At 55.1% G+C, this 115343-nt stretch carries 104 protein-coding genes and 1 other RNA gene (1 of these 105 running past the window's edge); 74 read left to right on the top strand and 31 right to left on the bottom strand.

Going from position 1 to position 115343, the window contains the following annotated elements:
* The 3 genes from ppiD to FHW74_RS16095 form a co-directional block, all read left to right on the top strand.
* Window positions 1–494, top strand: partial view of a peptidylprolyl isomerase gene (gene ppiD, locus FHW74_RS16105; protein WP_183171391.1) — the 3' portion only. It extends 1381 nt beyond the left edge of the window; 494 of the gene's 1875 nt are visible here — the last part of the coding sequence; its start codon lies off the left edge, out of view; the stop codon is at window positions 492–494.
* 146 nt (window positions 495–640) lie between these two features.
* On the top strand, window positions 641–1003 hold the full coding sequence (locus FHW74_RS16100; protein ID WP_183171390.1) for a helix-hairpin-helix domain-containing protein: 363 nt from the start codon (window positions 641–643) through the stop codon (window positions 1001–1003).
* A 150-nt stretch (window positions 1004–1153) separates the two neighbouring features.
* Window positions 1154–1558 (top strand): YbgC/FadM family acyl-CoA thioesterase, encoded by a 405-nt coding sequence (locus tag FHW74_RS16095; RefSeq protein ID WP_125294080.1) that lies wholly within the window; start codon window positions 1154–1156, stop codon window positions 1556–1558.
* 28 nt (window positions 1559–1586) lie between these two features.
* Here the strand turns inward: FHW74_RS16095 and queC are convergent, their stop codons facing one another.
* Together queC and FHW74_RS16085 are read right to left on the bottom strand one after the other, a co-directional pair.
* Entirely contained in the window at window positions 1587–2282 is a 696-nt protein-coding gene (gene queC, locus FHW74_RS16090) for a 7-cyano-7-deazaguanine synthase QueC (protein ID WP_183171389.1), read from the bottom strand.
* A gap of 70 nt (window positions 2283–2352) precedes the next feature.
* A complete protein-coding gene (locus FHW74_RS16085) occupies window positions 2353–4053 on the bottom strand; it encodes an SgrR family transcriptional regulator (protein ID WP_183171388.1) in 1701 nt (566 codons plus the stop codon).
* 98 nt (window positions 4054–4151) lie between these two features.
* Here FHW74_RS16085 and cof point away from each other — a divergent pair, with 98 nt between their 5' ends.
* Window positions 4152–4970, top strand: coding sequence for an HMP-PP phosphatase (gene cof / locus FHW74_RS16080; RefSeq protein ID WP_183171387.1), 819 nt, complete (start codon window positions 4152–4154; stop codon window positions 4968–4970).
* Window positions 4971–5009: 39 nt separating this feature from the next.
* Here the strand turns inward: cof and FHW74_RS16075 are convergent, their stop codons facing one another.
* Window positions 5010–6056, bottom strand: coding sequence for a PLP-dependent cysteine synthase family protein (locus FHW74_RS16075; RefSeq protein WP_183171386.1), 1047 nt, complete (start codon window positions 6054–6056; stop codon window positions 5010–5012).
* A 115-nt stretch (window positions 6057–6171) separates the two neighbouring features.
* On the opposite strand from FHW74_RS16075, the gene FHW74_RS16070 reads away from it, so the two are divergent.
* The 5 genes from FHW74_RS16070 (at window position 6172) to amtB (ending at window position 12143) form a co-directional block, all read left to right on the top strand.
* Window positions 6172–6633 (top strand): Lrp/AsnC family transcriptional regulator, encoded by a 462-nt coding sequence (locus FHW74_RS16070; RefSeq protein ID WP_125294085.1) that lies wholly within the window; start codon window positions 6172–6174, stop codon window positions 6631–6633.
* 62 nt (window positions 6634–6695) lie between these two features.
* Complete coding sequence (locus tag FHW74_RS16065) at window positions 6696–8465, top strand: SmdA family multidrug ABC transporter permease/ATP-binding protein (protein ID WP_183171385.1); 1770 nt, start codon at window positions 6696–6698, stop codon at window positions 8463–8465.
* Window positions 8458–10236, top strand: a complete 1779-nt coding sequence (locus FHW74_RS16060; RefSeq protein WP_183171384.1) for a SmdB family multidrug efflux ABC transporter permease/ATP-binding protein — start codon at window positions 8458–8460, stop codon at window positions 10234–10236. The genes FHW74_RS16065 and FHW74_RS16060 overlap by 8 nt, the downstream gene beginning before the upstream one ends.
* A 253-nt stretch (window positions 10237–10489) precedes the next feature.
* The gene (gene glnK, locus FHW74_RS16055) at window positions 10490–10828 is read left to right on the top strand and encodes a P-II family nitrogen regulator (protein ID WP_183171383.1); all 339 of its coding nucleotides are present in this window, start codon (window positions 10490–10492) and stop codon (window positions 10826–10828) included.
* Window positions 10829–10856: 28 nt separating this feature from the next.
* Window positions 10857–12143, top strand: coding sequence for an ammonium transporter AmtB (gene amtB, locus FHW74_RS16050; RefSeq protein ID WP_183171382.1), 1287 nt, complete (start codon window positions 10857–10859; stop codon window positions 12141–12143).
* 60 nt (window positions 12144–12203) lie between these two features.
* Here the strand turns inward: amtB and tesB are convergent, their stop codons facing one another.
* Entirely contained in the window at window positions 12204–13064 is an 861-nt protein-coding gene (tesB, locus tag FHW74_RS16045) for an acyl-CoA thioesterase II (protein WP_183171381.1), read from the bottom strand.
* A gap of 298 nt (window positions 13065–13362) precedes the next feature.
* On the opposite strand from tesB, the gene FHW74_RS16040 reads away from it, so the two are divergent.
* On the top strand, window positions 13363–13935 hold the full coding sequence (locus tag FHW74_RS16040; RefSeq protein ID WP_183171380.1) for a YbaY family lipoprotein: 573 nt from the start codon (window positions 13363–13365) through the stop codon (window positions 13933–13935).
* A gap of 31 nt (window positions 13936–13966) precedes the next feature.
* On the opposite strand, the gene FHW74_RS16035 is transcribed toward FHW74_RS16040, so the two are convergent.
* The gene (locus tag FHW74_RS16035) at window positions 13967–14287 is read right to left on the bottom strand and encodes an MGMT family protein (protein WP_183171479.1); all 321 of its coding nucleotides are present in this window, start codon (window positions 14285–14287) and stop codon (window positions 13967–13969) included.
* 160 nt (window positions 14288–14447) lie between these two features.
* Between FHW74_RS16035 and ffs the strand changes: the two genes are divergently transcribed.
* The 4 genes from ffs (at window position 14448) to FHW74_RS16015 (ending at window position 15756) form a co-directional block, all read left to right on the top strand.
* Window positions 14448–14544, top strand: an RNA gene (gene ffs, locus FHW74_RS16030) — signal recognition particle sRNA small type.
* A 193-nt stretch (window positions 14545–14737) separates the two neighbouring features.
* Window positions 14738–14989, top strand: coding sequence for a hypothetical protein (locus FHW74_RS16025; RefSeq protein WP_183171379.1), 252 nt, complete (start codon window positions 14738–14740; stop codon window positions 14987–14989).
* Window positions 14986–15204 carry a hypothetical protein gene (locus FHW74_RS16020; protein WP_183171378.1) on the top strand — a complete coding sequence of 73 codons (219 nt, stop codon included), beginning with the start codon at window positions 14986–14988 and terminating at the stop codon, window positions 15202–15204. The genes FHW74_RS16025 and FHW74_RS16020 overlap by 4 nt, the downstream gene beginning before the upstream one ends.
* A 198-nt stretch (window positions 15205–15402) precedes the next feature.
* Window positions 15403–15756 carry a DUF1428 domain-containing protein gene (locus FHW74_RS16015; protein WP_183171377.1) on the top strand — a complete coding sequence of 118 codons (354 nt, stop codon included), beginning with the start codon at window positions 15403–15405 and terminating at the stop codon, window positions 15754–15756.
* 8 nt (window positions 15757–15764) lie between these two features.
* Here the strand turns inward: FHW74_RS16015 and FHW74_RS16010 are convergent, their stop codons facing one another.
* Window positions 15765–17342, bottom strand: coding sequence for an EAL domain-containing protein (locus FHW74_RS16010; protein ID WP_183171376.1), 1578 nt, complete (start codon window positions 17340–17342; stop codon window positions 15765–15767).
* A 244-nt stretch (window positions 17343–17586) separates the two neighbouring features.
* On the opposite strand from FHW74_RS16010, the gene FHW74_RS16005 reads away from it, so the two are divergent.
* Together FHW74_RS16005 and ykgO are read left to right on the top strand one after the other, a co-directional pair.
* A complete protein-coding gene (locus tag FHW74_RS16005) occupies window positions 17587–17850 on the top strand; it encodes a type B 50S ribosomal protein L31 (RefSeq protein ID WP_183171375.1) in 264 nt (87 codons plus the stop codon).
* Window positions 17851–17991, top strand: coding sequence for a type B 50S ribosomal protein L36 (gene ykgO / locus FHW74_RS16000; protein ID WP_125294096.1), 141 nt, complete (start codon window positions 17851–17853; stop codon window positions 17989–17991).
* A 36-nt stretch (window positions 17992–18027) separates the two neighbouring features.
* Here the strand turns inward: ykgO and FHW74_RS15995 are convergent, their stop codons facing one another.
* From FHW74_RS15995 to acrA, 5 genes are all read right to left on the bottom strand, one after another.
* Window positions 18028–18498, bottom strand: coding sequence for a YlaC family protein (locus FHW74_RS15995; protein WP_183171374.1), 471 nt, complete (start codon window positions 18496–18498; stop codon window positions 18028–18030).
* A gap of 325 nt (window positions 18499–18823) precedes the next feature.
* Entirely contained in the window at window positions 18824–19042 is a 219-nt protein-coding gene (locus FHW74_RS15990; RefSeq protein ID WP_183171373.1) for an HHA domain-containing protein, read from the bottom strand.
* Window positions 19043–19070: 28 nt separating this feature from the next.
* Complete coding sequence (gene tomB / locus FHW74_RS15985) at window positions 19071–19445, bottom strand: Hha toxicity modulator TomB (RefSeq protein ID WP_183171372.1); 375 nt, start codon at window positions 19443–19445, stop codon at window positions 19071–19073.
* 471 nt (window positions 19446–19916) lie between these two features.
* The gene (acrB, locus tag FHW74_RS15980; RefSeq protein WP_183171371.1) at window positions 19917–23066 is read right to left on the bottom strand and encodes a multidrug efflux RND transporter permease subunit AcrB; all 3150 of its coding nucleotides are present in this window, start codon (window positions 23064–23066) and stop codon (window positions 19917–19919) included.
* Window positions 23067–23088: 22 nt separating this feature from the next.
* Window positions 23089–24285 carry a multidrug efflux RND transporter periplasmic adaptor subunit AcrA gene (gene acrA / locus FHW74_RS15975; RefSeq protein WP_183171370.1) on the bottom strand — a complete coding sequence of 399 codons (1197 nt, stop codon included), beginning with the start codon at window positions 24283–24285 and terminating at the stop codon, window positions 23089–23091.
* A 143-nt stretch (window positions 24286–24428) separates the two neighbouring features.
* Between acrA and acrR the strand changes: the two genes are divergently transcribed.
* Window positions 24429–25073 carry a multidrug efflux transporter transcriptional repressor AcrR gene (gene acrR, locus FHW74_RS15970; protein ID WP_183171369.1) on the top strand — a complete coding sequence of 215 codons (645 nt, stop codon included), beginning with the start codon at window positions 24429–24431 and terminating at the stop codon, window positions 25071–25073.
* Window positions 25074–25245: 172 nt separating this feature from the next.
* Window positions 25246–28560, top strand: a complete 3315-nt coding sequence (mscK, locus tag FHW74_RS15965) for a mechanosensitive channel MscK (protein WP_255459932.1) — start codon at window positions 25246–25248, stop codon at window positions 28558–28560.
* A 69-nt stretch (window positions 28561–28629) separates the two neighbouring features.
* On the opposite strand, the gene hmpA is transcribed toward mscK, so the two are convergent.
* Window positions 28630–29820 (bottom strand): NO-inducible flavohemoprotein, encoded by a 1191-nt coding sequence (gene hmpA, locus FHW74_RS15960; protein WP_183171367.1) that lies wholly within the window; start codon window positions 29818–29820, stop codon window positions 28630–28632.
* Between the two features lie 324 nt (window positions 29821–30144).
* Between hmpA and glyA the strand changes: the two genes are divergently transcribed.
* The 5 genes from glyA to FHW74_RS15935 all read left to right on the top strand — a co-directional run bounded on the left by glyA (window position 30145) and on the right by FHW74_RS15935 (window position 34094).
* On the top strand, window positions 30145–31398 hold the full coding sequence (glyA, locus tag FHW74_RS15955) for a serine hydroxymethyltransferase (RefSeq protein WP_183171366.1): 1254 nt from the start codon (window positions 30145–30147) through the stop codon (window positions 31396–31398).
* A 188-nt stretch (window positions 31399–31586) separates the two neighbouring features.
* A complete protein-coding gene (locus FHW74_RS15950; RefSeq protein ID WP_183171365.1) occupies window positions 31587–31949 on the top strand; it encodes a MerR family transcriptional regulator in 363 nt (120 codons plus the stop codon).
* A 57-nt stretch (window positions 31950–32006) separates the two neighbouring features.
* A complete protein-coding gene (locus tag FHW74_RS15945; RefSeq protein WP_183171364.1) occupies window positions 32007–32384 on the top strand; it encodes a carboxymuconolactone decarboxylase family protein in 378 nt (125 codons plus the stop codon).
* A 26-nt stretch (window positions 32385–32410) separates the two neighbouring features.
* Window positions 32411–32872 (top strand): GNAT family N-acetyltransferase, encoded by a 462-nt coding sequence (locus FHW74_RS15940; protein ID WP_183171363.1) that lies wholly within the window; start codon window positions 32411–32413, stop codon window positions 32870–32872.
* An 85-nt stretch (window positions 32873–32957) separates the two neighbouring features.
* A complete protein-coding gene (locus FHW74_RS15935) occupies window positions 32958–34094 on the top strand; it encodes a 3-phenylpropionate MFS transporter (protein WP_183171362.1) in 1137 nt (378 codons plus the stop codon).
* Here FHW74_RS15935 and csiE read toward each other — a convergent pair.
* Complete coding sequence (csiE, locus tag FHW74_RS15930) at window positions 34091–35368, bottom strand: stationary phase inducible protein CsiE (RefSeq protein ID WP_183171361.1); 1278 nt, start codon at window positions 35366–35368, stop codon at window positions 34091–34093. The two genes, FHW74_RS15935 and csiE, sit on opposite strands and share 4 nt — an antisense overlap.
* A gap of 124 nt (window positions 35369–35492) precedes the next feature.
* On the opposite strand from csiE, the gene FHW74_RS15925 reads away from it, so the two are divergent.
* The 11 genes from FHW74_RS15925 (at window position 35493) to FHW74_RS15875 (ending at window position 45455) form a co-directional block, all read left to right on the top strand.
* Window positions 35493–36140: a DUF1007 family protein gene (locus FHW74_RS15925; RefSeq protein WP_183171360.1), complete on the top strand. Its 648-nt coding sequence runs from the start codon at window positions 35493–35495 to the stop codon at window positions 36138–36140.
* The gene (locus FHW74_RS15920) at window positions 36131–37111 is read left to right on the top strand and encodes a nickel/cobalt transporter (protein WP_183171359.1); all 981 of its coding nucleotides are present in this window, start codon (window positions 36131–36133) and stop codon (window positions 37109–37111) included. Before FHW74_RS15925 ends, FHW74_RS15920 begins: the two co-directional genes overlap by 10 nt.
* A 472-nt stretch (window positions 37112–37583) precedes the next feature.
* A complete protein-coding gene (locus FHW74_RS15915) occupies window positions 37584–38123 on the top strand; it encodes a fimbrial protein (RefSeq protein ID WP_183171358.1) in 540 nt (179 codons plus the stop codon).
* Window positions 38124–38201: 78 nt separating this feature from the next.
* Window positions 38202–38909, top strand: coding sequence for a molecular chaperone (locus FHW74_RS15910; protein ID WP_183171357.1), 708 nt, complete (start codon window positions 38202–38204; stop codon window positions 38907–38909).
* Between the two features lie 13 nt (window positions 38910–38922).
* Complete coding sequence (locus FHW74_RS15905) at window positions 38923–41382, top strand: fimbria/pilus outer membrane usher protein (RefSeq protein ID WP_183171356.1); 2460 nt, start codon at window positions 38923–38925, stop codon at window positions 41380–41382.
* 8 nt (window positions 41383–41390) lie between these two features.
* Window positions 41391–42368 carry a fimbrial protein gene (locus tag FHW74_RS15900; protein WP_183171355.1) on the top strand — a complete coding sequence of 326 codons (978 nt, stop codon included), beginning with the start codon at window positions 41391–41393 and terminating at the stop codon, window positions 42366–42368.
* A 105-nt stretch (window positions 42369–42473) separates the two neighbouring features.
* The gene (locus FHW74_RS15895; RefSeq protein ID WP_183171354.1) at window positions 42474–43010 is read left to right on the top strand and encodes a fimbrial protein; all 537 of its coding nucleotides are present in this window, start codon (window positions 42474–42476) and stop codon (window positions 43008–43010) included.
* Window positions 43011–43066: 56 nt separating this feature from the next.
* Entirely contained in the window at window positions 43067–43606 is a 540-nt protein-coding gene (locus tag FHW74_RS15890) for a fimbrial protein (RefSeq protein ID WP_183171353.1), read from the top strand.
* Window positions 43607–43660: 54 nt separating this feature from the next.
* A complete protein-coding gene (locus FHW74_RS15885) occupies window positions 43661–44206 on the top strand; it encodes a hypothetical protein (protein WP_183171352.1) in 546 nt (181 codons plus the stop codon).
* Window positions 44207–44271: 65 nt separating this feature from the next.
* Window positions 44272–44862 (top strand): fimbrial protein, encoded by a 591-nt coding sequence (locus tag FHW74_RS15880; protein WP_183171351.1) that lies wholly within the window; start codon window positions 44272–44274, stop codon window positions 44860–44862.
* Between the two features lie 53 nt (window positions 44863–44915).
* A complete protein-coding gene (locus FHW74_RS15875; RefSeq protein WP_183171350.1) occupies window positions 44916–45455 on the top strand; it encodes a fimbrial protein in 540 nt (179 codons plus the stop codon).
* Window positions 45456–45496: 41 nt separating this feature from the next.
* On the opposite strand, the gene suhB is transcribed toward FHW74_RS15875, so the two are convergent.
* On the bottom strand, window positions 45497–46300 hold the full coding sequence (suhB, locus tag FHW74_RS15870; protein WP_183171349.1) for an inositol-1-monophosphatase: 804 nt from the start codon (window positions 46298–46300) through the stop codon (window positions 45497–45499).
* A gap of 122 nt (window positions 46301–46422) precedes the next feature.
* Between suhB and trmJ the strand changes: the two genes are divergently transcribed.
* The 11 genes from trmJ (at window position 46423) to sseB (ending at window position 55218) form a co-directional block, all read left to right on the top strand.
* Window positions 46423–47166 carry a tRNA (cytosine(32)/uridine(32)-2'-O)-methyltransferase TrmJ gene (gene trmJ / locus FHW74_RS15865; RefSeq protein ID WP_183171348.1) on the top strand — a complete coding sequence of 248 codons (744 nt, stop codon included), beginning with the start codon at window positions 46423–46425 and terminating at the stop codon, window positions 47164–47166.
* Window positions 47167–47292: 126 nt separating this feature from the next.
* Window positions 47293–47781 (top strand): Fe-S cluster assembly transcriptional regulator IscR, encoded by a 489-nt coding sequence (gene iscR, locus FHW74_RS15860; protein WP_002463697.1) that lies wholly within the window; start codon window positions 47293–47295, stop codon window positions 47779–47781.
* A gap of 119 nt (window positions 47782–47900) precedes the next feature.
* On the top strand, window positions 47901–49115 hold the full coding sequence (gene iscS / locus FHW74_RS15855) for a cysteine desulfurase (RefSeq protein ID WP_183171347.1): 1215 nt from the start codon (window positions 47901–47903) through the stop codon (window positions 49113–49115).
* Between the two features lie 28 nt (window positions 49116–49143).
* A complete protein-coding gene (gene iscU / locus FHW74_RS15850; protein ID WP_002463695.1) occupies window positions 49144–49530 on the top strand; it encodes a Fe-S cluster assembly scaffold IscU in 387 nt (128 codons plus the stop codon).
* 24 nt (window positions 49531–49554) lie between these two features.
* Window positions 49555–49878: an iron-sulfur cluster assembly protein IscA gene (iscA, locus tag FHW74_RS15845; RefSeq protein WP_002463693.1), complete on the top strand. Its 324-nt coding sequence runs from the start codon at window positions 49555–49557 to the stop codon at window positions 49876–49878.
* A 144-nt stretch (window positions 49879–50022) separates the two neighbouring features.
* Window positions 50023–50538 (top strand): co-chaperone HscB, encoded by a 516-nt coding sequence (gene hscB / locus FHW74_RS15840; RefSeq protein ID WP_183171346.1) that lies wholly within the window; start codon window positions 50023–50025, stop codon window positions 50536–50538.
* A 15-nt stretch (window positions 50539–50553) separates the two neighbouring features.
* Window positions 50554–52404: a Fe-S protein assembly chaperone HscA gene (hscA, locus tag FHW74_RS15835; protein ID WP_183171345.1), complete on the top strand. Its 1851-nt coding sequence runs from the start codon at window positions 50554–50556 to the stop codon at window positions 52402–52404.
* Between the two features lies 1 nt (window position 52405).
* The gene (gene fdx, locus FHW74_RS15830) at window positions 52406–52741 is read left to right on the top strand and encodes an ISC system 2Fe-2S type ferredoxin (protein ID WP_183171344.1); all 336 of its coding nucleotides are present in this window, start codon (window positions 52406–52408) and stop codon (window positions 52739–52741) included.
* Window positions 52742–52753: 12 nt separating this feature from the next.
* Window positions 52754–52954 carry a Fe-S cluster assembly protein IscX gene (iscX, locus tag FHW74_RS15825; RefSeq protein ID WP_002463684.1) on the top strand — a complete coding sequence of 67 codons (201 nt, stop codon included), beginning with the start codon at window positions 52754–52756 and terminating at the stop codon, window positions 52952–52954.
* A gap of 190 nt (window positions 52955–53144) precedes the next feature.
* On the top strand, window positions 53145–54431 hold the full coding sequence (gene pepB / locus FHW74_RS15820; protein ID WP_183171343.1) for an aminopeptidase PepB: 1287 nt from the start codon (window positions 53145–53147) through the stop codon (window positions 54429–54431).
* Between the two features lie 7 nt (window positions 54432–54438).
* Window positions 54439–55218 carry an enhanced serine sensitivity protein SseB gene (gene sseB / locus FHW74_RS15815; protein ID WP_183171342.1) on the top strand — a complete coding sequence of 260 codons (780 nt, stop codon included), beginning with the start codon at window positions 54439–54441 and terminating at the stop codon, window positions 55216–55218.
* A 27-nt stretch (window positions 55219–55245) separates the two neighbouring features.
* Here the strand turns inward: sseB and sseA are convergent, their stop codons facing one another.
* Window positions 55246–56091 (bottom strand): 3-mercaptopyruvate sulfurtransferase, encoded by an 846-nt coding sequence (gene sseA / locus FHW74_RS15810; protein WP_183171341.1) that lies wholly within the window; start codon window positions 56089–56091, stop codon window positions 55246–55248.
* 220 nt (window positions 56092–56311) lie between these two features.
* Here sseA and FHW74_RS15805 point away from each other — a divergent pair, with 220 nt between their 5' ends.
* The 11 genes from FHW74_RS15805 to FHW74_RS15755 all read left to right on the top strand — a co-directional run bounded on the left by FHW74_RS15805 (window position 56312) and on the right by FHW74_RS15755 (window position 73148).
* Window positions 56312–61273, top strand: a complete 4962-nt coding sequence (locus tag FHW74_RS15805) for an alpha-2-macroglobulin (protein WP_183171340.1) — start codon at window positions 56312–56314, stop codon at window positions 61271–61273.
* Window positions 61274–61283: 10 nt separating this feature from the next.
* Window positions 61284–63605: a peptidoglycan glycosyltransferase PbpC gene (gene pbpC, locus FHW74_RS15800; RefSeq protein ID WP_183171339.1), complete on the top strand. Its 2322-nt coding sequence runs from the start codon at window positions 61284–61286 to the stop codon at window positions 63603–63605.
* 161 nt (window positions 63606–63766) lie between these two features.
* Window positions 63767–64198 carry a nucleoside-diphosphate kinase gene (gene ndk / locus FHW74_RS15795; RefSeq protein ID WP_125294119.1) on the top strand — a complete coding sequence of 144 codons (432 nt, stop codon included), beginning with the start codon at window positions 63767–63769 and terminating at the stop codon, window positions 64196–64198.
* Window positions 64199–64360: 162 nt separating this feature from the next.
* Window positions 64361–65527, top strand: coding sequence for a bifunctional tRNA (adenosine(37)-C2)-methyltransferase TrmG/ribosomal RNA large subunit methyltransferase RlmN (locus tag FHW74_RS15790; RefSeq protein WP_183171338.1), 1167 nt, complete (start codon window positions 64361–64363; stop codon window positions 65525–65527).
* Window positions 65528–65903: 376 nt separating this feature from the next.
* Window positions 65904–66923 (top strand): cytoskeleton protein RodZ, encoded by a 1020-nt coding sequence (gene rodZ, locus FHW74_RS15785; protein WP_183171337.1) that lies wholly within the window; start codon window positions 65904–65906, stop codon window positions 66921–66923.
* Window positions 66924–66950: 27 nt separating this feature from the next.
* The gene (ispG, locus tag FHW74_RS15780; protein WP_183171336.1) at window positions 66951–68066 is read left to right on the top strand and encodes a flavodoxin-dependent (E)-4-hydroxy-3-methylbut-2-enyl-diphosphate synthase; all 1116 of its coding nucleotides are present in this window, start codon (window positions 66951–66953) and stop codon (window positions 68064–68066) included.
* Window positions 68067–68171: 105 nt separating this feature from the next.
* On the top strand, window positions 68172–69446 hold the full coding sequence (gene hisS / locus FHW74_RS15775) for a histidine--tRNA ligase (RefSeq protein ID WP_183171335.1): 1275 nt from the start codon (window positions 68172–68174) through the stop codon (window positions 69444–69446).
* A gap of 35 nt (window positions 69447–69481) precedes the next feature.
* Window positions 69482–70102 carry a YfgM family protein gene (locus FHW74_RS15770; protein ID WP_183171334.1) on the top strand — a complete coding sequence of 207 codons (621 nt, stop codon included), beginning with the start codon at window positions 69482–69484 and terminating at the stop codon, window positions 70100–70102.
* A 10-nt stretch (window positions 70103–70112) separates the two neighbouring features.
* A complete protein-coding gene (gene bamB, locus FHW74_RS15765; RefSeq protein WP_183171333.1) occupies window positions 70113–71294 on the top strand; it encodes an outer membrane protein assembly factor BamB in 1182 nt (393 codons plus the stop codon).
* 121 nt (window positions 71295–71415) lie between these two features.
* Window positions 71416–72888 carry a ribosome biogenesis GTPase Der gene (gene der, locus FHW74_RS15760; protein ID WP_183171332.1) on the top strand — a complete coding sequence of 491 codons (1473 nt, stop codon included), beginning with the start codon at window positions 71416–71418 and terminating at the stop codon, window positions 72886–72888.
* A gap of 44 nt (window positions 72889–72932) precedes the next feature.
* On the top strand, window positions 72933–73148 hold the full coding sequence (locus tag FHW74_RS15755; RefSeq protein WP_183171331.1) for a zinc ribbon domain-containing protein: 216 nt from the start codon (window positions 72933–72935) through the stop codon (window positions 73146–73148).
* A gap of 4 nt (window positions 73149–73152) precedes the next feature.
* Here FHW74_RS15755 and xseA read toward each other — a convergent pair whose 3' ends face one another.
* On the bottom strand, window positions 73153–74535 hold the full coding sequence (gene xseA, locus FHW74_RS15750; protein ID WP_183171330.1) for an exodeoxyribonuclease VII large subunit: 1383 nt from the start codon (window positions 74533–74535) through the stop codon (window positions 73153–73155).
* Between the two features lie 169 nt (window positions 74536–74704).
* On the opposite strand from xseA, the gene guaB reads away from it, so the two are divergent.
* The 5 genes from guaB to FHW74_RS15725 all read left to right on the top strand — a co-directional run bounded on the left by guaB (window position 74705) and on the right by FHW74_RS15725 (window position 82401).
* A complete protein-coding gene (gene guaB, locus FHW74_RS15745; protein ID WP_183171329.1) occupies window positions 74705–76171 on the top strand; it encodes an IMP dehydrogenase in 1467 nt (488 codons plus the stop codon).
* A 68-nt stretch (window positions 76172–76239) separates the two neighbouring features.
* A complete protein-coding gene (guaA, locus tag FHW74_RS15740) occupies window positions 76240–77817 on the top strand; it encodes a glutamine-hydrolyzing GMP synthase (RefSeq protein ID WP_183171328.1) in 1578 nt (525 codons plus the stop codon).
* A 222-nt stretch (window positions 77818–78039) separates the two neighbouring features.
* Complete coding sequence (locus tag FHW74_RS15735; RefSeq protein ID WP_255459929.1) at window positions 78040–81423, top strand: VPA1262 family protein; 3384 nt, start codon at window positions 78040–78042, stop codon at window positions 81421–81423.
* Between the two features lie 381 nt (window positions 81424–81804).
* On the top strand, window positions 81805–82038 hold the full coding sequence (locus tag FHW74_RS15730; protein WP_183171326.1) for a type II toxin-antitoxin system Phd/YefM family antitoxin: 234 nt from the start codon (window positions 81805–81807) through the stop codon (window positions 82036–82038).
* A gap of 30 nt (window positions 82039–82068) precedes the next feature.
* Entirely contained in the window at window positions 82069–82401 is a 333-nt protein-coding gene (locus FHW74_RS15725) for a type II toxin-antitoxin system RelE/ParE family toxin (protein WP_183171325.1), read from the top strand.
* A gap of 122 nt (window positions 82402–82523) precedes the next feature.
* On the opposite strand, the gene FHW74_RS15720 is transcribed toward FHW74_RS15725, so the two are convergent.
* A complete protein-coding gene (locus FHW74_RS15720; RefSeq protein WP_125294131.1) occupies window positions 82524–82715 on the bottom strand; it encodes a YfgG family protein in 192 nt (63 codons plus the stop codon).
* A gap of 352 nt (window positions 82716–83067) precedes the next feature.
* Here FHW74_RS15720 and FHW74_RS15715 point away from each other — a divergent pair, with 352 nt between their 5' ends.
* Window positions 83068–85305: an EAL domain-containing protein gene (locus FHW74_RS15715; protein ID WP_183171324.1), complete on the top strand. Its 2238-nt coding sequence runs from the start codon at window positions 83068–83070 to the stop codon at window positions 85303–85305.
* On the opposite strand, the gene ppx is transcribed toward FHW74_RS15715, so the two are convergent.
* The 4 genes from ppx to purM all read right to left on the bottom strand — a co-directional run bounded on the left by ppx (window position 85302) and on the right by purM (window position 90815).
* Window positions 85302–86849, bottom strand: a complete 1548-nt coding sequence (ppx, locus tag FHW74_RS15710; RefSeq protein ID WP_183171323.1) for an exopolyphosphatase — start codon at window positions 86847–86849, stop codon at window positions 85302–85304. The genes FHW74_RS15715 and ppx overlap by 4 nt on opposite strands.
* Before the next feature lie 3 nt (window positions 86850–86852).
* A complete protein-coding gene (gene ppk1 / locus FHW74_RS15705; RefSeq protein WP_183171322.1) occupies window positions 86853–88913 on the bottom strand; it encodes a polyphosphate kinase 1 in 2061 nt (686 codons plus the stop codon).
* 223 nt (window positions 88914–89136) lie between these two features.
* Window positions 89137–89778, bottom strand: a complete 642-nt coding sequence (purN, locus tag FHW74_RS15700; RefSeq protein WP_183171321.1) for a phosphoribosylglycinamide formyltransferase — start codon at window positions 89776–89778, stop codon at window positions 89137–89139.
* Window positions 89778–90815, bottom strand: a complete 1038-nt coding sequence (purM, locus tag FHW74_RS15695; protein ID WP_183171320.1) for a phosphoribosylformylglycinamidine cyclo-ligase — start codon at window positions 90813–90815, stop codon at window positions 89778–89780. The genes purN and purM overlap by 1 nt, the downstream gene beginning before the upstream one ends.
* Before the next feature lie 223 nt (window positions 90816–91038).
* On the opposite strand from purM, the gene upp reads away from it, so the two are divergent.
* The 3 genes from upp (at window position 91039) to FHW74_RS15680 (ending at window position 93858) form a co-directional block, all read left to right on the top strand.
* A complete protein-coding gene (gene upp / locus FHW74_RS15690) occupies window positions 91039–91665 on the top strand; it encodes a uracil phosphoribosyltransferase (RefSeq protein WP_002463640.1) in 627 nt (208 codons plus the stop codon).
* 107 nt (window positions 91666–91772) lie between these two features.
* Window positions 91773–93059: a uracil permease gene (gene uraA / locus FHW74_RS15685; RefSeq protein ID WP_183171319.1), complete on the top strand. Its 1287-nt coding sequence runs from the start codon at window positions 91773–91775 to the stop codon at window positions 93057–93059.
* A 97-nt stretch (window positions 93060–93156) separates the two neighbouring features.
* Entirely contained in the window at window positions 93157–93858 is a 702-nt protein-coding gene (locus FHW74_RS15680) for a DnaA inactivator Hda (protein ID WP_221192391.1), read from the top strand.
* Window positions 93859–93890: 32 nt separating this feature from the next.
* Here the strand turns inward: FHW74_RS15680 and arsC are convergent, their stop codons facing one another.
* Both arsC and bepA read right to left on the bottom strand, forming a co-directional pair.
* On the bottom strand, window positions 93891–94247 hold the full coding sequence (gene arsC / locus FHW74_RS15675; protein WP_183171318.1) for an arsenate reductase (glutaredoxin): 357 nt from the start codon (window positions 94245–94247) through the stop codon (window positions 93891–93893).
* Between the two features lie 11 nt (window positions 94248–94258).
* Entirely contained in the window at window positions 94259–95722 is a 1464-nt protein-coding gene (gene bepA / locus FHW74_RS15670; protein ID WP_183171317.1) for a beta-barrel assembly-enhancing protease, read from the bottom strand.
* Window positions 95723–95932: 210 nt separating this feature from the next.
* Between bepA and FHW74_RS15665 the strand changes: the two genes are divergently transcribed.
* Window positions 95933–97000, top strand: a complete 1068-nt coding sequence (locus tag FHW74_RS15665; RefSeq protein WP_125294141.1) for an AI-2E family transporter — start codon at window positions 95933–95935, stop codon at window positions 96998–97000.
* A 49-nt stretch (window positions 97001–97049) separates the two neighbouring features.
* Here the strand turns inward: FHW74_RS15665 and bcp are convergent, their stop codons facing one another.
* On the bottom strand, window positions 97050–97520 hold the full coding sequence (bcp, locus tag FHW74_RS15660; protein WP_183171316.1) for a thioredoxin-dependent thiol peroxidase: 471 nt from the start codon (window positions 97518–97520) through the stop codon (window positions 97050–97052).
* On the bottom strand, window positions 97520–98092 hold the full coding sequence (locus FHW74_RS15655) for a glycine cleavage system transcriptional repressor (protein ID WP_221192380.1): 573 nt from the start codon (window positions 98090–98092) through the stop codon (window positions 97520–97522). The genes bcp and FHW74_RS15655 overlap by 1 nt, the downstream gene beginning before the upstream one ends.
* A gap of 145 nt (window positions 98093–98237) precedes the next feature.
* Here FHW74_RS15655 and dapA point away from each other — a divergent pair, with 145 nt between their 5' ends.
* The 6 genes from dapA (at window position 98238) to ypfH (ending at window position 104813) form a co-directional block, all read left to right on the top strand.
* Complete coding sequence (gene dapA, locus FHW74_RS15650; protein WP_183171314.1) at window positions 98238–99116, top strand: 4-hydroxy-tetrahydrodipicolinate synthase; 879 nt, start codon at window positions 98238–98240, stop codon at window positions 99114–99116.
* A gap of 16 nt (window positions 99117–99132) precedes the next feature.
* Window positions 99133–100167 carry an outer membrane protein assembly factor BamC gene (gene bamC, locus FHW74_RS15645; RefSeq protein WP_183171313.1) on the top strand — a complete coding sequence of 345 codons (1035 nt, stop codon included), beginning with the start codon at window positions 99133–99135 and terminating at the stop codon, window positions 100165–100167.
* A gap of 115 nt (window positions 100168–100282) precedes the next feature.
* Complete coding sequence (purC, locus tag FHW74_RS15640; protein ID WP_125294146.1) at window positions 100283–100996, top strand: phosphoribosylaminoimidazolesuccinocarboxamide synthase; 714 nt, start codon at window positions 100283–100285, stop codon at window positions 100994–100996.
* A 132-nt stretch (window positions 100997–101128) separates the two neighbouring features.
* Window positions 101129–101992 (top strand): neutral zinc metallopeptidase, encoded by an 864-nt coding sequence (locus tag FHW74_RS15635; RefSeq protein WP_183171312.1) that lies wholly within the window; start codon window positions 101129–101131, stop codon window positions 101990–101992.
* Between the two features lie 26 nt (window positions 101993–102018).
* Window positions 102019–104043, top strand: a complete 2025-nt coding sequence (locus tag FHW74_RS15630) for a tRNA(Met) cytidine acetyltransferase TmcA (protein ID WP_183171311.1) — start codon at window positions 102019–102021, stop codon at window positions 104041–104043.
* A 71-nt stretch (window positions 104044–104114) separates the two neighbouring features.
* Window positions 104115–104813 (top strand): esterase, encoded by a 699-nt coding sequence (ypfH, locus tag FHW74_RS15625; RefSeq protein ID WP_183171310.1) that lies wholly within the window; start codon window positions 104115–104117, stop codon window positions 104811–104813.
* Between the two features lie 40 nt (window positions 104814–104853).
* Here the strand turns inward: ypfH and FHW74_RS15620 are convergent, their stop codons facing one another.
* The 3 genes from FHW74_RS15620 to FHW74_RS15610 are packed head-to-tail and all read right to left on the bottom strand — an operon-like array spanning window position 104854 to window position 106557.
* Window positions 104854–105045: a YpfN family protein gene (locus FHW74_RS15620; protein ID WP_125294150.1), complete on the bottom strand. Its 192-nt coding sequence runs from the start codon at window positions 105043–105045 to the stop codon at window positions 104854–104856.
* A 23-nt stretch (window positions 105046–105068) separates the two neighbouring features.
* Complete coding sequence (gene dapE / locus FHW74_RS15615) at window positions 105069–106196, bottom strand: succinyl-diaminopimelate desuccinylase (protein ID WP_183171309.1); 1128 nt, start codon at window positions 106194–106196, stop codon at window positions 105069–105071.
* Between the two features lie 4 nt (window positions 106197–106200).
* Entirely contained in the window at window positions 106201–106557 is a 357-nt protein-coding gene (locus FHW74_RS15610; protein ID WP_183171308.1) for an ArsC family reductase, read from the bottom strand.
* Window positions 106558–107050: 493 nt separating this feature from the next.
* On the opposite strand from FHW74_RS15610, the gene ypfM reads away from it, so the two are divergent.
* Window positions 107051–107110: a protein YpfM gene (gene ypfM, locus FHW74_RS15605; protein WP_121497584.1), complete on the top strand. Its 60-nt coding sequence runs from the start codon at window positions 107051–107053 to the stop codon at window positions 107108–107110.
* Between the two features lie 107 nt (window positions 107111–107217).
* Here the strand turns inward: ypfM and acrD are convergent, their stop codons facing one another.
* The 3 genes from acrD to narQ form a co-directional block, all read right to left on the bottom strand.
* On the bottom strand, window positions 107218–110334 hold the full coding sequence (acrD, locus tag FHW74_RS15600) for a multidrug efflux RND transporter permease AcrD (protein ID WP_183171307.1): 3117 nt from the start codon (window positions 110332–110334) through the stop codon (window positions 107218–107220).
* Between the two features lie 151 nt (window positions 110335–110485).
* On the bottom strand, window positions 110486–111130 hold the full coding sequence (gene narP / locus FHW74_RS15595) for a nitrate/nitrite response regulator protein NarP (protein ID WP_183171306.1): 645 nt from the start codon (window positions 111128–111130) through the stop codon (window positions 110486–110488).
* A 26-nt stretch (window positions 111131–111156) separates the two neighbouring features.
* Window positions 111157–112869 carry a nitrate/nitrite two-component system sensor histidine kinase NarQ gene (gene narQ, locus FHW74_RS15590; RefSeq protein WP_183171305.1) on the bottom strand — a complete coding sequence of 571 codons (1713 nt, stop codon included), beginning with the start codon at window positions 112867–112869 and terminating at the stop codon, window positions 111157–111159.
* Between the two features lie 311 nt (window positions 112870–113180).
* Between narQ and aegA the strand changes: the two genes are divergently transcribed.
* Complete coding sequence (aegA, locus tag FHW74_RS15585; protein ID WP_183171477.1) at window positions 113181–115166, top strand: formate-dependent uric acid utilization protein AegA; 1986 nt, start codon at window positions 113181–113183, stop codon at window positions 115164–115166.
* The last annotated feature ends 177 nt before the right edge of the window (window positions 115167–115343 follow it).

Genomic DNA, 115343 nt, shown 5'->3' with positions numbered 1-115343 from the left:
ACCGCGCGTTTGTGCTGCGTGTCACCGAGCACAAAGCGGAAGCGGTAAAACCGCTGGCGGACGTGCGTGACCAGGTGGTTGCAGATATCAAAAACCAGAAAGCGGAACAGCAGGCGAAACTGGATGCCGATAAGCTGATCAACGAACTGAAAGCGGGTAAAGGCGACGATGCGCTGAAAGCCGCAGGTCTGAGCTTTGGCGCTGAGAAAACGCTGAGCCGTACCGGTCAGGATCCGATTTCCCAGGCTGCGTTTGCGCTGCCGCTACCGTCTAAAGATAAACCGTCTTACGGCGTGGCTAACGATATGCAGGGCAACGTTGTGCTGGTGGCGCTGGACGAAGTGCGGAGCGGTACGCTGCCGGAAGAGCAGAAAAAAGCGATGACCCAGGGCATTACTCAAAACAATGCGCAAATCGCCTTCGACGCACTGATGACCAATCTGCGTAAAGAAGCAAAAATCAAAATGGGCGACATCGTCGAACAGCAGCAATAATCGAGACTTCTCGCACATATTTGCAATTTCATGCAAACCTCAAAGGCCGCTTTCGCGGCCTTTTCCATTTCTGATATTCGCTGTTTGTGGTGTTTCTCCTGGGTCGATAAGGTGGCGTTGCTGTCAACAAACAAGGAGAAAACAGCATGAAACAAGGTGTTAAAGCATTCTGTCTGGCAATGGTTATCGCCTGCGGTCTTACCAGCTATCCCGCGCTGGCAGTACAGTCAACGGCGAAAGCGGAAGCGGTTACTGCGAAGGCGGAAAACGCAGCGGCTAAAGACAAAGCCGTAAAGGCGGATGAGGGCGAAGAACGAACCGTGAGCATTAACAATGCCAGCGCGGAAGAACTGGCCTCAGCGCTTAACGGCGTAGGGATGAAAAAAGCGCAGGCGATTGTGAATTACCGGGACGAGAACGGCCCCTTTAAAAGCGTTGAGGACCTTAAACAGGTGCCTGGCATGGGGAACTCGCTGGTGGAACGTAATCTGGCGCGCATAAAACTGTAACCGCCAGTGCCGGGACCTTGCAGAGTTGTCAATTTTTGCCAGGATAATGAGGTCATACCAGTGGTGTGACCTCTTACTCTCATAAAATAAACCGCTGTGTTTACGCCTCCGAAGCGAAACCCACGCGGCGATAACAAGGGCCCTTGCGCTATGCAGACACACATTAAAGTTCGCGGTTATCACCTGGATGTTTATCAACACGTCAACAATGCCCGCTATCTCGAATTTCTTGAAGAGGCGCGTTGGGATGGGCTGGAACAGGAGGAAGGCTTTCAGTGGATGACGGCTAACCGTATCGCTTTTGTGGTGGTGAATATCAACATCAACTATCGGCGACCGGCAGTGTTGGGCGATTTACTGAAGGTCACCAGCCAGGTGCAGCAGTTAAATGGCAAAAGCGGCATTCTGAGCCAGGTGATTACGCTTGAACCGGAAGGGCAGGTGGTGGCGGACGCGCAAATCACCTTTGTCTGCATCGACCTGAGCACCCAGAAGGCGTTGCCGCTGGAGGGGGAATTGCGCGAACGTCTGGAGGCCATGGTCGGCAAGGCATAATAAAAAGGGCGGGTACCCGCCCTGATTATCAGTTAAGACCGGTTTTACGTTTCATCTGGGCCATCACGCCCACTTTATCCGCAAGGTAGTGATTCAGGCCATTGGCGCGCAGATTGCAGGCCGCACACTCGCCGCATCCGTCGCCTTTAATACCGTTATAACAGGTCAGGGTTTCGTTGCGTACCAGATCCAGTTTGCCCCAGTGATCCGCCAGCGCCCAGGTCTCGGCTTTATTCAGCCACATCAGCGGCGTTTCAAAACGGATATTACTGGCCATACCTAAATTTACCGCCTGGTGAAGCGCTTTGACGAATTCATCACGGCAATCCGGGTAGCCCGAAAAATCCGTTTCGCATACGCCGGTAATGATCGCTTCGGCCTGTACCTGATACGCATAAATCGCCGTCAGGGTCAGAAACAGAATATTGCGGCCAGGCACAAAGGTGTTGGGAATGCCGCTGGCGTCGGGATCGTAATCCGGCACCGGGATGCTGTCGCGAGTCAGGCTGCTTACCGCCAGTTCGTTGAGCAATCCGACGTCCAGGGTTTTATGTGCCCGGGCGCCCAGTTTGACCGCCAGTTGCTGGGCAATCTCGATTTCAGCGCGATGGCGTTGTCCATAATCGAATGTGACGCAATGCACCTCATCATATTGATGCAGCGCCTGAATCAGGCAGGTAGTGGAGTCTTGTCCACCGCTAAATACCACAACGGCACGTTTCATCGTCAACCTTTCGTTCTCTTATATAGATGGCGCATAGGGTAGCGCCGTTGGCTTAGCGCCACCAGCTTCTTCACTGTGTACCCGGCGGCGGGAGCCAGGCGCGGGTAAAATCGAACCAGCCACGGGCATTCATGCGAATACCATTGATGCCCGGCGGCGCGCTAACCTGATAGCGATAATTAAACAGCGGCGTGATCGCGGCGTCCTGCATCAACGTGGTATAGACCTCGCGCATCCCTTCCCGGCGCTGAGCTTCATCCGGCTGACGCTGCACCGCGTCAAGCGTGTCCTGTAAATGAGCGATCTGACGCGCGGTAAGCACCTGCGGCCAGAGATTATCGCAGCGCAGCCACTGCTCAAGCGTAAAAGCCGGGGACTCGCCGATAAGTCGATCGCCCATGACTAAATCCGCCTCGCCCAGTTGCTGGCAACCGTGCCAGGTTTTTGCCGGATGAAAATGCACCGTCAGTTCACAGCCTTTGTCCGCCAGATAACGTGTAAGCTGTTCCGCCATGGCATGCAGTTCTACCGGCAGGTGATACACAAGGGTTAGCGAAGCGGGTAGCGCGGTTTCTTCACAATTCCATTCAGGAAGCCGCCAGCCGGGCAGCATTTCGCTGCTGGGGGTGATCAGCCCTTCATCCAGCGGCAGCGTATCCAGCATGCCGCTGTGATGGATCAGGTCAATCAGGTAACGGGATTGCGCCGGCGATAATTTCCCTTCCTGACGCAGCGCCAGATAGCAAAACCCGAGGCTGATGCTGTTGCTGACCGGCCGCAAATGGACCAGTTCATCCTGCTGGCCAATGGCGATCTGTACCGGGTGACGACAGCTGTTGCCCATCTCCCGATCGAAAAGTTGCGGCGTGATCCAAAACTCCACCGCCTTCAGCAGCGGATGGCTGAGATGCCAGAACTCGTGGCTTTCCAGGCGCACCAAATCTGCTTCAAAGCGCGCCAGCCGAAACGGCCCACTGCCGATTTCCGGTTCGTCCGGATGAGCCAGACGGCTGCAATATAGCGCTAAGCGGTGCGCCAGCCAGTAATCCGGGCGATGCAATTTAATACGCAGGCACTGGGCATGAATCATCTCCAACTGGGCCACGCTGGCAAACAGCCGGGCGATTTCCCGATCCGCCAGCAGCGACTGAAGCGCCCGCTGCAACTGCTGCGTTTCCACCGGTTTGCCGTTGTGCCAGTGCAATGTGGAGCGCAGATAAAAATCCCAACACAGCCCGTCTTGCGAGATACGCCAGTGGTGCGCCAAATCGCCAACCGGATATTCGCCCTCATCATCGAAACGCGTCAGCCCCGAAAATATTTGCCCGGCCAGATGTTGCTCGGCGCGGCCCGGTAAAAAGCCTGGCGTTAACGGCTCCAGAGGGCGGTAGTAGGGTATACGCAGTGTAGGGGTATCGTTTTGCCACTGGCCGCCAAGAAATGGCTGCAATAAATGACGTAACTGATCGGGGGCAAGCTGCGCCAGCTCCAGCGCGTTTTTATGCTGGCCGCGATTGAGCACCTGCTCCATCATCCCGGCGCGCACCTGCTCGGGTGTAACATGGAAGGTTAAATCGCCGCGCTTTCCACGCCCGGCCTGCGCCTGCCAACGCAGCCAGCCTGCTGATTCCAGCTGGCGCAACAGGGTGCGGATATGCCGTTCGCTGCAAAAACAGCGTTCGGCCAGCTCCGCCACGGTCGCCCGCTGGGGGGCGCCTGCGGAAGGTTGCCAGAGACGCTGAAACTGATTGAGCCGATTAACGAGTCGCATAGTAAATCCGGAACAAATTTTGGAAAGTATTCACTATTTGTTCCGCATATGCCAGGCGATACTTCAGGCTGTGTGAGATTATGTGAGAGCGGACAACCATGGCGCGACTGGCTGCATTTGATATGGACGGCACCCTGCTGATGCCGGACCATTTGCTGGGCGAACAAACCCTGAAAACCCTGAATCGCCTGCGCGAACGCGACATTACTTTAGCTTTTGCTACCGGGCGGCATGCCCTGGAAATGCGCCATCTGCTTACCGATCTCTCCCTCGACGCCTTTCTGATTACCGGTAACGGCACCCGCATCCATAGTTATCAGGGCGAGTTGCTGCATCACGCCGACCTTGCGCCGGAAGTGGCGGAACTCGTGATCCACAGCCACTGGGAAACTGAATCCTCGATGCACGTGTTTAACGACGACGGCTGGTTCACGCAAAATGATCTGCCGGAGCTGCTTAATGCCCACTTGTTTACCGGCTTTCGCTACCAGGTTTGCGATGTAAAACGCATTCCGGCACATCAGGTCACCAAGATTTGCTTCTGCGGCGAGCATGATGATCTCTGCCGCCTGCGCATTCAGCTTAACGAAGCCCTCGGCGATAAAGCGCATCTCTGTTTCTCAGCGCATCACTGTCTGGAGGTTCTGCCGGTAGGGTGCAACAAAGGCGCCGCGCTGGCGGTATTGAGCCAGCACCTCGGTTATGGGCTGGAGGAGTGTATGGCGTTTGGCGATGCCATGAACGATCGCGAAATGCTCGAAGCCGTAGGCTACGGCTTCATCATGGGTAACGCCATGGCGCAATTAAAAGCTGCGTTGCCGCATTTGCCGGTGATCGGCCATTGCAGCAGCCAGGCGGTTTCACACTATTTGACTCATTGGCTGGACTTTCCAAACCTGACTTATTCCCCCGAATGACGAGGCCATTCCAGCAAGCCGGGTATCCCCCGGCTTTTTTTATGCCGTCAGTCGAGCGATCTCTGCCTGCCAGGGTGCTAAATCGCCAATGTTCTGCTCGACCCACTGCGGGTTGTAGTACGTCTCCAGATAGCGCTCGCCACTGTCGCACAGCAGGGTAACTATCGCCCCTTTGCGCCCCTCATCGCGCATTTTTGCCGCCAACTGTAGCGCGCCCCAGACGTTAGTACCGGTAGATGCGCCGACTTTACGGCCAAGAACGGTCTCCAGCCAGTGGCTGGTCGCCACGCTTGCCGCATCCGGCACGCGCAGCATGTCGTCAATCACCGCCGGGATAAACGACGGCTCGACGCGCGGGCGGCCAATGCCTTCAATTTTACTGCCGACAGGGCTTTTCAGCGTCGCGTCGCGGCTCTGCCAGTAATCGAAGAACACCGAGTTTTGCGGGTCGACCACCATCAGCTGCGTGGAATGGCCCTGATAGCGCAGATAGCGGCCAATGGTCGCTGAAGTCCCGCCGGTTCCGGCGCTCATCACCACATAGTCGGGTACCGGATAAGGCTCGCTCGCCATCTGGCGGAAAATACTGTCAGCGATGTTGTTATTTCCGCGCCAGTCGGTTGCGCGCTCGGCATAGGTGAATTGATCCATATAATGGCCGTTGAGCTCTTTTGCCAGCATTTCTGAGGCATCATAAATCTCACAGGCGCTCTCGACAAAATGGCAGCGACCGCCGTAAAAGGCGATTTGCTCTACCTTGCGCTTCGCGGTGCAGGCGGGCATCACGGCGATAAACGGCAATCCCAGCAGCCGGGCGAAATAGGCTTCTGATACGGCAGTCGAACCGGATGACGCCTCGATAATCGGCGTGCCTTCTTTGATCCACCCGTTGCACAGCCCGTACAGAAAAAGCGAGCGCGCCAGGCGGTGCTTCAGGCTGCCGGTCGGATGGGTGCTTTCATCTTTCAGATACAAATGAATGCCCGGAAACGCGGGCAGGGAAAGGCGAATCAAATGGGTGTCGGCGGAACGCTGAAAGTCGGCGTTGATTTCGCTAATGGCGTGATTTACCCAGGCGCTGGTCATGAGGTGTATCCATTTATCAATTTGTGCCTAGCGTAAAACAAAGTCCAGGAAAAAGAGTTGCTATTTTCCGCATGATTTGGCGCAATGAGAGAAAATCTTTCTATGTATCTCGCAAATGATAGATAAAATTGACCGCAAACTGCTTTCGCTGTTGCAGAATGACTGCACGCTCTCTTTGCAGGCGCTGGCGGATGCCGTTAATCTGACAACCACGCCCTGCTGGAAACGCCTCAAACGCCTGGAAGATGAGGGCATTATTCAGGGGCGCGTGGCGCTGCTCGACCCGGAAAAACTCAATCTGGGCCTTACGGCGTTTGTGCTGATTAAGACCCAGCACCACAGCAGCGAATGGTACAGCCAGTTTGTCGCCGTGGTTTCCCGGATGCCTGAGGTGCTCGGGTTCTGGCGGATGGCTGGTGAATACGATTATTTGATGCGCGTTCAGGTCGCGGATATGAAGCGTTTCGATGATTTTTATAAGCGTCTGGTGAACCAGGTTCCCGGCTTATCAGATGTCACCTCCAGTTTTGCCATGGAACAGATAAAATATACCACTGCCTTGCCGTTAGACGGTTAACGCCACCATCACGTCAATCACCTGCAATCGACCGAACAGCAAGCCAATCAGGAATTTATTACGTGCGATTATTTGCTCAATTACGCTGGTATTTCACCCGGGAGTGGCGACGCTATCTCGGCGCGGTGTGCCTGCTGATTATCATCGCGATCCTGCAACTGATCCCACCGCGTGTGGTGGGCATCATCGTGGATGGCGTCACCCGAAACCATTTCACCGCCGGCCAGATATTTCAGTGGCTGGGGCTGATGGTGGCCGTCGCGGTGATTGTCTATCTGCTGCGCTATGTCTGGCGTGTGCTGCTGTTCGGCGCGTCCTACCAACTGGCGGTTGAGCTGCGCGAGGATTTTTATCGTCAATTGAGCCGTCAGCATCCTGAGTTTTACCTGCGTCACCGCACCGGGGACTTAATGGCGCGCGCCACTAATGATGTTGACCGGGTGGTATTCGCCGCCGGGGAGGGGGTGCTGACGCTGGTGGATTCGCTGGTGATGGGGTGCGTGGTGCTGGTGGTGATGAGCACCCAAATCAGCTGGCAACTGACGCTACTGGCGCTGCTGCCGATGCCAATTATGGCGCTGGTGATTAAACGCTACGGCGACCAGTTGCACAGCCGCTTTAAAGCGGCGCAGGCGGCATTTTCATCGCTCAATGACCGCACCCAGGAGAGCTTAACCAGCATCCGAATGATCAAAGCCTTCGGGCTGGAAGACCGCCAGTCGGGGCTGTTTGCCGAAGACGCCCGCGATACCGGCCAAAAAAACCTGCGCGTCGCCAGAGTGGATGCGCGCTTCGATCCAACTATTTATATCGCCATCGGCATGGCGAATCTGCTGGCGATTGGCGGCGGAAGCTGGATGGTGATCAACGGCTCGCTCACCCTGGGGCAGCTCACCAGCTTTATGATGTACCTCGGCCTGATGATTTGGCCGATGCTGGCGCTGGCCTGGATGTTCAACATTGTCGAACGCGGCAGCGCGGCGTACAGCCGTATTCGGGCTATGCTGGCGGAAGCGCCGGTGGTGAACGACGGCGATCGCGATGTCCCGGCAGGCCGCGGCGTGCTGAACGTGGCGATCCGTGAATTTACTTATCCGCAAGCCTCGAAACCGACGTTGAACAATATCACTCTGACGCTCAGGCCTGGCCAGATGCTGGGGATTTGCGGCCCGACCGGCGCGGGGAAAAGTACCGTGCTGTCGCTGATCCAGCGCCATTTCGATGTCGACCAGGGTGAAATCCGCTTCCATGATATCCCCCTTACCGCGCTGCAACTTGATTCCTGGCGTAGCCGGCTGGCGGTGGTCAATCAAACGCCGTTTTTATTCTCCGACACTGTGGCGAGCAATATCGCACTGGGTCATCCCGGCGCTACCCGGCAGGAGATTGAGCATGTAGCGAAGCTGGCCTGCGTGCATGACGATATTCTGCGTCTGCCCCAGGGCTATGACACTGAAGTCGGCGAGCGGGGCGTAATGCTCTCCGGCGGGCAGAAACAGCGGATTTCTATTGCCCGGGCACTGCTGCTGAACGCCGAAATCCTGATCCTTGATGACGCGCTCTCGGCGGTGGACGGGCGCACCGAACATCAAATTCTTCATAATCTGCATCACTGGGGAGAGGGCCGGACGGTGATTATCAGCGCGCATCGCCTGTCGGCGTTAACCGAGGCGGATGAAATCGTCGTGTTGCAACAGGGCCATATCGCCCAGCGCGGCGAGCACGATGCGCTGGCCGCCCAGCCTGGCTGGTATCGCGATATGTATCGCTATCAGCAAATTGAAGCGGCGCTGGACGACGAGCCGGAACGTGAGGAGGCCGTGAATGGATAAGCCTGCTCAACTGTGGCCGACCTTAAAACGTCTGCTGGCTTACGGCAGCCCGTGGCGTAAACCGCTCTCGATGGCCGTGGTGATGCTGTGGATTGCCGCCGCGGCGGAAGTGAGCGGCCCGGCATTAATCAGTTATTTCATCGATAACATGGTGGCGAAAAACAGCCTGCCGCTGGGGCTGGTGGCCGGGCTTGCCGCTGCCTATATTCTGTTGCAACTGCTGGCGGCGGGGCTGCACTACTGGCAATCGATCCTGTTTAACCAGGCTGCCGTTGGGGTAGTGCAACAGCTGCGTTCTGACGTGATGGACGCCGCGCTGCGCCAGCCGCTGAGTGAGTTTGATACCCAACCGGTCGGCCAGCTTATCTCCCGGGTCACTAACGATACCGAAGTAATCCGCGATTTGTACGTTACCGTGGTAGCGACGGTGCTGCGCAGCGCCGCGTTGATTGGCGCGATGCTGGTGGCGATGTTCAGCCTCGACTGGCGTATGGCGCTGGTGGCCATGGCAATCTTCCCGGCGGTGCTGATCGTTATGGTGATTTACCAGCGCTTCAGCACGCCGATTGTACGCCGGGTGCGCACCTATCTCGCGGACATCAACGACGGCTTTAACGAAGTGATCATGGGCATGAGCGTGATCCAGCAGTTCCGCCAGCAGGCGCGTTTTGGTGAGCGAATGGGCGAAGCCAGCCGTTCGCACTATACAGCACGCATGCAAACCCTGCGTCTGGACGGCTTTTTGCTGCGCCCGCTGCTGAGCCTGTTTTCGGCACTGGTGCTGTGTGGGCTGCTGATGCTGTTCGGCTTTAGCTCGGCAGGCACGATTGAGGTCGGGGTGCTGTATGCGTTTATCAGCTATCTGGGCCGCTTAAACGAGCCGTTAATCGAACTGACCACGCAACAATCGATGCTACAGCAGGCGGTTGTGGCGGGGGAACGCGTCTTTGAATTGATGGACCGACCGCGCCAGATCTACGGTAGCGATGTGCGTCCGCTGCAAAGTGGCGCGATTGCCATTGACGATGTCTCGTTTGCCTATCGCGGCGATCGGCTGGTGCTCCAGGACATTTCACTGGATATCGCCCCACGCAGCTTTGTGGCGCTGGTAGGCCATACCGGCAGCGGTAAAAGTACCCTGGCGAACCTGCTGATGGGTTATTACCCGCTGACGCGCGGCGAGATCCGCCTCGACGGCCGTCCGCTCTCTACGCTCAGCCATAGCGTATTGCGTAAAGGCGTCGCGATGGTTCAGCAGGACCCGGTGGTACTGGCCGACTCGTTTTTCGCCAACGTCACCCTGGGCCGGGATATCAGCGAAGCGCAGGTGTGGCAGGCGCTGGAAACGGTGCAACTGGCTGAACTGGCGCGCGCGTTGCCCGACGGCATCTATACCCGCCTTGGCGAACAGGGCAACAATCTGTCGGTTGGCCAAAAGCAGCTATTGGCGCTGGCGCGGGTACTGGTCGAAACGCCGCAAATCCTGATCCTCGATGAAGCGACCGCGAATATCGACTCCGGCACCGAGCAGGCGATTCAACAGGCGCTGGCGGCGATCCGTCAGCACACCACACTGGTGGTGATCGCTCACCGGCTCTCCACCATTGTGGATGCCGATACCATTCTGGTGTTGCATCGCGGCCAGGCAGTGGAACGAGGCACCCATCAGCAACTGCTGGCGGAACAGGGACGCTACTGGCAAATGTATCAACTGCAACTGGCAGGCGAGGAGCTGGCTGCCGCCGGGCAGGATGAAACGTTAAGCGCCTGACGCACCAAAATAACGCACCTGGGTTTGCGGTTACGGCTCTGGTGCAAATCCATCACGCACCCTGCACTGGCATGGTGCGTTTTTTTTGCTTACAGAACATTCTGAATCCCGGTCACACTTTTATTTTCTGCCCTTCCTGTGATGAACCCCCGTCAAATGCCGTTCTCTGGCGCTTTTTAAAATCTGGCACGTCGTTTGCTTTAGTGGATATGTGCTCACTCAGGCTGCTACCCAATTCGACAGGAGGGGATTTATGAAACTGGTTACCGTGGTAATCAAACCATTCAAACTTGAAGACGTGCGCGAGGCGCTTTCTTCCATTGGTATTCAGGGGCTTACTGTCACTGAGGTAAAAGGCTTTGGGCGTCAGAAAGGGCATGCCGAGCTGTACCGCGGCGCGGAATACAGCGTCAATTTTCTGCCGAAAGTGAAAATCGATGTCGCCATTGCGGATGATCAACTCGACGAGGTGATCGAGGTGATCAGCAAGGCGGCCTGGACCGGAAAAATCGGCGACGGAAAAATCTTTGTTGCGGAACTGCAACGCGTCATTCGTATTCGTACCGGCGAAGCCGACGAAGCGGCACTGTAATCTGGCGAACCTGACAGGGTTGAAAATGATGAAAAAACTCACAATGAAATCGGCTCTTGCAGCTTGCGCGCTGTTACCAGGCCTGGCGATGGCCGCACCGGCGGTTGCCGATAAAGCCGATAACGCCTTTATGATGATTTGCACCGCACTGGTGCTTTTTATGACGATTCCCGGCCTGGCGCTGTTTTATGGCGGGCTGATCCGCTCTAAAAACGTGCTGTCGATGCTGACGCAAGTTTCTGTTTCTTTCGCCCTGGTTTGCGTACTGTGGGTGGTTTACGGCTACTCCCTCGCGTTCGGCACCGGCGGCTCTTTCTTCGGCAACTTCGACTGGCTGATGCTGAAAGGCATCGCGATCACCGACGTGATGGGCTCGTTTTATCAGTACATCCACGTGGCGTTCCAGGGCTCTTTTGCCTGTATCACCGTGGGGCTGATCGTTGGGGCGATTGCTGAACGTATTCGCTTCTCCGCCGTGGTGATTTTTGTGGTGGTGTGGCTGACTCTCTCTTACGTTCCGATTGCCCACATGGTGTGGGGCGGTGGTTTGCTGGGTACCCATGGCGCGCTGGACTTTGCGGGCGGTACGGTGGTACATATCAACGCCGCAGTTGCTGGCCTGGTGGGGGCTTATCTGGTGGGCAAACGTGTGGGCTTCGGCAAAGAAGCGTTCAAACCTCATAACCTGCCGATGGTGTTTACCGGTACGGCGATCCTTTACTTTGGCTGGTTCGGCTTTAACGCCGGTTCCGCCAGCGCGGCCAACGAAATTGCGGGCCTGGCGTTTGTTAACACTGTAGTGGCTACCGCTGCGGCGATTCTGGCCTGGGTGTTTGGCGAGTGGGCGGTACGTGGCAAACCTTCTCTGCTCGGCGCCTGTTCGGGTGCGATTGCCGGTCTGGTCGGCGTGACGCCTGCCTGTGGTTTCATCGGCGTCGGCGGCGCGTTAATCGTCGGGATCGCGGCGGGTCTGGCCGGTCTGTGGGGCGTGACCATGCTGAAACGCTGGTTGCGAGTAGATGATCCTTGTGACGTGTTCGGCGTGCATGGCGTATGCGGCATCGTAGGCTGCATCCTGACCGGTATCTTCGCCTCTACCTCTCTGGGCGGCGTAGGCTTTGCGGAAGGCGTGACCATGGGCCATCAGGTACTGGTACAGATCGAAAGCATCGCGGTGACCGTTGTGTGGTCTGGCGTAGTGGCTTTCGTGGCCTACAAACTGGCCGATCTGACTGTGGGTCTGCGCGTACCGGAAGATCAGGAGCGCGAAGGCCTCGACGTGAACAGCCACGGCGAGAACGCCTACAACTCGTAATCTTCAGGCAATAAAAAAGGGCAGGTTTCCGCGAGGAGCCTGCCCATTTTTTTTGCAAGATTAACTGCGCTTGCGCATCACGCCTTCCTGTACCGTCGAGGCCACAAGAATACCGTCCTGAGTATAAAACTCGCCGCGTACAAAGCCGCGCGCGCTGGACGCCGAGGTGCTCTCCACGCTGTAAAGCAGCCAGTCGTTGAGATCGAACGGGCGGTGGAACCACATGGAGTGGTCGATAGTCGCTACCTGCATGCCCGGCTCCAGGAAGCCGACGCCGTGCGGCTGGAGCGCCACTGGCAGGAAGTTAAAATCGGAGGCGTAGCCCAGCAGGTACTGATGCACACGTAAATCTGCGGGCAGGGCGCCATTCGCCCGGAACCACACCAGACGCGACGGCTCAGCCACATGGCCTTTCAGCGGGTTATGAAACTCAACCGGGCGGATCTCCAGCGGCTTGTCGCAAAGGAATTTTTCCCGCACCGGCGGCGGCAGGAAGTGTTCAAACTCACGGGCGATCTCGGTTTCCGATTTTAAGCTGTCCGGGCCCGGTGCGGCGGGCATGGTTTTTTGATGCTCAAACCCGGATTCGTGAGCCTGGAACGAAGCCGTCATATAAAAAATCGGTTTGCCGTTTTGAATGGCGGCAACGCGCCGGGCGCTGAAGCTGTTGCCATCGCGCAGCACTTCAACGTCGTAAATAATCGGTTTCTGGCTGTCGCCCGGGCGGAGGAAATAGCTGTGAAACGAGTGAACCAGTCGCTCTGAAGGCACCGTTTCTTTCGCCGCATACAGGGCCTGACCCACGACCTGACCGCCAAACACCTGACGTAGCCCGAGATCTTCGCTCTGCCCGCGAAACAGTCCTTCTTCAATTTTTTCCAGATTTAACAGTGCCAGTAAATTGCTAAGCGCCTGACTCATAAAGGATCCTCAACGGAGAAGAGATATTCAGTGATGCTTTATGGGCGTTACGCCGCGTAGTGCCAGAAATGCCGATAACGCGCGGTTAACGCTGCCATAAACGCTGAGTATAACGCAGTTTCATAACTGGTCAGAGGGGTTCAATTATCTGAATACTGGCCCGTTTTCAGGCGATTCCCGGCAGAGTGTGCCAGGCTTAGCACGATAGATGAGTTTTAACCACTCACTCTGGTGGAGCGTCAGGCCCGACCACCGGGTCTTTCATTTCGCTGGTGCATAGAAGATAAGGAGAACTTTAATGAAACTCGTGCACATGTTAAGTGGTTTAGCGGTTGCGGTTGCTCTTGCAGGTTGCGCACAGCAAAAGAGCGCGGATATTGCCGTGCCGGCACCAAGCCCCAATACCTCCGCTGTTAACGCTCAACCTGTAATTCAGCAGCCAAATGTTTCTGGTACGGTGTGGATCCGTCAGAAAGTGGCGCTTCCGCCGCAGTCCGTGCTGACCGTCACCCTGGCTGATGCCTCGATGGCTGATGCGCCATCCAAAGTGATTGCCCAGAAAGCGGTGCGTACCGAGGGTAAACAGCCGCCATACAGCTTCGTACTGCCGTTTGACCCGGCCCAAATCCAGCCAAACGCGCGTATCCTGCTGAGTGCCGCGATCACCGTGGATGATAAGATGATGTTTGTTACCGATACCGTGAAACCGGCGGTAAATCAGGGCGGGACCAAAATCGACCTGACGCTGGTGCCGGTAGAGGGCACCGCGATCCCGCTCTCTGAGAACGGCGGCGCAGCAACCACAGTCCCTTCGACTTCGCCCACTCAGGTCACTCCGTCATCTGCCGTTCCGGCACCGACAACTTATTAAGTCTATGATAACGCCTCTTCGGAGGCGTTTTTTACGGCCGATCGTAATCCCAGCGGTAGCGCGCCATATCGATATGCCCATCGCCGGAAACCATCACGCCTTCGCTGAGCAGCGCCTGCCGTTGACGCTGTAAATCCGGGCCGGTCAGTGAAATCGCGCCGTGGCGATTCACTACCCGATGCCAGGGAATGCGGCTGCCTTCCGGCAAACGTTTCAGGACGCCGCCCACCTGGCGCGCAGCGCGCGGCGAGCCTGCCAGCATCGCCACATCCCCATAAGTTGTGACGTGGCCTTCCGGAATGGAAGCGACGATGAGAAAAACGCGTTGAGGAAAACTGTCGTGGTTGTCCATATTGGCTCCGCTGCTCTTTGGGTTAAGCATAATCAACCCGCCGTGCCCGGAAAAGGCTTGATTGCGCAAGAAACCGGCATCCGGTCGCGGCTTGCTTGCATTTAACCAGGACAACAATGATAATGCCCTGCGCGTTGAAAAACGCTCTCAATGGGGGCTCTGTTGGTTCTCCCGCAACACTACTTTGTTTACCTGGTCAGGTCCGGAAGGAAGCAGCCAAAGCAGATGACGTGTGTGCCGGGATGTAGCTGGCAGGGCCCCCACCCATTTGTGCTGCCGATCTGTTCCCGCTTTCCTGCCACATCTTAATCCGCGTCACGTTTTATTATCTTGTTATTCACATGTCATAAATACGTCATTTTTTTGTCACATTAATTCTGCATTATTCTGCTACTCAATAATAAAGATGACTCCTGCCGCTTTATCATTAATTCGATTAAGGGATTTTCTATGAGCACCGCAGTTCTTAATGTCAAAATTAATAGCGAATTAAAAGAGCGTATTCGTCACTATGCCGAAGATAATAGCGAAACCTTATCTTCTGTAACCGAAAAACTGCTGCTTAACGCGCTGAATGCCCATGATAATGTTGACGTCGAAGAGCATGAGATCGACAGCCAGCATACCGAGGAAGCGCTAACGCCAGCGTTAACTGACAAAGAAATCAAAGCATTACGTAAACTGCTGAAGAAAAGAAAATGATTAAAGAAACGATCTGTAATGCAGAAAACTACTCTCAGGCCTGCGAGCTGTTACGTTCAGGACGGGTAAAACACGTACGTCTGGGATGGCAAATCGGCGGTGATGAATTCTTTAAAATCGCCTCCGACTGGTGTGATGCGGGCGCGAAAATTAAAAAACATGACGACTGTTTTGTTATTTCCGTGAAAGGCTTCCCGATCCCGCGTCAGGCTTAATCATTAACGACTCTCTATAATAATAAACCTGCAGGCGAGCGAAGGTTTGCTGTGTAGGTGCCTCTCTCCACTTCCCGTATCATGGACGGTACGTTATGACGAGCTGCCTGCTCGTCTTTTTGTTTTCCTCCGTTAAAAGCGCTTAGCCGCTACACTTATCTACGCACGATCAACGCTGCTCATGTGGAGGTAAGCGTTATGAACTATGTCGATGGTTTTGTGGTTGCTGTGCCCCGGGACAAAAAAGCGGCTTATCAGGCGCTGGCCGCCAAAGCGGCCCCGTTGTTCAGGGAGTTTGGCGCGTTACGCATTGTTGAGTGCTGGGCTGATGATGTTCCGGACGGAAAGCTCACCGATTTTCGGATGGCGGTAAAAGCCACCGATGACGAAGAGGTGGTGTTTAGCTGGATTGAATATCCCTCCAGAGAAGTACGCGATGCCGCCAACAAAAAAATGATGGAAGACCCGCGCATGAAAGCCTTCGGCGATGAAATGCCGTTTGACGGTAAACGAATGATCTACGGCGGTTTTGCGCCCATTCTGGATCAATAGCGGCTTCGCTACCGGGCAGCGCGGGCAACCGTGCTGCCACGGACTGTTTCGCACCAGGACTGCAATTCATTACCCGGTAGCGCCTTACTGTATAACCATCCCTGGCCATAATGGACGCCATGTTCACGCAGCCACTGGGCCTGACATTCGGTTTCGATCCCCTCGGCAACCATTTCCAGTTGAAGATGTTTTGCCATATCAATGATGTGGGGCGCAACAGCGTTATATTCCAGCGCATCCACAAAGGATTTGTCGATTTTTAGTACATCTACCGTCAGATTTTGCAGATAGCTCAGGCTTGAATATCCGGTACCAAAATCATCGATATAAATCGGGTGCCCGGCGTGGTGAAACTGCTCCACAATCGGCGCCGTGCGCTGCGGATCGGCAAACCCGCGCTCGGTGATCTCAAGGGCAATCTGCCGGGGGCTTACCTGATAGCGCTGGCAGCGCGCCGTCAGCAGCGCCAGAAGCGCGTTATCAGCGATATCTTCTGCGGCCAGATTAATCGAAATATGATAATCAGGATGCTGATGTAACCAGTCGCCCATCTCGCTAAACACCTTATCAATCACCAGACGGGTAATCTCGCTAATCAGTCCGGTCTGCTCTGCAAGTGGAATAAACACGTCCGGCCTGAGCAGGCTGCCATCTGCCTGAGGCCAACGGACCAGCGCTTCTGCGCCAACAAATTTATCGTCGCTGAGACGAATAATCGGCTGGTAACACACCGTAAATTCACGGGAATGAATGGCGTCCAGCAACCGGGCGCGCGGCGATTGCAGGCGCCTGAGGAGCCTCAGCATCAGCGCCGCCGCCAACAGGCTCACCAGAATGCCTACCGGCAGCCACAGCAACAGCTGTTGGTTACTGGCCGCCTTCATAGGATGACTGGATGCCCAAACCACCACGGCAAAATTTGACTGGGGGTTACGCAGCATCGAATACACGATCCCGGCCTCTTCGTAGCGCGTTAAATTGCCATCGCGCATGTGCTGCCAGACGGCTAAAGAGAGCGGGGCGCTGGACACCACTACCCGGTTACGCGTTAAGCCAATCACCGCAGAATCAATCGACCAACTGGCCAAAGGCAAAACATCGATAAATGAGCGGGGATCCAGCACGACCATGTGATCGCGGTGGCTCATGGCGATCATATAGTGGTTAATGCCAAGATCGTTACTGGGGGTAAACCAGAAGCGATAGCCTTCGCTATTGACCCTCTCGGGCGCGGGAAAGGGTGAGACATGACTTTCCTGTTCAAGTGAAGAACAAAGCGCCTGCGAACCTTTAACGAAGAGCACTTCCTGAACGAAGCGGTAGGTAAACGCCACGCGCCGCATTGCCTGCAAGTGGGCAGGATCGCAGGTCTGGCTGTCGATACGGTTGATATCTTTAAGGGCGGTTTTGGACTCGTCAATCACGACGCTGGCAAGCTGATTAATGCGTTGGGTGTAAGAGGCCAGTTCATGATGAAACCGCTGTTCCGCCTGGTAACGGGCCAGCCAGATACTCAGCAAAATGGGCAACAACACCGCCATAACCAGCGTGCCTGTTACCAGGCTGACCATGCGTCTTGATGTCAATTTGCGTTCCTTTAATGAGCAGGTATTTATCTTGTTTCACGTGTCTGGCGAGATTAGCGGCGAGCCACTTTTTTTTCGATAGTCATTATGAATGATGACGCTATTTCAGAAACAGGCCATGTGCACATTATCGTTTCGCTGACTCAGGAAATGCGCCGCGATGCGCACAAATGATAATCGCTTGCAACGGCTGCCTTAACGCCGTAAGATTGTATTATGTTATAACGTAACAATTAAGGTGAGTATGAAAGCGAACATCCATCCCCATTACCGTACGGTGGTATTTCACGATACCAGCGCGGATGAATTTTTTATGGTGGGTTCAACCATTAAAACCGATCGTGAGATTGAGCGCGACGGGGTGGTCTACCCGTATGTGACGCTTGATGTGTCGTCAGCCTCCCATCCTTATTACACCGGGAAACAAAAAAGCTTTACGACAGAGGGCAGCGCAGCGCGCTTCCAGCAACGTTTTGGCCGTTTTTTCAAGAATAATAAGGAGCAGTAAATGCAGGTGTTGAATTCGTTAAAAAGCGCGAAGCAGCGTCACCCTGACTGCCAGATCGTCAAGCGTAAGGGCCGTCTGTATGTCATCTGCAAATCGAATCCGCGTTTTAAGGCCGTGCAGGGCGGGAAGAAGAAACGCTGAAACGCAAAGAGCCTGCATATTGCAGGCTCTTTCTATTCAGGAAGCTTTAGCACCCTTATCGAGTGAAAACACATCATAAAATGACAGATTGCCTTTACGGCTAACCATCGCATTAAGCTGCGATTTTTTATCCGGCTCTACGCGTGGCGAGCGAAGGATGGCATCGATTAACGACGCCGGCACGTATCGGGTGTTGTACCACTCCCCGTTGTAGCAAACGCGTAAATCCAGCACGTCGATGTCTTCGTATTTATAGCGAGGATTGACGTCAAAAAAGAAAAAACCATTCATCAGCACAAACAGCACCACCAGTAACCACACGGAATCCGCCAGGGTTTCTGATTGCAGCATGACCACCAGCGTGGCGAACCAGCCGATGTACATAGCGATAAACAATCCCGGGTGATTGCGGATAAAACTGATGCTAAAACGCGGGCGATTATCGCGTTTTTCTTCACGATTTAATGTATCGATGGTTTCGGTGAGCAGGTGCTGTATTTCCGTCATTCTGAACCTACAAAATAGTAACGGGAAGGAGGACGACTGTATTGTAATCAGCTGCACGAACCATAAACAGTAACAGAAAGTCTCAGAAAAAGTATAACAGTTCGGTTTTTATTGACCGGCGTAACCGGGAGGAGGCAGACGCGGTTTTGTTCACTCATGACGGGTTCCCTTCGAGGCCACAAGTGAACAAAAATCATTGCAGCGGCATGCCGGGAATCATTCCCCTATGTCCTGCAGACGAGCTCGTGAAGTGGAGCGGTAACTAACCGTGCGTAATACCGGTTTTAGGACTTTATAGCTATATTACCAGGAAATATCCGGGTAATTAGCGGATAAATTTCCACACAGAAGACGGTATTTTATCGTAAAGCTTATTCATCGTCAGTTCAGCAAGACGGTGATCGGCAGCTGAATAAAATACCGCCAGTTCGTTATCTGATAATTCATATTTATTTTTTTCGATAACTCTCTCAAGCGTATCAATCGTCTGGCAGCGTCGAAGACGCATTAAATAATCAACTTTTGTTAAAGGTTTTTCTGACATAGTTTCACCGTAAGTGATTGTAATAGTTTTAAAAAGAAAGGCTCACTGGGTTGGCCTTGCTGACGTTAACAAAGCATTTGAACAAACGATTACCTGACTTGCGCCATTTCTGTAAATCTTGCGCGCTTATGCCGTAGTTGCTGAACAACATGAAGGTATCATCGAGGTACTCGTCAATCTGTTCGATCAATGCATTGTCTTCGTCATACTTAATTTTGTAATTAAGCGCAAAACTCGCAATATGCTCAATCAATTCATTTAACTGCAGGTTGATAGCTGACGTTGGATCGTTAACCCAACCATGATTGCTATCGCCCAGGGTAGTCAAACAGTCATGATAGAGATTTTCACAAAGGAATTTTAGCTGGGCTATATCATGCCGTTTTGGTGAGTATTCGTCCATAACGCATCCCCCTTTTTAGCGAAAAAATTTTCAGAAACTTAGCACGACAGGGGCAACACTCTCAGATGAATGGGGATTCAGCACACGGGTTTCAAGCTTATTTAACTATAAATCACTCCTGACGGTTTTACCCTGCGCTATTACGAAAAATTACAATTAATGCACTTTGTTACATGCAGTACGGCACAGGTAATACTTTCAGGTGAGATTTTCACTGTGTGTTCATTATAGACTGAAAAAATAAAGATAAATAAAGCCGCGACCCGTTTTTAAATTTTACTTTAATTCCAGGAATATTCCTTAGCTTTTCGAGAAAAGCCAGGACTTATCTGATTAAATGAGCGAGTTATATGCCCTTATTCAACCTTGCTGTTTGTGCTTAACAATGCTAATGCCATCTTAATATGCCCCGCAAATGATGGTCTAAGCGGGATAAGATAATAAAAAGGCCGCTTGCGCGGCCTTAGTTTATCAGGAGTGCTTCACCGTATGGCTGTGTTCAATATCTTCGTTTTTACGGTTAAAACGTCGACGAACCACCACAAAGAACACCGGTACGAAGAAGATCGCCAGCACCGTTGCTGTAATCATCCCGCCCATTACACCGGTACCCACCGCGTTCTGCGCGCCGGAACCAGCGCCGGAGCTGATAACCAGCGGCATTACCCCAAGGATAAACGCCAGCGAGGTCATCAGGATTGGACGCAGACGCATACGCACCGCTTCCAGCGTCGCTTCAATCAGGCCTTTGCCTTCTTTATCCATCAGATCTTTGGCGAATTCCACAATCAATATTGCGTTCTTCGCCGACAAGCCAATGGTTGTCAGCAGGCCCACCTGGAAGTACACGTCGTTATTCAGGCCGCGGAACGTCGCTGCCAGCAGCGCGCCGATAACCCCCAGCGGTACAACCAGCATAACCGAGAACGGAATAGACCAGCTTTCATACAGCGCCGCCAGACACAGGAATACCACGATTAACGAGATGGCATACAGCGCAGGCGCCTGGTTGCCGGACAGCCGTTCCTGATAGGACATCCCCGTCCAGTCATAACCGATACCGGTAGGCAGCTTGCTGGCCAGCTCTTCCATCATGTTCATCGCTTCACCGGTACTCTTGCCCGGAACCGCCTGGCCAAGGATTTCCATGGATGGCAGGCCGTTATAGCGTTCCAGACGCGGCGAACCATACTCCCAGTGGGCGGTAGAGAAGGCCGAGAACGGCACCATTTGCCCCGAGGCATTACGCACGTACCAGTTATTGATATCTTCCGGCAGCATGCGGTATTGCGCTTCGGACATGACGTACACTTTCTTCACGCGGCCACGGTCGATAAAGTCATTCACATAGCTACCGCCCCAGGCAGCGCCCAGCGTGGTATTAATGTCGGAGATTGAGACGCCCAGCGCCTGCGCTTTCTCCTGATCGATATCGATTTTGTACTGTGGCGTATCTTCAAGGCCGTTAGGACGCACGCCCGCCAGCAGATCCGGATGCTTCGCCACTTCACCCAGCAGCTGGTTACGCGCCTGGGTCAGCTTTTCGTGGCCCAGGTTAGCCTGGTCGATCAGCTGGAAGTCAAAGCCGGTCGCCGTACCCAGTTCGACAATCGCCGGGAGGTTAAACGCAAACACCATCGCATCTTTAATCTGCGAGAAACGGGCCATGGCGCGGCCGGTGATCGCTTCCACTTTGTTTTCTTCGCCCGGACGTTCATCCCAGTTTTTCAGGGAGACGAACGCCAGACCGGTGTTCTGCCCACGACCGGAGAAGCCGAAGCCGTTTACGGTAAATACCGAATTAACGTTGGCTTTTTCCTTGGTCAGGTAGTAGTCGGTCACCTCATCCAGCACTTTCTGAGTACGTTCCTGGGTCGCGCCCGCAGGCAGTTGCGCCATGGTCAGGAACACGCCCTGGTCCTCGTCCGGCAGGAACGAGCTGGGCAGTTTGATGAACAGGAACGCCATGCCGCCGACAATCAGCAAATACAGCAGCAGGTAACGGCCCGTGCTGCGCAGGATGTTGCCTACGCTGTCGGTGTAGTGATGGGTGCTCTTATCGAACATCCGGTTAAACCAACCGAAGAAACCTTTTTTACCCTCGCCGTGGTCGCCTTTAGCGATCGGTTTCAGCATGGTGGCGCACAGGGCAGGGGTCAGGATCAACGCCACCAGCACTGACAGCACCATCGCGGATACGATCGTGATGGAGAACTGACGATAAATCGCACCGGTTGAACCGCCGAAGAACGCCATCGGGATAAACACCGCTGACAGCACCATGGCGATACCCACCAGCGCGCCCTGAATCTGGCCCATGGATTTACGCGTCGCTTCTTTTGGCGGCAAGCCCTCTTCCGCCATTACACGCTCAACGTTTTCTACCACCACGATGGCGTCATCCACCAGCAGGCCTATCGCCAGCACCATACCGAACATCGTCAGGGTGTTTATCGAGTACCCGAATACGGCAAGGATGGCGAAGGTCCCCAACAGAACCACCGGTACCGCAATGGTCGGGATCAGCGTCGCGCGGAAGTTCTGCAGGAACAGATACATGACCAGGAACACCAGCACGATAGCTTCAATCAGCGTTTTCACTACCTCGTTAATGGAGATCTTAACGAACGGGGTCGTGTCGTACGGGTAAACCACTTCCAGACCATGTGGGAAGAACGGCTTCATCTTCTCAATGGTTTGACGCACCGCCGCAGCGGTATCCAGCGCGTTAGCGCCGGTTGCCAGTTTGATCCCCAGGCCGGATGCCGGCTGGCCGTTATAACGGGCAATCACGTCATAGCTTTCGCCGCCCAGCTCCACCTTAGCGACATCACTGAGGCGAACCTGAGAACCATCCTGATTCACTTTCAGCAGGATCTTGCTGAACTCTTCCGCCGACGTCAGACGAGTCTGCGCGATGATTGAGGCGTTCAACTGCTGGCCTTTCACCGGCGGCGTACCACCGAGCTGGCCTGCCGCAACCTGGGCGTTCTGCGCTTTGATTGCATTGATAACGTCAACCGGCGTGAGCTGGAAGTTAGTCAGTTTATTCGGGTCCATCCAGATACGCATCGCATACTGCGCACCGAACAGCTGCACGTCGCCTACGCCGGTGGTACGGCTGATCGGATCTTTCACCGTCGCGCCCACGTAATCGGCAATATCTTCCTGGGTCATTGAACCGTCGGTGGAAATCATCCCGACAACCATCAGGAAGCTGCTTGACGATTTCTCAACGCTCACGCCTTGCTGTTGCACTTCTTGCGGCAGCAATGGCATCGCCAGTTGCAGTTTGTTCTGCACCTGAACCTGGGCGATATCGGCATCCGTACCGGAATCGAAGGTAATGGTGATTTGCACCGAACCCGACGAGTCGCTGGTAGAGGACATATACAGCAGGTTATCGATACCGTTCATGTTCTGTTCGATAACCTGCGTTACCGTATCCTGTACGGTTTTCGCATCGGCGCCCGGATACATGGCGGTGATCTGGATAGCCGGCGGCGCGATCGTGGGATACTGCGCCACAGGCAGTTTCATGATCGCAAGGCCCCCCGCCAGCATAATAATGATGGCGATTACCCACGCGAAAATTGGGCGATCGATAAAAAACTTAGCCATGTCTTAACGGCTCCTGTTTAAGTTAAGACTTCGGTTGTTCTGGCGCGGCATTGGCTGCGGTGGATTGTTTATCCGCATCCGCCGTAACTTCTTGTGCTTTAACCTGGGCGCCAGGACGAACTTTTTGCAAACCGGTAATAATCACGCGATCGCCTGTTTTAAGACCGTCAGTCACCAGCCACTTATCCCCGATAGCCTGGGTTGCGGTGATTTGACGCACTTCGACTTTATCGCCTTCGCCTACGACCATCGCAGACGCGTCGCCGCGCGGCGTACGGGTTACCCCCTGTTGCGGCACCAGAATCGCGTTAGGATTCACACCTTCTTCCAGTCGCGCACGCACGAACATGCCCGGCAGTAAGGTGTGGTTCGGGTTAGGGAACAGCGCGCGTAAGGTAATCGAACCGGTGGTTTGATCGACGGTCACGTCAGAGAACTCCAGCGTGCCTTCCTGATCGAACTTAATTCCGTCCGAGGTCACCAGTTGGACTTTCGCTTTACCGTTTTCCTGTTTCAGCGCGCCGCTGGCCAGCTCCTGCTTCAAGCGCAGGAAGTCATTACTGGACTGGGTGACATCCACATAGATAGGGTCGAGCTGTTGTACGGTGGTCAGTGCGGTGGCCTGGCCGTTTTGCACCAGCGCGCCTTCGGTGACATTGGATTTACCAATGCGTCCGCTGATGGGGGAGGTGACTTTGGTGTAAGCGAGGTTGATACGCGCGGTTTCCACTGCGGCTTTCGCCGCGACGACAGATGCGTTAGCCTGCTGGGCAGTCGCCTGAGCGTCATCGTAATCCTGCTTACTGATGTAGTTTGTGCCGATCAGTTTTTGATAACGACGCAGCGTGACCTGCGCGATATTGGCGCTGGCCTGGGCGCGCGCCAGATCGCCTTTGGCGCTCTCATAAGAGGCCTGGTAGGTCGCTGGATCAATCTGATAAAGGGAGACACCCGCTTCGATATCACTACCTTCCACAAAATTACGCTTCAGAATAATACCGCTCACCTGAGGACGAACTTCCGCCACGCGATACGCGCTGGTGCGGCCTGGAAGCTCGGTGGTGATCGGTAGAGGTTCGCTTTTCAGCGTGACCACGCCGACTTCCGGCGTGTGCTGCGCCTGCTGTTGCTGCTGTTTGTCGTCACATCCTGTAAGCGCTAAGCTGCCTGAGAGCATCAGAACGACCGCCAGAGGCGTTAACCCTCTGTTTTTGTTCATAGGTAAACCTCGAGTGTCCGATTTCAAAATTGATTAATGGATCAAACGTCCACAAACCCATTGCTGCGTTTAAATTATGGTCGTGATATGGTACATACATTCATAAATGTATGTAAATCTGACCCTTGTAAATTCACAAACATATGGCACGAAAAACCAAACAGCAGGCACTGGAAACACGAAACCACATTCTTGATGTGGCGATTCATTTGTTTTCCCGGCAGGGTGTTTCGGCCACGTCACTGGCAGATATTGCCCAGGCTGCTGGGGTTACGCGCGGCGCCATCTATTGGCACTTCAAAAACAAGTCCGATTTGTTTAGTGAAATCTGGGAGTTGTCAGAGTCCAGTATTGGGGATCTTGAAACTGAGTATCAGGCAAAATATCCCGGCGATCCACTGTCAGTTTTAAGAGAGATCCTGGTTTACATTCTTGAAGCTACGGTTTCAGAGGAACGCCGCCGGTTGATGATGGAAATAATCTTTCACAAATGTGAGTTTGTTGGCGAAATGGCGGTCGTGCAACAGCTTCATCGTGAATATTGCCTGGCCAGCCATGAACGCATTGAACAGGCGTTAAGTAACTGTATGGCTGCCAGAATGCTCCCCGATACCCTGAATATACATCGCGCCACTATTTTGATGCGCAGTTATATCACCGGCTTAATGGAAAATTGGTTATTCGCCCCACAAACTTTCGATTTACAAGCCGAAGCGCGCGCCTTTGTGAACATCCTCCTTGAGATGTACCAGTTTTGCCCGACGCTCCAGAAACCATCGCTTTCTTAACATTCCCACACTATTGTCGGAATTCTCTTTATCCCCGCAGCCTTGCTATTCTGCGCCCGCGTCCCGTGGTATCCTGCGCTTCACGTAATATCCCCGATATATTCTCGGCCCTGTAATCACTCATTTAAAGACTATGCAGCACGATTTTCACTTTCGCAAAATAGCCGGCGTGATGACGCTGGTGTGGCTTCTCCTGGCTGGTTTTATGCTCTGCGCAGGCGTTGCGAACGCCGCGTCCAACGGCGAATTACCGGCGCGTGCTGAGATTCAGAGCCAACTGGATGCGCTGGGAAAACAAAAGTCCCTCTCGGCGCAAGATAAGCTGGTCCAGCAGGATCTCACCGAAACCCTGGAAACCCTCGACAAGATCGAGCGGGTGAAGCAGGAGACGACGCAACTGCGCCAGCGCGTCGCCCAGGCGCCGGAAAAAATGCGTCAGGCCACCGAGGCGTTGAACGCCCTGAGCACGCCTGAAAGTGACGACAGCCTGCGTCAAACCTTTAAGGCGATGTCGCTGCGCCAGTTAGAAGCGCGTACCGCGACGCTGGTGGACGATCTGCAATCCGCGCAAAACGACCTTTCGACCTTTAACAGCCAACTGGTCTCGCTGCAAACCCAACCGGAGCGGGTGCAAAACGCGATGTATACCGCCTCGCAGGAGTTGCAGCAGATCAGGAACCGTCTCAACGGCACCACGCCAGGCGAGGCGGCGCTACGTCCTTCCCAACAGACGTTGATGCTGGTACAGCAGGTATTACTGAACGCGCAGATCGATCAGCAGCGTAAGAGCCTGGAAGGGAACACCGCTTTACAGGATAGCCTGCAAAAACAGCGCGATTACACCACCGCTCATATTAATCAGCTTGAGCATCAGCTTCAGCTGTTGCAGGAAGCAGCGAATACCAAGCGCCTGTCGCTGACCGAAAAAACTGCCCAGGAAGCGGTGACGCCGGAGGACTCCTCCAGCTTGCAAAATAATCCGCTGGTTAAGCAGGAACTGGAAGTTAACCACCAGCTCAGCCAGCGGCTGATTTCCGCTACCGAAAACGGCAATGCGCTGGTGCAGCAGAACATCAAAGTTAAAAACTGGCTGGATCGCGCGCTGCAATCGGAGCGGAATCTAAAAGAGCAAATCTCAGTATTAAAAGGCAGTCTGCTGCTGTCACGGATCCTGTATCAGCAACAGCAAACGCTGCCGTCGGCGGATGAACTTGAGGATATGACCAACCGCATCGCCGACCTGCGTCTGGAGCAATTCGACCTGAACCAGCAGCGCGACGCGCTGTTCCAGAACGACACCTTTGTGGCGAAGCTGGAAGAGGGGCATCAGGGCGAAGTCAACGCTGAGGTTCATGACACGCTATTGCAACTGGTGGATATGCGCCGCGAACTGCTCGATCAGCTCAACAAGCAGCTCGGCACCCAGCTGATGATGGCGATCAACCTGCAAATCAATCAGCAGCAGTTGATGAGCGTCAGTAAAAATCTCGAACAGATGCTGACCCAGCAAATCTTCTGGGTGAACAGCAACCGCCCGATGGACTGGGACTGGATTAAGGCGTTCCCGGGCGCTGTCCATGATCAGGTTAAGACCATGAAGATCACGGTGAACTGGAAAAAAGCCTGGCCGTCGGTGGCCGTGGCGTTTCTTGCCGGTTTGCCGCTATTACTGATCGCCGGGCTGATCCGCTGGCGCTTTGGCTGGCTGAAGCAGTATCTGGCGAAACTGGCCTCCGAAGTCGGACAGTTGCGTAACGACAGCCAGTTGCATACCCCGAAAGCCATCCTGATTAACTTTATCCGCGCTTTACCGGTGTGTCTCATCATCCTGGCATGTGGGCTGATCCTGTTGTTTATGCAGATTAACATCAGCGATTTGCTGTGGGAGTTCAGTAAAAAACTCGCCATGTTCTGGCTGGTGTTCGGCGTGTGCTGGCGGGTACTGGAAAAAGACGGCATGGCGGTTAGCCATTTCAATATGCCGGCGCAGCTCACCAACCACTGGCGTCGCCAGATTGTGCGCGTAAGCCTGGCGCTATTGCCGCTGCTGTTCTGGTCAGTGATGGCGGAGCTGTCCCCGCTGAATCTGATGGATGACGTGCTGGGTCAGGCGATAATCTTCATCAACCTGCTGGTGATTGCCGCGCTGATTTGGCCAATGTGCCGGGAAAGCTGGCATGATAAAGAGTCGCATACCATGCGTCTGGTCACCATCACCGTACTGGCGATTGTGCCGATTATGCTGCTGGTGCTGACGGCGACAGGCTACTTCTATACCACGCTGCGCCTGGCAGGACGCTGGATTGATACCGTTTATCTGGTGATTATCTGGAACTTGCTGTACCAGACCGTGCTGCGCGGATTAAGCGTCGCGGCGCGCCGTATCGCCTATCGCCGCGCCATCGCCCGTCGCCAGAATCTGGTGAAAGAGGGCGCAGAGGGCGCCGAGCCGGTAGAAGAGCCGCCGCTGGGTCTCGATCAGGTTAACCAGCAGACGTTGCGTCTGACCATGCTCACTTTGTTCGCGCTGTTTGGCGTAGTGTTCTGGGCGATTTGGTCGGATTTGATCACCGTGTTCGCCTATCTCGACAGCGTGGTGTTATGGAATTACAACGGCACCGAAGCGGGTGCGGCGGTAATCAAGCACGTCACCATGGGCAGCCTGCTGTTCGCGCTGGCGGCCTTTGCGGTGGCCTGGGCGCTGATCCGCAACTTGCCCGGCCTGCTGGAAGTGCTGGTGCTGTCGCGTCTCAATATGCGCCAGGGCACCTCGTATGCCATCACGACAATCTTAAACTATGTGATTATCGGCGTCGGGGCGATGGTGGTCTTCGGTTCGCTCGGGGTTTCGTGGGACAAACTGCAATGGCTGGCGGCGGCGCTGTCGGTTGGTCTGGGCTTCGGTTTGCAGGAGATTTTCGGTAACTTTGTTTCCGGTATCATTATTCTGTTCGAACGCCCGGTGCGTATTGGCGATACCGTGACCATTGGCACCTTCTCGGGGACGGTCAGCAAAATCCGTATCCGCGCCACCACGATTACCGATTTTGACCGCAAAGAGGTGATCATTCCCAACAAGGCGTTCGTGACCGAGCGGCTGATTAACTGGTCATTGACCGATACCATCACCCGTGTGGTGATCCGTCTTGGCGTGGCTTATGGATCGGATCTGGATAAGGTGAAAGCGATCCTGCTGAAGGCGGCGATGGAGCATCCGAAAGTGATGCACGATCCGGAACCGTCGGTGTTCTTCACGACCTTCGGGCCGAGCACGCTGGATCATGAACTGCGTTTGTACGTTCGTGAACTGCGCGACCGTAGCTTCACCGTGGATGAACTGAACCGCACCATCGATCGTCTGTGTCGTGAAAACGACATCAATATCGCGTTCAACCAACTTGAAGTGCACCTGCATAACAAAAACGGCGAGCAGTTCACCGAAGTGAAGCGCGATCTGAATAACGGCGCGGCGCCGTCTGCGGCATAAAAAAGGTGAGGGCGCGCAACGCCCTCACCTGAGATGATCTTACAGGGGGATAGCTATCCCCCTTTTTTATTACAGAACCTTATGGGGACCGAAACATTCATAATGAATGTTTGCCGGGTCGATGCCCAGGCTGACCAGCTGTTTTGCTGCAAACTGCATAAAGGCTACCGGGCCGCACAGGAAAAATGTCATACCGGGTACTTTCAGCGCGCCTTCCTGCTTCAACAGATCCATCAACCCTTCGCTGTGGAAGCGACCGTTATCGCGATCAAGCTGTGACGGCACGCGATACCAGATATGGTAATCAAAATGCTTCAGCAATTTACCGTGTAACGCGATTTCATCCGCAAAGGCATGCACATCGCCGTTTTCAGCGGCATGCAGCCAGTTAACCTGTGCTTCATGATGGTTAGCGGCCAGATTATCCAGCATCGCTAACATTGGCGTTTGACCCACCCCCGCAGAGATCAACGTCACAGGGGTGGTCGGCGGCACGTCCATAAAGAAATCACCCGCCGGGGCCACCAGATGGATCACATCGCCTGGTTTGGCGTGGCTGTGCAGCCAGTTTGACACCAGCCCTTCGCCTTCGCGCTTCACCGCGATACGGTAGCTCTTGCCGTTGGGTTTACGGGTCAGGGAATACTGACGAATTTCCTGATGTTCAAAGTTTTCTGGTTTGATCCACACGCCCAGATACTGGCCAGGCTTGTAATCCGCCACCGGGCCGCCGTCTACCGGCGTAAATTCAAAACTGGTGATCAGCGCGCTTTGCTGTTTGATTTCTGTGATACGGAATGGACGGGTCCCTTCCCAACCGCCGGTTTTGCCCGCGTTTTCCTGATAAATTTCCGCTTCGCGGTTAATAAACACCTGAGCCAGCACGCCATAGGCTTTACCCCAGGCATCCAGCACTTCCTGGCCCGGGCTGAACATCTCATCCAGCGTCGCTAACAGATGGCTGCCGACGATATCGTACTGTTCAGGCTTGATATGGAAACTGGTGTGCTTCTGGGCGATTTTCTCCACTGCGGGCAGGAGCGCCGCCAGGTTCTCAATATTGGTGGCATAGGCGCAAATAGCGTTGAACAGCGCTTCACGCTGATCGCCGTTGCGCTGATTGCTCATATTAAAGATCTCTTTCAACTCCGGATTATGGGCAAACATCCGGTCATAAAAGTGGGCGGTGAGTTTCGGGCCGGTTGCTGCCAGTAGCGGAATAGTGGACTTCACAGTCGCGATAGTTTGAGCGTCTAACATCAGGGTGTTCCTTTGCAGGTGTCTATAATATGCATTTTTAATGCATCTTATAAATTTATCCCTGTGCTGTAAAGGGTCTCTGTTGAGGTTTTGTTATTGAGTGTTAATGAAAAACCTGCATCACGATCCTGAAAAGAATTCCGTCAGACGCGCCGTTTGTAAAAGGCGTTGAAGCCTTGTACTGCCTGAAGCCAATCGTTTGCGTAAAAACCTTTGTCAAGACCTATCTTCACACTGTTAATCGGTTTACACTGTTGCCCGTTGCCCAAAAAGGGCCCCTAATTGCCGTAAAAAGTTTACCGTTAGCTGAGTCAGGAGATGCGGATGTTAAAGCGTGAAATGAACATTGCCGATTATGATGCCGAACTGTGGCAGGCTATGGAGCAGGAGAAGGTTCGTCAGGAAGAGCATATTGAACTTATCGCCTCCGAAAACTACACCAGCCCGCGTGTTATGCAGGCTCAGGGTTCTCAGCTGACCAACAAATACGCTGAAGGTTATCCGGGCAAACGCTACTACGGCGGTTGCGAATATGTGGATATCGTTGAGCAACTGGCGATTGACCGCGCGAAAGAGCTGTTTGGCGCAGACTACGCCAACGTTCAGCCGCACTCCGGTTCCCAGGCTAACTTTGCGGTCTACACCGCGCTGCTGCAACCGGGCGATACCGTACTGGGTATGAACCTGGCGCAAGGCGGTCACCTGACTCACGGTTCCCCGGTTAACTTCTCCGGCAAGCTCTACAACATCATCCCTTACGGTATTGATGAGTCCGGTAAAATTGACTACGAAGACATGGCGAAGCAGGCCAAAGAACACAAACCGAAGATGATCATCGGCGGCTTCTCTGCTTACTCTGGTGTGGTTGACTGGGCTAAAATGCGTGAAATCGCAGACAGTATCGGCGCCTGGCTTTTCGTTGATATGGCGCACGTCGCGGGCCTGATTGCCGCAGGCGTGTACCCGAACCCGGTTCCCCATGCGCACGTTGTAACCACGACCACCCACAAAACTCTGGCAGGCCCACGCGGTGGCTTGATTCTGGCCAAAGGTGGCGACGAAGAGCTGTACAAAAAACTGAACTCTGCCGTATTCCCAAGCGCGCAGGGCGGCCCGCTGATGCACGTTATCGCGGCGAAAGCGGTAGCGCTGAAAGAGGCGATGGAGCCAGAGTTTAAAGTTTATCAGCAGCAGGTTGCCAAAAACGCCAAAGCGATGGTGGAAGTGTTCCTGAACCGTGGCTACAAAGTGGTGTCTGGCGGCACTGAAAACCACCTGTTCCTGCTGGACCTGGTTGACAAGAACCTGACCGGTAAAGAAGCTGACGCTGCCCTGGGCCGCGCCAACATCACCGTCAACAAAAACAGCGTACCGAACGATCCGAAGAGCCCGTTCGTGACTTCAGGCATCCGTATCGGTTCCCCGGCTATCACTCGTCGCGGCTTTAAAGAAGCGGAAGCGAAAGAGCTGGCTGGCTGGATGTGCGATGTGCTGGATAATATCAATGACGAAGCGACCATCGAACGCGTGAAGCAGAAAGTGCTGGATATCTGCGCCCGCTACCCGGTTTATGCATAATCGTTAAGCGTTAAGCGGTGAAAACCCTCGACCTGGTCGGGGGTTTTTTTATGGGTTGGGTTTTCAGGATGCTGGCTGCGAGGCCCCTGAAGCGGTGGACCTTCATACCGATACGGTATTTACTACACTGCTTTTACATACAATTTGCTCGTCCCAGGGCACTTGCTGATCAAAGTCAACGAGGTACCATGCGCATTCGACACTTTTCCAGAAGAACCGGGCTCACGGCGCATACGCTTCGTTATTACGAAAAACTGGGTTTACTACTCCCTGACAGGAATAGCAGCGGCCATCGTGATTATCGGGAAGCCGACGTCGAATGGGTGGCTTTTATTGTTCGTCTGAAAGAAACAGATATGCCGCTTTCGGATATCCAGCGTTATGCCGCGTTAAGAAGCCAGGGTAATACCACGGTTAATGAACGGCGTGCATTATTAGCCCATCACGCTGAACGGCTTGAGCAGCGCCTGGCAGAGCAGCATCTACATCTGGATCGCCTGAAAGCGAAGATGGCGTATTACGATAGCGAACTCATCAAAAACAGCGCTTGACCTGGAGTTAACTCGAAGGATTAACGTGGCTCTTATTTCATCAAAGAGGATAACGTTATGACAACGACACGCTACGAAACAGGGCTTGCGAGACTGGCAGAAATTGACGGCGCAGCAGGCGAAAAAGTGATTACCGCGCTGGCTGATGTCGCGCCTGATTTAGGGCGCTATGTGATTGAGTTTGGATTTGGCGATATCTATAGCCGTCCGGGGTTAGATTTAAAAACTCGCGAACTGATTACCGTCGGTGCGCTCGCCGCATTGGGGCATGCGCAGCCGCAGCTGGCCGTGCATATTCATGCCGCACTGAATGTAGGCTGCACGAAAGGGGAGATTGTGGAAGCCATTATCCAGATGTCGCTCTATGCGGGCTTTCCGGCAGCGCTAAATGCCATGTTCACCGCGAAAACGGTTTTTCAGGAACTTAACCTATAACAATAAGGCGGCATCAGGGAGGCCTAATGGTAACGATACAGCGTATGACCAACGATCAATTCCCGGCATATCGGACATTTTTTATCGAAGAGTATGCACAGGATTTAGCGTCAACACGCCACATGGCGATTGATGAGGCTCGCCATGATGCCGCCCGGAGTATCGATAAGTATCTTCCCGACGGCCCGGACACAGAAGGCAGCCGGCTGTGGTGTATTACGCCCTCTCATTCAGAGCAAACCATTGGTTATTTTTGGGTAAGCCTCAATGGACGCGTCGCATGGATTTATGATTTTTGCCTGTTACCGCAATGGCGCGGTAAAGGACTTGGGCGCGATGCGATGGCGCAACTTAAACAGACGCTCAGCGCCCTGGATATTCATGAAATCGGCTTGCGGGTGGCGTCGAATAATCCTGCAGCGAAAGCGCTGTATGAGAAATGCGGCTTTGCGATTACGGGCTATAACATGTCGCTGCGTCTTATCTAGCGCTGACTTCTTGTTAACCCAATGTTACACCTTGCGCCCGCCGCAATAACCCGCCAGACTATCGCCTCCAAAACGGGAGGGATTCATGGTTTTGCACTCTACGCGCTGGCTGGCGCTCAGTTACTTCACCTACTTCTTTAGCTATGGCATTTTCTTACCTTTCTGGAGCGTCTGGCTCAAAGGCATCGGCTTAGCGCCGGAAACCATCGGCCTGCTGCTTGGCGCAGGATTAATCGCCCGCTTCCTTGGCAGCTTGTTGCTGGCACCGCGCGTAACCGATCCCTCCCGGCTGGTATTTGCGTTGCGCGTGTTAGCGCTGCTGACGCTTATTTTCGCCGTAGCGTTCTGGCTCGGCACCACTACCGCCTGGCTGCTGATTGTGATGGTCGGCTTCAATCTGTTCTTCTCGCCGCTGGTGCCGTTAACCGATGCGCTGGCAGGAACCTGGCAAAAGCAAATTACCCTCGATTACGGCAAAGTGCGGGTCTGGGGATCGCTGGCGTTTGTGATTGGTTCGGCGCTCACCGGTAAACTGATCAGCATTTTCGATTACCACGCGATCCTGGTGATGCTGAGCATTGGCGTGGCCTCGATGCTGCTCGGTATGATGTTACGCCCCTCGGTTATGCCAGCAGGGCAGGCGCGCCAGAATGAAAGCGCTGGCTGGCCCGCGTGGCGAAAACTGGTGCTCGAAAGCTGGCGTTTTTTAGCCTGCGTCTCGCTGTTGCAGGGCGCGCATGCAGCCTATTACGGCTTTAGCGCCATCTACTGGCAAGAGGCGGGCTACTCCGCTTCGGTAGTGGGCTACTTATGGTCACTGGGCGTGGTCGCGGAGATCGTGGTCTTTACCCTCAGCAATAAACTGTTCCGCCGCTGGAGCGCCCGCGATTTGCTGTTGCTCTCGGCCCTGAGTGGGATTGTGCGCTGGTCGCTGATGGCCTGGACCACCGATTTGCCATGGCTTATTCTGGCGCAAATCCTGCACTGCGGCAGCTTTACCGTCTGCCACCTCGCCGCCATGCGCTATATCTCGGCGCGCCAGGGCAGCGAAGTGATTCGCCTGCAGGCCGTCTATTCCGCCGTCGCCATGGGCGGCAGCATCGCCATTATGACCATGTTCGCGGGCTTCCTGTTCCAGCACCTGCAAGGCGGGATGTTCTGGATCATGGCGCTGCTGGCGGTGCCGGCAATCTTGCTGCGCCCCGCCGTGGTGGCGCGCTAGCTCTCCAGAATCTCGCGGATACGCTGCTGCTGGTGTTCTCCCAGCGGCAGCGTGGCGTGGATCAGCGGCGCGGAGAACAGCGGCAGCGACGTATGGTAAGGGGTAATAATCAACGCCACCTCCTTCGATGCGCCTTCTTTCTGGAACGTATGCACCGACAGATATTTGATATTCAGCGGCAGCAGCGTTAATTCGCGCAACTGATGTTCAATCTGCTCTTCCAGTTGCCGGTCATTACCCGTCAGTAGTAGCACTTGCTTCTCCTGAATATCGCTCTCCTGCATCAGCCACGCGCCAAAAATAATGGCGATCAGGCCGATCTCTTCATCGGAAAACTGGATGCCATAGTGCGTTTCAAGCCGGGCGCAGGCCTCGCGGGTCGTGCGCATTAATCGGGGGTATAGCCGGGTGATCTCTTCCGGGAGCGCATTATCAATGCCGATGCCGAACAGGCAGCGGTCCAGCGCCTGGGCAAGATGCACGTACAACTGCGCCGCCAGGCCGGTTTCATCGCTAAACGCCATGCCGGAAAGCTGACGAAACGCGCTAATCAACTCCGCCACCGCCAGCCGCAGTTGAATATCCTGCGGCTGATTGTCTTTGAGCGGGTCCGGTACCCGCAGCATCATAAATATCAGCGCCAGAAATAACTGTTCGTCCTGATGAGGCGGAATCGGCACCCGGCGCTGCCAGTGGCGCATGATTTCCTGCGCCGCCAGGTATTCTACCCGCTGGGCGGTCCAGAGATTTTGCACCTCGCTAAAGCCCGGCGACTGGCCGGCGTGCTGCTCCATCAGGCAATATTGCAGGAATAGCCGCAGGAATTGGGTATCGCGTGATTCGAACTGCCGGTTAAGCCGACGTCCGCAAAGGTTGACCAGCGCGTGTAAATTCGTATCGTCATAGCATGCGACGGGAATGCCGCGTTGCCGGAGTTCAGTTTTCAGCGTCGGCGTAAAATGCTGCTGTACAAAGTGGGGGCACAAGCGCATAGCGCGACGCAGCCAGTGGAGCAGGCAAAGCCGGCGATCGAGTGGCGCGCCTTCAATCCGGTAGCTGCCGTCGGGGTGGGTCATAATTGAAAGCCGGTGGTAGCGCTGGATCTCAGAACTGGTTTCAACAATATCCTGACGGGCTATGCCACCATCAACACCATTGATTTGCCCGATTAATTCCGGCGTGACGGTGCCGGGTAAATAGAGCATCAACAGCATCTGGCAGCGGCGCTGCGGACTGGAAAGCACGGATGGTGGCGAACAAAGCTGTGTCATCATCCAAAAGTTCCAGTTAGGTAAACAATGCTAAGCGTAGTTAAAGTATGAGTCATCGTTAGAACGGGTTTGGACTTTCATTTGGTAATCCTGTCTGGCTCACAGATTTTTTTGTTTGGAAGAGATAATGCGCCCAACGATATTAAGGATATTGCCCGCTTTGCCGCTGCTGCTGCTCGTTTGCGCGACGCCGAGCCTTGCGCATCCGCACAGTTTCATTAGCCTCAAAACGCAAATTATCGAAAAGGACGGTCAGTTTACCGGCCTGCAAATGCGCTGGGTGATGGACGAAATCACATCAGCCGATTTGTTGTATGACGCGGGAGACGCCAAACCCGGCTCGGAGATTTGGAAAAAACTGGCGGCGGAGGTGATGGCGAACGTTATTGGGCAGCACTATTTCACCGAAGTGTGGCACGATGGCAAAAAAGTGACTTTTTTACCGGTACCCACCGCTTACGGCATGGCGCGGGAAGGGCATCAGGCGGTACTGACGTTTACCCTGCCGCTGGCAAAGCCTCAGCCGCTGGCCGGGCAGCGTTACAGTATCTCGACCTTTGACCCGACCTATTATGTCGACATGAGTTACGAAGGAACCAACGATATCACGCTGCCTGCCGCACTCGCCGGTCAGTGCAAACTGGTCATGACCACCCCGACGCCCACGGCAGATACCCAGGCCTTCGCGCTGTCGCTCGATAAAGAAGATGCCCCGCCGGAAGATATGGAGTTGGGAAAACAATTTGCCCAAAAGGTTAATTTGCAATGTCAGTAGTATTTTCAACGCCGAAGCCCGCACGACGCTGGATATCGCTCTGGCCACTTGGCCTGTTTTTGCTGCTGGCGATCGTCGCTGGACTGCTGCTCTGGCAATACTGGCCAAATCTGATGATGCAAAGCATTGTCTGGCAGCGCAGCGTCAATCTGGAAGTGAGCGGGTTACTAAAGCGCGTGGCGGAAAATCCCGGCGCGGCGGGCGGCGCGCTGTTACTGTTTAGCTTCACCTATGGGGTGCTTCACGCGCTCGGTCCCGGCCATGGCAAAATGGTTATTACCACCTGGCTTGCGACCCATCCGTCAAAACTCAAGTCCAGCTTAGGGCTGACGTTTGCCTCATCGCTCCTGCAAGGGCTGGTGGCGATTGGTCTGGTCGTCGTGGTGCTGTCGGTGCTGGCCTTGCCCGCCCGGCAGTTGCATATGAGCAGCTTCTGGCTTGAGAAAGGCAGCTTTCTGCTGGTGGGTGTGCTGGGTGTGATGTTGTGCTGGCGCGCCGTGATAAGGCTGGTTGGTTTATTGCGCCGCCCTAAATTCAGCGCTTTTACGCCACATCATGTTCATCACCAACACTGCGGCTGCGGGCATCAGCATCTCCCCACTCAGCAGCAGTTGGATCAGGGCGACGACTGGCGCGCGCGTCTGATGATTATCCTTTCTATGGGAATGCGCCCCTGTTCCGGCGCGATTATGGTGCTGCTGTTCAGCAAAGTGATTGGCGTGTTCGGCTGGGGGATCGCGTCGGCGCTGGCCATGGCGGCAGGGACTTCATTAACCATTTCTTCGCTGGCGCTGCTGGTTCACAGCTTTCGTACCCTGGCAATCCGGCTCGGCGGCAATAAGACGCCTGCCCTGTGGCGGCAGATAAGCTGGGCTACGCTGGCGTTAACGGGGGGAGCGATATTGATTCTGGCGGCGGTCATTATGTGGTTAAGCGCCCAGCCGCCTGGCGGAGGGCTACGGCCATTTTAAGCGGCTTAAAGCGTTTCAATCGCGGAGATTATGGCCGCTGCCGGGTAACGGAAAGTATCAGCGAGCACTTATTTATGATTGGCTGAATGATATGTTTCAATTATTTCATTGGCTGAATAATTTTTTACAAATTCATTTGACTTCTGATTCATATCTCATTCATATGCGTACATTCCTAATATTATAAGGGTGAATTATAAATTCAATTTTTGTATCACCGAAAATTTAGATAAGCTCCAAAAATAGATTATCACAGTAAATATCTTTGGTGATATTTTGCTCACTCATGGATTTTTGGAATACATACAAAATATTTGTATTCTAAAAATTGATTGGTACCGCAAGTGAACTATTTCCACGTGATTGACAAGAATGCGCCCCTCCTTTTAACCTGCGCCCAGGAAATTAATTGGAAAGATTTAGGCATCCGTCAGGTTGCCTGCTTAAAAATGTTTGCAATGGAGACAAAGGAATGAAAAAGCTATATCTTGCTATAAGTACGCTATTCATGGCTGCGGCTACCCATGCAGCTACAAATGATGTTTCTGCAACGTTAGCTATAACCGGAAGCATCACGCCTTCTGAATCAACCTGTACTGTTACGCTTGAACAACCGGTTATGCAATTGGGTACTCATGATATCAAAGATTTACCCGATCAAGGTCATTATAACTGGTCCTCTTCTGGCTACACCAACACCATTAATTTAGTGGGTGATGGTTGCGTAGATAAAACCGGCTCTGATCTTGGCCTCGCCATCAGCTTTAAAGGTCCTGCAGACAGCAGTGTAGGTGATAGTTTTATTAATACTGCTCAAGGGGACGATGCAGCGAAGGGGATTGGCGTCGGTATTTACGATTACGCGAAAAACCCCATTGAGGCGAATACCGGAACACGGCCAACTTATAAGAACCAGATGCTGTTTTCGGCTGGTTTAGTGAAGTTAAAAGGTGAGACTTACAGTGCGGGTAAAGTCGATTCCTCTATTACGGTAGAAATCGATAGATTGTAATTAAAAAGGTTAACCCGTTATTTGTTCCCTTAACGCTAAGCTAACCAATAACGGGTTTTTTGTATTGCTGGAATTTAAATGAAAAAATTAGCACTCACTGCTTTTCTGACGGCGCTCCTGATGTCGGGAATGGCGCACTCCGCATTAACGCTGAATGCCGACCGTCTAATCTATAACGAAAAAGATGGCGACGCGTCTGTTACGGTTCACAGTAATGAGGACCGCGCATACCTTATTCAGTCCTGGATTGATGCGGGGGATAAAGCGGCGTCCAAAAAACTGCCGTTTGTGGTCACGCCGCCGTTATTCCGTTTAACGCCCAAGAGCGATAACGTTATTCGTGTTGTCTACCTTGGTAGTGGTTTACCGACCGATCGCGAAACGCTGCTGTGGCTGGATGTAAAAGGCGTACCGGGATTAAGCGATGAAGAGGCTAAAGTCGAAAACCGGATGGTGCTGGCGATTAATAACCGGATCAAATTCTTCTTTCGCCCAGCCGGTCTGAAAGGGGAGCCGGGCGATGGCGTTAAAAACTTACACTGGTCTCGCTCTGGCAGTAACGTTACGGTTAAAAATGATTCACCGTTTAATCTGGTGCTCAGCGATATTTCGGTAGATAACGAAAAAATACCGGTTTCCGTCGTGGATAATAACACTGTGATCCCGGCGTTTGGTAATAAGACGTATCACATTAAACATGCCCTGGCGAGTGGCGCGACGGTGGAATGGGACGCCATCAATGATTTTGGCGCGACATCGAAAAAATATACTCAACGTCTTGATTAACTATTGAGATGTTATGCTTAACACAAGGATTAAGTGTCTTGCTTTAGTTGTGGCATCCGCAATGACGTCCCGGCCAATTATGGCTGGGGAGTATTTTGATCCTGGTTTGCTGCAAAACGTCAATGGCGGCGCAACGATTGGTGATACGTCGTTGTTAAGCCAGGGCTATCAACCGCCGGGCACTTATCGGGTGCATATTGACGTTAACGGAAAATCCGTACTGTTTAGCAGCGTGAGGTTTGAACTCAATAAAGACAAACAATTAACGCCCTGTTTATCGTTTGAAATGTATCAAAAGCTGGGGGTGGATATGAGCAAAGTTGATTCAAAATTTGAAGACAATGCGCTTAAAGATGCCTGTGTTCCTATGGAAGAACAAGTTCCTGGTACTAAAGCTTCGTTTGATTTTTCAACGCTAAAGCTTGATATCGCTATTCCTCAAACGGTTTTGCGCGATGAAAGCGAGCAGGGTGTGCCTGTAGAAGAGTGGGATGACGGGATCCCTGCGTTAATTAGCCAGTATCAGCTGTCCGGGCAGCAGTATATTAGTCATGGTGCGGATACAGACGATTCGGTTTTTGCAAATTTAACTAACGGCGTGAATATTGGTCGCTGGCGTTACCGAAATAATTCAACCCTCAGTAATGATGAGGGTTGGAAAAATATTTCCAGCTACGTTGAAACGGCGGTGCGTTCTCTTAAAGGTGAGCTGACTTTAGGGGATGCCAGCACACCATCAGATGTGTTCGACAGCCTGCTGGTACGCGGTATCCAGTTGAGTTCCGACGATGACATGATCCCCGATCAATTAACCGGGTTCGCGCCGATCATTCGCGGCATTGCTAAAAGCAATGCCCAGGTGACGATTCGGGATAATGGATACGTAATTTACCAGCGTAACGTTCCACCGGGGCCGTTTGTTATTAGCGATCTCTCTTCGGTATCCAACGGCGGCAAGCTGGATGTGACAGTAACGGAAGCGGATGGGTCAGAATCGCGTAGTACGGTAGCGTATTCAAACGTGCCCCAACTGCTGCGCAAGGGGCAACTGAAATATAGCATGGTTGTTGGCCATTTTTTGTCTAATGACAATGCGGTGATCAACAAGCCCGAAGTAGCGCAGCTGACGCTTTCATATGGTTTGCCGCTGAATACAACGTTATATGGCGGAAGCCAGTACCAGGATCAATTTAAAGCCTTCAGTGCAGGGCTCGGTTTTGATTTACAGCGTCTCGGCGGTGTGGCGCTGGATGTGACACAAAGCCATGCCCGCCGGGGTAATTCGCCGGAATATACGGGTGAAATGGTACGTCTGACTTATCGCAACAGTATTCCGGAGTCAGACACGCAAATTCAGTTGGATAACCGTTATTACCAACATGATTACCTGTCGTTTAACGACTGGGCAAATGCGGAAGATTTGTTCGAAGATACCCGGAAACGCCGGGAATACAGCTTAAGCATCAATCAGGGGATTACCTCTGAGCATAGCCTGTATGCCACTCTCAGCCGGACCGAAAACGCCGACAATAGCGTGTCGCGTTCATGGCAATTGGGTTGGAGTGGTGCCTGGAAACTGATGAGCTTCTCGCTGGCCTGGAGTATGACGCGCAATGATGGCGCGCCAGAGTGGGATAAGCAGTTGGCATTAACACTTTCGATGCCGCTCGGCGAATGGTTCCCGGCCTCGCAGCCGATGGTTAACTATACCGCTACGTCGGGTCTGAAAGGGGATCTTAGCCATCAGATAGGCGTAAACGGCAAAGTTGGCGACAGACAGGATCTGAACTGGAACTCGCAACTCTCCTGGGCGTCGCAGCAAGATCAAAGCGACACGCAGAGCGGTTCGTTTGGTCTGGATTATCAGGGTAAATATGGCGATTTAAGCGCCACGTATAATGCCGATCGCAATCAATCTGTCTCGTGGAACGCCTCGGGCAGTGTGGTGGCGCATCGTCACGGGATCACCGCAGGTCGCTTCTCCAATAGCAGCCTGGCGTTGGTGGCTATGCCTGGCGCTGCGGATATTCCTCTTGATGGCGGGCAAAATATTGCCACCGACTGGCGCGGATACGCCATTGTGCCGGATTTGCAATCCTACCAGCGTAACTCGCTCAGCGTAGACAGCCATGCCAGTAAAGACGTGGATTTTGTCAGCACAGCAACGCAGGTGGTGCCGACCAAAGATGCCATCGTGCTGGCACAATTTAACGCGATCAGTGGGCGTAAAGTGGTAATGACGGTGAAACATAATGGCGAAGTTTTACCTTTCGGCTCTCGGGCGCGAATAAAAGGCAGCGATGACGTTTATTACGTCGGCGATATGGGGCAGGTTTATATCAATACCGCACCAGACAGCGGGGAAGTGAATTTCAGCTGGGGCGAAAAGCAGTCCTGCACGGTATCTTTCACACTACCGCCACAGGAAGGCGCGAAATTACCTGTCGCCATGCTTGATGTGGATTGCCGTTAAGGACAGCAATGATGAATTTCTGGTTAAAAACAGTGATGCTTTGCGGCATGGTTTTCTGGAATAGCCTCTGTTCCGCACAGGCGCAAGAGTGCCAGACCGTGAAGCGGGGCAACCCGGTTAATCTTACTGTGCCGGTCACCCTGACGTTGCCGATGAAAACAGCGACTGCGCCCGTGGGTACTGTCCTGTTTAAGAAAGAGGCATCGCTGGCGCAATTTACCGGGGTTCATAAACCGATAACCGGTGCCTGCGTTGAGAAAATTCATCAGCAACTGGCGGGGCGCATCAGCGCCAGCCAGAGCGGGCAAAACGTTTTTGCCACTAAATTACCGGGGTTGGGGCTACGTATTACCGTTATCTATGATAAGCCTGGTGCCACGCATAAAGAATGGATATTGCCCTTTACGGCGTCACTTGATGATAAAGCCTGGGAAAACCTGACCACAGACGATATTAAATTACGGCTTGAAGCGGTAAAAACAGGGACGATAACCAGTGGAGTATTAACGTTTACACTGCCAACTCTGGCACAGACGACGGATAACTCGCTGGTCGTGAATCTGGCGCTGACGATTATTCCTGCGCAAGCGCATTGTGCAATCATGGTGCCGAACCCGCAGGTTGAATTAGCGCCGATTGATGTCAAAGATTTAATTGCGGACCGTAACGTGGAACAAACGCCCGTTAGCGTTAATTTGCAATGTCTGAATACGCAAAAGGCAAGTATTAATATTGAAGGCGTCTACGCCGAGAATCGACTGTCGGTATTTAAAAATATGGTTTCGGACCAGGCTGCACAAGGCGTTGGCATAGAGATGCTTTATAACGGAATTATAATGATGCCGGGACGTCCTGTTGATATTACCCTGGCGCAACAGCAGACTGGTTTTGCTTTACCCCTGACGGTGCGTTATGCCCGTTCAGGAGAAAAAATCACGGAAGGAAAAGTAAAAGCGCAAATAACATTACATATTAATTATTTGTAATTAAATAAAACAGTAATAACAAAATACGGAAGACCACTTGCATTCTCTGGATGCGAGCGTACTTCGCTTATTTTAATTTCAAGGAAACTACAAGGAATTTATAGTATGAAAAAGTCAATTTTAGGTTTAGCGGTCTCTGCTCTGTTCGTTGTTGGCGCTGCTCAGGCAACTACCAATGATGTTTCCGCAACTTTAAGCGTGACCGGTACCGTAACCAATGCTGATACGGGTTGTACTGTTCTGTTGAACAGCACCTCCGTCGATGTGACTGGCGATATTACTACCATGCCGACTCAAGGCGCCTCTGCAATCCCAGCCAAGTTTGTTTCTATGAATATTATTGGTGGTGCGGTTTGCGACGATATGTTAGCAAACAATAAGATTGCTTATAAATTCGTTGGCACCGCTGACAATGCGGATGGCACCGTTCTGGCAAATGCTAATACGGGTGAAGGCGCTGCGACTGGCGTAGGTATCGGCCTTTATAATGAAAAAGGCGACGTAATCAATCTGAATAGCGGTACGCTCGCTGCGAAAGACACTCCGACCAAATTGGGTCTGGGCCTGGTGAAATTGACGGGTCAGCAAGCTGTCACTGGTACGGTACAGGGCTCCCTGACCATTCAGGTTGAGCGTCTGTAATGGAAACTCCCTTCCGTGAGACGGAAGGGAGTCATGGTTAAAGGATGAATATAAGCATGAAAAAGTCATTATCCGTGCTGGTAACGGCCGCTGTGTTGATGGCCGGGGCCGCTCATGCAGAACAGAATTCAAAGGATGTATCCGCCGTTTTGACCGTAACCGGTAAGGCGTTTATTCCGGAGTCTGTCTGCAGCGTTGAGTTGAGCCCAACTTCCATTAGCCTGGAGTCAACGATCGAAGACCTACGTCCTCAGGGAACAACCGTGTTGCCTACTGACATCGTTAACCTCTCAGTGATCGGTGATAACGACTGTAATACGTTAGTATCAGGCGGGAAAATTGCCTATCGCTTCGTGGGTGTAGCGGACAGTAAAACCGGTGAAGTGCTGGCTAACGCTGACACGTCAGAAGGCGCTGCCACAGGAGTAGGGGTGGGTATTTACTCCATTTATGGCAAGCCAATTGCGTTGAATGCGGACAAAGTTGACATTACGACGGATAAGTTTGGTTTACGCCTGGTTTCACTTGACCAGTCTGAACCAGCCACCATGGGTAATGTCAGCAGTACGCTGACAGTGCAAATCGAACGCCTGTAATTTATCCCCCTCGCCTGGTGCGGGGGGATTTTTAACATAGAAAGGATAGCCAGCATGAACATATCCTCACTATCCGGACTGATTGCAGCGGCGGTACTGTTCACCGGGCTTGCCCATGCGGGAACAGATCAGAAAGACACTTCCGCTGCACTCACCGTGACCGGTGGTGCGTACGATAGCGCAAATACCAACTGCGCCGTTGAGCTCCATCCAACAACCATTAGCATAGAATCGACCCTGGAAGATCTTCTGCCTCAGGGTACGAAATTGCTGCCTTCCGATATCGTCAACGTGTCCGTCTCCGGTGACTCAAACTGCTATAGGGCATTTTTAGCAGGCAAGATGTTGTACCGCTTTGTCGGCGTAGGCGACGAGAAAACTGGTGAGGTCCTGGCTAATGCGGATACCTCAGAAGGCGCAGCCGCTGGCGTAGGGATTGGCATTTACTCTATCTTCGGCGACCCGATTGCGCTCAATACCGGCACAATGAGTACCCAGTCCGATAAATTCGGTCTGCGTGCCGTTTCTCTCGATCGAGAAATCCCCGTCAAAAGCGGAAATATCAGCAGTACGCTGACAGTTCAGCTTGAACATCTCTAATTTTCACCATGAAGAGAAGTAAGGCGCTGTCGCTGTTACTTTTTCTTCGTTCTGATGGAATCACTATGAAAAAAATCGCACTGATGGTTGCAGCAGGATGCGCGCTAATGGCCAGCGCAGCGTCTTCGTATGCGGCAGATGTTGCGCAGGACGATGGCCAGAATTTTATGGTTTACGGTCGTCTTGAAAGCGCAAAAAGCGGTTGCACCGTGCTAATGAGCAAATATGTTCTCGATCTTCATCACGCCATCACCTCCTTGCCGATGCAGGGGAGTGCGGTCACGTCGATGACGCCTGATGAGCATATTTTTATTCAACTGGGCGGGGACAACTGCGATGCCAATGAAGACTATAAAAATATCGGCCTGAGGTTTGTCGGCGCGGTGGATGACATTGAAGGCAGCGTACTGGCAAATACCGATACCAGCGAATCTGCGGCGACCGGCATCGGTATCCAGCTTTGGGATATGAACCGGACGGCGATAAAGCCCAATGTCACTATCGGGAGATTCCCGGCTGCCGCGGTCAGCAATGGAAATCCGACAAACCTTCCAGCTTCTTTCCCGCTTAACTTTTCGCTAGTTCAGCTGAAAAACGGCGCGGTCTCGCTGGGCTCGGTGAAAACCAACCTGACGGTGCAAATCGAGCGTCTCTGATTCGCCTGGCTGCATCAGGTTTGGGTATTTTCATTAAACTTTAAGGAAAGGAAATGAAAAAAGCATATTTTCGCTTACTTCTCCTGCCATTGATCATGGCGGCGGGAATTGGGCAAGCGGCGGCGGAAAACAACTCTGCCGATTTGGTGATATCAGGAAAAATTAAACCTGATACCTTTATGTGCCACGTGGTACTGAGCGAAACCTCCATCTCGTTGCTGGAAAAAACCGATACCCTGATTAAACAGGGTGAAGACGCAACAGCGCCGACGGTTATTCATATTTCGGTGGATAATGGCGATCCGCGCTGTACGGCGCTGGTCGATGAAGGGAAAATCGCTTACAAGGTGCTGGGCAACGCTGACAGCATCAATCCTTACGCGCTGGCGAATGCTCTCAGTGATGAGACCGCAGCGAAAGGCGTGGCTATCGGGGTGTTTGATGGCGCGAATAAACCTTTTGCCATCAACACAGGCCAGTTGGAATCTAAAACCGATACCACTATTGGTTTGCAGATGGTGCAACTGTCTGGTCAGGAAGCGGTGCCGGGCAATATTAATGCCATGGCAACGGTTCAGATCGAACGTCTGTAATTTTCACGCCCATCATTCGATGGGCGTTTTTGCCAGACCGATTAACGCTTCAGGGCGTCGCTCAGTTCTTCACGCATAGTTGCCAGCATCGCCTTCACCACGCGCGGGTTACCCGCTACCAGGTTGCCGGTCATGATGTAGTTATGACCGCCAGTGAAATCACACACCAGACCGCCTGCTTCACGCACCAGCAGCTCGCCGCCAGCGAAGTCCCATGGCTTCAGGTTGATTTCGAAGAAACCGTCAACGCGGCCCGCAGCCACATAGGCCAGGTCCAGCGCAGCGGAACCGGTGCGACGGAAGTCAGCGCATTGGGTGAACAGTTTGCCCACAATATTGATAAAGGTAGCGGAGTGCTGCTTGGCTTTGAACGGGAAGCCCGTCGCCAGAATAGTGCCATCCAGATCGCGTGCATTGCTGCCGCGCAGACGATACCCGTTGAGCTGTGCGCCCTGGCCGCGAACGGCGGTGAACAGTTCATTGCGCATCGGATCGTAAACCACCGCCACTTCAGTACGGCCTTTCACGCGCACGGCGATGGAAACGGAAAAATGGGGGAGGCGTTTAACAAAGTTGGTGGTGCCATCCAGCGGATCGATAACCCATTGTACATCCTGGTCGGTGCCTTCGTGTTCGCCGCTTTCTTCGGTAATGATAGTGTGTTGCGGGTAAGACTGGCGGATGGTGTCGATGATAATGCGCTCTGCGCCTTTATCCACGTTGGTCACAAAATCGTTGCTGCCTTTCTGGGTGGTTTCTACGGCGTCCGGCGTTTCGTAGTTTTTGGCGATAAAGTTTCCGGCCTTGCGCGCAGCACGCACGGCGATGTTGAGCATCGGATGCATCAGGTATCTCTCACTGGATGTTAAAGAACGGGGAAATCGGCGCGCAGTATAGCAGGGAGATCGGATTATGTCTCAGGTTTATGATAGCATACCGACATATTATTAATTTGTGTCGGTTCGCTATGCTGCAAAACATTCGTATCGTGCTGGTGGAGACCTCTCACACCGGCAATATGGGCTCAGTTGCCCGCGCCATGAAGACCATGGGTCTTACTAATCTCTGGCTGGTTAATCCGCTGGTGAAACCCGATTCCCAGGCCATCGCCCTGGCAGCCGGGGCCAGCGATGTGATCGGCAACGCCACTATCGTTGATACGCTCGATGAAGCGTTATCCGGCTGTAGCCTGGTAGTCGGCACCAGCGCCCGTTCGCGCACATTGCCGTGGCCGATGCTCGACCCGCGCGAGTGCGGCGTGAAAAGTATTTCAGAAGCGGCTCACGCGCCGGTGGCATTAGTGTTTGGCCGCGAGCGCGTTGGCTTAACCAATGACGAACTGCAAAAGTGCCATTATCACGTGGCGATTGCCGCCAATCCGGAATACAGCTCGCTGAACCTGGCGATGGCGGTGCAGGTTATCGCCTATGAAGTGCGGATGGCCTGGCTGGCAACTGAACAGCAGCAAACCGCAGCGGTTGACAGCGCAGACGCGCCGTATCCGCTGGTGGATGATTTAGAGCGTTTTTACGGTCATCTGGAGCAGGTATTGCTTAACACCGGCTTTATTCGCGCCAACCATCCCGGTCAGGTGATGAACAAATTACGCCGGTTGTTTACCCGCGCACGCCCGGAAAGTCAGGAACTTAACATCCTGCGCGGTATGCTGGCGTCCATTGACAGCACACATAAAAAAGACCCGAATACTTGAGTAAATTACTAGGTTAAATAGTTGACCAATTTACTCAGGAATGTCAGACTTGCGCCTGCTATGCAACACCCCACTTTAAAAATAAACACCCCCGCTTCGAGGGGCGACGTTGAGGTTAAGTAAGACATGAGACTGACATCAAAAGGGCGTTATGCCGTGACCGCAATGCTGGACGTTGCACTTAACTCCGAAGCGGGTCCGGTACCGTTGGCTGATATCTCAGAACGACAGGGTATTTCACTCTCCTACCTGGAGCAACTCTTCTCCCGTCTGCGCAAAAACGGGCTGGTGTCGAGCGTGCGTGGTCCAGGCGGCGGCTACCTGTTAGGTAAAGATCCCAGCGCCATCGCGGTAGGTGAAGTGATCAGTGCTGTTGACGAGTCGGTTGACGCGACCCGTTGTCAGGGCAAAGGCGGCTGTCAGGGCGGCGACAAGTGCTTAACACACGCACTGTGGCGCGACCTGAGCGATCGTCTGACCGATTTTCTGAACAACATCACTTTGGGTGAACTGGTTAACAACCAGGAAGTACTCGACGTGTCTGGCCGGCAACATACCGAAGCGCATCGCCCGGCCCGCGCACAGGACGCAATCAACGTAAAACTGCGCGCATAACTAGAAAAAGTTTTATCGGAATCAGGCCAGGGTGGATTGTTTTTCACCCTGCCGCCTTCGGCATACATCCCGCCGGTTGCCTGATTCAGAGCATTTGAGATGTACGGAGCTTAAGAGCAATGAAATTACCGATTTACCTCGACTACTCTGCGACTACGCCGGTAGACCCGCGCGTCGCCGAGAAAATGCTGCAACATATGACTATGGATGGGATTTTCGGTAACCCCGCTTCCCGTTCACACCGTTTCGGCTGGCAGGCGGAAGAGGCGGTAGACGTCGCCCGCAATCACATTGCAGACCTGCTGGGCGCGGACCCGCGTGAAATTGTTTTCACCTCCGGCGCGACCGAATCCGATAACCTGGCGATTAAAGGTGCAGCCAACTTTTATCAGAAAAAAGGCAAGCACATCATCACCTGCAAAACCGAACACAAAGCGGTGCTGGATACCTGCCGTCAGCTCGAACGCGAAGGCTTCGAGGTGACTTATCTGTCTCCGCAGAGCAACGGCATTATCGACCTGAAAGAACTCGAAGCCGCGATGCGTGACGACACCATCCTGGTTTCCATCATGCACGTGAACAACGAAATCGGCGTGGTGCAGGATATCGACACCATCGGCGAACTGTGCCGTGCGCGTGGGATTATTTTCCACGTGGATGCCACCCAGAGCGTGGGCAAACTGCCTATCGACCTGAGCAAGCTGAAAGTCGACCTGATGTCCTTCTCCGGCCATAAAATCTACGGTCCGAAAGGCATCGGCGGCCTGTACGTGCGTCGTAAACCGCGTATCCGTATCGAAGCGCAGATGCACGGCGGCGGTCACGAGCGCGGCATGCGTTCCGGTACTCTGCCGGTTCACCAGATTGTCGGTATGGGCGAAGCCTACCGTATCGCCAAAGAAGAGATGGCGAGCGAAATGGAACGCCTGCGCGGCCTGCGTCTGCGTCTGTGGAACGGCATCAAAGATATCGAAGAAGTGTATCTGAATGGCGATCTGGAGCAGGGCGTCCCGACCATTCTGAACGTGAGCTTTAACTATGTTGAGGGCGAGTCGCTGATTATGGCGCTCAAGGATCTGGCGGTGTCGTCCGGTTCAGCCTGTACCTCTGCAAGCCTTGAACCGTCTTATGTGCTGCGCGCGCTGGGGATGAACGACGAACTGGCGCACAGCTCGATCCGTTTCTCTCTGGGACGTTTCACCACGGTCGAAGAGATCGACTACACCATCGAGCTGGTTCGCAAATCTATTGGCCGTCTGCGTGATCTTTCTCCGCTGTGGGAAATGTTTAAGCAGGGCGTGGATCTGAACAGCATCGAGTGGGCGCACCACTAATTCGACAAGATTTCTGGAGAACATCAACATGGCATACAGCGAAAAAGTTATCGATCATTACGAAAATCCGCGCAACGTCGGCTCCTTCGACAACAGCGACGACTCGGTAGGCAGCGGCATGGTTGGCGCGCCGGCCTGTGGCGACGTAATGAAGTTGCAGATTAAAGTCAACAATGACGGTATCATCGAAGACGCGCGTTTCAAAACCTACGGCTGCGGTTCCGCCATCGCGTCCAGCTCCCTGATCACCGAGTGGGTGAAAGGCAAGAGCCTGGACGAAGCGCAGGCGATCAAGAACACCGATATCGCCGAGGAGCTGGAACTGCCGCCGGTTAAAATTCACTGCTCAATCCTTGCAGAAGACGCGATCAAAGCGGCCATTGCGGATTACAAAAGCAAACGTGAAGCTAAATAATCATTGATGAATTGAGGTTGTTGTATGTCGATTACCCTTAGCGAAAGCGCTGCTGCGCGCGTGAATACTTTTCTGACCAACCGGGGTAAAGGGTTTGGCCTGCGTCTCGGCGTCCGGACATCCGGCTGCTCCGGCATGGCGTATGTGCTGGAATTCGTCGATGAACCCCAGGCAGAAGACACCGTGTTCGAAGACAAAGGCGTGAAAGTGGTGATCGACGGCAAGAGCCTGCAATTCTTAGATGGTACGCAGTTAGATTTCGTCAAAGAAGGCCTCAACGAAGGGTTTAAATTCACCAACCCGAACGTCAAAGACGAGTGTGGCTGCGGCGAAAGCTTCAACGTGTAGTTCCCGCAATGACCTTCCGCGCCCAGCCGGCGCGGAAGGGTAGAAAACCATGCCATACCCGCTTTCTCAATAACGCGCGCCGGGGCAGTCAATGGAACCGGGTTGTCGCGTTATTGCGCATGTGGGTATTACCCTGAGAACGTTATGGATTACTTCACCCTCTTTGGTTTGCCGGTTGGCTACGCGATTGACATGGCTTCTCTGTCAGCGCGCTACCAGGATCTGCAACGCCAGTTCCATCCCGATAAATTCGCCAGCCACCCTCAGGCCGACCAACTGGCCGCGCTCCAGCAATCCGCGACCATCAATCAGGCCTGGCAAACGTTGCGCCATCCGTTAAACCGCGCGGAATACATGCTTTCCCTGCACGGTTTCGATCTGGCCAACGAACAGCATACGGTGCGCGATACCGCGTTTTTGATGGAACAGCTGGAGCTGCGTGAAGAGCTCGACGAGATTGAACGCGCGGGCGATGAAAGCCGCCTGGCGGGTTTTACCACGCGCATTCAGGCGCTGTACCGTTCGCGCCATCAGCAAATGGTGGAGGAGCTGGACAGCCAGGCGTGGGAAAAGGCGGCGGATACCGTTCGCAAACTCCGTTTTCTTGATAAATTGCAGCACCAGACAGAACAACTCGAAGAAAAGCTGCTTGGTTTTTAATTCTGGAAGCTAAACATGGCCTTATTACAAATTAGCGAGCCTGGGCTGAGCGCCGCGCCGCATCAGCGCAGACTGGCGGCAGGCATCGACTTAGGCACCACCAATTCCCTGGTCGCCACGGTGCGCAGCGGGCAGGCGGAAACCCTGCCGGACCACGAAGGGCGTCACCTGCTGCCGTCCGTGGTGAACTATCAGGCGTCGGGCCAGACTATTGGCTTCGAAGCCCGTGCCATGGCGGCGGCCGATCCGGTGAATACCATCAGCTCGGTAAAACGCCTGATGGGCCGCTCTCTTGCCGATATCCAGGCGCGTTATCCCCATCTTCCGTACAATTTGCAGCCGAGCGCCAACGGCCTGCCGCAGATTGACACCCCGGCTGGCCTGTTGAACCCGATCCGCGTCTCCGCCGATATCCTGAAAGCGCTGGCCGCACGCGCCAGTGAAGCGCTGGCGGGCGATCTGGACGGCGTGGTGATCACCGTTCCCGCTTATTTTGACGATGCCCAGCGTCAGGGCACCAAAGACGCCGCGCGTCTGGCGGGCCTGCACGTTCTGCGTCTGCTCAACGAACCGACCGCGGCGGCGATTGCCTACGGCCTCGATTCCGGTCAGGAAGGGGTGATCGCGGTCTACGATCTTGGCGGCGGCACCTTTGATATTTCCGTGCTGCGCCTGAGCCGCGGCGTGTTTGAAGTGCTCTCCACCGGCGGCGACTCCGCGCTGGGCGGCGACGACTTCGACCACCTGTTAGCCGACTGGCTGCGCGAGCAGGCGGGCTTCAGCGATCGCAGCGACAATCGTCTGCAACGCGAACTGCTGGACGCCGCTATCGCCGCTAAAATCGCCCTGAGCGATGCCGACAGCGTGGCCGTCAACGTCGGCGGCTGGCAGGGCAACGTGACCCGCGCCCAGTTCGATGAACTGATCGCGCCGCTGGTGAAACGCACGCTGCTGGCCTGTCGCCGCGCCCTGAAAGACGCGGGCGTTGACGCGAGCGACGTGCTGGACGTGGTGATGGTCGGCGGTTCCACCCGCGTTCCGCTGGTACGTGAACGCGTGGGCGAATTCTTTGGCCGCACGCCGCTGACCTCCATCGACCCGGACAAAGTGGTGGCAATTGGCGCCGCGGTGCAGGCCGATATCCTGGTGGGCAACAAGCCGGACAGCGAAATGCTGCTGCTGGACGTGATCCCCCTGTCGCTGGGTTTAGAAACCATGGGCGGCCTGGTAGAGAAAGTCATCCCGCGCAATACCACCATTCCGGTGGCCCGCGCCCAGGAGTTCACCACCTTTAAAGACGGGCAAACCGCCATGTCTATCCACGTGATGCAGGGCGAGCGCGAGCTGGTGCAGGATTGCCGTTCGCTGGCGCGCTTTGCGCTGCGCGGCATCCCGGCGATGCCGGCGGGCGGCGCGCATATCCGCGTTACCTTCCAGGTGGATGCCGACGGCCTGCTGAGCGTCTCTGCGATGGAAAAATCCACCGGCGTGGAAGCGTCGATTCAGGTCAAACCCTCCTACGGGCTGACCGACGATGAAATCGCCACCATGATTAAAGATTCAATGAGTTTCGCTGAGCAGGACGTCAAAGCGCGCATGCTGGCGGAACAAAAAGTGGAAGCCGCCCGGGTGCTGGAAAGCCTCACGGGCGCGCTGGCGACCGATGCCGCGCTGCTCAGCGCCGCAGAGCGTCAGGTTATCGATGAGGCCGCAGCCGTTCTGGCGCAGGCAGCGCAAGGCGATGACGTTGATGCCATTGAAAACGCAATTAAAAACGTAGATAAACAGACCCAGGAGTTTGCCGCTCGCCGTATGGACGCCTCTGTGCGCCAGGCGCTGAAAGGCCACTCCGTCGACGAGGTTTAATATGCCTAAGATTGTTTTTCTGCCTCATCAGGATCTTTGTCCGGATGGCGCAGTTCTGGAAGCGAATAGCGGTGACACCATTCTCGACGTGGCGCTGCGCGCCGGCATCGAAATTGAACACGCCTGCGAAAAATCCTGTGCCTGCACCACCTGCCACTGCATCGTGCGTGAAGGTTTTGATTCACTGCCGGAAAGCACCGAAGACGAAGACGACATGCTGGATAAAGCCTGGGGTCTGGAGCCGGAAAGCCGTTTAGGCTGCCAGGCGCGCGTCACCGATGAAGACCTGGTGGTTGAAATTCCGCGTTACACCATTAACCATGCGCGCGAGCATTAACAGGGGTAGAGTATGGGCCTGAAATGGACCGACAGCCGTGAAATCGGCGAGGCGCTGTACGACAGCCGCCCGGATCTCGATCCGAAAACCGTGCGCTTCACCGATATGCATCAGTGGATCTGCGAGCTGGAAGAGTTTGATGACGATCCGGCTGCCTCTAATGAGAAGATCCTTGAGGCAATCTTGTTAGTGTGGCTTGACGAAGCTGAATAATCCGCGTCATGATTCGCTCCCCCGCTGTGTTGGCAGCGCTTGCGCACCCCAGTCACATAGTTTGCTATGCTCCTGGGGATTTGCGCGCTTGCCGCCTTGCTGGAGAGCGAATCATTTAGCGGATGGATTTAACGGGCTGCCCTCGGGCGGCCCTTTTATGTCTAAGAGCGATAACAAAAGGGACAACAGAATGACTGACGCCATGAAAATCACGCTCTCAACCCAGCCTGCCGACGCCCGCTGGGGAGAAAAAGCGACATATAGCATCAATAACGACGGCATTACCCTGCACCTGAACGATAAAGACGACCTGGGGATTATCCAGCGCGCCGCCCGTAAAATTGACGGGCTGGGCATTAAGCATGTGGCGCTGTCCGGTGAAGGTTGGGACGCGGATCGCAGCTGGGCCTTCTGGCAGGGTTACAAAGGGCCTAAAGGCAGCCGTACCGTCGAGTGGGCGACCCTCGATGAGACCCAGCAGAAAGAGCTGGACAGCCGCCTGAAAATTATCGACTGGGTGCGCGACACCATCAACGCCCCGGCGGAAGAGCTGGGACCGGAGCAACTGGCCCAGCGTGCGGTGGATCTGCTGAGCGGCCTCGCCGGCGATAACATGAAGTATCGCATCACCAAGGGCGAAGATCTGCGCGAGCAGAACTATATGGGGATTCACACTGTAGGGCGCGGATCGGATCGCGCGCCGGTGCTGCTGGCGCTGGACTACAACCCAACCGGCAACCCGGACGCCCCGGTGTTCGCCTGCCTGGTGGGTAAAGGCATCACTTTCGATACCGGCGGCTACAGCCTCAAGCAAAGCACCTTTATGGATTCGATGAAATCCGACATGGGCGGCGCGGCGCTGGTGACCGGCGCGCTGGCGTTCGCCATCACCCGTGGTCTGGATAAACGCGTCAAATTGTACCTGTGCTGCGCCGATAACATGGTCAGCGGCAACGCGTTCAAACTGGGCGATATCATCCGCTACCGCAACGGCAAAACCGTGGAAGTGATGAACACCGACGCCGAAGGCCGTCTGGTGCTGGCGGACGGGCTGATCGACGCCTGCGCCCAGAAACCGGAACTGCTGATTGACGCCGCCACCCTGACCGGTGCCGCGAAAACCGCGCTCGGCAACGATTATCATGCGTTGTTCAGCTTTGACGATGCCCTGGCGAACCGCCTGCTGGCGAGCGCCAGCGCCGAAAACGAGCCGTTCTGGCGTCTGCCGCTGGCGGAATTCCACCGCAACCAGCTGCCGTCGAATTTCGCGGAACTCAACAACACCGCTGGCGCGTCGTATCCGGCGGGAGCCAGCACGGCGGCGGGCTTCCTGTCGCACTTTGTTGAAAATTACCAGCAGGGCTGGCTGCATATCGACTGTTCCGCCACCTACCGTAAAGGCGCGGTTGAACAGTGGGCGGCGGGCGCGACCGGTCTTGGCGTGCGTACTTTAGCTAACCTGCTGACGGCGAAATAAGAGCGTTATGTCTGAAACTAAAAACGAGTTAGAAACCCTGCTGGAGAAGGCTGCCACCGAACCGGCGCACCGTCCGGCGTTTTTCCGCGTCTTGCTGGAGTCTACCGTATGGGTGCCGGGCACCTCCGCCAGCGGCGACGCGGTGGACGCGGACAGCGCGCTGGATTTACAGCACTGGGAAAAAGAGGACGGCACCTCGGTGATCCCGTTTTTCACGTCGCTGGAAGCGTTGCAGCAGGCGATGGATGAAGAAGAGCAGGCATTTGTTGTGATGCCGGTGCGCACCCTGTTTGAGATGACGCTGGGCGAGACGCTGTTCCTGAACGCCAAATTGCCGACCGGCAAAGAGTTCACCCCGCGTGAAATCAGCCATCTGGTTGGTGAAGAAGGCAACCCGCTCAGCACCCAGCAAGTGATTGAAGGCGGCCAGACGCTGCTGCTCTCTGAAGTGGCCGAACCGCCCGCGCAGATGATCGATTCCCTGACCACACTGTTCAAAACGCTGAAAACGGTCAAGCGCGCCTGGCTGTGCTCTATCAAAGAGCGCGCCGACGCAGCCCCTAATCTGCTGATCGGCATTGAAGCCATTGGGGATATCGACGCCATCGTGCAGGCGGCGGGTAGCGTCGCCACCGACACGCTGCCGGGGGACGAGCCGATTGATATTTGCCTGGTGACGGAAGGGGAGAAGGGCGTCAGCCATTTTATCATGGCCCACGTCACCCCCTTCTATGAACGTCGCTGGGGAAGTTTCCTGCGCGATTTCAAAACCAATCGCATTATCTAAACTCAGGGCCGCGTTTGCGGCCCTTTTTTATTGCGCGGGTTCGACAGGCAAATCCTGGCGCGCGCCCCATTCGCTCCACGCGCCGTCATACAGCGCCACGCCGTTGACATCCAGGGTAGCGAGCGCCAGCACCAGCACCGCCGCCGTCACGCCGGACCCACAGCTGGCGATGATGGGCCGCTCAAAATCCACGCCGCGCTGGAAGAAGATGTCGTGCAGCGTGGCTGGGTCTTTTAACGCGCCGTTCTGCACTACTTCGCCCCAGGGCACGTTTAATGCGCCAGGGATGTGCCCGCGCTTCAGGCCCGGACGCGGTTCATCCGCTTCGGCATGAAAACGGGCCGCCGGACGGGCATCAATAATCTGCGCGCTGCCCTCGTGGCTCGCCAGCAGCACGTCGGTCAGGCGTTTCACCGCTTCAGGATTGAGTTTGGCCTCGAAATCTCCCTCTTCAGCCACAACGTCGCCCGATTCCACCGGACGTCCTTCCTGCTGCCAGCGCGCCAGCCCGCCCGCCAGAATCGACACATTTTCCACGCCGAAACTGCGCAGCATCCACCACGCGCGCGGCGCGGAGAACAGGTCGCCCTCGTCATACACCACCAGATGTTTATCGCTGCTGACGCCTAATTCACGCATCGCCACCGCGAACGCTTCCGGGCGCGGCATCATATGCGGCAAAGGGCTGGTGCGATCGGACAGCGCTTCGATATCAAAAAACAGCGCGCCGGGCAGATGCTGTGCGCGGTATTCGCCCGCCACGTCACGGTGCTCCTGGCCGGGAGGCGCCATGCGCGCATCAAGGAGTTGAATTTCTGGATCCGAAAGGTGCTCAGCGAGCCAGTCGCCCGCAACAAAAAAAGAGGTGGACATGGAGCCTCCGTGTCAGTGCTGAGAGGGCAGATTGTCGGTGTTTTTAGTGTGCGTCACAAGCGGCCACCTCTCAAGTCGCGATACGAATCCCGTAATACCACTATAATTCTGAAAATCTACCGTTTGCTACGCGGTCTACATTCTTATTTTGTATTCGCGCCGCGAACGCATAATACTGACTTCCTCACAACAGGAAGGCCGAAAGGCCAGGGATTTGAGAATGATACAAGCACGTCACGCCGCGCTTGCGGCAGCCTTATTCGCCATGCTGGCCATGGCAGGTTGCGATGATAAACCGAGTGAAAAGGCAAGCGACCCTAAACCCGCGCCCGCTCAACAATCACAGGCCGCGACCGTCGCCGCCAAACCCGACAGCGCCAAACTGGCCCAGCTTGCCGGGCAAAGCGCCGGGAAACCGTTAACGCTGATTGACGCCTCGGAAGTCCAGCTGGACGGCGCGGCGACGCTGGTGCTAACGTTTTCTATTCCTCTCGATCCTGACCAGGATTTCTCCCGCACCGTTCATCTGGTAGATAAAAAGAACGGCAAAGTCGATGGTGCCTGGGAACTGGCGCCCAATCTGAAAGAGCTGCGGATGCGCCATCTGGAGCCGAGCCGTACTCTGCTGGTGAGCGTGGACAGTGAGCTGAAAGCGCTGAACGAAGCCACTTTCGGCATCAACTGGGAAAAGACCCTCGAAACCCGCGATATCGAACCGAGCGTCGGCTTCGCCAGCCGGGGCTCGCTGCTGCCCACCAAAGTGGTGCAGGGCCTGCCGGTGATGGCGTTGAATATCGATAACGTGGATGTGAATTTCTTCCGCATCAAGCCGGAATCCCTGGCCTCGTTCGTCAGCCAGTGGGAGTACCGTAACTCGCTCACTAACTGGGAGTCAGACAAGCTGCTGCAACTGGCGGATCTGGTCTATACCGGCCGTTTCGACCTGAACCCGGCGCGTAACACCCGTGAAAAACTGCTGCTGCCGCTGGGCGATATCAAACCCCTCCAGCAGCCCGGCGTCTATCTTGCGGTGATGAACCAGGCGGGGCGTTACAACTACAGCAATGCCGCCACGCTGTTTACGTTAAGTGATGTCGGCCTGTCGCTGCATCGCTTCCATAACCGGCTCGACATCTTCACCCAGAGCCTGGAAAACGGCGCACCGCAGGGCAGCGTCGAGATCCAACTGCTGAGTGAAAAAGGCCAGACCCTGGCGCAGGCGAAAACCGACGGCGACGGCCACGCGATGCTGGAGACCCCGAAAGACGCCGCGCTGGTGCTGGCGCGTAACGGCGAACAGACGACGCTGCTGGATCTCAAACTTCCGGCGCTGGATCTCTCTGAGTTCGACATCGTCGGCGAAGCCGGATATGCGCGGCAGTTCTTTATGTTCGGCCCGCGCGATCTGTATCGCCCGGGTGAAACCGTGATCTTCAACGGTCTGCTGCGCGACGGCGATGGCAAACCGGTTGATGACCAGCCGATCAAGCTGGAAGTGGTCAAACCCGACGGCCAGGTGGCGCGGACCCAGGTAGTGCAATCGCGTAACGGGCTGTACCAGTTTAGCTGGCCGCTGGCCCAGACGGCTGCCACCGGTAACTGGTTCGTACGCGCCAATATCGGTGATAACCAGCCGCGCAACTGGCACTTCCAGGTGGAAGACTTTATGCCGGAGCGTATGGCGCTGACCTTAACGCCGCAGAAAACACCGATCTCCCCGAAAGATCCGCTTACTATTCCGGTGGAAGGGCATTATCTCTACGGCGCGCCGGCGTCCGGCAACGCGTTACAGGGCCAGATTTTCCTGCGCCCGCTGCGTGAAGCGGTCGCCGCCCTGCCAGGTTTTGAATTCGGCGATATCGCCGAGGAAAACCTCAGCCGCAGCCTCGATGAAGTGCAGTTGACCCTGGATGAACAGGGCCAGAACGCGGTGACGCTTGACAGCCAGTGGCAGGATGTTCGCTCCCCGCTGAAGGTGATTTTGCAGGCCAGCCTGCTGGAGTCCGGCGGACGCCCGATCACCCGTCGCGCCGAACAACCGGTGTGGCCCGCCGCGAACCTGCCGGGCATTCGTCCGCAGTTTGCCTCTAAAGCCGTGTACGACTATCGCAGCGACACCACGGTTAACCAGCCGATGGTGGATGAAGGCAGCCTGGCCGGGTTCGACATTGTCTATACCGACGCCCAGGGCCAGAAGCTGGCGGTAAACGATTTACAGGTGCGGTTAATCCGCGAGCGCCGCGACTACTTCTGGAACTGGTCGGAAGGTGACGGCTGGCAGTCCCAGTTCGATCAAAAGGATCTGGTGGAAGGCGAGCAATCACTGAATCTGGCCGCGGGCGAAACCGGCAAAGTGAATTTCCCGGTGGACTGGGGTTCTTATCGCCTCGAGGTGAAAGCGCCCAATGACACCGTCAGCAGCATCCGCTTCTGGGCGGGCTACAGCTGGCAGGACAACAGCGACGGTAGCGGCTCGCCGCGCCCGGATCGTGTGACGCTGAAGCTGGATAAACCGGCCTACAAGCCTGGCGACACCATCAAACTGCATATCGCCGCGCCTGCCGCTGGGAAAGGCTACGCGATGATTGAATCCAGCGACGGCCCGCTATGGTGGCAGGCTATCGACGTGCCGGAAGGCGGCATGGACCTCGACATTCCGGTGGATAAAAAATGGCAGCGCCACGATCTCTATGTTAGCACTCTGGTGATCCGTCCCGGCGACAAATCCAAATCCGCCACCCCGAAACGCGCCGTCGGTATTCTGCATCTGCCGCTGGGTGATGAAAACCGCCGTCTGGCGGTAACGCTGGACGCTCCGGCGAAAATGCGCCCGGACCGTAATCTGGATGTGAAGCTAAAAGTGAAACCCGACGCTCAGGGCAAAATTCCGGCGCAGGTTAACGTGCTGGTTTCCGCCGTCGACAGCGGGGTGCTGAATATTACCGATTACCGCACCCCGGACCCGTGGGACGCGTTTTTCGGCAAGAAAGCCTACGGCGCAGATATTTACGATATCTACGGCCAGGTGATTGAAGGACAGGGACGGCTGGCGGCGCTGCGCTTTGGCGGCGACGGCGATGAACTGAATCGCGGCGGCAAACCGCCGGTTAACCACGTCACCATCGTGGCGCAACAGGCGCAGCCGGTGGTACTTAACGAGAACGGCGAAGGCACGGTGCAACTGCCGATTGGCGATTTCAACGGCGAGCTGCGGGTGATGGCGCAAGCCTGGACGGCGGACAGCTTCGGCAGCAGCGAGGCGAAAACCGTCGTCGCCGCGCCGCTGATCGCCGATATCAGCATGCCGCGCTTCCTGGCGGGTGGCGATGAATCGCGGCTGGCGCTGGACGTCAGCAACCTGACCGATACGCCGCAAAACCTCACCGTTTCCCTCACCGCCAGCGGGCTGGTTTCGCTGCTGGATAGCCCTGAACTGAAAGTGAGCCTCAACGCCGGGGCGCGTAAAACACTGTTTATTCCGGTGCGTGCCCATGAAGGCTTTGGCGACGGGGAAATCAACGCCCAAATCAGCGGGCTGAACGTGCCGGGGGAAACCTTCGCGCCGTCGCAAAAACAGTGGAAAATCGGCGTGCGTCCGGCGTTCCCGTCGCAGACCGTCAACAGCGGCGTGATGCTTAACCCAGGCGAAAGCTGGCAGGTTCCGGCATCGCATATCGAGGGTTTCTCGCCGGCTACCCTGGAAGGGCGCCTGCTGCTGAGCGGCCGTCCGCCGCTTAACCTGGCGCGCTATATCAGCGAACTGAAAGCCTATCCGTACGGTTGCCTGGAGCAAACCACCAGCGGCCTGTTCCCGTCGCTGTACACCAGCGCGGCGCAGCTTAAAGCGTTGGGCATCAGGGGGGAAAGCGACGAGCAGCGCCGCACGGCGATTGATGTCGGCATCGCCCGGTTGTTGGAAATGCAACGCGAGGACGGCGGGTTCAGCCTGTGGGATAAAAACGGCCCGGAAGAGTACTGGGGCACAGCCTATGTCACCGATTTCCTGGTGCGGGCGACCGAGCAGGGCTACAGCGTGCCGGCGGATGCGCTGGAGCGCGCCAACAATCGCCTGCTGCGTTATTTACAGGACCCAAGCCTGATGGCGCTGCGCTACAGCGATAACAGCGCCGCCAGCAAGTTCGCGGTGCAGACCTATGCCGGACTGGTGCTGGCGCGTCAGCAAAAAGCGCCGCTCGGGGCATTGCGCGAATTGTGGAACAAACATGACGCCGCCAGTTCCGGCCTGCCGCTGGTACAGCTTGGTGTGGCGCTGAAGCTGATGGGCGACGCATCCCGTTCCCAGCAGGCGATTAACGCCGGCCTGGCGACGCCGCGTAACGATCGCAATCAGTGGATTGGCGACTACGGTAGCGAGTTACGTGACAGCGCGCTGGTGCTCAACCTGCTGGAAGAAAACAAACTGATGGCGCAGCAGCAGGCGGGATTACTGCAAACCCTGTCCGATCGGGCTTATGGCCAGCGCTGGTTGTCGACGCAGGAGAGCAATGCGCTGTTCCTGGCGGGTCGCGGCTGGCAAAACCAGCCCGCCGCCTGGCAGGTGCAAAGCTCGTTGTCGGGCGAACCGTTGCAGGGTGATAAAGCGCAGGCGTTTAATCTGAACGCCGATAAACTGGCGGCGCTGCATCTGACCAACACCAGCGACAGCCCGGTGTGGGTGCGGCTCGACAGCGTGGGCTATCCGCAAAGCGCGCCGCAGCAATCCGGAAACGTACTGAAAATTGAACGCCACTTTATGAATAGCGACGGCACGACCAAATCACTCGAGAACCTGCGCAGCGGCGAACTGGTGCTGGTGTGGCTGGATGTCTACGCCAGCAAAACCGTGCCGGACGCGTTGGTGGTGGATCTGCTGCCCGCAGGCCTGGAGCTGGAAAACCAGAATCTGGCGAACGCCAGCGCCAGCCTGGGTGAAACCGGCGGCGCGGTCAGCGACCTGGTGAGCCGGATGCAGCAGCAGGATATTCAGCATGTGGAGTTCCGCGATGACCGCTTTGTGGCGGCGCTGCCGGTGAACGAAGGCGAACATGCCACGCTGGTCTATCTGGCGCGCGCGGTGACGCCGGGCAAATACACGGTGCCGGTGCCGCAGGTGGAATCGATGTACGTTCCGTCATGGCGAGCTACCGGCAGCAGTGCAGGGACGTTAACCATCGCACCGTGAGTAGGTTTTTGTGATCGCCTCAAAACTAAAAAAATGCGCCTGCGTAACAGCAGGCGCATTACTGTTATTTGCGCTGGCGCTGTGGGCGGCTGACCGTATTTGGCCGCTGCCGCTCAAAGAGGTCAACCCCGCCCGGGTGGTGGTGACCGAAGAGGGTACGCCGCTGTGGCGCTTTGCCGATGATGAAGGTATCTGGCGCTATCCCGTCACTATCGAAGAGGTTTCCCCACGCTATCTGGATGCGCTGATCCACTATGAGGATCGCTGGTTCTGGAAGCATCCTGGTATCAATCCGTTTTCTATTGCGCGCGCCGCCTGGCAGGGCGTCACGTCCGGGCGCGTAGTGTCCGGCGGCAGTACGCTGACCATGCAGGTCGCCCGGCTGATTGAGCCGCATCCCCGCACCTTGCTGGGTAAAACGCGTCAGGTGTGGCGCGCCATGCAGTTGGAGTGGCACTTGTCGAAGCGCGAAATTCTCACGCTTTATCTTAACCGCGCGCCGTTCGGCGGCACCTTGCAGGGCGTCGGCGCGGCAAGCTGGACCTATTTCGGTAAATCACCCGCATCGCTGACCCCTGCCGAAGCGGCATTGCTGGCGGTGCTGCCGCAAGCGCCGAGCCGTTTGCGTCCTGATCGCTGGCCCGAACGCGCCCAGGCATCACGGGATAAAGTGCTGCGCCGTCTGGCGCAGTATCACGTCTGGCCGCAAAAAGAGGTCAAAGAAGCGCTGGAGGAGCCGGTCTGGCTGGCGCCGCGCCAGATGCCGCAACTTGCGCCGTTGCTGGCGCGCTATCTGGCCGCGCGCAGCCACGAGACAAAAATCGTTACCACGTTAGACGCGGGCCTTCAGCGGCAACTGGAAGAGCTGGCGCTGAACTGGAAATCTCGCCTGCCGCCGCGCGGCTCGCTGGCGATCCTGGTGGTAGACGCCAGCACCATGAAGGTGCGCGGCTGGGTGGGGTCAGCGGATATTGCCGATGTGAACCGCTTCGGGCATGTGGATATGGTGCTCGCCAGCCGCTCGCCGGGATCGGTGCTCAAACCTTTTGTGTACGGACTGGCGCTGGATGAGGCGCTGATCCATCCCGCCTCGCTGTTGCAGGACGTGCCGCGCCGCTTTGGGGATTATCGCCCCGGCAACTTTGACAGCGGCTTTAACGGCCCGGTCAGCATGAGCGACGCGCTGGTGCGTTCGCTGAATCTTCCGGCAGTGCAGGTGCTGGAAGCCTACGGGCCAAAGCGTTTCGCCGCAAAATTGCGTAATGTGGGCCTGACCTTAACCCTGCCCGGCGGCGCGGAGCCGAACCTGTCGATTATCCTCGGCGGCGCCGGGGCACGTTTATATGACATTGTCGCCGCCTACAGCGCCTTTATGCGCCAGGGCAGGGCCGCGCAGCTGCGATTAACGCCGAACGATGCGCTGGAAGATCGCCCGCTGATGTCGCCGGGGGCGGCGTGGATTATCCGCCGTATCCTGGCGGGCGAGGCGCAGCCGCTGCCTGACAGCACGCTGCCGCTGGTGGTGCCGTTTGGCTGGAAAACCGGCACCAGCTATGGCTATCGCGATGCCTGGGCAGTGGGGATGAGCCCGCGCTATATCATCGGCGTCTGGACAGGCCGACCGGACGGCACGCCGGTGCCGGGTCAATCGGGCTTTGCCAGCGCGGTGCCGCTGCTTAATCAAGTCAATAATCTGGTACAGGCCAGCTCCGCATTGCAGCAGGCCCGTTTACCTGTCGATCCGCGTCCGGCGTCGGTGACCGCCGGAACCATCTGCTGGCCCGGTGGGCAGCAGCTCCCGGCGGGGGATAGCAACTGTCGTCGCCGTCTGGCAACCTGGCTGTTGGACGACAGCCAGCCGCCTACGCTGCTGGCGCAAGGGCAGGAGCGCATGACCGGAACCCAGTATCCGCAGTGGCTGAATAAACAAGGGCAGCGCGTCGCCGCCGATTGTCAGGAGGCCCATGCCGAAACCCTGATTATGTGGCCGCTGCCGCTGGAGCCCTGGCTGCCCGCCGCTGAACGCCGCGCCGCGCGTCTGCCCGCGGCATCGCTGACATGCCCGCCGTTAACCAGCGAGGGTGCGACGCCGCTGCTGCTCACCGGGGTGCGCGACGGCGGCATTATCAAACGCGTGCCGGGGCAAAGCCGTCTGCCGCTGCGGTTAACGACGCAGGGCGGCGAAGGGCCGCGCTGGTGGTTCTTAAACGGCGAAGTGCAATCAGGGCATGGGGATGTGCTGACGCTGGAGATCGATAAAGCCAATGAGTATCAGGTGCTGGTGATGGATGAGTCCGGGCAAACCGCCGTGGCCCGTTTTACTGTCCAGTAGTGTACAACCCGCTGACGCAATGGCATTGTGTTGCGAGCTGTCGCACTATTTTAAAAAAATGTTACTTATTCCCATAGGCAATACGCGGGATGCTCATTATAATCGCCGCCAATTCGAAAGCCGGGTTTCCGGCGTAAACAGAACAACATACAGAGGTTATCATGGCTATTGAACGTACTTTTTCCATCATCAAGCCGAACGCGGTGGCAAAAAACGTTATTGGCAACATCTTTGCTCGTTTTGAAACAGCAGGCCTGAAAATTGTTGGCACCAAAATGCTGCACCTGTCTTCCGAGAAAGCAGGCGGTTTTTATGCTGAACATCAGGGCAAACCGTTCTTTGATGGCCTGGTGGCCTTCATGACCTCCGGCCCGATCGTGGTGACCGTGCTGGAAGGCGAAGACGCGGTGCGTCGTCACCGTGAAATCCTCGGTGCGACCAACCCGGCGAACGCGCTGGCCGGCACCCTGCGCGCAGATTATGCGGACAGCCTGACCGAAAACGGCACCCACGGTTCCGATTCTGTGGAATCCGCAGAGCGCGAAATCGCCTACTTCTTCGGTGAAGGCGAAGTGTGCCCGCGCACCCGCTAATCACGCCGCGAAAGTTTATTTTTGTGATGCCGCTTACAGCCGTGGCATCACGACGCTGAAGTTTGTACAATACTGCGCCCCGGGACGATCCCACGTTCCGGGGCGCTTCTTTTTTCAACCCACCATGGGCCATAACGTGTAACAACGAGGCCGGAAACCATTATGTCTGAGCAAATTGTCACTTCCGAAACGCCGGTCACCGTCGTTTCCGCTAAATCAGAAAAAACCAACCTGTTGGATCTCAATCGTCAGCAACTGCGCGAATTTTTTGCCAATCTGGGTGAAAAACCGTTCCGCGCCGATCAGGTGATGAAGTGGATGTATCACTACTGCTGCGATGATTTTGATGAGATGACGGATATCAACAAAGTTCTGCGCAACAAGCTGAAAGAGATCGCCGAAATCCGCGCGCCGGAAGTCGCCGAAGAGCAGCGTTCCGCAGACGGCACCATCAAATGGGCGATTAAAATTGCCGACCAGCTGGTGGAAACCGTGTATATCCCGGAAGAAGACCGCGCCACGCTGTGCGTCTCCTCTCAGGTCGGCTGCGCGCTGGAATGTAAATTCTGCTCAACCGCCCAGCAGGGTTTTAACCGTAACCTGCGCGTGTCGGAAATTATCGGCCAGGTGTGGCGTGCGGCCAAAATTATCGGCGCGCAGAAGAAAACCGGCGTGCGTCCTATCACCAACGTGGTGATGATGGGCATGGGCGAACCGCTGCTCAACCTGAATAATGTGGTGCCCGCGATGGAAATCATGCTGGATGATTTCGGTTTTGGGCTGTCGAAGCGCCGCGTAACGCTCTCCACCTCCGGTGTGGTTCCGGCGCTGGATAAGCTCGGCGATATGATCGATGTGGCGCTGGCGATCTCCCTGCATGCCCCGACTGATGAAATCCGCGACCAGATCATGCCGATCAACAAGAAGTACAACATCGAGACATTCCTGGCGGCGGTACGTCGTTATCTGGAAAAATCTAACGCCAATCAGGGACGGGTGACGGTGGAGTACGTTTTGTTGGATCATATCAACGACGGCACTGAACATGCGCATCAGCTGGCGGAATGCCTGAAAGATACGCCGTGCAAGATCAACCTGATCCCGTGGAACCCCTTCCCGGGCGCGCCGTATGGACGCAGCTCCAACAGCCGTATCGATCGCTTCTCCAAAGTATTAATGGAGTATGGGTTTACCACCATCGTGCGTAAAACCCGCGGCGACGATATCGACGCGGCCTGCGGACAGCTGGCAGGCGAGGTGATCGACCGTACAAAACGCACGATGCGTAAGCGTATGCAAGGTGAACCTATTGAGGTGAAAGCAGTCTGACTGGCATCAATGCCTGGTTTGCCCTCGGCAATTCGGGCATTTGCTACAAAAGGCGCGTTTTTACCTGAACGTGAAGAAACGTATTCTCTCAATAATTACGGTGCGTTTCTTCTCGCTTTAAGGCAGTATGTAGCGTCTCAACAACAGTTTAGACGCGCGTGAATTCTGGATTGCGTCGTTAGCCACGGACAGTTGGTCAAAAGGTGTCTATGTTTAACTGACCAGACGGCATTCAAGAGCTGGCATCGTCAAAAAATGTTGGCTTGATGAGGCGAATGTTTAGCGTTGCAGCCTTAAAAGATTGATTTCGCGGTGCGGGTAGGGTCACCTGCCGGCGCCTGGTTCCTTACTTAAACAGTTCCAGCAGTTGTAGCGAATGAATACTGAAGCCACTCACGATCACAATGCACCACAAACCACCGGCGAACGCCTGCGTTCGGCGCGTGAACAACTCGGTCTTAGCCAGCAAGTCGTGGCAGAACGTTTATGCCTGAAAGTATCGACTGTCCGCGATATCGAAGAGGACAAAGCGCCCGCTGAACTGGCGGCGACTTTCTTACGTGGCTACATCCGCTCTTATGCCCGCCTGGTGCATATTCCCGAAGAGGAACTGCTGCCAATGCTGGCGCAGCAGGCGCCGGTGAAAACCGCCAAAGTTGCGCCGATGCAGGGTTATGCCCTGGGCAAACGCCGTAAAAAACGCGATGGCTGGCTGATGAGCGTCACCTGGCTGGTGCTGTTCGTGGTGATTGGCCTGACGGGCGCATGGTGGTGGCAGAACCACAAGGCCCAACAGGAAGAGATCACTACCATGGCCGATCAGTCTACCGCAGAACTGAATGCCAATGCTTCCGCAGGCCAGGCCGTGCCGTTGTCGACCGAATCAACGGCGAATGATGACGCCGCCGCTGCGCTTGCCAACAACGACAGCCAACCGGCGACCGCGCCAGCGGAAGTGAATACCGATAACGGCGTGGCGACCACCACCGCGCCGGACGCCTCCCAGAATGCGGTTGTTGCGCCAAGCCAGGCGAATGTTGATACCGCGACCACTGCGCCGGTTACGCCGCCAGCCACTACCGATAGCGCCAGCGCGCTGCCGGTTGACCAGGCGGCGATGGCTCCTGCCGCCGATCCGAATGCGCTGGTGATGAATTTCACCGCCGATTGCTGGTTAGAAGTCACCGACGCCACCGGTAAAAAACTGTTCAGCGGCCTGCAGCGTAAAGACGCCAGCCTGAACTTAGCCGGCCAGGCACCGTACAAATTAAAAATCGGCGCGCCTGCCGCGGTACAGATCCAGTACCAGGGCAAACCGGTCGATTTAAGCCGTTTTATCAGAACCAACCAGGTTGCGCGTTTGACCCTCAATGCCGAACAATCAGCAACGCAGTAAGCAGACGGGCAACGGGGGAGATTTTTCATGCATAATGAAGCGCCCATTAAGCGCAGAAAATCCAAACGGATCTACGTGGGCAATGTGCCGGTAGGCGACGGCGCGCCAATTGCCGTCCAGTCAATGACCAACACCCGCACCACGGACGTGGAAGCGACGGTCAATCAAATTAAAGCGCTTGAGCGCGTCGGGGCTGATATCGTTCGTGTGTCAGTACCGACCATGGACGCCGCTGAAGCCTTCAAACTCATCAAGCAGCAAGTCAACGTGCCCCTGGTGGCCGATATCCACTTTGATTACCGTATCGCGCTGAAAGTGGCGGAATACGGCGTGGATTGCCTGCGCATTAACCCAGGCAACATCGGCAGCGAAGAGCGTATCCGCACCGTAGTGGACTGCGCGCGCGACAAAAATATCCCGATTCGTATTGGCGTTAACGCCGGATCGCTGGAAAAAGATCTCCAGGAAAAATATGGCGAACCCACGCCGCAGGCGCTGCTGGAATCCGCAATGCGCCACGTTGAGCACCTTAATCGCCTGAATTTTGACCAGTTCAAAGTGAGCGTGAAGGCCTCTGACGTCTTTCTGGCCGTAGAATCCTATCGTCTGCTGGCGAAAGAGATCGAGCAGCCGCTGCATTTAGGCATCACCGAAGCGGGCGGCGCGCGCGCGGGCGCGGTGAAATCCGCTATTGGGCTTGGCCTGCTGTTGTCAGAAGGCATCGGCGACACCCTGCGTATTTCGCTGGCCGCCGATCCGGTGGAAGAGATCAAAGTCGGTTTCGATATTCTGAAATCGCTGCGTATCCGTTCGCGCGGCATCAACTTTATTGCTTGCCCAACCTGTTCGCGTCAGGAATTTGATGTGATCGGCACGGTGAACGCGCTGGAACAGCGCCTGGAAGATATCCTGACGCCGATGGATGTGTCGATTATCGGCTGTGTGGTGAACGGACCGGGCGAAGCGCTGGTCTCCACCCTGGGCGTCACCGGCGGCAACAAGAAAAGCGGTTTTTATGAAGACGGCTCGCGCAAAGATCGTCTCGATAATGACGATATGATCGCCCAGCTCGAAGCGAAAATTCGCGCCAAAGCCAGCATGCTCGACCAAAGCCGTCGCATTGATGTACATCAGGAAAAATAGGGCAAGCCAGGCTTTCCCGTGTATGATTGAACCCGCTCGCCGCCTCGATTTTTCGGGGGCGGCCTGATTCCGGGTTCATTTTTTGTATTTAATAAGAGAATAAACGTGGCAAAGAACATTCAAGCCATCCGTGGCATGAACGATTACCTGCCGGGCGAAACCGCCATTTGGCAGCGTATTGAAGGCGCACTGAAAAACGTGCTTGCCAGCTATGGCTACAGCGAAATTCGCTTGCCGATTGTAGAGCAGACCCCGTTATTCAAACGCGCTATCGGTGAAGTCACCGACGTGGTTGAAAAAGAGATGTATACCTTCGAAGACCGCAACGGCGATAGCCTGACGCTGCGTCCGGAAGGCACTGCTGGCTGTGTACGCGCCGGTATCGAACATGGTCTGCTGTACAATCAAGAACAACGCCTGTGGTATGTCGGGCCGATGTTCCGCCACGAACGTCCGCAGAAAGGGCGCTACCGCCAGTTCCATCAACTGGGTGCGGAAGTGTTTGGCCTGCAAGGGCCGGATATCGATGCCGAGCTGATTATGCTGTCCGCGCGCTGGTGGCGTGCGCTCGGCATCGCGGAGCACGTATCTCTGGAGCTCAACTCCATCGGTTCGCTGGAAGCGCGCGCTAATTACCGCGACGCCCTGACCGCTTTCCTGGAGCAGCATAAAGACAAACTGGATGAAGATTGCCAGCGCCGCATGTATACCAACCCGCTGCGCGTACTGGATTCCAAGAACCCGGAGGTGCAGGCGCTGCTGAACGACGCCCCTGCGCTGGGCGATTATCTGGATGACGAGTCCCGCGAACACTTCGCCGGGCTGTGCGCGTACCTGGACGCGGCGGGCATTGCCTATACCGTAAACCAGCGTCTGGTGCGCGGTCTGGATTATTACAACCGCACGGTATTCGAGTGGGTGACCACCAGCCTGGGCTCCCAGGGCACCGTGTGCGCCGGTGGCCGTTATGACGGTCTGGTTGAGCAGTTAGGCGGTCGCGCTACCCCAGCCGTGGGCTTCGCGATGGGCCTGGAACGTCTTGTTTTACTGGTTCAGGCAGTTAATCCGGAATTTAAAGCGCAAAGCGTTGTCGATATTTACCTGGTCGCCTCGGGTGCGAACACGCAGACGGCAGCGATGCTGTTGGCGGAAAGCGTACGCGATGCGTTGCCAGAATGTAAGCTAATGACCAACTACGGCGGCGGCAACTTCAAGAAACAGTTTGCGCGGGCAGATAAGTGGGGCGCGCGCATCGCACTGGTTCTGGGTGAAAACGAAGTCGCCGCGCGTCAGGTGGTGGTGAAGGATTTGCGTTCGGGTGAACAGCAAACGGTCGAACAAAGCGACCTGGCTGCTCATTTACAAACGCTGCTGGGTTAACTTCCCCGGTAATTTATCGTAAGGAGAAGGGCTGCGTGGAAATTTATGAGAATGAAAACGACCAGGTCGACGCGGTAAAGCGTTTCTTTGCTGAAAACGGCAAAGCGCTGGCTATCGGCGTGGTGTTAGGCATTGGCGCGCTGGTGGGCTGGCGTTACTGGACCGGGCATCAGACCGAATCCGTGCGGGCGGCATCGCTGCAATACCAAACGGCGATATCAGATATCCGTGCGGACAAGCCGGAAACGCTGACCGCCGTGGAAAAATTCGCGGCGGAAAACCAGAACACCTACGGCGCGCTGGCGTCGCTGGAACTCGCGCAGCAGTTTGTTGATAAAAACGATCTGGCGAAAGCGGAAGCGAATCTGCAGCAGGGCCTGAAAAACACCAGTGATGAGAATTTGCAGGCGTTGATCAATTTGCGTCTGGCGCGTGTGCAGGTTCAGCAGAAACAGGCTGACGCCGCGCTGAAAACCCTCGACGCCATTAAAGGCGAAGGCTGGGTAGCTATCGTTGCTGACCTGCGTGGCGAAGCGCTGTTGAGCAAAGGCGATAAGCAGGGCGCACGCGATGCATGGAGTAAAGGGGTAGAAAGCGATGCCTCTCCAGCGCTGCGTGAAATGATGCAGATGAAAATCAATAATTTGTCCGTCTGAGAGGGACCCGATGCAATTGCGTAAATTACTTCTGCCAGGGCTGCTTTCCGTTACGCTGCTGAGCGGCTGTTCGCTGTTCAGCGGTGAAGAAGATGTCGTGAAAATGTCTCCGCTGCCGACGGTTGAAAACCAGTTCAACCCTGAAACGGCCTGGAGTACTTCCGTGGGTAATGGGATTGGCGATTTCTACTCGAATCTGCATCCCGCCTTTCAGGATGACACCGTGTTTGCCGCCGATCGCCGCGGTATTGTGAAAGCGGTGAGCCTGGCCGATGGCAAAGAACAGTGGTCAATCGATCTCTCGGAAAAAACCAGCTTCCTGTCGGCAAATCGTCCGGCACTGCTCTCCGGCGGCCTGACGGCGGCGGGCGGTCATGTTTATGTCGGCAGTGAAAAGGCGCAGGTCTATGCGCTGAATAGCGCGGATGGCTCTATCGTATGGCAAAGCAAAGTGGCGGGTGAAGCGCTGTCCCGTCCGGTTGTCAGCGACGGTGTAGTGTTAGTGCATACCAGTAACGGTATGCTGCAGGCGCTGAATGAAAGCGACGGTGCGGTGAAATGGACCGTGAGCCTGGATATGCCTTCCCTGTCGCTGCGCGGTGAATCCGCGCCCGCGATTGCTTTCGGCGCGGCGATTGTCGGCGGCGATAATGGCCGCGTGAGCGCGGTGCTGATGCAGCAGGGCCAGATGATTTGGCAACAGCGTATCTCCCAGGCGACCGGCGCCACGGAGATCGATCGTCTGAGCGATGTGGATACGACCCCGGTTGTGGTGAACGGCGTAGTTTACGCGCTGGCTTACAACGGCAACCTGACGGCGCTGGATCTGCGTTCCGGCCAGATCATGTGGAAACGTGAGCTGGGTTCGGTGAACGATTTCGTGATCGACAACGGGCGCATTTACCTGGTCGATCAAACCGATCGCGTGCTGGCGCTGAACACGGAAGGCGGCGTAACGCTGTGGACGCAACCGGCGCTTCAGTATCGCAACCTGACGTCGCCGGTGCTGTATAATGGTAATCTGGTGGTCGGTGATAGCGAAGGCTATCTGCACTGGATGGATACCAGCGACGGACGTTTCGTGGCGCAGCAAAAAGTCGACGGCTCAGGGTTCCAGACCGAACCGGTCGTCGCAAACGGCAAGCTGCTGATCCAGGCGAAAGACGGCACCCTGTACGCCATTACGCGTTAACGGCGCGCAGCGTTTTACCGCTTAAACGGCTCCTGAAACCCTCAGGGGCCGTTTACTGTTTTCTGAACCCGTTGAGATTTCAGCGGTTTTTATACTGATTTATCGTAATGAGGCTTTAACAATGGTACCTGTGGTCGCGCTTGTCGGGCGCCCTAATGTCGGAAAATCCACCTTATTTAATCGGTTAACCCGCACCCGTGATGCGCTGGTGGCGGATTTCCCGGGGCTGACTCGCGATCGTAAGTATGGTCGTGCTGAGGTGGAAGGCCGCGAGTTTATCTGTATCGATACCGGCGGTATCGATGGCACTGAAGACGGCGTAGAAACCCGTATGGCGGAACAGTCGCTGCTGGCGATTGAAGAAGCGGACGTGGTGCTGTTTATGGTGGACGCCCGCGCAGGCCTGATGCCAGCGGATACCGCCATCGCCAAACACCTGCGCTCGCGTGAAAAACCTACCTTCCTGGTGGCTAACAAAACCGACGGGCTTGATCCCGATCAGGCTGTGGTAGATTTCTATGCGCTGGGCCTGGGCGAAATTCACCCGATCGCGGCTTCACACGGTCGCGGCGTGACCAGCCTGCTTGAACATGTGCTGATGCCGTGGATGGACGAACTCAATCCGCCGGAAGAGGTGGATGAAGACGCCGAATACTGGGCGCAGTTCGAAGAGCAGGAAGAGGGCGAAGAAGAGGAAGAAGAAGCCTTTAACCCGCAGGATCTGCCGATCAAACTGGCGATTGTCGGGCGTCCGAACGTGGGTAAATCTACGCTGACTAACCGTATCCTCGGCGAAGAACGTGTGGTGGTGTATGACATGCCGGGTACCACCCGCGACAGTATTTACATTCCCATGGAGCGTGACGAGCGCGAATACGTGCTGATCGACACCGCAGGCGTGCGTAAGCGCGGAAAAATCACCGATGCGGTGGAAAAGTTCTCGGTAATCAAAACGCTACAGGCAATTGAAGATGCCAACGTGGTGCTGCTGGTGATCGACGCGCGCGAAGGGATCTCCGATCAGGATCTGTCGCTGCTGGGCTTTATTCTCAACAGCGGCCGCTCGCTGGTTATCGTGGTCAACAAATGGGATGGCCTGACCCAGGAAGTGAAAGAGCAGGTGAAAGAGACCCTGGATTTCCGCCTGGGCTTTATCGACTTCGCACGGGTGCATTTCATTTCTGCGCTGCACGGCAGCGGCGTCGGCAACCTGTTTGAATCGGTACGTGAAGCCTATGACAGCTCCACGCGCCGCGTCAGCACCGCGATGCTGACCCGCATCATGAATATGGCGGCGGAAGACCATCAGCCGCCGCTGGTGCGCGGTCGCCGCGTGAAGCTGAAATATGCCCACGCAGGGGGTTATAACCCGCCGATTGTGGTGATCCACGGCAACCAGGTGAAAGATCTGCCGGATTCCTACAAACGCTATCTGATGAACTACTTCCGTAAATCGCTGGACGTGATGGGTACGCCGATCCGCATCCAGTTCAAGGAAGGGGATAACCCGTTTGCCAACAAGCGCAACACGCTGACGCCGAACCAGATGCGTAAGCGTAAGCGCCTGATTAAGCACATCAAGAAAAGTAAATAACTCAGCGGGGCCGAAAGGCCCCGTTTTGTCATTGAGGAGTGATGATGGAAATTCAATGCCCCCACTGCCAGCAGCCGGTTGAAGCCACGGCAACCGTTGCGCACTGCGAACACTGCCAGCAGGATATTACTCTGGAAGCCCGCTGCCCGGACTGCCATCAGCCGTTACAGGTGCTGAAAGCCTGCGGCGCAGTGGATTATTTTTGCCAGCACGGCCACGGGCTGATTTCAAAAAAACGCGTCGAATTCGTACCGGTTTAGCGGGTTAGTCTTTGGCCGGTATTTTGCGCTTACGCGGCGCTTTCACCGGCTGAATGCCAGTCACCTGGCTTTCGATCAGGCCATCTTCCACTCGCGTGGTCAATGTATCTCCCGCCTTAACCTGTTTGGTTTTCTTCAGCACTTTGCCATCGGTGGCGGTAGTAACGCTGTAGCCGCGCGCCAGCGTAGCCAGCGGGCTGACGGCTTCGAGTTGCGCAATCGCAGTGCCAAAGCGCTGTTTAGTACCGCCTAAACGTGCGGTAATGACCTGAGACAGCCGGTATTCCAGCTGCTGAATACGGGTTTGCGCACGATGGATGCGCCCCTGCGGCTGCTGCTGGTACAGACGTTGCGTCACGCGCTGCTGCTGTTGCGTTCCCAGGCGCAGCCGGTTTTCAACGGCATTATTCAGCCGCTGGCGCAGGCGCTCCAGCGTAGTTTGCTGACGCGCCAGCCGCAGCTGCGGATGCTGCTGTTGCAAGCGATGATGTAGCCGGGTAAAGCGCTGCTGAAGATTGGCGAAGAAATAGTCCATCGCCATTTCCAGGCGCTGCTGCTGGCCCTGAATTTGCCGTAGCAACTCTTGCTGATTACGACTCACCACTTCCGCCGCTGCCGATGGCGTCGGGGCGCGTAAGTCGGCAATAAAATCGGCGATAGTCACATCAGTTTCATGGCCGACCGCGCTGACGATAGGGATGCGGCTGGCGAAAATCGCCCGCGCCACCCGCTCATCGTTGAAACTCCACAAATCTTCCAGCGAACCGCCGCCGCGTCCGACGATCAGCACATCACACTCCGCACGCTGGTTGGCCAACTCAATAGCGCGCACGATTTGCGCCGGGGCGTCGTCACCCTGAACCGCGGTAGGATAAATCACCACCGGCAGCGACGGATCGCGCCGCTGTAGCACATGCAGAATATCGTGCAGCGCTGCGCCGGTTTTCGAGGTGATTACGCCAATCTGGTGCGCCGGTGAGGGCAGAGGTTGTTTATGCTGAGCGTCAAACAGGCCTTCCTGCGACAATTTTTGCTTGAGCTGCTCAAACTGCTGTTGCAGCAGACCCACACCCGCAGGCTGCATGCTTTCAACAATGATCTGGTAGTCGCCGCGCGGCTCATAAAGCGTGATGTTAGCCCGCACCAGCACCTGTTGACCATGCTGCGGACGGAAGGTGACGCGGCGGTTGCTGTTACGGAACATCGCACAACGCACCTGGGCGCCGTCATCTTTCAGCGTGAAGTACCAGTGGCCGGACGCAGGTTGGGTGAAGTTAGAAATTTCACCGCTGATCCACACCTGGCCCATTTGCTGCTCCAGCAGCATCCGGACGGTCTGGTTTAATCGGCTGACGGTATAAATTGCGGGGGATTGGCTTAGCGACATGTGAGCTAGATCAAATTCTAAATCAGCAGGTTATTCAATCGATAGTAACGCGGCCAGAGACGATAGCAAGTATTTTTATCAAAAAATGGTAGATGCAAACGGTTACGCTCTGTATAATGCCGCGGCAATATTTTATCTGTTCTCATTCACCCAGGTTGAGATATTGCCCATGCTACGTATCGCTAAAGAAGCACTGACGTTTGACGACGTTCTCCTCGTTCCCGCTCACTCCACCGTTCTGCCGAATACTGCTGACCTGAGCACGCAGTTGACCAAAACCATCCGCCTGAATATTCCTATGCTCTCTGCGGCAATGGATACCGTGACTGAGGCTCGCCTGGCCATCGCGCTGGCGCAGGAAGGCGGTCTTGGCTTCATCCACAAAAACATGTCGATTGAACGCCAGGCTGAAGAAGTTAAGCGTGTTAAAAAGCACGAAAGCGGCGTCGTGACCGATCCGCAAACCGTGCTGCCGACCACCACGCTGCGTGAAGTGAAAGAATTAACCGAACGTAATGGCTTCGCCGGTTATCCGGTGGTCACCGCTGACAACGAGCTGGTGGGCATTGTTACCGGTCGCGACGTGCGTTTCGTTACCGATCTGAGCCAGCCGGTCAGCGTTTATATGACGCCGAAAGAGCGTCTGGTTACCGTACGCGAAGGCGAATCACGCGACGTCGTGCTCGCGAAAATGCACGAAAAACGCGTTGAAAAAGCTCTGGTGGTGGACGGCAACTTCCATCTGCGCGGCATGATCACCGTAAAAGATTTCCAGAAAGCAGAACGTAAACCTAATTCCTGTAAAGATGAGCAGGGCCGCCTGCGCGTAGGCGCGGCAGTGGGCGCAGGCGCGGGCAATGAAGAGCGCATCGACGCGCTGGTCGCTGCGGGCGTTGACGTACTGCTGATTGACTCCTCTCACGGCCACTCCGAAGGCGTGTTGCAGCGCATCCGCGAAACCCGCGCTAAATACCCGGATCTGCAAATCATCGGCGGTAACGTGGCGACGGCGGCAGGCGCACGCGCGCTGGCGGATGCTGGCGTGAGCGCGGTGAAAGTCGGTATTGGCCCTGGCTCAATCTGCACCACCCGTATCGTCACTGGCGTGGGCGTTCCGCAAATCACCGCCGTGGCTGACGCGGTTGAAGCGCTGGAAGGCACCGGTATTCCGGTAATCGCCGATGGCGGTATCCGTTTCTCCGGCGACATCGCCAAAGCCATCGCCGCAGGCGCAAGCGCGGTGATGGTCGGCTCCATGCTGGCAGGCACCGAAGAGTCCCCGGGCGAGATCGAACTCTACCAGGGCCGCTCTTACAAATCCTACCGTGGTATGGGCTCCCTGGGCGCGATGTCCAAAGGCTCTTCCGACCGCTACTTCCAGAGCGATAACGCCGCTGACAAGCTGGTGCCGGAAGGCATTGAAGGGCGCGTGGCGTATAAAGGCCGCCTGAAAGAGATTATCCACCAGCAAATGGGCGGCCTGCGTTCCTGTATGGGCCTGACCGGCTGTGGTACTATCGACGCGCTGCGTACCAAAGCAGAATTTGTACGCATCAGCGGTGCGGGTATCCAGGAAAGTCACGTACACGATGTGACCATCACCAAAGAGTCCCCGAACTACCGTATGGGCTCCTGATTTTCTTCGCCCGACTTCGCGTCGGGCGATTTATTTAATCTGTTTCACTTGCCTCGGACTAAGCGTCAATGACAGACAATATTCATCAACATCGCATTCTCATCCTCGATTTCGGTTCTCAATATACTCAGCTGGTAGCGCGTCGCGTGCGTGAGCTGGGCGTGTATTGCGAGCTGTGGGCATGGGATGTTACTGAAGCACAGATTCGCGAATTTAATCCTAACGGCATCATTCTTTCCGGTGGCCCGGAAAGCACCACCGAACATAACAGCCCGCGCGCGCCGCAGTACGTGTTCGAGGCGGGTGTTCCGGTACTGGGCGTCTGCTACGGTATGCAGACCATGGCGATGCAGCTTGGCGGGCATGTCCAGGGCTCCGATGAGCGTGAATTCGGCTATGCGCAGGTTGAAGTTAAAACCGACAGCGCCCTGATTCGCGGCATTGAAGATGCCCTGAGCGCGGACGGTAAACCGCTGCTGGACGTGTGGATGAGCCACGGTGATAAAGTCACCGCTATTCCTGCCGATTTCGTGACCGTAGCCAGCACCGAAACTTGTCCGTTCGCCATTATGGCTAACGAAGAGAAACGCTTTTACGGCGTGCAGTTCCATCCGGAAGTGACCCATACCCGTCAGGGCCTGCGCATGCTGGAACGTTTTGTGCGCGACATCTGCCAGTGCGAAGCGCTGTGGACCCCGGCTAAAATCATCGACGATGCGGTAGAACGCATTCGCCAGCAGGTGGGCAACGATAAAGTGATCCTCGGCCTGTCTGGCGGTGTGGATTCTTCCGTTACCGCCATGCTGCTGCACCGCGCTATCGGCGATCGCCTGACCTGCGTGTTCGTCGACAACGGCCTGCTGCGTCTGAATGAAGCCGAGCAGGTTATGGATATGTTTGGCGATCACTTCGGTCTGAACATTGTTCACGTTCCGGCGGAAGCACGCTTCCTGGAAGCGCTGGCCGGGGAAAACGACCCGGAAGCCAAGCGTAAGATCATTGGCCGCGTGTTCGTTGAAGTGTTCGACGAAGAAGCGCTGAAACTGGAAGACGTGAAGTGGCTGGCGCAGGGCACCATCTATCCTGACGTAATCGAATCCGCTGCCTCCGCGACCGGTAAAGCACACGTTATCAAATCGCACCACAACGTGGGCGGTTTGCCGAAAGAGATGAAGATGGGCCTCGTAGAGCCGCTGAAAGAGCTGTTCAAAGACGAAGTGCGCAAAATCGGTCTCGAACTGGGCCTGCCGTTCGACATGCTGTACCGTCACCCGTTCCCGGGGCCGGGCCTTGGCGTTCGCGTTCTGGGTGAAGTGAAGAAAGAGTACTGCGACCTGCTGCGCCGCGCTGATGCGATCTTTATCGAAGAACTGCGTAAAGCAGAACTGTACGACAAAGTCAGCCAGGCGTTTACTGTGTTCCTGCCGGTGCGCTCTGTAGGCGTAATGGGCGATGGCCGTAAATACGACTGGGTTGTCTCCCTGCGTGCGGTAGAAACCATCGACTTTATGACCGCGCACTGGGCGCACTTGCCTTACGATTTCCTGGGCCGCGTCTCCAACCGTATCATCAACGAAGTGAACGGCATTTCCCGCGTGGTGTATGACATCAGCGGTAAGCCGCCAGCGACGATTGAGTGGGAATAGGTTCTTTTTGAGCGCTATTTAGTATTCTCTGAAAGCCCCTTCATGGGGCTTTTTTATTGATCTGCTTAAGTAATAACAAGATATTCTTCAGTAAATACTTGTAAGGAGTAAAAACTTCGTTGACCCTAACCGGGTTTGTAAAGGTTTACATATATCTTTCTATTTTTTGGGGGCGGCGGCGAAGGGCTTCTAAAGTGTTGTGGAGAATCGGAGCTGCGCGTAATGTCGTGCAACATCAATTTGGAAAGGAACTTGCAGAATTCAATGGCAACTACACTAGATGACCTGTTAGGCGACAGACGATTGGCACGCCTTTTTTCTAACCAAAATCGCGCTTGTGCACTTCAGCTATGGATCTTACAGATTAAATCTGCACAGTCGACTGAAATGCGCGTAGTCTACGGCCGTCTACTCCCATACAGTCATTCTAGCAACAGTTGGTCCTTCAGCGACAACGATAACCATCTTATCTTCGGAAACATTAAGGTAAAGTTTACTCGCCTTAATCTGTATATAGATAGTATCCATTGTGCAGAGTTTTTAAGGCAATTGATTGCTGGTCGGTCAATCTCAGCAATAAATGATATATTGGGAATCGAGTGTCCGAGTAAATTAACGAAACAGTTCGGTGCTACTGCTCTTGTGGCCAATAATCTGGCCTATCGCCCAGTCGCTTTTCTACTTAACCGAGATGCGCATGACCTCCAGTCACTTTCTAGCCCACATAGCGCAGCCGGGGCCTTCAGTGCTTCGATTACCCAAATGAATAAGGAAGCGTTATTTCTTTTGAGTGAGGAATACAGCGCTGCCTTAACTTTTTCGTTAGTTGAACGGCTCAATGCGGAAACTGGTTTAGATTTTGGCAGAGCAGATGCCACGCGATTTGGCGATCTCGAGTTATTGGTCTTTCCTACACTGAATGACCTTGAGCAGAACTTGCTAAGTGTTAAATGGCTTGACTCACCACGTGCTTTATCCGTTCGCTTTGCTCCGACACAAGTGCCGTTCTTTGACAAATTTCAGTTCCACTTGAGCATTACAAACGATGGCCAAATCATTTCCTCGTCTATTGCTTTAGCAAATCGTAAAGAGGATGGGATGTTTGAATATGTGTTTCAAGTAAGCGAGGAGTTACGTCAGAGGGTAGATAGTACAGAACTGGAGATTTTTGGCTTCTCAAACGAACGCCATCATGAGGGAGTACTCTGCTGCCGGTGGCGAGTAGGATATATCCGGGAAATAAATTTTCAAGGCCACATGGTGGGGCAAGGGACCAGTTCCGTCAAATTCGATTGGCTTGAAAAAGCAACTAGGCCGGCTATGTCAGATCGTGTAAAAGCAGCTCTTACGGTTAACCGGGGTAATTTGGGGTTTGGTAACCGCGTCGGTGGGCGGCAGGCGGACCCTTGGGTTCCGGTGAATCATGAGCTTCTTTCTCTTTTTGCACGGCTTCATCCGCCTAAGTCAGAAGGGAAGTTTTTCCAGAGATGGAGCATGGGGGATGGAGAAGGGCGACTCCAATTCGTGGAGTGGTTTAGAACTCTATTGGGCAAGTATCAGCAACATCAAATAGTTATTTTCGATCCTTATTTCGAGACTGCTGGTTTAGGGCTTGTATTGATTAATGCAGCAATTCAGTCCGACTATATCATTTTTACCTCGCTGCCAAAGCCATCGAGAGAGATTGAATATATACAAGATAACTCTGAACAACTCTATTCGGGGCGAGTAAACAATTTAATAGCGAGCTGTGAGCATAATGCTCATTTACTAGCTCGACTAAAGTTTCGTATCTATGGCCTAAAAGAAGGCCGACTACATGATCGTTATATATTAATTATGGGGGCAGATCGTCTTCCTGTTGCTGGATTCCATCTATCTAATTCATTTCAAAGTGCAGCCGAAAATTACCCATTACTGATTACCCCAATTCCTGCGGATGTTTTACTGCAGGTAGAGCAATATAAATCTGCGCTGTTACAGGAGAGTATGGTTACTAGATTTGGAAATGAAGTCGAGAATCCCATGATGCAACTGCTTTTCGATTCTAGTGAAACGCCAGTGCTACCACGACGTTATGAGTCTCTAAACTTTCTCGAAAGGTCTGAAGCGGGTAGTGTACTCAGTGTATGGTTCGGTGAAATGTCACTACAGGGCTTAAATGGTGACAAGCTAAGAGCGCAGATGATGACGTTAGGTTTACTAAATGATAATTCGCTTATTTTGCACGATGGGCTACATAACTTCATCAATAACAAGCAAGTGATTAACTCTAAGGATTTTAAGGTAACTTGGGGATTGCTGGGAGAGGTGCTCGCACATTCTCCTGCTGGTGATATAGGGTGGGGAGCTATTGAATTAAAAAACGATTTTCTCAAGTTTTTGGGCCAATTTGTTAAGGAATCGTTCGATCGTTTACATGAAAATACAGATAAAGAGCTGGCTGTGGTTGACCTATGGTTCTTTCGAAAAACCGTAGAAGCTTTACTGCACAGCCCTTATCGCACGGAACAGCTATTCCATTCGACAAAATACGCGGCCCTCACTTGGTCAGAGTACTTTGCTATCAAAATTTTATGGAGTCATGCTCCGGATTGCTTGTTGACGATCGCCGAAGCACAGATCTCTAGACTGCAAATTGAGCATGAAGAGTCGGAGGTCATGCGGTTGTCTCTATTGAGCCAAATAGTCAGTGAAGTTTCCCTATCGATACAGTTCAATATCAGCAAAATTCAACGAGATAGGCTTGTCCATAGCAACCAAGGATTACTGAAATGGCTAGGGTTTAATACAATAGAACGACTTTTAGATATACCTGCAGGGCTCATGTCAGTATTGTCGTGTCTGGAAAACCTTACTCACCAGGAACGTGTGCTCGCCTTAGGTTGGATGGTTAACCATGCAGCCAAGGATTCGAATAAAGAGATAATTTATAAAAATTTGGTTGCAGCGCTGCATGAAGAGCTACCAGAGAAAATTCCTATGGAGGAGTTGCGGTACTTGGTCGACTCCTTACGAGGACATATGAAGCAATTAGCATGGGCTGAGCCTTGGTTGTTCCGAGATGTTGTCTTACCGTTATTGCAGAATTCCCGTGCCTCCACTGAGGACGCTTGTGACATATGGATGCAGGAGTTAGCGAGCATGCTGGGGGCGCGACTGAACCATCAGTCTCGCTTATTTGAACGAGCCCGTGAAGGGCAGACGACTAACATTGCTTCGTTTCTTTTCGCCAATAGTAACCCCTCTCAGCAAGAGTTCAGCTTGATGGCGATGAATGAAATCTTGAAACGACAGCGGCGAATCATACAACAACCACTCGCCAGCACATCGAACTGGACCCAATGGGACGACGCGCTTAGAGTGTCATTATGGATACTTGCTTTTGCTAAATGGAGTGAGTTCTATCTAAGGACGCGAGGTACGTTTGATAAAAATTTAGAACGGTTATCAAGTGATGCACATGGGCTTGCCATGGTTAGATCGAAAGAGGAATGGCAATCCGAAGGTGTTAGTATACAGAGCGAACTCATTGCGTTCCTGGAGCAGGGGGAGAGGCTTTTGAGTGAAGGCGGTTGGCTGAAAAACGATTTTCCTCAAGCTTGATTAAAGGCCAAGTGATTTTTTAAATGGTACTTTTTTATGGTATTCAAACTATAAATATCTATATCTTATTGTTAACAATGCCTTTTTTTTGATGTTGATAATGAAGTGGGAATAATCAGATAACCTTCCCTGTGTTTTCATGAACAGGTAAACGTAATATTAACCCTCTGTTTATACAGAGGGTTTTTCTTTATATGCATTCATGAATTTTCTATGAAGCGCGCAGTTCCTGACGGTAAATTTGACGTGGTCGTCGAAAACTGTGCGCTATGTACTTTGTCGGAGCTTATTTCTCACAAGAGCAGCATTGCATGAGGTCTTGTTGGTGGTCTAAATATAGTCTATATTTGAACCGAGGCATAACCTTTAGGCGAACGCATCATGAAAGTAGAGACAATCAGCTACGTTAAAAAGAACGCAGCGACGCTTGATCTGTCAGAGCCCATCCTGGTTACACAAAATGGTGTGCCTGCATATGTTATAGAATCCTATGAGCAGCAGCAGGAACGGGAAAAGGCCATTGCGTTACTGAAATTGCTGACCCTTTCTGAGAAAGATAAAGCTGAAGGGCGCGTCTTCTCGAAAGACCAGTTGCTGGATGGACTTACGGATTAAACGCAGCGCGCTCAACGTTAAGGGATTTCCATGGAACAGCAGGTGACCTTTGAGTACACGCTGACGTTAAAGCACTGCATTGACACAATAGCGGAATTCTTGCGCCGTGCTGGTGTGGAACCGCGTCCGGTTATCGCAGATATACTGGCACAGTTTGAGAGTACCGTTGGACAGTTCCCTTTGGGATGTCAGATTTGCCCCGAACTGCTCAAAATTGGCTGCGCTAAGTATCGGGAGTTTAACCACGTTGAAGGCTACCGGGTTTTGTATTCCGTAGACGGAACCTTAGTCACCGCGCATGCGATCCTGGCACATCGGCAGGACGTCCAGCAGCTGCTGTTTAAGCGTCTGATCATGGCCTGATAACCCTGACTATGTGTTGTAAAACCCCTGTGCGCAGGGGTTTTTCTTTTTCGGCTAACGGTAAATTACCCGCAGCTTAATCAGGCAGGTCAAAACCAACCGAAGGGCAATCAAGAGGAAACTTAGCGCTGCTGCGGGGTATCGATGCTCAGGCTGATTTGCTGAGACTCAATTTTGTCCTGATGGTGGTACCAGGCGCCGATAGCGGAGTAAACGAAGCGGCCAAAGAGGAACAAGAAGCTAATTAGCAAGATAATGCGAGTCATTCGATTATTGAATCGGTGTCGTTTTCGCATACTGGTGGCCTGACTCACGCCATTTTCCTTTAGGTTTACCCGTCAACCGCGGGCGACGGACTTATTAAGTCATAGCCGGAGGAAGAGGTCAATTATTCATCATGTAAAAATAATGACATTATGATTAGCTTAGGTTATTTATGTGATAAAAATATTCAGTATGTGTATCATAAGTGATTAATTCTTAAAAAATACTTACGCTTCGGGCGGACTTTTTCCTGTCATTTGACCCACATCAATTGCCGGTTTGTTAACCTAACTAAAATTTGCGTCTCTTCTGCTTGCGCTTAAATGAGCTTGCAGCGTTAACGGTTGGTTGGATGCCTGCCTTCTTTTCCCTCTGGATAATGGGAGCGTTTATCGGGCATCTATGCATCTGGTAACCTGGTATCATCGAAATAAAGATAAATGGTGGTGTTTACCGCTGTTTCTTCCTCTGCTTTTGCTTCCCATCGCCAGGCTCGCGAATACCCATGCGCATATCGATGAAGGCATGGTGGTACTTTATTTTCTGCCGCTGGCATTGATGCTCGCGCTCATGCTGTTTTTCGGCTGGGTGGCGATACCGGGGCTGATACTGGCGATTGTAATTAACTACCGCCACAAAGTCGGGCCGCTGGATCTCTTCGTCACCACCATCCATTTTCTGCTGTCGACCATCATTAGCTGGGGCGGCTATCGAATCTTTGAGACGCGCCGTTTCGCTGTTTCTTATGGCAACGGCAACGTGAATATTCAGCGTATGTTCTGGCTGGTGTTCTGCAACGCGTCGATATTTATGATGTTGTACCAGTTTTTCAACTTTTTCGGCCTGTACGATCGGTCAGCCAGTCTGGTAGGGGAGAACCCGTTTAATATTCGCGCGTTGGTTAACTATCAGGGGGTATTAGTCGGTTGCCTGACGGGCGCGCCGCTGTGTTACTTCGTCATTCGCACCATTCGCCATCCGCGCTACCTGCGTTCCTGGTATTCGCAAATGAAACGCCAGTGCGATTCGCGTGTGAAACGCTCTGAAGTCATCCTGTGGTTTGCCGTGCTAGCGGGGCTGGTTTCCCTGCTGTTATCGGTGCCGGAAGAGGAAAACAGTTCGATTTTCACCACCAGTTATACCCTCTCGTTACTGTTGCCTGTCATGCTTTGGGGCGCGATTCGCTTTGGTTATTTATTTATCATCACGGTCTGGAGCCTGCTATTGCTCCTGCTGTGCCATTATTACGAGCGCTACCTGCCTGTCTCGCCGGGATATGAGCTACAGATCGTTATCAGCTCCTCCTGTTATTTTGTCTATTCCCTGACGATTATGGTCATGGCTAAGGTCGCCACATGGCAGCGCAATATCCATAACCGCGGCCGGCGTCTGGCCTTTATCGACCCGCTCGTCCATATGCCTAACCTGCGGGCGTTGAATCACGATTTGGGCAACTATCCGTGGTCGATGCTGTGTTTTTTGCGCGTCCCGGAGCTGGAATTGTTAGGGCGGCATTATGGCGTCACGCTACGCATTCAATATAAACAACAGCTCGCCGCCTGGCTCAGAGAGGTATTAAATGAGGATGAGCTTACCTACCAGCTGTCGGGGCATGACCTCGTCATTCGGTTAAGCACGCATAATCATGAAGAACGCATCGCTATCCTGCACGAAAAGGTCAATGCGTTTCGCCTGATTTGGGATGGCTTGCCGATCCAACCGCAGGTGGGCATGAGCTACTGTTTCCTGCGCTCGCCGGTAAATCATCTGCATATCCTGTTGGGTGAAATGAGCTCTATTGCCGACTTATCACTCTCCACCCATCATCCGGAAAGTTTACAGCGCCGGGGCGGCAGTCAGTTACAGCGCACGGTAAAAATCAAAGTTGAGATGATGAACCTTCTTCAGACGGCGCTGGATAACGATCGTTTTGCGTTAATGGTCCAGCGCGTGGAAGGCGTACGCGGCGATTGTTACTACGAAGTGCTGCTGCGCATGCTGGATGAACACGGTAATATCATTAAACCAGGCGAATTTTTACCGGTGGCGCATGAGTTTGGTTTATCGTCGCGTATTGACCTGTGGGTACTGGAAAAAACGCTACGTTTTATTGACCAGCATCGCGCCGTGCTGCCCGCATTTCGCTTTGCCATTAATTTAACGCCATCCTCTGTTTGCCGGGTGCCGTTTGCGGGCGAGGTTAAAACGATGCTGGCGAAATATCAGGTAGAGCCGTGGCAGCTTATTTTTGAAGTGACCGAGAGCCAATCGTTATCGAATATTGAGCAAGTCAATCTGACGCTGACCGCGCTACGCAATCTCGGCTGCCGTATCGCGATTGATGATTTTGGCACCGGCTACGCCAGCTATGCCCGGTTTAAAAACGTCACCGCTGATATTTTAAAAATCGACGGTAGCTTTGTGCGCAACCTGCTTTCCAGCAGCATGGATTACCAGATTGTCGCGTCGATTTGTAATCTGGCGCGCATGAAAAACATGCAGGTGGTGGCGGAATATGTCGAGAGCGAAGAAATTCGTGATGCCCTGCTGACGCTCGGTATTGATTATCAGCAGGGATTTTTGATCGGCAAACCGCAGCCGATTGACAGCCTGGTTAACGCGCCAACAAACGGGAGTTAGCCGTTGGCCGCCGCGTCAGAGATCTGTTCTTCTTCAATCAGCAATTTCCATCCGGTTACGGATTCCCAGTACTGCTGCTCGCGTTCCAGGTCCAGCAGCACCAACGCGTTCTGGTTAAACCAGCCGTTGGGGAAACGCAGCGTCCAGTGATTGTCATCGACTTCAAGCACCAGCGTCGGCGGCGTGGTGGTCGACTGGCGCTGGTTGTTCAGCAGAACGCCTAAGCGGAACAGCTGAATTAGCGGTAAATACTGTTTTTTCTTGAACAGGGCGAAGCGCGGCAGCTCATCCAGCTTTACCGCTTTACGATGATAGCGAACCAGTGTCGCCATCAGCATCTGCTGCTCCTGGTTGAAGCCCGGCAAATCGCTGTGTTGCAGAATATAAGCGGAGTGGCGGTGCAATCCGCTATGGTTGATGCTCAGCCCCACTTCATGCAGCAGCGCCGCCCATTTTAACAATGCCGAGAGTTGCGGGTCGGCAAGTTTTGGCTGCTGCGCCTGCCACTGATCGTACATCAGCGTGATGGTATCTAACACCCGATGGGCCTGATCGCGATCGATATGGTATTGGTTCGCGAGGCTTTGCGCGGTGCGGCTGCGAATGTCCTGATGGCGGAAACGGCCCTCCATTTCATACAGCACCCCTTCGCGCAGCGCGCCATCGGAAAGGCGCAGTTCGCGGATGGCCAGTGCGTCAAACACGCCGCATAAAATCGCCAGACCCGGTACAAACACCGCTTTACGCTCTTCTGACAGTCCCGGCAGGCTGAGCGCGTTAAAGGATTTATGTTGCAGCACTTCGCTACACACTCTTTCCAGGCGCTCCGGGGTAATCAGCCCGTCTTTTTCGCCCATCGCCAGCAGCACTTCGTGAGTCGCTTTAATCGAGCCGGAGGCGCCAAGCGCCACATTCCAGCCCTGAATGCGGAACTGCCAGGCGAGGTTTTCCAGTTTCTGCACCGCAGCCAGCCGCGCGCGGCGGAAGTTTTCCGGGCTGATGGTGCCGCCGGGAAAGAACATCTGCGCAAAGCTCACGCAGCCCATACGGCGGCTTTCCACCAGCCTGGGCTCGAAATCTTCGCCGATCACCAACTCCGTCGAGCCGCCGCCGATGTCGATCACCAGCTTACGGCCCTTCTCCGGCTGGGTATGCTCCACGCCCATAAAAATTAACCGCGCTTCTTCGTTGCCGGAAATAATCTCGATGGGGTAGGGGATGACCTCTTTGGCACGCTTAAGGAATTCCGCCGCGTTTTGCGCCTGGCGCAGCGTGTGGGTCCCGACAATACAGACGTTTTCCGCAGAGAAACCCTGCAAACGCTCCGCGAACAGCGACAGGCAGTTCAGACCGCGTTCCATGGCCTCCTCGCTAAGGATACTGTTTTCATCCAGACCATCCGCCAGGTGGACGCGCTGTTTAAGCCGTCCGATGATCTGCATCGCGCCGTCCACCACGCGGGCAATCACCATATGGAAGCTGTTGGAGCCAAGGTCGACCGCAGCGAACTCCTGCGGTCGGGGAGCGTTTTGAGTTATCGGCATAGATTATTCTGGCTGTTCGAGTGATTTGATGTATTCGTAAATCGCTAACTGGCCGCGCAGTTTACGGCGGTTGCCGCGCGGAACATAGCGGTTACTCAGTTCTTTGTCGATGTAGCGTGCTTTTACCGTATCGTTGAACAGCAAATCAAGGATATCGATAATGCGCTGTTTCAGCCGCGGGTCGAGCAGCGGCGTCGCCACCTCAATACGGTAATCAATATTACGGGTCATCCAGTCAGCGGAAGAAAGGAAAACTTTTTTATCGCCGCCGTTTTCGAATACGTAAACCCGGTCATGTTCCAGGAAACGGTCCACGATACTGATGACTTTAACGTTATCGCTGATGCCTTCCAGTTGCGGTATCAGCGAGCACATGCCGCGGATCAGCAGGTTCACCGGGACGCCGGAACTGGATGCCGCATACAGCCGGTCCACCAGGCCCTTATCGACCAGGTTGTTCAGCTTCAGGGTGATACCGCAAGGCAGGCCGCTCTGGGCGTTGGCAATCTCTTTGTCGATCATTTCATACAGCAGGCGACGCGAGTTTTGCGGCGATACCAGCAGATAATCGAACGTAACCGGGCGATACGGGTTCTCAATAAAGTTAAACACCCGGCGCACTTCGTTGGTGATGCGCGCATCGGCGGTGAGCAACGAATAATCGGTGTAAAGCCGGGCGGTTTTCTCGTTAAAGTTGCCGGTGCCGATATGGGCATAACGCACCACGTCCTCGCCCTCTTTACGGGAGATCAGGAACAGTTTGGCGTGAATTTTCAGCCCCGGCGCGGAGAAGATAACGTGCACGCCCGCTTCGGTCAGGCGTTTCGCCCAGTGGATATTGGCTTCTTCATCGAAACGCGCCTGCAATTCCACCACCACGGTGACCTTTTTACCGTTATGCGCCGCGTGGATCATCGCGTCGATAATGCGCGAATCTTTGGCCACGCGATAAATATTGATTTTTATCGCCAGCACGCTTGGGTCGAATGACGCCTGGCGCAGCAGTTCCAGCACGTGCTCAAAGGTGTGATACGGGTAATAGAGCAACACGTCGCGCTCGCGAATGGCGTCGAAGCCGTTGCGGAACTTATCAAACCAGATATGGCGCAGGCGCGGCAGCGGTTTGTTCACCAGATTGGCTTTGCCCACGTTCGGGAAACTGATGAAGTCTTTAAAATTGTGATAGCGGCCGCCGGGCACGATTGAGTCATAGCGCGAAATCGATAACTTCTGGCGCAGCATTTCCACCATGGCGTCGGGCATATCGCGCTGATACACAAAGCGCACCGGCTCTGCCGTCAAACGCTGTTTCAGGCTGGAAGACATCAGTTCCAGCAGGCTGGACTCCATCTCGTGCACCAGGTCGTATTCAGCGTCGCGGGTCATCTTCATCGAATAGGCGTTGAGCGCATCGTAGTCGAAGAAGCCTTTAAAAATGTCGTCCAGGCAGAAGCGCAGAATGTTATCCAGCAGGATCATCGGCTTGCGGCGGCGCGGTGTTTCCGGCGGCAGATTAACGAAGCGCGGCACTTTATCAGACGGGATTTCCAGCAGCGCATAGCGTATTTCCTCGCCGCGAATTATCTCGACCGCCAGATAGGTGTAATCGTCTTTTAAAAATTGCACCAGGTCGGTATCGCGATACAGCAAAATCGGTGTGATGTGCTGGCGCAAATAGTGTTTGAAATAGTGACGCAGCCAGCCCTGCTGGTTCTGGGAAAGCTGGCGCTCGTTGATCAGGAATATCTGGTTACGCGCCATCTCCAGCAGCAGATCGTTATACAGCCCGTCAAATTCCTGATCGGCTTTAAGAACGCGCGACTGGATCTTGCCCAGCAAATGACGCGAATGGGAAGTGATGCCTTGTTCTTCGCTAATCAAAATGCGGCGCTTCAGTTCGGCGAAGCGAACCTTATAAAACTCATCAAGATTATTGGAATAGATCCCCAGAAAACGCATCCGCTCGATCAGCGGGTTGCTTTTATCCGCAGCTTCCTGCAGCACTCGCTCGTTAAATGACAGCCAACTGAGCTCTTTCTCGATGTAAAGTTTTTCCTGACCCATGACTACTGACACTCCGGTTATCTCACTCGGGACGTGGAAAATCCGTCTCGATACTATTATGGCGAGCTAAGACCCGCGATGTCCAACGATGCCACAAAAGTATGACAGCTACATGAGCGCGGTGGCGCTAAGTGACTTTTTTACTTCATTTATTCTTCATAAACCCCAAAAACAAAACAGGCCCGGTATTCACCAGGCCTGACATGTTAAACGCGTTCACTTTTTACTCTTCAGACGCATAGCCCTGAGCAGGCAGCGGTTTGCCGTCCAGCCAGGCTTCGTTACCGTGCATGGTCAGGCGGCCTTCCATAAACCAACTGACCACCAGCGGATAAATGGCGTGCTCCTGGGCCTGCACCCTGGCTGTCACATCCTCTTCATCATCGCCTTCGAACACCGGCACCGTCGCCTGTAAAATCACCGGTCCGCCGTCCAGCTCATCGGTCACAAAATGCACCGACGTGCCATGCTCTTCGTCGCCGTTTTCCAGCACCTGGCGATGCGTATGCAGGCCGGGATATTTTGGCAGCAGGGAAGGGTGGATGTTGATTAACCGGCCACGATAATGCGCCACGAAAGCCGGGCTCAAAATGCGCATATAGCCAGCCAGCACCACCAGATCCGGGGCGTAGGCGTCAATTTCCAGCATTAATTCACGATCGAACGCTTCGCGGCTGGCGAATTGGTCCGCCGTCAGCGCATGGGCGGGAATGCCCGCCTCTCTGGCGCGTTCAAGGCCGAACGCGTCGGCCTTATTGCTGAATACCGCGCTAATGGTGCCGTTGATTTTCTTTTGTTGGCAGGCGTCGATAATGGCCTGCAGGTTGCTTCCATTGCCGGAAATCAGCACCACGATGTGTTTCATTACTCAATAACCACGCGTTGTTCGGAATCAGAAGCTTTGATGATACCGATTTTCCATGCCGTTTCACCACGCGCATTGAGTAAAGAAATCGCTTTTTCGGACTCGCTCGCAGGCAGGGCGATCACCATTCCCACACCGCAGTTAAATGTGCGATACATCTCGTGTTTACTGACGTTGCCCGCGTTTTGCATCCAGTTGAATACCGCAGGCCACTGCCAGGAAGCTTCGTCGATCACGGCCTGGGTGTTGTCCGGCAGAACGCGGGGGATATTTTCCCAGAAGCCGCCGCCGGTCAGGTGCGCGATTGCGTGGACGTCAACCTGCTCGATCAGCTCGAGAATGGATTTGACGTAAATACGGGTCGGTGCCAGCAGGTGATCCGCCAGCGGTTTACCTTCCAGCTGGGTGGTCAACGGGTCGCAACCGCTGACTTCAACGATTTTGCGCACCAAAGAATAGCCGTTGGAGTGCGGGCCGCTGGAGGCCAGGGCAATCAGCACGTCGCCGTCGGCAACTTTAGAACCGTCGATAATCTCTGACTTCTCGACCACGCCCACGCAGAAACCCGCGACGTCATAGTCTTCACCGTGGTACATGCCCGGCATTTCCGCCGTTTCGCCGCCGACCAGCGCACAGCCGGACTGCAAACAGCCTTCGGCGATGCCGCTGATCACGCTGGCGGCGGTATCCACATCCAGTTTGCCGGTGGCGTAGTAGTCGAGGAAGAACAGCGGCTCAGCGCCCTGTACCACCAGATCGTTAACGCACATGGCGACCAAATCGATGCCGATAGTGTCGTGACGTTTTAAATCCATCGCCAGACGCAGCTTCGTGCCGACGCCGTCGGTGCCCGATACCAGAACCGGCTCGCGATATTTCTGCGGCAGCGCGCACAATGCGCCGAATCCGCCCAGTCCACCCATCACTTCCGGGCGGCGAGTTTTTTTCACGACGCCTTTAATACGGTCGACCAGAGCATTGCCTGCATCAATATCAACACCGGCATCTTTATAGCTGAGAGAGGTTTTATCGGTCACTGCACAATCCCCACGCGGTTGCGGTAGTAAGAAAACGCGGCAATTCTAGCAGCGCAGGCAAACGTTTGCGAGCCTCTTGTTTAGCGCGTTTAAAATCTTTTGGCGTAGACTGATTCCAGTTCGGTTGATCCCGATCATGACCATTAGATATGGCGCAGCGGCGAAAAAGCGGTATAATCCGGCGATTTTTTTTGTGGCTGCCACCTTTCTGGGGAGAAAGAGTATGAAGATCGTGGAAGTGAAACACCCACTCGTCAAACACAAGCTCGGGCTGATGCGTGAAAATGATATTAGCACCAAGCGCTTTCGTGAACTGGCCTCGGAAGTGGGCAGCCTGCTGACCTATGAAGCGACGTCCGACCTCGAAACCGAAAAAGTGACTATCGAAGGCTGGAACGGCCCGGTGCAGGTTGAACAAATCAAAGGCAAAAAAATTACCGTGGTGCCGATCCTGCGTGCCGGACTGGGCATGATGGAAGGCGTGCTGGAACACGTGCCGAGCGCGCGTATCAGCGTGGTAGGCATCTATCGTAATGAAGAGACGCTGGAGCCGGTGCCTTACTTCCAGAAGCTGGTTTCCAACATCGACGAGCGTATGGCGCTGGTGGTTGACCCGATGCTGGCGACCGGTGGCTCGATGATCGCCACCATCGACCTGCTGAAAAACGCAGGCTGCCACAGCATTAAAGTGCTGGTGCTGGTTGCCGCGCCGGAAGGTATCGCCGCGCTGGAGAAAGCGCACCCGGACGTGGAGCTGTATACCGCCTCCATTGACCAGGGATTGAACGAGCACGGATACATTATTCCGGGCCTCGGCGATGCCGGCGACAAGATTTTTGGTACTAAATAAATGAATTAGCTAAAAAAGCCGACTTTGATAGTCGGCTTTTTTTTGGATTGTTCATTACTCATCGTTATTACACAACACGCTAAAACAACACTTCAGAGGAAAACACTATGACGCGCCGTGCTATCGGGGTAAGCGAAAGACCACCGCTGCTTCAAACTATCCCGCTTAGTTTGCAGCACTTGTTCGCCATGTTTGGCGCAACCGTGCTGGTGCCAATCCTGTTTCATATTAACCCGGCCACCGTTCTGCTGTTCAACGGCATCGGGACCCTGCTGTATCTGTTTATCTGTAAGGGCAAAATCCCGGCCTATCTCGGGTCGAGCTTTGCGTTTATCTCGCCGGTGTTGTTACTGCTGCCGCTGGGCTATGAGCTGGCGTTGGGCGGTTTTATCGTCTGCGGCGCGCTGTTCTGCCTGGTGGCGTTGATTGTCAAAAAAGCCGGCACCGGCTGGCTGGACGTGATGTTCCCGCCGGCGGCGATGGGCGCGATTGTTGCGGTTATCGGTCTGGAACTGGCCGGCGTGGCGGCCAATATGGCTGGCCTGTTACCCGCAGAAGGACAAATGCCGGACTCCACCACCATTATCATTTCGCTGGTGACTCTGGGCGTAACGGTGTTTGGTTCTGTGCTGTTCCGCGGTTTCCTGGCGATTATCCCGATCCTGATTGGCGTGCTGGCGGGCTACGCGCTCTCCTTCGTGATGGGCGTGGTTGATGTCACGCCGATTAAAGAAGCGCACTGGTTCGCGCTACCAACGTTCTACACCCCGCGCTTCGAGTGGTTCGCTATTTTCACCATCCTGCCTGCGGCGCTGGTGGTGATTGCCGAACACGTCGGCCACCTGGTGGTGACCGCCAATATCGTGAAAAAAGACCTGATCCGCGATCCTGGCCTGCACCGCTCAATGTTCGCCAACGGCTTCTCCACCATGATCTCCGGTTTCTTCGGCTCCACGCCGAACACCACCTACGGTGAAAACATTGGCGTGATGGCGATTACCCGCGTTTACAGTACCTGGGTTATCGGTGGCGCGGCGATTATCGCGATCCTGCTCTCCTGCGTCGGTAAACTGGCGGCGGCGATCCAGATTATCCCGGTTCCGGTGATGGGCGGCGTGTCGCTGCTGCTGTACGGGGTGATCGGCGCGTCCGGTATTCGCGTACTGATCGACTCCAAAGTGGATTACAGCAAAGCGCAAAACCTGATCCTGACCTCGGTGATCCTGATCATCGGCGTCAGCGGCGCGAAAGTGCATATCGGTGCGGCGGAGCTGAAAGGTATGGCGCTGGCGACCATTGTTGGCGTGCTGCTGAGCCTGATTTTCAAACTGATCAGCGTACTGCGCCCGGAAGAAGTGGTGCTGGACGCGGAAGATCAGGAAAAAGCCTCCTGATCGTGGCAAGCCGGGCGGATCTGCCGCCCGGTTCAATACGCGGCCTTTTCTGTGATAAACTCAACGCGATTTTACTCAGGCACTGGTTGAGGTCTCTCTGAACACACCGGCACAGCTCTCTTTGCCACTCTATTTACCCGATGACGAAACTTTCGCAAGTTTCTGGCCGGGGGATAATCCTTCTTTATTAGCCGCGCTGCAAAATGTGTTGCGTCAGGAGCACAGCGGTTATATCTACTTCTGGTCTCGCGAAGGGGCAGGGCGCAGCCATCTGCTGCATGCGGCGTGCGCGGAACTCTCGGCGCGCGGCGACGCGGTAGGTTATGTCCCGCTGGATAAGCGCACCTGGTTTGTCCCGGAAGTGCTTGATGGCATGGAACAATTATCGCTGGTGTGCATCGATAATATCGAATGCATCGCGGGGGACGAGCTGTGGGAAATGGCGATTTTTAATCTCTATAACCGCATTCTCGAATCCGGTAAAACCCGTTTGTTGATCACTGGCGACCGGCCGCCGCGCCAGCTTAATCTCAAACTGGCTGATTTAGCTTCGCGCCTCGACTGGGGGCAAATTTACAAGCTTCAGCCGCTGTCGGATGACGACAAATTGCTGGCGTTACAGTTGCGGGCGCGCCAGCGCGGGTTTGAACTGCCGGAAGACGTAGGACGCTTTTTGCTCAAGCGGCTGGATCGGGAAATGCGCACCTTGTTTATGACGCTGGATCAACTGGATCGCGCATCGATTACCGCGCAGCGCAAGCTCACGATCCCGTTTGTCAAAGAAATTCTTGGACTGTAACCGCAGGCAGACTCACCTGCGGTTAAGGCGTGTTACAGGATCTCCAGCACCGACTCCGGCGGGCGGCCAATACGGGCATTCCCCTCGGTTACCACAATCGGGCGTTCAATCAGTTTCGGGTGTTCTACCATCGCGGCGATAAGCTGCGCTTCCGTCAGCGCTGGGTCGCCGAGCTTTAACTCGCTATAAATCTCTTCTTTCTGGCGCATCAAGTGGCGCGCGCTGCTGTAACCCAGCTGTTTGAGCAATTGCTTCAGAGTTGCCGCATCCGGCGGCGTCTCCAGATACAGCACCACTTCCGGCTCGATGCCGTTTTCTTTCAGTAAATTCAGCGTTTCGCGGCTCTTGGAGCAGCGCGGGTTATGGTAGATCGTGACCGTACCAGACATTTGTTCTCCTGTTACATTTTCTCATAAGGGCGGAATCGCATTTGCAGCTGGCGCAGCTGATCTATACGCGCATCATAACGGGCCTGTTGCAGGCTACCGACTTTAACCTGCGAGCTGGCGCTGCTTAACAGTGAAATGGACTGATCGAGCCTGCCCAGCAGTGCCATCACTTCCGCGCGCGCCGCCAGTTCCTGATCGCGGTTGCCGAGCGCGGCCTGCGCCTGGGCCAGCAGATCCCAACCGTTGGAATCATCCGGATGGGAGAAGGTGTAGCGGTTAAGGATTTTCACCGATTCGCCGGGCTGTTTCGCTTCAAGGTAGGCGTTCGCCAGGTTGAGTTGCAGCACCGGGTCGTTTTTCAGATCCGGCGCGTTTTTCAGGCGATTTACCGCATCACTGGCCCTGTTTAGCCCGAGATCGATATCGGTCGCCAGATCGAGATACCACGGATTACCGGGCTGGGCGGTAATCAACGGCTGCAATAGCGTGCGCGCCTGTGCGAAGTTTTTCCCTACCATCGCCTGTAGCGCTTTGCCATAGGCGGCCGCGTGTTGTTCACGAACGTTGCCTTTCGCCCAGGCATCGAGAATATCGCTGGTAAGCTGGTTGCGCCCGGAGTTGTACATCCCCAGGGTACGCGCTTTCGCCATATAGAAATCTTCCGACGACTGCGCCACGACCGGGCGCATCTGATTGGCGCGGTTACGGGCATCGGAGAGACGGCTTTCCGGCAGCGGGTGCGTCAGCAGGATTTCCGGCGGACGCGACGAATAGCGCGCCTGATCGAGCAGTTTTTCCAGGAAAGTGGGCATCGCCTGCGGGTCAAAGCCGGAACGCTGCAGCACCTGGATGCCAATACGGTCCGCTTCTTGTTCATTCTGTTGGGTAAAACTGATCACGCCCTGCTGGGTACCGGCAAGCGTACCGGTCAGTGCCGCCATACCGGCCTGCGGGCTGGCCATGGCGAGCAGAATCGAACCCAACGCGCCCACCCAGGTGAGCGGCGCATTGCGCTTTTGATCTTCCATCGCACGCGCCAGGTGACGCTGGGTGACGTGAGAAATTTCATGCGCCATCACCGATGCCAGCTGGCTTTCATTATCGGCGTAACGGAACAGCGCGGTGTGCAGCACCACGTTACCGCCGAAGAAGGCGAAGGCGTTGATTTCGTCGTTATTGATCAAAAAGAAATGAAACGGCGTGCGCACCGAGTCTGCATGGGCGACCAGCCGCATTCCCAGACCGTTAATGTATTGCACTAACAGGGGGTCGTTGACGAGCGGCGCGCTGCCGCGCAGTTGGCGAACATAGTAATCGCCCATCTGCATTTCCTGACCAATGGAAAGGGTGCTGCCCGCCGACGTCCCCATATCGGGGAGTTCGCTGGCGCTCTGCGCAAAGGCGGGGAGCGTCTGGCCTGCCATCATGGCGGTAATGAGCGTTGCAATCAGTGTCTTTTTCAACTGCCTGAACATAACCACGTCCTGTCTGTCTGGGATCTCTTTTTGACCTGCGCGACGCCGCTTTGTTCATTGCTGAACAACAGGCTATCTGAGCGAGGAAAAGATATCTTAGTGAGCCTGAATGCGATTGTCTTGAGGGGGGCCAGAAAAAATGGGCTCTTTTTTTGTTTCGTTTAGATACAATCCGAATAGCGCTTTAGCTGGTACCTCAGGGAAAGAAAGATGCTCGATATGTTAATGCAGTGGTATCGCCGCCGGTTTTCCGACCCGGAGGCGATAGCGCTGCTGGTCATTCTGGTTGCGGGTTTTTGCATCCTGTTCTTTTTTCACAGTCTGTTAGCGCCGTTGCTGGTGGCCATCGTGCTGGCGTTTTTACTGGAGTGGCCCACGGTGCGTCTGGAACGTATCGGCTGTTCACGCACCCTGGCGGCGACACTGGTGCTGGTGCTGTTTATCGGCATCGTGCTGGTGATGGCGTTTGTGGTGATCCCGGTGGCCTGGCAGCAGGGCATCTACCTGATCCGCGATATGCCGGGGATGCTCAATAAGCTGTCGGATTTTGCCGCCACTCTGCCCAAACGCTACCCGGCCCTGATGGACGCGGGGATTATCGACGCCATGGCGGAAAATATGCGCGCCCGCATGACCGTGGTGGGGGATTCAGTGGTGAAATTCTCGCTGGCCTCGCTGGTGGGACTCTTAACCCTCGCTATTTACCTGATCCTGGTGCCGCTGATGGTGTTTTTCCTGGTGAAAGACAAAGAGCAGATGCTGAATGCGGTGCGCCGGATCTTACCGCGCAATCGCGGGCTGGCGGGCCAGGTCTGGACCGAAATGAATCAGCAGATCACCAACTATATTCGCGGCAAAGTGCTGGAGATGGTGGTGGTGGGCGTCGCCACCTGGATTGGCTTTCGTATTTTTGGCCTGAATTATTCGCTGCTGCTGGCGGTACTGGTGGGGCTGTCGGTCCTCATTCCCTACATCGGCGCGTTTGTGGTGACAATTCCGGTGGTGTGCGTGGCGCTGTTCCAGTTTGGGCTGGGCACTGAGTTCTGGAGCTGCTTCGCGGTATACCTGATTATCCAGGCGCTGGACGGCAACCTGCTGGTGCCGGTGCTGTTCTCCGAAGCGGTGAACCTGCATCCGCTGGTGATTATTCTCTCGGTGGTTATTTTCGGTGGGCTATGGGGATTCTGGGGCGTATTTTTCGCCATCCCGCTGGCGACGCTGATTAAGGCCGTGGTTCACGCCTGGCCGGACGGGTTATCGGTGGAAGAGAACCCGTAGCGCCCACAAAAAAGCCGACCTCGCGTCGGCTTTTTACATCTCGGGTGGATTAACGGTTTTCGTTCAGCCAGGCCAGGACCACGTCGTGGTGGTTGCTGGTTTTGAAATCGTCAAACACATGTTCCACCACGCCGTTGCCGTCGAGCAGAAAACTGATGCGGTGAATACCGTCATAGGTTTTCCCCATAAAGGATTTTTCGCCCCAGACGCCAAACTGCTCGCAGACCTGGTGATCTTCATCGGAAAGCAGGGTGAAATTGAGTAACTCTTTTTCCGCGAAGCGCGACAGCTTCTCGGGCTTATCGGTGCTGATCCCTAACACTTCCACACCGGCTTTTTTCAACTCGTCCATGTTGTCACGCAGTCCGCAGGCCTGCACGGTACAACCAGGCGTCATGGCCTTCGGGTAAAAGTAAACCAGAACACGCTGTCCCTGGAAGTCGGTCAAATTTACTTGTTCACCGTCCTGATCGGGCAAGCTAAATTTTGGTGCGTTCTCTCCGGCTTTCAGTGGGTTCATTACGACACTCCGTCCTGTTCATCTTGCTGTTGATAGTTAACGACGTTAATACTGCCTTGCGCATTCAGTTCTGTACAGAGAGCTTTGAACGCTTGCTCGATTATTGTCGCATTATCCAGCGCGGGGCTGTGGGCGGTCATTTGAATATACAGCTGGGCGCTTTTGCCGTTATCGGCAGGTTGGGTGCGCGACACCAGTTCGGCGATATTAAGGTTGTGCTCGTCAAGCAGCGCGGTGAATCGTTCAATCAGATGCGGAGAGTCTTCCACTTCCACCTGCACCCACACAGTGGCGGGCATCGCCGGGCGCGGGCGGGCGGTGGTGCGTTTCATCACAATCAGTAAATCAAGCTCCGCGCCTTTAAGCGGCAGCGTGGATTCAATCAGCGTGATCGCGTTCCAGCTCCCGGAAAGCAGCATGATAAACGTGAATTCATCGCCCAGCATCGCCAGCCGGCTGTCTTCGATATTACAGCCGCAGCTACTGACGTGGCGGGTAATGGTATTCACGATACCGGAGCGGTCTGCGCCCAGCGCGGTGATAACAAGATAGTGTTGTGATGAGAGTGCCAAACGGATTCTTCCTGTGCCTCTGTGAATAATTATAAGGAAACCATAAAAAAAACCGCCATACAACAACCTGAACGCCCTTGTGCGCTTGCTTTTATAATGGCAGCAAACGTACCATTGAGTTTCTTGTTTGCACAGAGGATGGCCCATGTTCACGGGAAGTATTGTCGCGCTGATTACACCGATGGATCTCAAAGGTAATGTCTGTCGGTCGAGCCTGAAAAAACTGATTGATTACCATGTCGCCAGCGGAACCTCGGCGATTGTTTCTGTAGGGACGACCGGCGAGTCTGCAACCCTGAGCCATGATGAGCATGGCGACGTGGTGATGATGACGCTGGAACTGGCTGATGGCCGTATTCCGGTGATCGCCGGAACGGGTGCAAACGCGACCTCAGAGGCGATTAGCCTGACGCAGCGTTTCAACGACAGCGGTATTGTCGGCTGCCTGACCGTGACGCCGTACTACAACCGTCCTACCCAGGAAGGTCTGTTCCAGCATTTCAAAGCCATCGCGGAACACACCGATCTGCCGCAGATCCTGTATAATGTGCCGTCCCGTACCGGATGCGACATGCTGCCGGAAACGGTAGGCAGACTCTCGAAAGTTAAAAATATTGTCGGTATTAAAGAAGCGACAGGGAACTTAACGCGGGTTAACCAGATCAAAGAGCTGGTTTCAGACGACTTCATTCTGGTAAGCGGCGATGACGCCAGCGCGCTGGACTTTATGCAGCTGGGCGGCCACGGGGTGATTTCCGTTACCGCTAACGTTGCCGCGCGCGACATGGCTGAAATGTGCAAACTTGCCGCGGCCGGCCAGTACCGTGAAGCTCGCGTGATTAACCAGCGTTTGATGCCGCTGCATCATAAACTATTTGTTGAACCCAACCCGATCCCGGCGAAATGGGCATGTAAGGAGTTGGGACTTGTGGCGACCGATACGCTACGCTTGCCGATGACCCCGATCACCGACCACGGTCGTGACGAGGTTGCGGGCGCGCTTAAGCATGCTGGTCTGCTGTAAAGTTTAGGGAGATTTGATGGCTTACTCAGTACAGAAGTCGCGTGTGGCGAAAGTAGCAACCGTATCACTGGTGATGCTGCTCGCCGCCTGTAGTTCCGATTCGCGCTATAAGCGCCAGGTGAGCGGAGACGAGTCTTATCTGGATGCCGCGCCGCTGGCGGAACTTCATGCCCCGGCGGGGTTAATTCTGCCGGTAGAAAACGGCGACTATAACATTCCTGTGACCAACGGCAGCGGTCAGGTCGGTAAAGAACTGGATATTCGTCCGCCAGCACAGCCGCTGGCGCTGGTGACCGGCGCACGCACGCAGTTCACCGGGGATACCGCCACGCTGCTGCTGGAAAGTGGCCGCAGCGGTTCGCTCTGGCCGCAGGTAGTAAGCGCCGTCCAGTCTCAGAACTATCCGATTACCAAACGCGACGATGCCGCCCAGACCCTCAGCACCGACTGGGTGCAGTGGAACCGCGCGGATGAAGATCAGCAGTACCGCGGCCGTTATCAAATCACTGTTCAGCCGCAGGGCTATCAGCAGGCGCTGGTGGTAAAACTGGTGAATCTGGAGCAGGACGGCAAGCCTGTCGCCGACTCGGCGTCGCTCCAGCGCTATAGCGCGCAAATGCTCAACAGCATCGCCGCGTCGCTGGACAAAACCCAAACCGCTAAACAGAACGCAGCGGACAACCGTAACGCCAGCCAGATCGACGTACAAAGCTCCGCCGACGACACCGGTTTACCGATGCTGGTGGTGCGTGCGCCGTTTAACGTGGTGTGGACCCGCCTGCCGGCCACCCTCGAAAAAGTGGGCATGAAGGTAACGGATTCGACCCGTTCAACCGGTAGCGTCGCCTTAACTTATAAACCGTTGTCCGACAGCGACTGGCGGGAACTGGGCGCAAGCGATCCGGGCCTGAGCAGCGGCGATTATAAACTTCAGGTCGGCGACCTGGATAACCGCAGCAGCCTGCAGTTTATCGATCCGAAAGGACACACGCTGACTCAGTCGCAAAACGATGCGTTGGTGGCCGTATTCCAGGCCGCATTCAGCAAGTAATATCAGGGCCGGAGCACTCCGGCCTTTTTTTATTCAGGCTACGCAATCGTGTGCGTCGCCACAAATAGTCAATTTTTTGCGTAAAACATGAATCATCACACCTGGAGTAATAAAGATGCAAAAGCAAGCTGAGTTGTATCGCGGCAAAGCGAAAACCGTTTACAGCACGGAAAACCCCGATCTGTTGGTGCTCGAATTCCGTAACGATACGTCAGCAGGGGACGGCGCGCGCATCGAACAGTTCGATCGTAAGGGCATGGTGAACAACAAGTTCAACCATTTCATTATGACCAAACTGGAAGAAGCGGGCATCCCGACTCAGATGGAAGCGCTGCTCTCCGATACCGAATGCCTGGTGAAGAAGCTGGAGATGGTGCCGGTAGAATGCGTGGTGCGTAACCGCGCGGCAGGCTCACTGGTGAAGCGCCTGGGCATTGAAGAGGGGATCGAACTGAATCCGCCGCTGTTCGATATGTTCCTGAAAAACGACGCCATGCACGATCCGATGGTCAACGAATCCTACTGCGAAACTTTCGGCTGGGTGAATAAAGAAAATCTGGCGCGCATGAAAGAGTTGACCTACAAAGCCAACGACGTGCTGAAGAAACTGTTTGATGACGCAGGTCTGATCCTGGTGGATTTCAAACTGGAATTCGGGCTGTTCAAGGGCGAAGTGGTGCTGGGCGATGAGTTCTCTCCGGACGGCAGCCGCCTGTGGGATAAGAACACCATGGACAAAATGGACAAAGACCGTTTCCGCCAGAGCCTGGGTGGACTGATTGAAGCCTATGAAGAAGTCGCGCGTCGTCTGGGCGTAAAATTAGACTGATCGCGCAATTGCTTAGCGCATAAGGGGCACGTATTAACGTGCCCTTGTCGATCAGGCTCTCTTTTCCTATGGAAATCCGTCCGTTAACCGCCTACGATCAATCAATATTATTATAAAAGTTCGAGGTGGTTCATGCGTTGGCAAGGGCGTCGCGGCAGCGACAATATCGAAGACAGACGTAGCGACTCCCGTGGCCCGATGATGGGCGGCGGCGGTTTCCGTTTACCCGGCGGTAAAGGCGGCGTCGTATTGCTGGTGATCGTCGTGATCGCCAGCTTCTATGGCGTGGATCTCACCTCGCTGTTAACCGGCGGGCAGCCGGTCTCTCAACAAACCAGCCGTTCTATCAGCCCCAATGAGGATGAAGCGGCGAAATTCACTTCTGTCATTCTGGCCACCACCGAAGATACCTGGGGCCAAATCTTTGAGCGTCAGGGCCGGACCTATCAGCAACCCAAGCTGGTGATGTATCGTGGCGCGACCCGTACCGGTTGTGGCACCGGGCAATCGGTGATGGGGCCGTTTTATTGCCCGGCAGACAGCACCGTATATATCGATCTCTCTTTCTATGATGACATGAACAGCAAGCTGGGTGCGGAAGGCGATTTCGCCCAGGGTTACGTGATTGCCCACGAAGTCGGGCATCATGTGCAGAAGCTGATGGGCATTGAACCGAAAGTGCGTGAAATGCAGCGTAACGCGTCTGAAGCGGAAGTGAACCGTCTCTCTGTGCGGATGGAACTGCAGGCGGACTGCTTCGCCGGCGTCTGGGGCCACAACATGCAGCAGCAGGGCGTTCTGGAAGCAGGGGATTTGCAGGAAGCGCTGAACGCGGCGGAAGCCATTGGCGACGACCGCCTGCAACAGCAAAGCCAGGGTCGCGTGATCCCGGACAGCTTTACCCACGGCACATCCGAACAGCGTTACACCTGGTTTAAGCGCGGCTTCGACAGTGGCGATCCGGCGCAATGCAACACCTTCGGCAATAAGCTGTAACTGGCGCATTGAGCAAGGAAGCGGATATGGAGCCTGTGATCGCTCTCACCGCCGCAATGGCGCGAGCGGGTATTCGTCGTTTACTGGTGCTGGCGGGTGAGAGTGAATGGAGTAACGCTACCGTAACGCTGCTTGCCGGGGCGTTACCGGCCCGCTGGTTATGGGTGGGGGAAAACCCCCTGTTCGCGCTGCATTCTCCGGTCTCAAGCGTTCGCACACTGTTAGGACGCGAATTCGACCATACCGTTTTTGATGCCAGGCAGGGGCTGGATGTTGAAGCCCTCGCTGTCGTTGCCGGGACACTCAAAGCAGGAAGCTGGCTGGTGCTGCTGACCCCATCATGGGAACACTGGCCGCAGCAGCCGGATGCCGATTCCCGCCGCTGGGCAGATAGCCCTTCCACTATCGCCACTCCGCACTTTATCTCCCGCCTGCAACGCGTGTTCTCACAAGATGGCGAGGTGGTGTGCTGGCATCAGCATCAGCCCGTTGACTTTACGCCGTCATTGCCGCGCCCTGACTGGCATCCGGCGAACGGCGCGCCGCTGCGCCAGCAGGCGGATATCCTCCATGCCTTGCAAAATATGCCGCGCGGCGTAGCCGTGGTGACCGCGCCGCGCGGACGCGGGAAATCGGCGCTGGCTGGAATGCTGATCGCGGCTTGCACGGGCCATTGCATTGTCACCGCGCCATCCCGCGCCGCCACGGATGTGCTGGCGGAGTACGCCGCCGATAAATTTCACTTCTTAGCGCCTGATGCGCTGCATGAAATGATCCACACCGCGCCGGCTCCGCAGGCCGACTGGCTGGTGATTGATGAAGCCGCCGCCATTCCAGGCCCGCTGTTAAGCACGCTGATTGCCGCCTTTGCGCGTGTTTTGTTAGTGACGACGATTCAGGGCTACGAAGGCACCGGGCGCGGTTTTATGCTTAAATTTTGCGCGGGCGTGCCGGGTATCCGCCAGTTTGCGCTGTCGCATCCAGTCCGCTGGGCGGATAACGATCCCCTTGAACGGGTGCTGGATACGCTGCTGCTGTTTAAGGATGAGGATTTTGCCCACGCGCCGCGGGGAGACGTTCAGTTTAACGCCCTCGGGCAAGCGCAGTGGGAAAGCGATCCCGCGCGGATGGCCTCGGCATACCAGTTGTTATGCGGCGCGCATTACCGCACATCGCCCCTTGATTTACGCCGGATGATGGATGCGCCGGGCCAGCAGATTATCGCCGGAACGGCAGATGGCAGAACGGCGGCGGCGCTGTGGCTGCTGGAAGAGGGCGGGCTTAGCCCGGCGCTGAGCCAGGCGGTGTGGGCGGGTTATCGCCGACCGCGCGGTAACCTGGTGGCGCAATCCCTGGCGGCGCACGGCGGCAACCCGTTTGCGGCCACGTTAAAAGGGCTACGGGTTAGCCGAATCGCCGTGCATCCCGCCCGGCAGCGCGAAGGGTTGGGGCAGGCGTTAATTCGTTGGGCGCATGACCATCACGCACAGAGCGTTGATTATCTCTCGGTAAGCTTTGGCTATACCGAAACCCTGTGGCGTTTCTGGCAGCGATGCGGTTTTACCCTGGCGCGCATCGGCAGTTACCGGGAAGCCAGTAGCGGCTGTTACAACGCCATCGCGCTACTGCCCCTCACGCCAGCAGGCGAAGCGCTGGTCAGTGATGAGCGGGCGCGCTTTGAACGGGATGCGTGCTTCCTGCAATCCTGGATTGAGGAAAAATTGCCTGTGCAGGGCGTGATGGCGACTACGCTTAATGATGATGACTGGCTTGAGCTTGCCGGATTCGCGTTTGCCCATCGTCCGCTGGAAACCTGTCTGGGGAGCGTTAACCGACTGGTTATCGCCAGCCCGCAGCCCCTTCCTGCGCTACGAGGACGCCTTGACGTGCGCCAGTCTGTTTCATCGCTATGCCAGACGCTGCGTCTGAGCGGGCGTAAGGCGTTGCTGGCGCGCTGCCGCCAGGAGGCGTCGCAGGCGTTATATCAGCTCGACCCTGCCCGACACGACGCGTTAAAGAATCAGGTTTTGCAATTGCAATTTTTCCACTGACTTGTTCAGTGAAATGGCATGGTCATCGTTTTTCCGAAGCGTAGACTGTATTCACTAACCAGGAGAAAGCCATGAATCATGACCACGTTGTTGTTCAAAGCCCAGCCGCACCCGCCAAACAGTTGCTGCTGTTATTTCATGGCGTGGGCGATAATCCGGTCTCTATGGGGGAAATTGGCCGTCACTTCGCGCCGCTGTTTCCCGAGGCGCTGGTGGTCAGCATCGGCGGGCCTGCCCCGAGCGGGCCAGCGCCGGGGCGTCAGTGGTTTTCCGTGGCGGGCGTGACAGAAGATAACCGCCAGCAGCGCATTGATGACATCATGCCGCTGTTTATCGAAACCGTGCGCTACTGGCAGCAGCAGAGCGGGGTCGATGCGGGCGCGACGGCGCTGATCGGCTTCTCGCAGGGGGCGATTATGGCGCTGGAAAGTATCAAGGCGCAACCGGGCCTGGTTTCACGGGTTATCGCTTTTAATGGCCGTTTTGCCCGGCTTCCTGAGCACGTCACCACCGCCACCACGGTGCATCTGATCCACGGTGATGAAGATCGGGTGATTGAACTGTCTCACGCTGTGAAAGCTGAAGAGGCGCTGACCCAGGCGGGCGGCGACGTGACGCTGGATGTGATTGAGGATTTAGGCCATGCCATCGATGGCCGCAGCATGCAGGTGGCGCTGGATCATCTGCGCTATACCGTGCCGAAGCGCTACTTCGACGAGGCGCTCAGCGGCGGTAAGCCCAATGATGACGATATTATTGAGATGATATAAAAAAACCCTCGCAAGAGGGTTTTTCAAGAAGTGAGGCCGGTTATGGCTTTTTCTTCGGCCAGTCGTCTTCATCATCCCATTTATCGTTAAAATCACGATGTGGGGGCAATTCCGGACGGTTGTTCAAAAACTTCTTATGATCGATACGCTTAAGGTCTTTGATGACGTTCAGCAACACGCCAACCAGAAAAACCAGTACCAGCACCCACCAGTATTTCGCCAGCAAATCCATGTAGTTCCTCCCGGAACGACTCGTCAGGCGACGAGTTGCTCCATAATGCGTTGATACATGCGGGCCAGCAGTTGCAGGTCGGCGGCGTTCACGCACTCATTGATTTTATGAATGGTGGCGTTAACCGGCCCAAGCTCCACAACCTGCGCGCCCATCCGCGCGATAAACCGCCCGTCCGAGGTGCCGCCTGTGGTCAACAGTTGGGGTTTGATTTCATTATAGTGCGCAACCGCATTCACCACCGCATCCACCAGTTTGCCGCGTGAGGTCAGGAACGGCTGGCCGGATAGCCACCAGTCCACGCTGTAACGCAGCTGATGGCGATCGAGGATCTCGATTACGCGCTGTTTAATCAGCTCGTCCGTCAGCTCGGTGCTGAAGCGGAAATTAAACTGCACGAACAGATCGCCGGGGATCACGTTATTGCTGCCGGTGCCGGCTTTGATATTGGCAACCTGCATGCTGGTCGGCGGGAAGAAGGCGTTGCCGCGGTCCCACTCAATACCGACCAGCTCCGCCAGCATCGGCGCAGCGCGGTGCACCGGGTTATCCGCCAGGTGCGGGTAGGCCACATGACCCTGCACGCCGTGAATGGTCAGGTTACAGGTTAATGAACCGCGACGGCCATTTTTTACCACGTCGCCTACGACCTCGGTGCTGGACGGTTCGCCCACCAGGCAATAATCCAGCCGTTCGTTGCGCGCCATCAGTTCTTCCACCACCTTAACGGTGCCGTTTTTGGCGCTGGCCTCTTCATCGGAAGTGATCAGAAACGCGAGGCGTCCTTTATGGTGTGGATGCTGGGCGACGAAGCGCTCCGCGGCGACAACCATCGCCGCAAGAGAACCTTTCATATCCGCCGCGCCGCGGCCAAACAGCATGCCGTCGCGAATGGTGGGCTCAAACGGCGGATTGATCCAGCGGTCGGCATCGCCTGCGGGTACCACGTCAGTGTGCCCGGCAAAGGCCAGCGTTTCACCCTGACCGCGCCATGCCCAGAAGTTTTGGGTATCGCCAAAATCCATCGATTCGACGGTGAAACCAATGGCGCGTAATCGTTCGATAAGCAATGCCTGGCAGCCCGCGTCATCGGGGCTCAGAGAAGGGCGACGAATAAGCTGCTGTGTCAGCTCAATAACCGGGCAGGACATAACACTACACCTCGTTGAAATACTGCTGATACTGGGTTTCATTGAAACCCAGCAGCATAGGCTTACCGGGCGCGCAGAGCAATGGGCGTTTGATAATTGCCGGCATTTCAATCATCAGCGCAATCGCGCTCGGGGCGTCGTTTACGGCGTTACGTTGGGCTTCATCCAGCTTGCGCCAGGTGGTGCCGCGGGTATTCAGCAGGGCTTGCCAGCCCAGTTCATCGGCAAATTTATGCATCATTTCTGCATTAATACCCTCAACGCGATAGTCATGGAACTGATAATCGATCTGGTGGCTTTCTAACCAGCGGCGGGCTTTTTTGATGGTGTCGCAATTTTTGATGCCGTGCAGAATGACCATATTGAGTCCTTTTGTAGTAATGGAGTTTATTAAATCAAATTTTTAGAATAATTAAATAATCATGTTGCGCGCTAAGTAATATAAAAGTTCCGCGATAATTATGCAGGTGATATTCAGCTTATCACAAAGGATGAATAAACTCTGAATAATAGTCGTAGTGTATACATCGGGTGATCAATATTAACAGAAGCAATGATAATCGTCGCAATGATTACAGATTATTCAGTTCAGTGAAAAGTGTGATGGAAAAGATCGTTGTCTGTTATCATCAGCGCCGCTATTACACCGTTTTGTAACGTAATTCATGGGTAAGTTCTTATTTTAAAGCAAATTTCAAAATATTGCGGTCTGTCACGACTTATGTATTCGAAACGCGGCATAGTACTTTTCAACAACGCTGAATACCAAATAAGACGTGTAAAGCAGTTGGCTAAAATATCTTCACGAAGAAGATATATTTTCATATAATGAAAATATAATAAGAGAGGTAGTTATGATTGATCGTGAACTAGGGAACTGGAAAGATTTTATTGATGGGATGCTGCGTAAGTAACCATCCAGTATGAAATCAAGAACACGACGTTCTTAGAATAATAAATCGTGGGTAAACCCACTAAAAAAGCGACCTTCACAGGCCGCTTTTTTTTTGCGTCAAATCTGTTACTTTTCCGGGCGTTCCTTCAACGGGAAACGCTGTCTTACCAGTACGAAAAACAGCGGCACAAAGAAGATTGCCAGTACGGTAGCGGAAATCATGCCACCCATTACCCCGGTACCAACGGCGTGCTGGCTGCTGGAACCCGCGCCGCTACTGGTCGCCATGGGGAGGACGCCGAAAATAAACGCCAGCGACGTCATCAGGATCGGGCGCAGACGCTGATGGCAGGCTTCCAGTGTGGCGGCGATCAGATCCTTGCCGCGCGCATTCATATCGTTGGCGAATTCAACAATCAGTATCGCGTTCTTGGCCGATAGCCCGATTACCGTCAGTAACCCCACCTGGAAATAGACGTCATTTTCCAGCCCGCGCAGCCAGGTCGCCAGCAGCGCGCCAATCACGCCCAGTGGCACCACCAGCATCACCGAGAACGGCACCGACCAGCTCTCATACAGCGCCGCCAGGCACAGGAAGACCACCAGCAGGGAGATGGCATACAGCGCCGGGGCCTGCGCGCCGGAAAGCCGTTCCTGATAGGACATCGCCGTCCACTCTACGCCAAATCCAACCGGCAACTCTTTCACCAACTGCTCCATGATATCCATCGCGGTCCCGGTACTGACGCCAGGCGCGGCTTCACCGACGATCTCTACCGCCGAATAGCCGTTGTACCGTTCAAGGCGCGGCGAACCGGTTTCCCAGCGCGAGGTGGCGAAAGTGGAGAAGGGCACCATCCCGCCCTCTTTATTGCGCACGTACCACTGATTGATGTCATCCGGCAGCATGCGATATTTCGCGGCGGCCTGAACGTAAACCTTTTTCACACGCCCGCGATCCATAAAATCGTTCACATAGCTGGAGCCCCAGGCGGTTTGCAACGTGTTATTGATGTCGTCAATGGAGACGCCCAACGCCTGCGCTTTACGCTGATCGATATCAATCTGCAACTGCGGGCTGTCGTCCAGGCCATTATGGCGCACCCGGGTCAGCTGTTGATTGTCTCCGGCCAGCGCCAGCAACTGGTCGCGCGCTTTCATTAGCGCGTCGTGACCGGCTCCGCCGTGATCCTGAAGTTCCATATCAAAGCCTGCTGAACTACCCATGCCGCTAATCGCAGGCGGGCTGCTGGCGAACACCCGCGCTTCTTTGATGCCCTGAAACGCTTTGGTGGCGCGTTCGATAATGGCGAACGAACTGCCGGTTTTTACGTCGCGGTCGTCCCAGTCTTTCAGGCGGACAAACATCCGCGCCACGTTTTGCCCGTTGCCGCCCGGCCCGGAGCCCACGGTGGCGAAGACCGACATAACGTTGTCTTTCTCTTTGGTGAAGAAATAGTGCTCCACCTGCTGAACCACTTTCAGCGTCTGCTGCTGGGTGGCGCCGCTGGGCAACTGTACCGAGGTGATAAACATCCCGCGGTCTTCCAGCGGCAAAAATGAGGTGGGCAACCGTAAAAAGATGATCACCATGCCGCCGAGCAGCAGCGCGTAAATCAGCATCCAGCGCACGCTGCGGTGCAAAATCTTGCCCACGCCGCGCTCATAGCGCGCCGCGTTGCGGCTGAACATCCGGTTGAACCAGCCGAAAAATCCGCGCTGGCCGTGGTGCTCGCCTTTATGCAGCGGCTTCAACATGGTGGCGCACAGGGCAGGGGTGAGGATCATCGCCACCAGCACCGACAGCACCATGGCGGAAACGATAGTGATAGAGAACTGCCGGTAAATCGCGCCGGTGGTGCCGCCGAAAAAGGCCATCGGGATAAACACTGCGGAAAGCACCATGGCGATGCCCACCAGCGCGCCCTGGATCTGCCCCATCGATTTGCGCGTCGCTTCCCGTGGCGATAAACCCTCTTCGCTCATAATGCGCTCGACGTTTTCCACCACCACAATGGCGTCGTCCACCAGCAGGCCGATGGCCAGCACCATAGCGAACATCGTCAGGGTATTGATGCTGTAGCCGAAGGCGTACAGCACGGCGAAGGTGCCCATCAATACCACCGGAACGGCGATAGTCGGGATCAGTGTGGCGCGGAAGTTCTGCAGGAACAGGTACATCACCAGGAATACCAGCGCGATGGCTTCCAGCAGCGTTTTCACCACATCGACAATCGAGGCCTTAACAAACGACGTGGTCTCATAGGCGACTTTGTATTCCAGCCCGTGGGGGAAGTACTGGGCCAGTTCATCAAGTTTTTTTAGCGCCAGTTCCGCCGTCGCCATCTCGTTGGCGCCGGACGCGAGTTTAATCCCCAGTCCGGATGCCGCATTACCGTTAAACCGGCTCAGATAGTCGTACTTTTCCGCGCCCATCTCGACCACGGCAACATCGCCGAGTTTCACTTCCGAACCGTCCTGATTGACCCGCAGGGTAATATCGCGGAACTGTTCCGGGGTCTCTAACAGCGACTGGGCATTGATGGTGGCGTTCAGCGCCTGGTTATCCACTGACGGCGTACCGCCCAACTGACCCACGGCAATCTGGCTGTTCTGGGATTCAATCGCGTCCACCACGTCCTGAGTTGTGAGCTGATAGCTGATAAGCTTGCCGGGCTCCAGCCAGATGCGCATCGAGTAGGGCGAGCCGTAGGCGTCAATATCGCCCACGCCGTCCACACGGCTTAATGGATCCTGGATATTACTGGCAACGTAGTCGGCGATATCCTGTTTATCCATACTGCCGTCGGTGGAGACAAACGCGATGGTCAGAATATTGGTGTCGCCGGTTTTACGCACCGTCACCCCCTGGTTTTGCACCGCCTGGGGGAGTTTACGCATCGCCGACTGTAGCTGATTTTGTACCTGCTGCACGGCTTCGTCCGGGTCGGTCCCGGCGGCGAAACTTAACGTAATTGATGCCTGGCCGGTCCCGCTGCTTTGCGACGACATGTACATCAGGTTATCGAGGCCGGTCATGTTCTGCTCGATAACCTGGGTAACGGTATTTTCCAGGGTTTGCGCCGACGCGCCGGGATAGTTGGCGGTGATCCGCACATTCGGCGGCGCCAGATCGGGATATTGCTCAACAGGTAATGAAAAAATGGCTAACGTGCCAGTAAGACACAAAATAATGGCCAGCACCCAGGCAAAAATGGGGCGATCGATAAAAAAATTCGCCATGTGTGTCAAAACCTCTTATTGCTTCGCAGCGTTATTATTAGGGCCCGCTTAACTGTATCCGCTTACCCCAGGTCAAACGTGGAGAAAATGAGGAGATAGTGTAAATTAGTATTCAGTTTTTGCAGGCTGAAGACCCAGCCTGCGAAGGTAATTATAATCCGCGAGTTTCCAGAAACAGCACCGTCGCCGCCACCCGGGAACGCACATTCAGCTTACGTAACAGATTGCGAATATGCACTTTTACGGTCTCTTCAGAAATATGCAGCACCATCGCGATTTGCTTATTCGACTGGCCACGCGCCACTTCCTGCAACACATCCAGTTCCCGCTCAGTCAGCGTGGTAAAAGGATCGTCGCTTTTTACGCTATCTTTACGATTATTTAAGTATTCGCGCACCTGCTCGCTAAACGCGTCGCCATGCAGCGCGCCGTGGCGGATCGCCGCCAGCAGCGCTTCCGGATCGCTGTCCTTGAGCAGATAACCGTCCGCGCCCGCGTCAATCAGGGCATACACATCGTTGCGCGCATCCGACACGGTCAGCACGATAATCCGCGCGCTGACGCCGTCGCGGCGCAGGGCATGCAGCGTATCGAGGCCGCTCAGCCCTTTCATATTGAGATCCAGCAGGATGACATCGGGCGAAAGGCGATTAGCAAGACTGATAGCTTCCGTCCCACTGCTGGCTTCACCCACCACGTTGAAGCTGTCGTCGATTTCCAGCAACTGGCGAATACCGCGGCGCATCAGCGGATGATCGTCGACAATCAATACCTGATGCTGTTGTTTTTCCGTCATCCTGGTCTCCCTGTAATACGGTGTGATTATTGTAATGAGACGTTTGCCACGTCAGACATTGCCTGGGGTGTGGTAAAGCTGATGCCAATCATGGTTCCGCCATTGACCGGACGCGAAATGGTTAGCACCCCACCTAATCTTTCGGCACGTTCATGCATGATATTTAGCCCATAATGACCGGCGGGTTCATCAAGGCTGGCGATCCCGGCGCCATTATCACGGATATACACCGCGTGGCTGCCGTCCGGCGACGTCAAACAGCTCACGGAAATCTCGCTGGCGTTGGCGTGTTTAATGGCGTTTAGTACCGCCTCACGGACGATTTGCAGCAAATGTACCTGCTGCTGGGCATCCAGCGCCAGTGGCGACATTTTGCAATCCAGATGGATCGCGGCGGCGGTTTGCCCGCGCAGCGGCTCAATCATCTCCTGCAACGCCGACGGTAAATCCGCCTGTTGCAGCGTTAAGCGGAACGTGGTCAACAGCTCACGCAGTTGACGGTAAGCGTCGTTCAGCGCCCGGTCGAAATCGCTGATAATCTGCTGCGCTTTGTCATTATCCTGCGGCACCGCGCGCTTGAGCAGCGTCAACTGGATGCGTAAAAACGACAGCACCTGGGCCAGCGAATCGTGCAGTTCACGGGCAATAGTCGCACGTTCTTCCATCAATAATAACTGTTGATAATGCTTTTGCGCCTGGTTGAAGTACAGCCCGCGCCCCAGCATATTGGCGACACTTTCCATCAGCTGCGGCGACGGGTTTTTCCCTTGAGATTGCCAGCGTAGCTGCCCGAAAATCGTTTCCTGCATTGCCAGCGGCAGCGTATGCCACGGCGCCATCGGCTCGCTGGCCCCTTCGCTGAGCCGCCAGTGGCTGCCCACTTCCATCTCAATCGCGCCAATCGCTTCGTGCTGGCGAACAATTTGCAAAATCCGCCGGAAACAGTGCTGGTCGATGGTACTGACATTCAGCGCCTGGGAGCAGTTATACAGCACGCCCAGCATACGGTTGGCTTCCTGTAGGCTGAGGGTTTTTTCCCGCACGTTTTCTTCCAGCGAGCGATACAGCTTTTGCAGCTCGCCGGACATGCGGGTGAACGAACGGCCCAGCAGGCCCAGCTCGTTATCCAGTTCAGTATTAAGCGCCGGGTAATCAAACTGCTGTTGCTCAATGCTGCGGCTGGCGCGCACCAGGCTGTTTAGCGGCTCCACCACCTGTTGGCGAATACGCCGCAAGGTAAACACCACCAGGATAAAGATGGCCATAAAACCGAACAGCGAAGTCAGCACCACCAGGATCACTTTGCGCTCGGCATAGTGTTGCAGCGCCAAAACAAACAGGTCTATCTGATGCACGTAGCCGGAAATATTATCCTGATACCACGCCAGATCCCGCGCCAGCATGCGGTGGTTCATCTCTTGCCAGTTCTCGTGCAGCGCCGCATAACGCTCCCGCACTTCCGCGGGGACATACCAGCGGTTAAGCAACAGCAGAACCGGCGAGTTAAGCGCCGTATCATATTGCTGGCGGTGGATCTCAAGCTGCGGATCCTGGGCCTGTAACTCATAACCGAGCCGGTAGCTTTGCATGCGCAGCGAACCGGCGATATTCACCGCTTCGGCATCGCGCAGGCTGCTGGCAAGCGTCAACAGGGCGACGCCCGTCGAAAGCAGCGACAGCAGCATGATGTAAAAAAAGGCACGGGCAAGGCTTGTGGATACCGGGCGTTGAACTATCACCGAACTGTTCCCTGTACTGCAAAGGTGGTCGCAACCTACCAGAATCTAACGGGACGTGAAACAGCCTTTCCGGAAACTTTCGCGCCAGGTAGCAGCATTTTTCGATCTATAACCTGCCGCTAAAACGTTGCTGACAACCTGATAACAAAAATTTCAGCAAAACAGAGTTTCAATTTCAGCAAAATAAATTGATCTGGTTCAGCTTCCCGGTCAATTTGGGCTCTTTTCGTGCAAACGCCCGTTGCGTCGCCGTCACAGACTGGTTAAGAAATACCCCCTAAAACAATACGCGTATCGGCGGGGTGAGTATGATGAACCGGTTTGTCTTTGCAGAGGCGTCGCGCTGCATTGGATGCCATGCATGCGAAGTGGCGTGCGTGATGGCCCATAATAACGAGCAGCACGTGCTGACGGCGTCAGCTTTTCGCCCACGTATTACCGTGTTGAAACAGGGGAATATCCGCAACGCGGTGACCTGCCACCATTGTGAATCCGCGCCGTGCCTGCGCAGCTGCCCGAACGGCGCACTCACCAAAACCCAGCAAAGCATCCAGCTTGACGAGCGCAAGTGCATCGGCTGCAAATCCTGCATGCTGGCCTGCCCATTCGGCGTGATGCAAATGGTGGAAAGCGCCTGCGGCCCGCACGATACCGTCACGACGCACGCCCATAAATGCGACCTGTGCCAGCAACGTGACGGCGGACCGGCTTGCGTGGAGCAGTGCCCGTCGAACGCGCTGCGCGTGGTGGGCGGCGAGTCGCTCCAGAGCCTGGCGCGTAGCCGCCGCGTTGATACCGCCTGCCGCGAAGCGCGGTCGTCCCACGGCGGGTTGGCGTTACGCAATGCGCCGGACGTGGGTGATAAAGTGCGCCAGATGGCAGCGACTCCGCCGCGCGGTGAGCCGGACAAGCTACCGCTTGACCAGCGTAAAACCGGCTTCGATGAGATCTACCTGCCGTTCAGCGCCGCGCAGGCGGGGGCGCAGGCCGAACGCTGCCTGAGCTGCGGCGAGCACAGCATCTGCGAATGGACCTGCCCGTTGCATAACCACATCCCGCAATGGATTGAGCTGGTGAAGCAGGGCCGGGAAAGCGAGGCGGTGGAACTGTCTCACCAGACCAACTGCCTGCCGGAGATCACCGGGCGTGTTTGCCCGCAGGACCGTTTGTGCGAAGGCGCCTGTACCGTTCGCGATGAGCATGGCGCGGTGACCATTGGCAATATTGAGCGCTATATTTCCGACCGCGCCTTCGCCCGCGGCTGGCGTCCCGATCTCTCTTACGTCCAGCCAACGGCAGGGCGCGTGGCGATTATCGGCGCGGGCCCGGCGGGGCTGGCCTGCGCCGATTTACTGGCGCGCAGCGGCGTACAGACCACGGTTTACGACCTGCACCCGGAAATCGGCGGCTTGCTGACCTTTGGCATTCCGTCGTTCAAGCTGGATAAATCCCTGATGCAGCGGCGGCGGGAAATCTTCACGGCGATGGGCATTACTTTTCAGTTGAACTGCGAAATCGGCAAAGACATTCCGCTCGCTACGCTGGTGGACGAATACGACGCGGTGTTTATCGGCGTTGGCACCTATCGCTCGATGAAAGCCGACTTACCTAATGAAGACGCGCCGGGCGTATATGACGCGCTGCCGTTCCTGATCGCCAATACCAAACAGGTGATGGGCCTGGCGGAGCTGGACACTCAGCCGTATGTCGATATGGCGGGCAAAGAGGTGGTGGTGCTGGGCGGCGGCGATACCGCCATGGATTGCGTGCGTACCTCGCTGCGCCACGGCGCGGCAAAAGTGACCTGCGCCTACCGGCGTGATGAGAAGAATATGCCTGGCTCGCGCAAAGAGGTAAAAAACGCGCGGGAGGAGGGGGCGCAATTTGAATTTAACGTGCAGCCTGTGGACGTGGTGCTGGATGAATCCGGCCACGCATGCGGCGTGCGCTTTTTGCGTACCGCGCTGGGCGAGCCTGACAGCCAGGGCCGCCGCCGTCCGCAGCCGATCCCCGGTAGCGAATTTGTGATGCGCGCCGATGCGGTGGTGATGGCGTTTGGTTTCCATCCCCACGCGATGCCGTGGCTGGAAGCGCAGGGGGTGAAGCTCGACGACTGGGGCCGGATCCAGGCGAATGTGGAGAGCGAGTATCGTTATCAGACGACCAATCCGAAGATTTTTGCCGGCGGCGATGCGGTACGGGGAGCGGATCTGGTGGTGACGGCAATGGCGGAAGGGCGCCATGCGGCGCGGGGGATATTGAAGTATCTTGATTTGGTGGAGCAGGTGGCCCACTGAGAGGGGAAGGGGAATTGTTCCATTCGCGTGGGTTTAGTGGAATGGTTCCGTTCGCCTGGGCTTTCGTGTCAGTCTCTGGCGTCAGTGTACGCGAACGGGCCAGGGGGGCTCGCCGTGTATGAACCGGTCACATGGGTTACAGATCTGACCGGTCACATGGGTGACACTTTTTGCTCT

Origin of the sequence: Atlantibacter sp. RC6 (assembly GCF_014193285.1) — a bacterium.
In the GTDB taxonomy this organism is placed as follows: Bacteria; Pseudomonadota; Gammaproteobacteria; order Enterobacterales; family Enterobacteriaceae; genus Atlantibacter.
The sequence above is the reverse complement of the archived record's forward strand: the minus strand, read 5'-3'. Positions and strand labels throughout refer to the sequence as shown.

Coding starts and splice junctions, on each gene's coding strand:
- FHW74_RS16100 (WP_183171390.1), top strand. CDS start 641: ATGAAACAAGGTGTTAAAGCATTCTGTCTGGCAATGGTTATCGCCTGC.
- FHW74_RS16095 (WP_125294080.1), top strand. CDS start 1,154: ATGCAGACACACATTAAAGTTCGCGGTTATCACCTGGATGTTTATCAA.
- queC (WP_183171389.1), bottom strand. CDS start 2,282: ATGAAACGTGCCGTTGTGGTATTTAGCGGTGGACAAGACTCCACTACC.
- FHW74_RS16085 (WP_183171388.1), bottom strand. CDS start 4,053: ATGCGACTCGTTAATCGGCTCAATCAGTTTCAGCGTCTCTGGCAACCT.
- cof (WP_183171387.1), top strand. CDS start 4,152: ATGGCGCGACTGGCTGCATTTGATATGGACGGCACCCTGCTGATGCCG.
- FHW74_RS16075 (WP_183171386.1), bottom strand. CDS start 6,056: ATGACCAGCGCCTGGGTAAATCACGCCATTAGCGAAATCAACGCCGAC.
- FHW74_RS16070 (WP_125294085.1), top strand. CDS start 6,172: ATGATAGATAAAATTGACCGCAAACTGCTTTCGCTGTTGCAGAATGAC.
- FHW74_RS16060 (WP_183171384.1), top strand. CDS start 8,458: ATGGATAAGCCTGCTCAACTGTGGCCGACCTTAAAACGTCTGCTGGCT.
- glnK (WP_183171383.1), top strand. CDS start 10,490: ATGAAACTGGTTACCGTGGTAATCAAACCATTCAAACTTGAAGACGTG.
- amtB (WP_183171382.1), top strand. CDS start 10,857: ATGAAAAAACTCACAATGAAATCGGCTCTTGCAGCTTGCGCGCTGTTA.
- tesB (WP_183171381.1), bottom strand. CDS start 13,064: ATGAGTCAGGCGCTTAGCAATTTACTGGCACTGTTAAATCTGGAAAAA.
- FHW74_RS16040 (WP_183171380.1), top strand. CDS start 13,363: ATGAAACTCGTGCACATGTTAAGTGGTTTAGCGGTTGCGGTTGCTCTT.
- FHW74_RS16035 (WP_183171479.1), bottom strand. CDS start 14,287: ATGGACAACCACGACAGTTTTCCTCAACGCGTTTTTCTCATCGTCGCT.
- FHW74_RS16025 (WP_183171379.1), top strand. CDS start 14,738: ATGAGCACCGCAGTTCTTAATGTCAAAATTAATAGCGAATTAAAAGAG.
- FHW74_RS16020 (WP_183171378.1), top strand. CDS start 14,986: ATGATTAAAGAAACGATCTGTAATGCAGAAAACTACTCTCAGGCCTGC.
- FHW74_RS16015 (WP_183171377.1), top strand. CDS start 15,403: ATGAACTATGTCGATGGTTTTGTGGTTGCTGTGCCCCGGGACAAAAAA.
- FHW74_RS16005 (WP_183171375.1), top strand. CDS start 17,587: ATGAAAGCGAACATCCATCCCCATTACCGTACGGTGGTATTTCACGAT.
- ykgO (WP_125294096.1), top strand. CDS start 17,851: ATGCAGGTGTTGAATTCGTTAAAAAGCGCGAAGCAGCGTCACCCTGAC.
- FHW74_RS15995 (WP_183171374.1), bottom strand. CDS start 18,498: ATGACGGAAATACAGCACCTGCTCACCGAAACCATCGATACATTAAAT.
- FHW74_RS15990 (WP_183171373.1), bottom strand. CDS start 19,042: ATGTCAGAAAAACCTTTAACAAAAGTTGATTATTTAATGCGTCTTCGA.
- tomB (WP_183171372.1), bottom strand. CDS start 19,445: ATGGACGAATACTCACCAAAACGGCATGATATAGCCCAGCTAAAATTC.
- acrB (WP_183171371.1), bottom strand. CDS start 23,066: ATGGCTAAGTTTTTTATCGATCGCCCAATTTTCGCGTGGGTAATCGCC.
- acrA (WP_183171370.1), bottom strand. CDS start 24,285: ATGAACAAAAACAGAGGGTTAACGCCTCTGGCGGTCGTTCTGATGCTC.
- acrR (WP_183171369.1), top strand. CDS start 24,429: ATGGCACGAAAAACCAAACAGCAGGCACTGGAAACACGAAACCACATT.
- mscK (WP_255459932.1), top strand. CDS start 25,246: ATGACGCTGGTGTGGCTTCTCCTGGCTGGTTTTATGCTCTGCGCAGGC.
- hmpA (WP_183171367.1), bottom strand. CDS start 29,820: ATGTTAGACGCTCAAACTATCGCGACTGTGAAGTCCACTATTCCGCTA.
- glyA (WP_183171366.1), top strand. CDS start 30,145: ATGTTAAAGCGTGAAATGAACATTGCCGATTATGATGCCGAACTGTGG.
- FHW74_RS15950 (WP_183171365.1), top strand. CDS start 31,587: ATGCGCATTCGACACTTTTCCAGAAGAACCGGGCTCACGGCGCATACG.
- FHW74_RS15945 (WP_183171364.1), top strand. CDS start 32,007: ATGACAACGACACGCTACGAAACAGGGCTTGCGAGACTGGCAGAAATT.
- FHW74_RS15940 (WP_183171363.1), top strand. CDS start 32,411: ATGGTAACGATACAGCGTATGACCAACGATCAATTCCCGGCATATCGG.
- FHW74_RS15935 (WP_183171362.1), top strand. CDS start 32,958: ATGGTTTTGCACTCTACGCGCTGGCTGGCGCTCAGTTACTTCACCTAC.
- csiE (WP_183171361.1), bottom strand. CDS start 35,368: ATGATGACACAGCTTTGTTCGCCACCATCCGTGCTTTCCAGTCCGCAG.
- FHW74_RS15925 (WP_183171360.1), top strand. CDS start 35,493: ATGCGCCCAACGATATTAAGGATATTGCCCGCTTTGCCGCTGCTGCTG.
- FHW74_RS15920 (WP_183171359.1), top strand. CDS start 36,131: ATGTCAGTAGTATTTTCAACGCCGAAGCCCGCACGACGCTGGATATCG.
- FHW74_RS15915 (WP_183171358.1), top strand. CDS start 37,584: ATGAAAAAGCTATATCTTGCTATAAGTACGCTATTCATGGCTGCGGCT.
- FHW74_RS15910 (WP_183171357.1), top strand. CDS start 38,202: ATGAAAAAATTAGCACTCACTGCTTTTCTGACGGCGCTCCTGATGTCG.
- FHW74_RS15905 (WP_183171356.1), top strand. CDS start 38,923: ATGCTTAACACAAGGATTAAGTGTCTTGCTTTAGTTGTGGCATCCGCA.
- FHW74_RS15900 (WP_183171355.1), top strand. CDS start 41,391: ATGATGAATTTCTGGTTAAAAACAGTGATGCTTTGCGGCATGGTTTTC.
- FHW74_RS15895 (WP_183171354.1), top strand. CDS start 42,474: ATGAAAAAGTCAATTTTAGGTTTAGCGGTCTCTGCTCTGTTCGTTGTT.
- FHW74_RS15890 (WP_183171353.1), top strand. CDS start 43,067: ATGAAAAAGTCATTATCCGTGCTGGTAACGGCCGCTGTGTTGATGGCC.
- FHW74_RS15885 (WP_183171352.1), top strand. CDS start 43,661: ATGAACATATCCTCACTATCCGGACTGATTGCAGCGGCGGTACTGTTC.
- FHW74_RS15880 (WP_183171351.1), top strand. CDS start 44,272: ATGAAAAAAATCGCACTGATGGTTGCAGCAGGATGCGCGCTAATGGCC.
- FHW74_RS15875 (WP_183171350.1), top strand. CDS start 44,916: ATGAAAAAAGCATATTTTCGCTTACTTCTCCTGCCATTGATCATGGCG.
- suhB (WP_183171349.1), bottom strand. CDS start 46,300: ATGCATCCGATGCTCAACATCGCCGTGCGTGCTGCGCGCAAGGCCGGA.
- trmJ (WP_183171348.1), top strand. CDS start 46,423: ATGCTGCAAAACATTCGTATCGTGCTGGTGGAGACCTCTCACACCGGC.
- iscR (WP_002463697.1), top strand. CDS start 47,293: ATGAGACTGACATCAAAAGGGCGTTATGCCGTGACCGCAATGCTGGAC.
- iscS (WP_183171347.1), top strand. CDS start 47,901: ATGAAATTACCGATTTACCTCGACTACTCTGCGACTACGCCGGTAGAC.
- iscU (WP_002463695.1), top strand. CDS start 49,144: ATGGCATACAGCGAAAAAGTTATCGATCATTACGAAAATCCGCGCAAC.
- iscA (WP_002463693.1), top strand. CDS start 49,555: ATGTCGATTACCCTTAGCGAAAGCGCTGCTGCGCGCGTGAATACTTTT.
- hscB (WP_183171346.1), top strand. CDS start 50,023: ATGGATTACTTCACCCTCTTTGGTTTGCCGGTTGGCTACGCGATTGAC.
- hscA (WP_183171345.1), top strand. CDS start 50,554: ATGGCCTTATTACAAATTAGCGAGCCTGGGCTGAGCGCCGCGCCGCAT.
- fdx (WP_183171344.1), top strand. CDS start 52,406: ATGCCTAAGATTGTTTTTCTGCCTCATCAGGATCTTTGTCCGGATGGC.
- iscX (WP_002463684.1), top strand. CDS start 52,754: ATGGGCCTGAAATGGACCGACAGCCGTGAAATCGGCGAGGCGCTGTAC.
- pepB (WP_183171343.1), top strand. CDS start 53,145: ATGACTGACGCCATGAAAATCACGCTCTCAACCCAGCCTGCCGACGCC.
- sseB (WP_183171342.1), top strand. CDS start 54,439: ATGTCTGAAACTAAAAACGAGTTAGAAACCCTGCTGGAGAAGGCTGCC.
- sseA (WP_183171341.1), bottom strand. CDS start 56,091: ATGTCCACCTCTTTTTTTGTTGCGGGCGACTGGCTCGCTGAGCACCTT.
- FHW74_RS15805 (WP_183171340.1), top strand. CDS start 56,312: ATGATACAAGCACGTCACGCCGCGCTTGCGGCAGCCTTATTCGCCATG.
- ndk (WP_125294119.1), top strand. CDS start 63,767: ATGGCTATTGAACGTACTTTTTCCATCATCAAGCCGAACGCGGTGGCA.
- FHW74_RS15790 (WP_183171338.1), top strand. CDS start 64,361: ATGTCTGAGCAAATTGTCACTTCCGAAACGCCGGTCACCGTCGTTTCC.
- rodZ (WP_183171337.1), top strand. CDS start 65,904: ATGAATACTGAAGCCACTCACGATCACAATGCACCACAAACCACCGGC.
- ispG (WP_183171336.1), top strand. CDS start 66,951: ATGCATAATGAAGCGCCCATTAAGCGCAGAAAATCCAAACGGATCTAC.
- bamB (WP_183171333.1), top strand. CDS start 70,113: ATGCAATTGCGTAAATTACTTCTGCCAGGGCTGCTTTCCGTTACGCTG.
- der (WP_183171332.1), top strand. CDS start 71,416: ATGGTACCTGTGGTCGCGCTTGTCGGGCGCCCTAATGTCGGAAAATCC.
- FHW74_RS15755 (WP_183171331.1), top strand. CDS start 72,933: ATGGAAATTCAATGCCCCCACTGCCAGCAGCCGGTTGAAGCCACGGCA.
- xseA (WP_183171330.1), bottom strand. CDS start 74,535: ATGTCGCTAAGCCAATCCCCCGCAATTTATACCGTCAGCCGATTAAAC.
- guaB (WP_183171329.1), top strand. CDS start 74,705: ATGCTACGTATCGCTAAAGAAGCACTGACGTTTGACGACGTTCTCCTC.
- guaA (WP_183171328.1), top strand. CDS start 76,240: ATGACAGACAATATTCATCAACATCGCATTCTCATCCTCGATTTCGGT.
- FHW74_RS15735 (WP_255459929.1), top strand. CDS start 78,040: ATGTCGTGCAACATCAATTTGGAAAGGAACTTGCAGAATTCAATGGCA.
- FHW74_RS15730 (WP_183171326.1), top strand. CDS start 81,805: ATGAAAGTAGAGACAATCAGCTACGTTAAAAAGAACGCAGCGACGCTT.
- FHW74_RS15725 (WP_183171325.1), top strand. CDS start 82,069: ATGGAACAGCAGGTGACCTTTGAGTACACGCTGACGTTAAAGCACTGC.
- FHW74_RS15715 (WP_183171324.1), top strand. CDS start 83,068: ATGCATCTGGTAACCTGGTATCATCGAAATAAAGATAAATGGTGGTGT.
- ppx (WP_183171323.1), bottom strand. CDS start 86,849: ATGCCGATAACTCAAAACGCTCCCCGACCGCAGGAGTTCGCTGCGGTC.
- ppk1 (WP_183171322.1), bottom strand. CDS start 88,913: ATGGGTCAGGAAAAACTTTACATCGAGAAAGAGCTCAGTTGGCTGTCA.
- purN (WP_183171321.1), bottom strand. CDS start 89,778: ATGAAACACATCGTGGTGCTGATTTCCGGCAATGGAAGCAACCTGCAG.
- upp (WP_002463640.1), top strand. CDS start 91,039: ATGAAGATCGTGGAAGTGAAACACCCACTCGTCAAACACAAGCTCGGG.
- uraA (WP_183171319.1), top strand. CDS start 91,773: ATGACGCGCCGTGCTATCGGGGTAAGCGAAAGACCACCGCTGCTTCAA.
- arsC (WP_183171318.1), bottom strand. CDS start 94,247: ATGTCTGGTACGGTCACGATCTACCATAACCCGCGCTGCTCCAAGAGC.
- bepA (WP_183171317.1), bottom strand. CDS start 95,722: ATGTTCAGGCAGTTGAAAAAGACACTGATTGCAACGCTCATTACCGCC.
- FHW74_RS15665 (WP_125294141.1), top strand. CDS start 95,933: ATGCTCGATATGTTAATGCAGTGGTATCGCCGCCGGTTTTCCGACCCG.
- bcp (WP_183171316.1), bottom strand. CDS start 97,520: ATGAACCCACTGAAAGCCGGAGAGAACGCACCAAAATTTAGCTTGCCC.
- dapA (WP_183171314.1), top strand. CDS start 98,238: ATGTTCACGGGAAGTATTGTCGCGCTGATTACACCGATGGATCTCAAA.
- bamC (WP_183171313.1), top strand. CDS start 99,133: ATGGCTTACTCAGTACAGAAGTCGCGTGTGGCGAAAGTAGCAACCGTA.
- purC (WP_125294146.1), top strand. CDS start 100,283: ATGCAAAAGCAAGCTGAGTTGTATCGCGGCAAAGCGAAAACCGTTTAC.
- FHW74_RS15635 (WP_183171312.1), top strand. CDS start 101,129: ATGCGTTGGCAAGGGCGTCGCGGCAGCGACAATATCGAAGACAGACGT.
- FHW74_RS15630 (WP_183171311.1), top strand. CDS start 102,019: ATGGAGCCTGTGATCGCTCTCACCGCCGCAATGGCGCGAGCGGGTATT.
- ypfH (WP_183171310.1), top strand. CDS start 104,115: ATGAATCATGACCACGTTGTTGTTCAAAGCCCAGCCGCACCCGCCAAA.
- FHW74_RS15620 (WP_125294150.1), bottom strand. CDS start 105,045: ATGGATTTGCTGGCGAAATACTGGTGGGTGCTGGTACTGGTTTTTCTG.
- dapE (WP_183171309.1), bottom strand. CDS start 106,196: ATGTCCTGCCCGGTTATTGAGCTGACACAGCAGCTTATTCGTCGCCCT.
- FHW74_RS15610 (WP_183171308.1), bottom strand. CDS start 106,557: ATGGTCATTCTGCACGGCATCAAAAATTGCGACACCATCAAAAAAGCC.
- acrD (WP_183171307.1), bottom strand. CDS start 110,334: ATGGCGAATTTTTTTATCGATCGCCCCATTTTTGCCTGGGTGCTGGCC.
- narP (WP_183171306.1), bottom strand. CDS start 111,130: ATGACGGAAAAACAACAGCATCAGGTATTGATTGTCGACGATCATCCG.
- aegA (WP_183171477.1), top strand. CDS start 113,181: ATGAACCGGTTTGTCTTTGCAGAGGCGTCGCGCTGCATTGGATGCCAT.